General features: G+C 71.2%; 76 protein-coding genes, 3 tRNA genes and 1 pseudogene (1 of these 80 cut by a window edge). 49 read left to right on the top strand and 31 right to left on the bottom strand.

What is annotated here, in order from left to right; all coding sequences use genetic code 11:
• The 3 genes in view from FH610_RS43930 to FH610_RS29760 are tightly spaced (at most 53 nt apart) and all read left to right on the top strand, a layout consistent with a single transcriptional unit that may run on beyond the window.
• Window positions 1-1,527, top strand: the 3' portion of a protein-coding gene (locus tag FH610_RS43930) for a serine/threonine-protein kinase (protein WP_205826166.1). Its footprint begins 771 nt before the window's first position; the window shows 1,527 of its 2,298 coding nt (coding positions 772-2,298); its start codon lies beyond the left edge, outside the window; its stop codon occupies window positions 1,525-1,527.
• Window positions 1,528-1,538: 11 nt separating this feature from the next.
• Complete coding sequence (locus FH610_RS29755; RefSeq protein ID WP_139578339.1) at window positions 1,539-3,449, top strand: serine/threonine-protein kinase; 1,911 nt, start codon at window positions 1,539-1,541, stop codon at window positions 3,447-3,449.
• A gap of 53 nt (window positions 3,450-3,502) precedes the next feature.
• The gene (locus FH610_RS29760) at window positions 3,503-4,738 is read left to right on the top strand and encodes a serine/threonine-protein kinase (protein ID WP_139578340.1); all 1,236 of its coding nucleotides are present in this window, start codon (window positions 3,503-3,505) and stop codon (window positions 4,736-4,738) included.
• Between the two features lie 19 nt (window positions 4,739-4,757).
• Here FH610_RS29760 and FH610_RS29765 read toward each other — a convergent pair whose 3' ends face one another.
• Entirely contained in the window at window positions 4,758-5,660 is a 903-nt protein-coding gene (locus FH610_RS29765) for a DUF8094 domain-containing protein (RefSeq protein WP_139578341.1), read from the bottom strand.
• Between the two features lie 431 nt (window positions 5,661-6,091).
• Between FH610_RS29765 and FH610_RS29770 the strand changes: the two genes are divergently transcribed.
• Together FH610_RS29770 and FH610_RS29775 are read left to right on the top strand one after the other, a co-directional pair.
• The gene (locus tag FH610_RS29770; RefSeq protein WP_139578342.1) at window positions 6,092-6,871 is read left to right on the top strand and encodes an electron transfer flavoprotein subunit beta/FixA family protein; all 780 of its coding nucleotides are present in this window, start codon (window positions 6,092-6,094) and stop codon (window positions 6,869-6,871) included.
• Between the two features lie 10 nt (window positions 6,872-6,881).
• Window positions 6,882-7,835, top strand: coding sequence for an electron transfer flavoprotein subunit alpha/FixB family protein (locus tag FH610_RS29775; RefSeq protein WP_139578343.1), 954 nt, complete (start codon window positions 6,882-6,884; stop codon window positions 7,833-7,835).
• Window positions 7,836-7,966: 131 nt separating this feature from the next.
• On the opposite strand, the gene FH610_RS29780 is transcribed toward FH610_RS29775, so the two are convergent.
• Both FH610_RS29780 and FH610_RS29785 read right to left on the bottom strand, forming a co-directional pair.
• On the bottom strand, window positions 7,967-9,181 hold the full coding sequence (locus FH610_RS29780) for an MFS transporter (RefSeq protein WP_139578344.1): 1,215 nt from the start codon (window positions 9,179-9,181) through the stop codon (window positions 7,967-7,969).
• A gap of 138 nt (window positions 9,182-9,319) precedes the next feature.
• The gene (locus tag FH610_RS29785; RefSeq protein ID WP_139578345.1) at window positions 9,320-9,811 is read right to left on the bottom strand and encodes a TetR/AcrR family transcriptional regulator; all 492 of its coding nucleotides are present in this window, start codon (window positions 9,809-9,811) and stop codon (window positions 9,320-9,322) included.
• A 102-nt stretch (window positions 9,812-9,913) separates the two neighbouring features.
• Here FH610_RS29785 and FH610_RS29790 point away from each other — a divergent pair, with 102 nt between their 5' ends.
• Window positions 9,914-11,068 (top strand): cysteine desulfurase family protein, encoded by a 1,155-nt coding sequence (locus FH610_RS29790; RefSeq protein WP_139578346.1) that lies wholly within the window; start codon window positions 9,914-9,916, stop codon window positions 11,066-11,068.
• Here FH610_RS29790 and FH610_RS29795 read toward each other — a convergent pair.
• Both FH610_RS29795 and FH610_RS29800 read right to left on the bottom strand, forming a co-directional pair.
• Entirely contained in the window at window positions 11,063-12,196 is a 1,134-nt protein-coding gene (locus FH610_RS29795) for a mandelate racemase/muconate lactonizing enzyme family protein (RefSeq protein WP_139578347.1), read from the bottom strand. The two genes, FH610_RS29790 and FH610_RS29795, sit on opposite strands and share 6 nt — an antisense overlap.
• Before the next feature lie 136 nt (window positions 12,197-12,332).
• Window positions 12,333-12,533 carry a RidA family protein gene (locus FH610_RS29800; RefSeq protein ID WP_205826168.1) on the bottom strand — a complete coding sequence of 67 codons (201 nt, stop codon included), beginning with the start codon at window positions 12,531-12,533 and terminating at the stop codon, window positions 12,333-12,335.
• A 72-nt stretch (window positions 12,534-12,605) separates the two neighbouring features.
• On the opposite strand from FH610_RS29800, the gene FH610_RS29805 reads away from it, so the two are divergent.
• On the top strand, window positions 12,606-13,499 hold the full coding sequence (locus FH610_RS29805; protein WP_139578348.1) for a LysR family transcriptional regulator: 894 nt from the start codon (window positions 12,606-12,608) through the stop codon (window positions 13,497-13,499).
• Window positions 13,500-13,549: 50 nt separating this feature from the next.
• On the opposite strand, the gene FH610_RS29810 is transcribed toward FH610_RS29805, so the two are convergent.
• The 3 genes from FH610_RS29810 to FH610_RS29820 all read right to left on the bottom strand — a co-directional run bounded on the left by FH610_RS29810 (window position 13,550) and on the right by FH610_RS29820 (window position 16,196).
• Complete coding sequence (locus FH610_RS29810) at window positions 13,550-14,104, bottom strand: hemerythrin domain-containing protein (RefSeq protein ID WP_139578349.1); 555 nt, start codon at window positions 14,102-14,104, stop codon at window positions 13,550-13,552.
• Window positions 14,101-15,021, bottom strand: a complete 921-nt coding sequence (locus FH610_RS29815) for a Rieske (2Fe-2S) protein (protein ID WP_139578350.1) — start codon at window positions 15,019-15,021, stop codon at window positions 14,101-14,103. The genes FH610_RS29810 and FH610_RS29815 overlap by 4 nt, the downstream gene beginning before the upstream one ends.
• 134 nt (window positions 15,022-15,155) lie before the next feature.
• Entirely contained in the window at window positions 15,156-16,196 is a 1,041-nt protein-coding gene (locus tag FH610_RS29820; RefSeq protein ID WP_139578351.1) for a DUF695 domain-containing protein, read from the bottom strand.
• 76 nt (window positions 16,197-16,272) lie between these two features.
• Here FH610_RS29820 and mnmA point away from each other — a divergent pair, with 76 nt between their 5' ends.
• Window positions 16,273-17,358, top strand: a complete 1,086-nt coding sequence (gene mnmA, locus FH610_RS29825; RefSeq protein ID WP_139578352.1) for a tRNA 2-thiouridine(34) synthase MnmA — start codon at window positions 16,273-16,275, stop codon at window positions 17,356-17,358.
• A 2-nt stretch (window positions 17,359-17,360) separates the two neighbouring features.
• Here mnmA and FH610_RS29830 read toward each other — a convergent pair whose 3' ends face one another.
• Window positions 17,361-17,990 (bottom strand): MBL fold metallo-hydrolase, encoded by a 630-nt coding sequence (locus FH610_RS29830; protein ID WP_139578353.1) that lies wholly within the window; start codon window positions 17,988-17,990, stop codon window positions 17,361-17,363.
• Window positions 17,991-18,009: 19 nt separating this feature from the next.
• Between FH610_RS29830 and FH610_RS29835 the strand changes: the two genes are divergently transcribed.
• The 4 genes from FH610_RS29835 (at window position 18,010) to FH610_RS29850 (ending at window position 23,443) form a co-directional block, all read left to right on the top strand.
• Complete coding sequence (locus FH610_RS29835) at window positions 18,010-19,014, top strand: methionine synthase (RefSeq protein ID WP_240809274.1); 1,005 nt, start codon at window positions 18,010-18,012, stop codon at window positions 19,012-19,014.
• Window positions 19,015-19,153: 139 nt separating this feature from the next.
• On the top strand, window positions 19,154-19,633 hold the full coding sequence (locus tag FH610_RS29840) for a hypothetical protein (protein ID WP_139578355.1): 480 nt from the start codon (window positions 19,154-19,156) through the stop codon (window positions 19,631-19,633).
• 264 nt (window positions 19,634-19,897) lie between these two features.
• Window positions 19,898-22,243 (top strand): NAD-dependent DNA ligase LigA, encoded by a 2,346-nt coding sequence (gene ligA / locus FH610_RS29845; protein WP_276607713.1) that lies wholly within the window; start codon window positions 19,898-19,900, stop codon window positions 22,241-22,243.
• A 396-nt stretch (window positions 22,244-22,639) separates the two neighbouring features.
• On the top strand, window positions 22,640-23,443 hold the full coding sequence (locus tag FH610_RS29850; protein ID WP_240809275.1) for a PhzF family phenazine biosynthesis protein: 804 nt from the start codon (window positions 22,640-22,642) through the stop codon (window positions 23,441-23,443).
• 176 nt (window positions 23,444-23,619) lie between these two features.
• Here FH610_RS29850 and FH610_RS29855 read toward each other — a convergent pair whose 3' ends face one another.
• Complete coding sequence (locus tag FH610_RS29855) at window positions 23,620-25,026, bottom strand: glycoside hydrolase family 6 protein (protein ID WP_139578356.1); 1,407 nt, start codon at window positions 25,024-25,026, stop codon at window positions 23,620-23,622.
• A gap of 361 nt (window positions 25,027-25,387) precedes the next feature.
• Here FH610_RS29855 and FH610_RS29860 point away from each other — a divergent pair, with 361 nt between their 5' ends.
• The 6 genes from FH610_RS29860 (at window position 25,388) to FH610_RS29885 (ending at window position 34,790) form a co-directional block, all read left to right on the top strand.
• Window positions 25,388-27,457 carry a putative bifunctional diguanylate cyclase/phosphodiesterase gene (locus FH610_RS29860; protein ID WP_139578410.1) on the top strand — a complete coding sequence of 690 codons (2,070 nt, stop codon included), beginning with the start codon at window positions 25,388-25,390 and terminating at the stop codon, window positions 27,455-27,457.
• Window positions 27,458-27,581: 124 nt separating this feature from the next.
• Window positions 27,582-27,881 carry an Asp-tRNA(Asn)/Glu-tRNA(Gln) amidotransferase subunit GatC gene (gene gatC / locus FH610_RS29865; RefSeq protein WP_030506108.1) on the top strand — a complete coding sequence of 100 codons (300 nt, stop codon included), beginning with the start codon at window positions 27,582-27,584 and terminating at the stop codon, window positions 27,879-27,881.
• Window positions 27,878-29,368: an Asp-tRNA(Asn)/Glu-tRNA(Gln) amidotransferase subunit GatA gene (gene gatA, locus FH610_RS29870; RefSeq protein ID WP_139578357.1), complete on the top strand. Its 1,491-nt coding sequence runs from the start codon at window positions 27,878-27,880 to the stop codon at window positions 29,366-29,368. The genes gatC and gatA overlap by 4 nt, the downstream gene beginning before the upstream one ends.
• 25 nt (window positions 29,369-29,393) lie before the next feature.
• Window positions 29,394-31,091 (top strand): DUF4276 family protein, encoded by a 1,698-nt coding sequence (locus tag FH610_RS29875; protein ID WP_139578358.1) that lies wholly within the window; start codon window positions 29,394-29,396, stop codon window positions 31,089-31,091.
• Window positions 31,084-32,592, top strand: coding sequence for an Asp-tRNA(Asn)/Glu-tRNA(Gln) amidotransferase subunit GatB (gatB, locus tag FH610_RS29880; protein WP_139578359.1), 1,509 nt, complete (start codon window positions 31,084-31,086; stop codon window positions 32,590-32,592). Before FH610_RS29875 ends, gatB begins: the two co-directional genes overlap by 8 nt.
• Before the next feature lie 233 nt (window positions 32,593-32,825).
• A complete protein-coding gene (locus tag FH610_RS29885; protein ID WP_139578360.1) occupies window positions 32,826-34,790 on the top strand; it encodes a VanW family protein in 1,965 nt (654 codons plus the stop codon).
• 42 nt (window positions 34,791-34,832) lie between these two features.
• Here the strand turns inward: FH610_RS29885 and FH610_RS29890 are convergent, their stop codons facing one another.
• Window positions 34,833-36,008 (bottom strand): PQQ-dependent sugar dehydrogenase, encoded by a 1,176-nt coding sequence (locus tag FH610_RS29890; RefSeq protein ID WP_139578361.1) that lies wholly within the window; start codon window positions 36,006-36,008, stop codon window positions 34,833-34,835.
• 64 nt (window positions 36,009-36,072) lie between these two features.
• Here FH610_RS29890 and FH610_RS29895 point away from each other — a divergent pair, with 64 nt between their 5' ends.
• The 5 genes from FH610_RS29895 to ilvC all read left to right on the top strand — a co-directional run bounded on the left by FH610_RS29895 (window position 36,073) and on the right by ilvC (window position 43,712).
• On the top strand, window positions 36,073-36,993 hold the full coding sequence (locus FH610_RS29895; RefSeq protein WP_139578362.1) for a 2-hydroxyacid dehydrogenase: 921 nt from the start codon (window positions 36,073-36,075) through the stop codon (window positions 36,991-36,993).
• A 300-nt stretch (window positions 36,994-37,293) separates the two neighbouring features.
• Window positions 37,294-39,933 (top strand): putative bifunctional diguanylate cyclase/phosphodiesterase, encoded by a 2,640-nt coding sequence (locus FH610_RS29900; RefSeq protein WP_240809276.1) that lies wholly within the window; start codon window positions 37,294-37,296, stop codon window positions 39,931-39,933.
• A 278-nt stretch (window positions 39,934-40,211) separates the two neighbouring features.
• Window positions 40,212-42,032, top strand: coding sequence for an acetolactate synthase large subunit (locus FH610_RS29905; RefSeq protein WP_139578364.1), 1,821 nt, complete (start codon window positions 40,212-40,214; stop codon window positions 42,030-42,032).
• A 106-nt stretch (window positions 42,033-42,138) separates the two neighbouring features.
• Window positions 42,139-42,663 carry an acetolactate synthase small subunit gene (gene ilvN / locus FH610_RS29910; protein WP_030506098.1) on the top strand — a complete coding sequence of 175 codons (525 nt, stop codon included), beginning with the start codon at window positions 42,139-42,141 and terminating at the stop codon, window positions 42,661-42,663.
• 56 nt (window positions 42,664-42,719) lie between these two features.
• Window positions 42,720-43,712 carry a ketol-acid reductoisomerase gene (gene ilvC / locus FH610_RS29915; RefSeq protein ID WP_139578411.1) on the top strand — a complete coding sequence of 331 codons (993 nt, stop codon included), beginning with the start codon at window positions 42,720-42,722 and terminating at the stop codon, window positions 43,710-43,712.
• Window positions 43,713-43,879: 167 nt separating this feature from the next.
• Here the strand turns inward: ilvC and dacB are convergent, their stop codons facing one another.
• From dacB to FH610_RS29935, 4 genes are all read right to left on the bottom strand, one after another.
• Complete coding sequence (dacB, locus tag FH610_RS29920; protein WP_205826169.1) at window positions 43,880-45,466, bottom strand: D-alanyl-D-alanine carboxypeptidase/D-alanyl-D-alanine endopeptidase; 1,587 nt, start codon at window positions 45,464-45,466, stop codon at window positions 43,880-43,882.
• A gap of 81 nt (window positions 45,467-45,547) precedes the next feature.
• Window positions 45,548-46,081, bottom strand: a complete 534-nt coding sequence (locus tag FH610_RS29925; protein ID WP_139578365.1) for a DUF1707 and FHA domain-containing protein — start codon at window positions 46,079-46,081, stop codon at window positions 45,548-45,550.
• Between the two features lie 126 nt (window positions 46,082-46,207).
• Window positions 46,208-47,125: a CAP domain-containing protein gene (locus tag FH610_RS29930; protein WP_139578366.1), complete on the bottom strand. Its 918-nt coding sequence runs from the start codon at window positions 47,123-47,125 to the stop codon at window positions 46,208-46,210.
• A gap of 171 nt (window positions 47,126-47,296) precedes the next feature.
• A complete protein-coding gene (locus FH610_RS29935; protein WP_139578367.1) occupies window positions 47,297-47,935 on the bottom strand; it encodes a DinB family protein in 639 nt (212 codons plus the stop codon).
• An 88-nt stretch (window positions 47,936-48,023) separates the two neighbouring features.
• On the opposite strand from FH610_RS29935, the gene FH610_RS29940 reads away from it, so the two are divergent.
• Complete coding sequence (locus FH610_RS29940; RefSeq protein WP_240809278.1) at window positions 48,024-49,073, top strand: sigma-70 family RNA polymerase sigma factor; 1,050 nt, start codon at window positions 48,024-48,026, stop codon at window positions 49,071-49,073.
• Here the strand turns inward: FH610_RS29940 and FH610_RS29945 are convergent.
• Both FH610_RS29945 and FH610_RS29950 read right to left on the bottom strand, forming a co-directional pair.
• Complete coding sequence (locus tag FH610_RS29945) at window positions 48,993-50,426, bottom strand: MFS transporter (protein ID WP_139578368.1); 1,434 nt, start codon at window positions 50,424-50,426, stop codon at window positions 48,993-48,995. The genes FH610_RS29940 and FH610_RS29945 overlap by 81 nt on opposite strands.
• 139 nt (window positions 50,427-50,565) lie before the next feature.
• Window positions 50,566-51,468, bottom strand: a complete 903-nt coding sequence (locus FH610_RS29950; protein ID WP_139578369.1) for a hypothetical protein — start codon at window positions 51,466-51,468, stop codon at window positions 50,566-50,568.
• Between the two features lie 361 nt (window positions 51,469-51,829).
• Between FH610_RS29950 and serA the strand changes: the two genes are divergently transcribed.
• From serA to FH610_RS29970, 4 genes are all read left to right on the top strand, one after another.
• Window positions 51,830-53,419, top strand: coding sequence for a phosphoglycerate dehydrogenase (gene serA / locus FH610_RS29955; RefSeq protein ID WP_139578370.1), 1,590 nt, complete (start codon window positions 51,830-51,832; stop codon window positions 53,417-53,419).
• Window positions 53,420-53,937: 518 nt separating this feature from the next.
• On the top strand, window positions 53,938-55,146 hold the full coding sequence (locus FH610_RS29960; RefSeq protein WP_205826170.1) for an ROK family transcriptional regulator: 1,209 nt from the start codon (window positions 53,938-53,940) through the stop codon (window positions 55,144-55,146).
• Between the two features lie 76 nt (window positions 55,147-55,222).
• A complete protein-coding gene (locus FH610_RS29965; RefSeq protein ID WP_139578371.1) occupies window positions 55,223-56,269 on the top strand; it encodes a 3-isopropylmalate dehydrogenase in 1,047 nt (348 codons plus the stop codon).
• 143 nt (window positions 56,270-56,412) lie between these two features.
• The gene (locus FH610_RS29970) at window positions 56,413-57,504 is read left to right on the top strand and encodes a branched-chain amino acid aminotransferase (protein ID WP_139578372.1); all 1,092 of its coding nucleotides are present in this window, start codon (window positions 56,413-56,415) and stop codon (window positions 57,502-57,504) included.
• Window positions 57,505-57,537: 33 nt separating this feature from the next.
• Here the strand turns inward: FH610_RS29970 and FH610_RS29975 are convergent, their stop codons facing one another.
• A complete protein-coding gene (locus FH610_RS29975) occupies window positions 57,538-58,176 on the bottom strand; it encodes a hypothetical protein (RefSeq protein ID WP_139578373.1) in 639 nt (212 codons plus the stop codon).
• Window positions 58,177-59,012: 836 nt separating this feature from the next.
• On the opposite strand from FH610_RS29975, the gene cimA reads away from it, so the two are divergent.
• The 4 genes from cimA (at window position 59,013) to FH610_RS29995 (ending at window position 63,141) form a co-directional block, all read left to right on the top strand.
• Window positions 59,013-60,587 carry a citramalate synthase gene (gene cimA, locus FH610_RS29980; RefSeq protein ID WP_139578374.1) on the top strand — a complete coding sequence of 525 codons (1,575 nt, stop codon included), beginning with the start codon at window positions 59,013-59,015 and terminating at the stop codon, window positions 60,585-60,587.
• Window positions 60,588-60,976: 389 nt separating this feature from the next.
• A complete protein-coding gene (locus tag FH610_RS29985) occupies window positions 60,977-61,360 on the top strand; it encodes a group I truncated hemoglobin (RefSeq protein WP_139578375.1) in 384 nt (127 codons plus the stop codon).
• Window positions 61,361-62,482: a globin domain-containing protein gene (locus FH610_RS29990; protein ID WP_139578376.1), complete on the top strand. Its 1,122-nt coding sequence runs from the start codon at window positions 61,361-61,363 to the stop codon at window positions 62,480-62,482.
• Window positions 62,479-63,141: a DivIVA domain-containing protein gene (locus tag FH610_RS29995; RefSeq protein ID WP_161628107.1), complete on the top strand. Its 663-nt coding sequence runs from the start codon at window positions 62,479-62,481 to the stop codon at window positions 63,139-63,141. The genes FH610_RS29990 and FH610_RS29995 overlap by 4 nt, the downstream gene beginning before the upstream one ends.
• A 32-nt stretch (window positions 63,142-63,173) precedes the next feature.
• On the opposite strand, the gene FH610_RS30000 is transcribed toward FH610_RS29995, so the two are convergent.
• Together FH610_RS30000 and FH610_RS30005 are read right to left on the bottom strand one after the other, a co-directional pair.
• Window positions 63,174-64,844 carry a heparinase II/III family protein gene (locus FH610_RS30000; RefSeq protein WP_139578378.1) on the bottom strand — a complete coding sequence of 557 codons (1,671 nt, stop codon included), beginning with the start codon at window positions 64,842-64,844 and terminating at the stop codon, window positions 63,174-63,176.
• A 141-nt stretch (window positions 64,845-64,985) separates the two neighbouring features.
• Window positions 64,986-65,429: a nuclear transport factor 2 family protein gene (locus FH610_RS30005; RefSeq protein WP_139578379.1), complete on the bottom strand. Its 444-nt coding sequence runs from the start codon at window positions 65,427-65,429 to the stop codon at window positions 64,986-64,988.
• 88 nt (window positions 65,430-65,517) lie between these two features.
• On the opposite strand from FH610_RS30005, the gene FH610_RS30010 reads away from it, so the two are divergent.
• Both FH610_RS30010 and FH610_RS30015 read left to right on the top strand, forming a co-directional pair.
• Window positions 65,518-66,060, top strand: a complete 543-nt coding sequence (locus tag FH610_RS30010) for a TetR/AcrR family transcriptional regulator (RefSeq protein ID WP_139578380.1) — start codon at window positions 65,518-65,520, stop codon at window positions 66,058-66,060.
• 75 nt (window positions 66,061-66,135) lie between these two features.
• A complete protein-coding gene (locus FH610_RS30015; RefSeq protein WP_139578381.1) occupies window positions 66,136-66,756 on the top strand; it encodes an HD domain-containing protein in 621 nt (206 codons plus the stop codon).
• Window positions 66,757-66,808: 52 nt separating this feature from the next.
• Here FH610_RS30015 and FH610_RS30020 read toward each other — a convergent pair whose 3' ends face one another.
• A complete protein-coding gene (locus FH610_RS30020; RefSeq protein WP_205826172.1) occupies window positions 66,809-67,189 on the bottom strand; it encodes an antibiotic biosynthesis monooxygenase family protein in 381 nt (126 codons plus the stop codon).
• Window positions 67,190-67,274: 85 nt separating this feature from the next.
• Here FH610_RS30020 and FH610_RS30025 point away from each other — a divergent pair, with 85 nt between their 5' ends.
• Both FH610_RS30025 and gltX read left to right on the top strand, forming a co-directional pair.
• The gene (locus FH610_RS30025; protein WP_139578382.1) at window positions 67,275-68,045 is read left to right on the top strand and encodes a fumarylacetoacetate hydrolase family protein; all 771 of its coding nucleotides are present in this window, start codon (window positions 67,275-67,277) and stop codon (window positions 68,043-68,045) included.
• Between the two features lie 28 nt (window positions 68,046-68,073).
• The gene (gene gltX / locus FH610_RS30030; protein WP_240809281.1) at window positions 68,074-69,402 is read left to right on the top strand and encodes a glutamate--tRNA ligase; all 1,329 of its coding nucleotides are present in this window, start codon (window positions 68,074-68,076) and stop codon (window positions 69,400-69,402) included.
• Here the strand turns inward: gltX and FH610_RS30035 are convergent.
• Window positions 69,299-70,636, bottom strand: coding sequence for an MATE family efflux transporter (locus FH610_RS30035; RefSeq protein ID WP_161628108.1), 1,338 nt, complete (start codon window positions 70,634-70,636; stop codon window positions 69,299-69,301). The genes gltX and FH610_RS30035 overlap by 104 nt on opposite strands.
• Window positions 70,637-70,691: 55 nt before the next feature.
• Between FH610_RS30035 and FH610_RS30040 the strand changes: the two genes are divergently transcribed.
• Window positions 70,692-71,231 carry a PadR family transcriptional regulator gene (locus FH610_RS30040; RefSeq protein WP_139578385.1) on the top strand — a complete coding sequence of 180 codons (540 nt, stop codon included), beginning with the start codon at window positions 70,692-70,694 and terminating at the stop codon, window positions 71,229-71,231.
• A 3-nt stretch (window positions 71,232-71,234) separates the two neighbouring features.
• On the opposite strand, the gene FH610_RS30045 is transcribed toward FH610_RS30040, so the two are convergent.
• Window positions 71,235-73,217: a M3 family metallopeptidase gene (locus FH610_RS30045; RefSeq protein WP_139578386.1), complete on the bottom strand. Its 1,983-nt coding sequence runs from the start codon at window positions 73,215-73,217 to the stop codon at window positions 71,235-71,237.
• Window positions 73,218-73,468: 251 nt separating this feature from the next.
• Between FH610_RS30045 and FH610_RS30050 the strand changes: the two genes are divergently transcribed.
• From FH610_RS30050 to FH610_RS30065, 4 genes and pseudogenes are all read left to right on the top strand, one after another.
• Window positions 73,469-73,540 (top strand) — tRNA-Gln (locus FH610_RS30050).
• 43 nt (window positions 73,541-73,583) lie between these two features.
• Window positions 73,584-73,656 (top strand) — tRNA-Glu (locus FH610_RS30055).
• A 13-nt stretch (window positions 73,657-73,669) separates the two neighbouring features.
• Window positions 73,670-73,742, top strand: a tRNA-Glu gene (locus tag FH610_RS30060).
• Between the two features lie 229 nt (window positions 73,743-73,971).
• Window positions 73,972-74,388: pseudogene (locus FH610_RS30065) on the top strand (ester cyclase); the annotation flags it as partial.
• 69 nt (window positions 74,389-74,457) lie between these two features.
• On the opposite strand, the gene FH610_RS30070 reads toward FH610_RS30065, so the two are convergent.
• From FH610_RS30070 to FH610_RS30085, 4 genes are all read right to left on the bottom strand, one after another.
• The gene (locus FH610_RS30070; protein ID WP_139578388.1) at window positions 74,458-75,210 is read right to left on the bottom strand and encodes an AAA family ATPase; all 753 of its coding nucleotides are present in this window, start codon (window positions 75,208-75,210) and stop codon (window positions 74,458-74,460) included.
• A gap of 473 nt (window positions 75,211-75,683) precedes the next feature.
• On the bottom strand, window positions 75,684-76,406 hold the full coding sequence (locus FH610_RS30075; protein WP_338104595.1) for an MgtC/SapB family protein: 723 nt from the start codon (window positions 76,404-76,406) through the stop codon (window positions 75,684-75,686).
• Window positions 76,407-76,507: 101 nt separating this feature from the next.
• A complete protein-coding gene (locus tag FH610_RS30080; protein WP_139578389.1) occupies window positions 76,508-78,211 on the bottom strand; it encodes a hypothetical protein in 1,704 nt (567 codons plus the stop codon).
• 37 nt (window positions 78,212-78,248) lie between these two features.
• Window positions 78,249-78,965 carry an IclR family transcriptional regulator gene (locus tag FH610_RS30085; RefSeq protein WP_079312748.1) on the bottom strand — a complete coding sequence of 239 codons (717 nt, stop codon included), beginning with the start codon at window positions 78,963-78,965 and terminating at the stop codon, window positions 78,249-78,251.
• Window positions 78,966-79,105: 140 nt separating this feature from the next.
• Here FH610_RS30085 and leuC point away from each other — a divergent pair, with 140 nt between their 5' ends.
• The 5 genes from leuC (at window position 79,106) to FH610_RS30110 (ending at window position 83,989) form a co-directional block, all read left to right on the top strand.
• A complete protein-coding gene (leuC, locus tag FH610_RS30090) occupies window positions 79,106-80,491 on the top strand; it encodes a 3-isopropylmalate dehydratase large subunit (protein ID WP_139578390.1) in 1,386 nt (461 codons plus the stop codon).
• A gap of 32 nt (window positions 80,492-80,523) precedes the next feature.
• Window positions 80,524-81,111 carry a 3-isopropylmalate dehydratase small subunit gene (leuD, locus tag FH610_RS30095; protein ID WP_139578391.1) on the top strand — a complete coding sequence of 196 codons (588 nt, stop codon included), beginning with the start codon at window positions 80,524-80,526 and terminating at the stop codon, window positions 81,109-81,111.
• Window positions 81,090-81,350, top strand: coding sequence for an SCO5555 family protein (locus FH610_RS30100; protein ID WP_079312744.1), 261 nt, complete (start codon window positions 81,090-81,092; stop codon window positions 81,348-81,350). Before leuD ends, FH610_RS30100 begins: the two co-directional genes overlap by 22 nt.
• Before the next feature lie 53 nt (window positions 81,351-81,403).
• Complete coding sequence (locus FH610_RS30105; RefSeq protein ID WP_111698130.1) at window positions 81,404-81,700, top strand: HU family DNA-binding protein; 297 nt, start codon at window positions 81,404-81,406, stop codon at window positions 81,698-81,700.
• Window positions 81,701-81,973: 273 nt separating this feature from the next.
• Entirely contained in the window at window positions 81,974-83,989 is a 2,016-nt protein-coding gene (locus FH610_RS30110) for a SpoIIE family protein phosphatase (RefSeq protein ID WP_139578417.1), read from the top strand.
• Here the strand turns inward: FH610_RS30110 and FH610_RS30115 are convergent.
• On the bottom strand, window positions 83,968-85,503 hold the full coding sequence (locus FH610_RS30115) for an MFS transporter (protein ID WP_139578392.1): 1,536 nt from the start codon (window positions 85,501-85,503) through the stop codon (window positions 83,968-83,970). The two genes, FH610_RS30110 and FH610_RS30115, sit on opposite strands and share 22 nt — an antisense overlap.
• A 150-nt stretch (window positions 85,504-85,653) precedes the next feature.
• Here FH610_RS30115 and FH610_RS30120 point away from each other — a divergent pair, with 150 nt between their 5' ends.
• Both FH610_RS30120 and FH610_RS30125 read left to right on the top strand, forming a co-directional pair.
• Complete coding sequence (locus FH610_RS30120) at window positions 85,654-86,025, top strand: YciI family protein (RefSeq protein ID WP_139578393.1); 372 nt, start codon at window positions 85,654-85,656, stop codon at window positions 86,023-86,025.
• Window positions 86,022-87,236 (top strand): RNA polymerase sigma factor, encoded by a 1,215-nt coding sequence (locus tag FH610_RS30125; protein WP_139578394.1) that lies wholly within the window; start codon window positions 86,022-86,024, stop codon window positions 87,234-87,236. The genes FH610_RS30120 and FH610_RS30125 overlap by 4 nt, the downstream gene beginning before the upstream one ends.
• Before the next feature lie 16 nt (window positions 87,237-87,252).
• On the opposite strand, the gene FH610_RS30130 is transcribed toward FH610_RS30125, so the two are convergent.
• The 3 genes from FH610_RS30130 to FH610_RS30140 all read right to left on the bottom strand — a co-directional run bounded on the left by FH610_RS30130 (window position 87,253) and on the right by FH610_RS30140 (window position 88,617).
• Entirely contained in the window at window positions 87,253-87,435 is a 183-nt protein-coding gene (locus FH610_RS30130) for a hypothetical protein (RefSeq protein WP_139578395.1), read from the bottom strand.
• Between the two features lie 256 nt (window positions 87,436-87,691).
• Entirely contained in the window at window positions 87,692-88,306 is a 615-nt protein-coding gene (locus tag FH610_RS30135; RefSeq protein ID WP_139578396.1) for a TetR/AcrR family transcriptional regulator, read from the bottom strand.
• A 110-nt stretch (window positions 88,307-88,416) separates the two neighbouring features.
• Window positions 88,417-88,617 carry a hypothetical protein gene (locus FH610_RS30140; RefSeq protein ID WP_139578397.1) on the bottom strand — a complete coding sequence of 67 codons (201 nt, stop codon included), beginning with the start codon at window positions 88,615-88,617 and terminating at the stop codon, window positions 88,417-88,419.
• Window positions 88,618-88,687: 70 nt separating this feature from the next.
• On the opposite strand from FH610_RS30140, the gene FH610_RS30145 reads away from it, so the two are divergent.
• On the top strand, window positions 88,688-89,920 hold the full coding sequence (locus FH610_RS30145; RefSeq protein WP_139578398.1) for an MFS transporter: 1,233 nt from the start codon (window positions 88,688-88,690) through the stop codon (window positions 89,918-89,920).
• The last annotated feature ends 122 nt before the right edge of the window (window positions 89,921-90,042 follow it).

Below are 90,042 nucleotides of genomic sequence, written 5' to 3' on the forward strand. Positions count from 1 at the left end.
TTCGCGCGGCTCATGCCCCAGTCGCCGGGCGGCAGGCCCCGCGTGCCCGACGAGATCACGACGGTGCCCAACGTCGACGACACCGGCGGTCAGCAGGCACCCGGCTCCGGCCGGCCGGGCGGGCCGGTCACCGGCCCGCCGCCGACCGGGTCGCCGATGCCGCCGATCACTCCACCGGTGGCGCCCGTGGCGACGCCGCCGGTCACGCCGTCCCAGCCGGGCGGCCGGGCCGAGGAGTTCGTCTCACTGCTGCGCGAGACGCCCGCGGCGGGCCAGGGCGGCGACCCCTTCCCGACCGTGCGGGTGACCGGAGAGGACCTGCGCCGGGCGGGCCTCGGGCCGGCCGCCCCACCGAACGGCCCAGGGAACGGCCCAGGGAACGGCCCGGTGGAAAGCCCGGCGGAGGGCGACATCCCCACCCGGATGGCTCCGCCCCGCACCCCGCCGACCGGTCCGACGGGTCCGTCCGGTCCGTCCGGTCCGTCCGGTCCGTCCGCGTTCCCGGGCTCGCCCGTGTCGGGCCCGGCTCCCACGACCGGTGGGCCGTCCGCCCCGCCGCGTGGCCGGTCGGACGAGTGGCCCACGCCGATGCTGCGCCCGGAGGGCGACATCCCCACCCGGCGGGTGACCTCCGAGGAGGTGCGCCAGGCCGTCAGCGGCGATCCCACGGGACCACGCGCGGCGTCCCCCGGGTCCCCGCAGCACGGATCCCCGCAGCACGGGTCCTACGAGCACGGGTCCTACGAGCAGGGAGACGTGGCGGCGCGCGACCACGCGCTCTTCGGGCACGCGCCCGATATCTACGAGCGGACCCCGCACATCCACCAGCCGAACCCCACGCCGTTCATGCCGACGGTGCGGGTGCCGCCGCCGACCGCGCCGCCCATGCCGTTCCCGTCCGGGGGGCTGTTCCAGCGCTCCAAGGCGTACGGGGTGGCGAGCGCGCTGCTGCTCGTCGTGATGACGTCGCTCGCGGTCATGGCGCCGCTGCTGGTGTGCCTGGTGGCCGTGCCGGCCGCGGTGCTGCTGCGGGCCGCAGACCTGGCCCAGCCGCACCTCAACTCCCGGCGTCCCGCGGGCGCCGCGGCGGCCGACGTGCTGCGGGTGCTGAGCCGTCCGGCGGAGCTCGTGAAGTCGATCGGCGTCACGATCGCGCTCGTGCCGTACGCGCTGATCCTGGGGCTGCCGGTGACGCTGCTGCTCACCGTCCTCCTCGGCGGCACGTCCACGCTCCGGCTCGCGGCGCTGAGCTGGGGGATCGCGACGGCGTTGTGGACGATCTGCGCGGGGCCCGGAGTCGTGGGCCCGGGCAGGCAGATGCGGCGGACGCTGGCCTCGCTGGTGCCCGGCGAGGGAGCGGCGAAGGGGCTCGCCTGGGGGATCGGCGCCTTCGCGGTGCTGACGGCGGCGCTCGCGCTCTCCAGTCTCCTGGGTAAACAGACAGCAGGGCACTTCTGGGGCCCAATCGACGTTATGTCATTACTGGAACGACTGGAAGACCTGCGTAACCAGGCGGGGAACGGGTGACGGGGGACGACATGTCGGCTACTGAGGCTCCGGAGAGGATCGGGCCCTACCGGCTGCTCAGGCAGCTCGGCGAGGGCGGCATGGGGGTGGTCCATCTCGGCCTGGACGCGGAGGGGCGCGAGGTCGCGGTCAAGGTCCTGCACCCGCACGTCGCCACCGACCTCAAGGCGCGCGACCGGCTCACCCGCGAGGTCGAGACCATGCGGCGGGTGCGCAGCAAGCGCGTCGCCGAGGTCGTCGACGCCGACCTGACCGGCGCCGCGCCCTACATCGTGACGCGGTACGCCCCCGGGCGGACCTTAGAGCAGACGGTGCTGGAGGACGGGCCGCTTACCGACGACGGCGTGATCCGGCTCGCGGTGGGCATGTGCGAGGCCCTGGTCGCCATCCACGCGGCCGACGTCATCCACCGCGACCTCAAGCCGGCCAACGTGATGCTGGTGGGCGGCGAGCCGCTCGTGATCGACTTCGGCATCGCCCACCTGGTCAACGCCACCCGGCTGACCCAGACGGGGATGTTCGTCGGCACCCCCGGCTACCTCGCCCCGGAGATCATCCGGGACACCGAGATCACCCAGGCCGCCGACGTGCACGCGCTGGCGGCCACGGTCTTCTTCGCGGCCACCGGGAAGGCGCCGTTCGGCTCGGGCACGTTCGAGTCGGTCTGTTACAACATCCTCGAAGGCAAGGCGCAGGTGGACCTCGCGCCGGCCTGGCTGCGGGGCTGGCTCCGCGTCGCCCTGGCGCCCGAGGCCACGTCGCGTCCCACGGCCGCGTCGCTGCTCCGGCTCACCCGTTCGCTCGATCCCTCGGTCACCGTGTTCCAGGAGACCGCTCACGAGCCGCCGCGCGACGGCGGGACGCGGATCCTGGACGGCACGCGCGTGCTCGACGATCCGGCGAGGGGGAACGCGGGCGGCCCGATGAACGGGGGCGGCTCGGTGAACGGCGCCAACGGGAGCCGGACCAGCATGCTGCCGGCCGGCGACGACAGCTACTCCGACCTGCTGCCGCCGGTGAACTACGTGGAGCCGGAGCGTCCCCGCCGCGAGCCCCGGGCGCCCAGGCAGCGCCGCCCCGTGTCCGCGTCGCCTCCGGCGCATCCGCAGGCCCCGCCCTACGGGCAGGCGGGCCCGCCCCCGCCGCCGTACCAGCCGTACACCGACCAGCGGGTGGCGGGCTACCCGGAGCCCCGGGTCGCGCCGCCGCCTGCTCCCGCCGCGCCGTACGAGCCCGAGCCGAGGCGGGCCCCCTACCGGGCCCCGCATCCGGTGCTCGCGGCCCTGCTGCTGGCCACGCTCGTGGCGCTGGCCTGCCTGCTGCCGGTCGTGGTGAGCCTGTTCGCCGTCGTGGCGGCGCTGTGCCTGCGGGTGGGGCAGTACCTGCTCGGCGACCTCGCCGACCGCCGGGCCACGCGGGGCAGCAGTGGGGCCGACCCGCTCCTCGCGGTGCTCGGCACGCCGTGGGCGCTGATCAAGGCCGGGCTGGCGACGGTGGTGCAGGTGCCGCTCGCCGTGATGTTCGCGATGTGCGTGTGGGGCGGGTTCCACTACCTCGGCGGGGTCAGGCCCGATCCGGCCGCGGCGTACGCCGCGGCCGCCTTCGTGGCCGGGCTGTTCCTCCTGCCCGGTGGGAAGGCCCCCCGCAAGGCGGTGTCCCGGACGCTGAGCACGGTGATCCGGAGCCCCGGAGCGGGAATGATCGTGACGATCGCGGTCGGCACGGTCGCGCTGTTCGCGATCATGACGGCGCTGTCCGCGGACGCCTCGTGGGTCCCCTGGCGGCCGCCGTCGGTGGCGGTGGACCACATCGTCGCGGATCTCAAACAGAAGGGTCAGGACACGGTCGTCAACCTGATCGGCGGCGTGATCGGGGACATCATGGACAGGATCGGCCTGGGCTTCCTGACCTTCTGGACCTGACGCCCCGGTCCCTCGGCGAACCGGGAGGCCCCGAGCGAAGCGGGAGACACAGTTTGGGAACGCCGGAACAGCTTGGTCCCTACCGTCTGGTCTCCGCTCTCGGCTCGGGGGGGTTCGGTGAGGTCCACCTCGCGCTCGATCCCGACGGGCGCACGGTGGCGGTGAAGGTCCTGCATCCCCACGTCGCCTCCGACGGGTTCGCCATCACCCGCCTCGCCCGCGAGGTGGAGACCATGCGCCGGGTTCGCGGGGCCCACGTCGCCGAGGTGCTGGACGCCTCCCTGTCGGGGGAACGGCCCTACATCGTCACGCGGTACGTCCAGGGCAGGCCGCTCAGCACGGTCGTGGCCAACGACGGGCCGGTCGCGGGGGCCGACCTGCTGCGGCTCGCCCTGGGGCTGGCGGAGGCCCTGGAGTCCGTCCACGCGGCCGCGGTGGTCCACCGCGACCTCAAGCCGGCCAACGTGATCGTCTCCGAGCGCGAGCCGTACGTGATCGACTTCGGCATCGCCTGCGCGCTGGAGTCGGCCTCGGTCACCGCCTCGGGCGCGGTCGTCGGCACGCCCGGCTACCTGGCTCCCGAGGTGCTGGAAGGCCGGGAGGCCGGGCCGGAGGCCGACGTGTTCGCCTGGGGGGCGACGCTGGCCTTCGCCGCGTCGGGGCGGCAGCCGTACGGGACCGGGCCGGCCGCGGCGATCGCCTACCGGGTCGTCCACCGCGAGCCCGACCTGTCGGGCGTGCCGTCCTGGCTCGTTCCGATCGTGGAGCGGTGCCTGAGCGCCGATCCGGCGGACCGCCCGGCGACGGCCGAGCTGGCCGGGCTCCTCAAGGAGGCCGCGCCGGTGCTGGACGGGATCGAGCCGTCGCGGCCCGCGCTGTCCGAGGCGCCCACCCAGCAGTGGCGGCCCGGCGATCGGCGGCGGAGCCGGCCCTCGCGCGGGACGCGGCGGGGAGAGGTAGACGACCCGCGCGCCGCGCACCGGGAGAAGCTGCACCGCCGCTGGGTGATCGGCTCCGCGGTGGTCGTCGGCCTGTTCGCCGCCGCGGCGCGCGCCGACCTGCCCGAGGTGTCGCTTCTCCTGCTGGTGCTCTACGGCATCGCCCTGCTCGTGGACGCGGGGTTCGGGCTGCTGGGAAAGTCGAGGCGGCGGCTCGTGGTGGACCTCGCGGGCGGCGTCGGGGCCGTCGCGGTGTGGGCGCTGCTCAGCACGCTGTTCAGCACGGTGACGCTCCTCATGGCCGTCGGCACCGTCCTGCTCCTGCTCGTCATGCTCGTGTTCGCGAGCTGAATCCCGCCGGGGAGGCGATTCAGGAGAACCAGTCGGCGCCGAGTTCCTGGATGGTCCTGCTGCCCTGGGGCACCAGCAGCGCCTCGCTCAGCACCTGGTTGACGTGCTTGGGGTTGTTGACCATGCCGAACAGGAAGAACGAGCCGCCGTCCGCGGTGCGGAAGCCGAAGATCGAGCCGTGGCCGTCGAACGCGACGTACGCCCCCTTGTTCACGGCGGGGAACGCCTTGCGGCTGTAGCTGTCCTTGGCCAGGCGGTAGCCGGAGGCGCCCTCCTTCTTCTCGTTGTTCCAGAAGTTCTGGTACTCGTGGGCCACGGCGCTCGCCGCGAGGGCGTCCATGTCGGTGACGTAGCCGTCGGCGTCGAGCCGCGGCTTCGGCATCCGCCGGCCCCAGTGGATCGGAGTCGCGACGGCCAGCCTGAACGGCTGCCCGTGGGGGCGGACGAACGCGAGCACGTGCGGGCGGGCATGGCCCTCGGTGTCCTTGTAGGTCGCCTGCGCGATGAACCATTCGCCGATCGGCCGCTGCCGTTGCGGCCGGGGCAGGTAGATCGTCGGGGTGCCGGTCATCGTGATCGGCTTGTGCTCCGGCTTCGACCCGAAGATCTCATGGTTGCGTTCGATCACGCCCTCGTGCAGCGCCGCCTCGACGAACAGCGCGTCGAGCCGGTCGTTCTGATTCCACCACTTGCGCTTTCGCAGCGTCGCGTTGTATTTGCCCACCCACTCCCGCATGGCCTGCCTCGCCTGGGGGATGGTCGGCCCCGTTTCGGCGGCGGATGGAGTGGGCGCGGCGCTCACGGTCGGCCGTGGTGACGTGACCGGGCTCGGTGCGTCGCCGCGGCGGGCGGCCATATCCGTGACGACACCACAGCCGGACAGGCTCATGACAAGAGCCACGATCAGCCACGTCCCACGCACCGGCGAAGTCCCCCAAGATCGGCCGTGAAAATGCCAACGTATCGGACATCTGGGCACGGTGAGCGCCGTGCGGCCCGGCCTGCTTACGATCATGGAGTGGTCGCCGTGGGCGACGGCGATGGTTCCGAGTCCCGGCCACGGGGACCTCCGCGACGCTTCCGGAACATAGTTCGGTAGGGTGGCAGTGGGCGTGACCGGGTTCTGGGTAATTCCTCAACCGAAGGACGCGGCCGTAAAAACCTGGAGGTTTGCACCTAAGCTACCGATGGGTAACATACGCCTGGGGGGACCAGGGTCAGTTCGACACCCGGGCCACCTGCACAGGCGCGCCCGCGAGCACCTGGCAGTCTTGCATCACGTGCGCGTACCCCGCGCCACGTACCGAGAACCGCGGCGTCAGCCGTACGGAAAGGGGAGGTCGGCCACCGGCCATGAACATCGTCGTCTGCGTGAAGCAGGTCCCCGACACGGCGACCGAGCGCAAGCTGAGGTCCGATGACAAGACGCTCGACCGCGACGCCGCCGACGGCGTCGTGAACGAGCTCGACGAGTACGCGGTCGAGGAGGCGCTGCGGCTCAAGGAGGCCCATGGAGGCGAGGTCACCGTCCTCAGCATGGGCCCCGCCAAGGCGACCGAGACCATCCGCAAGGCCCTGGCGATGGGCGCCGACAAGGCGGTGCACCTGCACGACGACGCCCTGCACGGCTCGGACGCCCTCGGCACCTCCTACGCCGTCTCCCAGGCCCTGAAGAAGATCGGTTTCGACCTGGTGATCCTGGGTTCGGAGTCGACCGACGCCCGCACGGGCATGCTCGCCGCGATGCTGGCCGAGCGGCTCGGCGCCCCGCAGCTCACGCTCGCCGGCAAGGTCGAGGTCGAGGGCACGGCCATCCGGGTCGAGCGGATCACCGACTACGGCTACGACAAGGTCGAGGCGTCGCTGCCCGCCGTCGTGTCGGTGGTCGAGAAGATCAACGAGCCGCGCTACCCGTCGTTCAAGGGCATCATGGCCGCCAAGAAGAAGCCGGTCGAGACGCTCGGTGTCGTCGACGCGGAGATCGCGGCCGACCAGGTGGGCCTGGCGAACGCCTGGAGCGAGGTCGTGGACTTCGCCGCCGCCCCGCCGCGTGCCGCGGGCACCGTGATCAAGGACGAGGGCGACGGCGGCGCCAAGGCCGCCGAGTTCCTCGCGTCGAAGAAGTTCGTCTGAGGGGCTTGGGATGAGTGAGATTCTGGTTCTCGTCGAGCACGTCGACGGTGACGTCAAGAAGGTCACCCTCGAACTGCTGACCCTGGCCCGGTCGCTGGGCACGCCGGCCGCCGTGTGGGCCGGCCCCGGCTACTCCGACGCCGCGAAGGCCAGGCTCGCCGAGTACGGCGCCGAGAAGATCTACGTGGCGGCGGCCGATGAGATCGGCGACTACGTGGTGGCACCCAAGGCCGAGGTGCTGGCGCACCTGGTGGCCGAGCGGTCCCCGGCCGCGGTCTTCGTCGCCGCGACCGGCGAGGGCAAGGAGATCGCCGGCCGTCTGGCGGTCAAGACCGACTCCGGTGTGATCTCGGACGCGGTGGGCGTCGGCGAGGGCTTCGTCGCCGAGCAGTCCATCTTCGGCGGCGGCGTCAACGTCCACAGCCGCGTGACCAAGGGCACGCCGATCATCACGGTCCGCCCGAACAGCACCGCCCCCGTCGCCGCCGCCGCGGCCGGCGCCGAGGAGAAGGTGGAGGTCGCGCTGTCGGACGCCGCCCGCGCGGCCAAGATCGTCGAGCGGGTCGTCCAGGAGAAGGGCGCCCGTCCGGAGCTGACCGAGGCCGCGATCGTGGTCTCCGGCGGCCGGGGCGTGGGCTCGGGCGAGAACTTCTCGATCATCGAGAAGCTCGCCGACACGCTCGGCGCGGCCGTGGGCGCCTCGCGGGCCGCGACCGACGCTGGCTGGTATCCGCACCAGTTCCAGGTCGGGCAGACGGGCAAGACCGTGTCCCCGCAGCTCTACATCGCGGCCGGCATCTCCGGCGCCATCCAGCACCGGGCCGGCATGCAGACCTCCAAGACCATCGTCGTGATCAACAAGGACGCCGAGGCGCCCCTGTTCGAGATCGCCGACTTCGGCGTCGTGGGCGACCTGTTCCAGGTCGTCCCGCAGCTCACCGAGGAGATCGAGAAGCGCAAGTGACGCGCTCGGCCCGTGCCGCGTGTTCACGTGGCACGGGCCGAGAGCTCATTCTCGGCCAGCCGGCGGGTGGGTCCTCCCGATCGCCTTCCTGCGGGGATCCTGAGGGCTCTCCTCGCCGGCCCCGGCAGGCGTCAGGCCGCCGCGCGGAGGGGGGCCTCCTCGTCCCCCGACCGGACCGGCAGCGGGATGATCTCCGTACGGGACGCGGGCAGCAGCCGGGCGGCCACGGCGATGACGACGCCGAGCACGACCGCCACGCCCATCGCGACCCGCAGCGAGGCCGCGGCCGACAGGAAACCGATGACCACGGGCCCGAGCAGCAGGCCCGCGTAGCCCATCGCGCTCGCCTGCGCGATCGCCGGCCCGGGCTCGCGCGTCGCGGTCCCCGCCAGCGACAGCGCCATCGGGGAGATCGTCGCCACCGACAGCCCGATGAAGAACAGCCCGGCGACGGCGGCCACGGTCACCGGCGCGGCGATGACCACGAGGAACGCGAGCGCGGTGGCACCGCCGGAGAACATGATCAGCCCGCGCGCGCCATAGCGGCCGCGCAGCCGGTCGCCGGCCAGCCGGGCGAGCAGCATGCCCGCCTCGAACACCGGGTAGCCGAGTGCGGCGACCGCCTCGGAGGCGTGCAGCGTGCCGATCAGGTACAGGCCGTTCCAGTCGGCGACGACGCCCTCCACCATGAACGCGGCGAAGGTGACCGCGCCGAGCAGGTAGACGACCCCGGGCAGCCTGCGCCGGGCACGAGCCGACGCCTGGCCCGCCTCGTCCGCCTCGGGCGCGGGGTCGGGCAGGTGCAGACGGCTGAGGGCCAGCGCCGCCGGCACCGACACCAGGGCGACGACCAGGATGTGGGCGGTGAGGGACAGGCCCAGGGCGATGGCCCCGGTGCCGAGCAGGCCCGCCGAGATCGCGCCGACGCACCATCCCGCGTGCATGCCGCTCATGATCGGCCGGCCGTACGCGCGCTCGACGGCCGAGCCCTGGGCGTTCATGCCGACGTCGACCGCGCCGAACGCCATGCCGAACAGGGCGGCGGCCACGGCCAGCACCGGGAGGGACGGCGCGAACGCGACGAGGACCAGTGACACCGCGCACAGGGGAGCGGCCGCGCGCAGGACGCCACGGCTGCCGATCCTGGCCAGGACGACGCGCATGAGCTGCATGGTGAGCAGCGCGCCGATCCCCCAGCTGAGCAGGGTGAGCCCGACCGACGACTCCGGCAGGCGGAGCCGGTCGGCCAGGGCCGGGAGGCGCACGGTGAAGGTTCCACACATCAGGCCGGCCAGGACGAAGGTGAGGACTGCCCCGTGACGGGCCTTCCTCAAAGCGCGGGTCATCACAGCTTCCTTTCCAGGTGAGTCGAGTGGGTTTCCAGGCCCGGATTTACGGGCAGACACCAGCAGGTCGCCCTTTCACGGCAGAGCCGGAAGGAAGGGCGACCACCAGGTGTGGGTCAGGGGTGCGCAAGCGGCGCGCTACAACAGGGCGAGCAGCCTGGCGCGGATCGCGGCGTAGTCGATGATCGCCGCACAGTGGGTGGCGACCTCCCAGACGCCCTCACAGGCCAGCCGTACGACCTGGGAGGTCAGGGGGTCGGGCTCGTCGTCCAGGCCCTGCCGCATCCAGCGGTCCATCGCCCCGCGCAGCGGCGCGAGCAGTTCGGGATCGCCGGCCGCGCCCGTGACCACGGCCCATCGTCGCAGCCGGCCGGTCTCCACAGCCTCGAACGTCGCGGCGACGTACGCCCGGGTGTAGGTGCTCTCCGACTGCGCCTCGATGAGCGCGTCGAAATCGGCGATCAGGCGCTCGATCATGCCTTTGACGAGCGCTTCCTTGCTCGCGAAGTGATAGAGGAGACCGCCCTTGCTGACACCGGCGCGCTCGGCCACCGCCGCCAGGGTCAGGGCCTGGGCGCCCTGATCCTGCAGCAGGCCCTCGGCCGCGTCCAGCAGTTCGTCCTTCCTCATGCCACCTACTGTACCGTCTGGACGGTTAAGTTGCGACTCGTGCCGGTGTCCTTTGCTCGCCCGGATACGCTTGGTGGGCTGAATACGTGTCAGGGAGGGGTCGTGGGAGCTGCATATCTGGACCATGCCTCGACCACACCGATGCTGCCCGAGGCGATCGAGGCGATGACCGCCCAGCTCGGGCAGGTCGGCAACCCCTCGTCCCTGCACGCGGCGGGCCGCCGCGCCCGCCGGGTCGTCGAGGAGTCGCGCGAGACGATCGCCTGCGCGCTCGGCGCCCGCCCGAGCGAGGTCGTGTTCACCGCGGGCGGCACCGAGGCCGACAACCTCGCCATCAAGGGCCTGTTCTGGGCGAGGAAGCGGCCCAGGATCCTGATCAGCTCGGTCGAGCACCACGCCGCCCTCGACCCCGCCCACTGGCTCGGCGACAACCACGGCGCCCGGGTCGAACTGCTGGACGTGGACGAGCGGGGCCGGGTGCATCCGGAGACGCTGCGCGAGGCCATCGCCCGCGACCCGGACGACGTGGCGCTGGTGAGCGTCATGTGGGCCAACAACGAGGTGGGCACCGTGCAGCCGGTGCGCGTGCTGGCCGCCATCGCGCACGAATACGGCATCCCCTTCCACACCGACGCGGTGCAGGCGGTCGGCCAGCTCCCGGTCTCGTTCGCCGAGTCCGGCGTGGACGCCATGACCGTCTCCGGCCACAAGGTCGGCGGTCCCGTGGGCGTCGGGGCGCTGCTGCTGGCCCGGGGCGTCGATCCGGTGCCCGTCCTGCACGGCGGCGGACAGGAACGCGACATCCGCTCCGGCACCCTCGACGCGCCGGCCATCGCCGGGTTCGCGGCGGCGGTCGAGACGGCCGTCGCGCGGCAGCCCGCCACGGCCGAGCGGCTGTCGGCGTTGCGCGACGACCTGATCGAGCGCGTACGGCTGGCCGTGCCCGACGTCGTGCTGAACGGCGACCCGGTGAACCGGCTGCCCGGCAACGCCCACTTCTCGTTCCCCGGCTGCGAGGGGGACGCCCTGCTCATGCTCCTCGACGCCAAGGGCGTGGAGTGCTCCACAGGCTCGGCCTGCTCGGCCGGGGTCGCCCAGCCGTCCCACGTGCTGCTCGCCATGGGCCAGGACGGCGCCCGCGCCCGCGGCTCGCTGCGTTTCTCCCTCGGTCACACCTCCGTGGAGGAGGACGTCGACCGGGTCGCGGAGGTCATCGGGCACGTCGTCGAGCGCGCCCGCCGTGCCGGTCTGTCATAACCTGCCGTGTTCATCCCCTGATGTCCGTGCCTCCGTGGCTTCCCGGGCTTCTGCGGCGACCAGGCCGGAGATGCCCAGGCCCGGCGCGTCGGGCAGCACGACCGCAGCGCCTTGGTACCGCATGCCGCCGACGACGGCGGGGCGCTGGAGCCACCACACCGCGTCGAGATCGCTCACCATCGTGGTCCCGTAGGCGGCTACCAGGCTGGCCGCGGCGCCGGTGCCGATCTCGGTCTCCAGCATGGAGCCGAGGATGGTGCCCATGCCCTGGGCTCGCGTCAGTTCGAGGAGGGTACGGGCGGCGCTGAGCCCACCGCTCTTCGCCAGCTTGACGTTGATCAGGTCCGCCGCGCGCCGGCGGATCACCTCCACCAGGTCGTGCACGTCGAAGACGGACTCGTCCGCCATGATCGGGGTCTCGACGCGGTCGCTCACCCAGGCCAGGCCCTCCATATCCCGGTAGTTCACAGGCTGTTCGACGAACTCCACCCCCATGCCGGCGTCCTCCAGCGAGCGGATGACCCGTACCGCCTCGCGGGGAGTCCACCCCTGGTTGGCGTCGAGACGGATCCTCACCTCGGGACCGACCGCCTGGCGGACCGCCGTCACGCGGTTGACGTCCGTGGCCGCGTCGGTGCCGACCTTGACTTTCAGCACGTCGAAGCCCTCCGCGGCCCGGCTCTTCGCCGCCGTGGCCAGGCTGTCCACCGTGCCGGCTGCAAGGCTCACGTCGGTGGGCACCACCAGCCGGGAGCCGCCGAGCAGCCGGACCAGCGGGACCCCGAGGCGGACCGCGGCGAGATCGTGGAGTGCGATGTCCACCGCGGCCTTGGCCGGCTCGTTGCCGATCACGGCGCGGCTGACTCTGCGACAGTTCTCCACCAGGTCATCGGCATTGCGGCCGATGAGAAGCGGGGCGAAGGCCTCGGTGACGCAGGCCTCGCTGGAGGCCAGTGAGGATCCCGTGACAGTCCACACCTCCGGCGCCTCACCGAAGCCGGAGCGCCCGTCGCGGTCCACGATCTCGACGACGACGGTCGAGACGTGGGTCAGGTGCGCCAGGGCAGTGACGAACGGCGTGTGGAGGGGAGCCACCAGACGGTGGACGTGGACAGCGGCGATGGTCATCGATCAGCCTCGTTGCACTCAGGAGGTTCTATCGGACGCGCGGCAGGGCAGATCATCGAGGCCCTCGCTCCGTTCGTGGAGCGCGAAATCTGGAACAGCGCGCATGAGGCGACTCGCGAGGCGTTCCTCCTGCTGGTCAGTAGGCAGCGGTTGCGGGCCTTGGCTCTGCGGGCCGTCGTGCGTACACCTCGATCTCGAACTTCGTGCGGGAATCGGAGAGTCCGCACACGAGCATCGTCGCGGCCGGGCGGATGTCGCCGAAGCAGCGGCGCAGGGTCGGCCAGCACGGCTGGAAGTCCTCGGTGGATCCACTCACGATCATGCGTCGCTCTGTCATGTGGCGAAAGGTAGGCAACCAGCAGCGATATGTCCAACACCTCCCATAGAATCATCTGATATCTCTAAAGGTATGGACCGTCCTGAGCTCAGCTTCCAGCAGCTTCACGCCTTCGCGGTCCTCTCCGAGGAACTCCACTTCGGGCGCACAGCGGAGCGGCTGGGCATCGCGCAACCACCGCTCAGCCAGCAGATCCGTCGGCTGGAAGCGAAGGTCGGGCACCCGCTGTTCACCCGAGGGCCCGGCGCGGTCGCCCTCACCGAGGCAGGACGCCAACTCCTGCCCGCCGCTCGGCGCGCACTCGACGAGATCGCCGTCGGCCTGGACGCGGCTCGACGCACTGGCAGCGGTGAGGCCGGTCGTATCCGGATCGGCTTCTCCGCATCGCTCGCGCTGACCGTCCTGCCAGGCTTGTTGCGCGCCTACCACGATCGGTTTCCCCAGGTGGAGATGGAGATCCGCGAGATGACCACAGCGCCGCAGGTGACCGCTCTGCACGAGCATGTGATCGACATCGGGCTCCTGCGCGAGCCGCCGGACGAGCCGGCGCTGGCGACCGAGACGATCTTGTCCGAGGAGTTCATCGCGGTCGTGCCAGCCGCCCACCCTCTTGCGGCCCAGCGAGTCCTCCCGATCAGAGCACTCGCGGACGAACCGTTCGTGCTGCTGCCCCGCAGTGCCGGACCAATGTTCTATGACCGGATCCTCGACTTGTGCCGCAGTGCGGGTTTCGAACCCCGCCTTGGCCAGCAGGCGGTCGAATGGCAGACGGTCTGCGCGCTCGTCGAGGCAGGACTGGGAGTGTCACTCGCCCCGGCGAGCATCCGCCAGATCCGCCTCAAAGGTGTCGCCTACCGCCGGATCGAACCGAACAACGCACGCACCACCGTCACAGTGACCTGGCGTCGCGACGACCAGAACCCCCTGGTCGCACGATTCCTGGAGGCCGCTCGCGGCGAACCCTGACGGGCCCGGGCGCGAGGTATGACCCATGACCTCCCGCCGCCATCGCGCGCCTAGCGGGCCGTACGGCGCAGCAGCGCCCGCTGCAGGCGAAGGACCGCCCGGACGCGCCGTGACGAGCGCAGCCGCCCCAGGCGCGCCTGGAGCCGGTCGCCCAGCTCGATCAGCCGTTCCTCATCCGCGAAGCGCTCGATCTCGGGGAACATCTGCCGCTCCTCGTCGAGGTGGGCGTGCGACTCCAGCGCGTCGTGCATCACGCCCAGCTCCCGGTCGAACCGCTCGGTCCGGGGGTCGGCGCGCACCAGCGCCGCGAGCTGGTCGCTGAGCTGGCGGTGCTCGGACCAGGCGGCCGCGATGCCCGGGGTGACGTCGCGCATCGCGGGATAGAAGACCTCCTCCTCGATGCGCTCGTGCATCCACAGCTCGTCGAACAGCTCGTCGGCGAGCGCGCGCCGTCGTCCGGGCTCCGGGCGCGGTGTCTCCATCAGGCGCCGCATGAGCCCCCGCAGCACCTCGTGGTGCTCCACGAGCACTCGCGTCGCCGTCTTGCGCTCCTGCGGGGCCGGCGCCTCCCGCACCTCCGTGAGCACCTGGGGCCTTCTCCTCATGGCCGCACCTCCTGCTGGTGGACCAGCGCGCTGCCGGGAGGCGAGCTGGTCGCCTTCGGCGCCCGGCGCACCTCGATCCACCCGTCGCGTACGCGGGTCTGGAAGCACGGCGCGGGGGCGACGGCCGGGCCGTTCAGGCTCTCGCCGCTGCGCAGCTCGAACTCCGAACCGTGCCAGGGGCAGGTGATGGACCCGTCGCGGAGCCAGCCCTGGGACAGCGGGCCGCCCAGGTGCGGACAGGCGTTCTCCAGGGCGTGGATGCGGCCGTCCGCGCGGACCAGGACGACCTCCACGTCGCCCGCCCTCACCCGGTGGGGGCGATTGTCGGTCAGGTCGCGCTCGGCCAGCACGGGGGTGAAATGGCGTGGATCGAGCTGCCTGTCGGTCTGGTCGACCCCGACCCGGTGGCGGAAAACGAGCGTGCCGCCCAGGAAGCCGCTGGCCATGATCACGGGATAGCCGAGCAGGGCGGCGAGCCGCCCCCGCAGGTGGTGCCCCCGGCCCCGCTGCCACCACGACCAGCCGTACAGAGCGAGGGCGAGGGTGTTGAGCGTGCCGTGGGCCATGCCGACGCGCCGGGCGTTGTCGTGCGTGTGCTGCCAGTCGTGCAGGCCGGTCACCGCCGCGCCCAGCGCTCCGGCGAGGCCGACTCCCACGGCTGTGCGCGCCGCGCGCTTCTGCCCGGTGAGGTCCAGGACCAGCGCAGTCGTCCAGGAGCCGATCGGGAGGTCGGTGAGCACCGGGTGGAGAGGGTGCCCCAGCCAGACGCCGTGCAGTAAACCGCGGGCGCGGCTCCTGGTGACCCCGGCGAGGTTCTCGGCGAAGGCGAGACCCTGTTCGAGCCGATGACCCGGCCGGTCGAGGCGGCCGTCGCCTTCGATCGCGTTCAGCAACCGGTCCAGTGTGCGCTGAGCCATGTCCGACCCCAATCCCATCGCCGGATCGGCCCCGCAGCCTGCGGGAACGGGCGGAACGCGGGCGCTCGCCCGCGCGTTGCGTCTATCGCGACGTGCCCGTGCTCAAATGTGATGAAACGCGCTGAATATCCGGTTCAAGTCAGGAAGGGGGCCACCGCGCTCCATGAGGGGTCCTCGGCCACGTCGACGCGGGCGCGCCCCTCCTTCCACTCGGCCGCCACCTCCTCGACCACGGGCGGCACGGCCGCCGCGGGGTCGGCGTAGACGTGCAGCACCCGGCTGCGGTCGGCGCTCAGGTGGGCCGTCAGCACGGCCGAGCCGAGCGCGGCCAGCCGCTTGTTCAGCCGCTCCTCGAAGTCGCGCAGCGCGTCCAGGGAGCCTCCCGCGGGCAGCCCGTCGCCGTCGGCCTCCCGATAGGGCAGCGTGACGGCGATGTGCTGGTCGAACAGCGGGAAGTCGACCGGCCGGAGGGGATAGCGGGCCGCGGCCGTCAGCCGGCCGCCGGTGGCGGTGTGGCCTTCGAGGAGCGCCCACTGCTCCTCCCTGAAGCCCTCCGCCACGTCGGCGACGACGGCGGGCAGATGGATCGCGGGGAGGGCGTCGATCGGCTCGAACTCCGCGGCCACGATCTCGCCCACCCAGCGGGCCACCTCGTCCTCGCCCAGCAGCCAGTCGAGCGCGAGGAAGGCCGCCTCCGTGCGCGTGTCGTCGTCGACGTCGGGGAAGATCGGGTGGAAGGCGGTGACGTCCACGCGCGGCGTGCCGGGCGGCACGCGCAGCGCCACCACCAGCCGGTCGAGCCCGAACTCCCGTCCGCCGACGTCGACCGCCAGATCCGCGGCCTGCGGGTTCGCCTGCCGCGACGGATGGAACTCCCACATAGCGTCCGCCGGCGGCGCGGCCAGGGCCCACCGGTGGGCGAACGGGCGCAGCTCCGGGTCGTTCGACGCGCTGACGACCAGGGCGTTCACGGCCATGCGGCCGGGAGCGATCTCCCAGACGAGGGACGGATGAAGGGCGGTGACGGCGGGGCCGATCATCTCGAACAGGGCCTCGGGGTCCTCCGCCTCGACGTGCGCGTCGATCTGGGGACGTGCCTGGTCCCACCAGGTCCAGAATGCCGCGATGGCCTCGGCGGGGTCGGCGGACTCGCTGTTGCGCCCGAACAGTCGCATGACCCCGCATCCTCCCAGCCCGCCCGTCCCGATGCCAACGCGGGCGCGGCCCCGCGGGCGGTAACCTCGAACTGTTATGGGTCCCACACGAAAGCTCCGCGTCCTCGCCGCCATGTCCGGCGGGGTCGACTCCGCGGTGGCCGCCGCCCGGATCGCCGAGGCGGGGCACGACGTGACCGGCGTCCATCTGGCGCTGTCGTCCAATCCGCAGTCCTACCGCACCGGCGCGCGCGGGTGCTGCACGCTGGAGGACGCCCGCGACGCGCGCCGGGCGGCCGACGTCATCGGCATCCCCTTCTACGTGTGGGACATGGCGGAACGGTTCCACCGTGACGTGGTCGAGGACTTCGTCAGCGAGTACGCCGCCGGGCGCACCCCCAACCCCTGCCTGCGCTGCAACGAGAAGATCAAGTTCGAGGCGGTGCTCGACCGGGCGCTCGCGCTCGGCTTCGACGCCGTCGCCACCGGCCACCACGCGCGGCTGGAGGACGGCGTGCTGCGGCGCAGCGTCGACGAGGCCAAGGACCAGTCGTACGTGCTGGGCGTGCTCACCCGCGAGCAGCTCCGGCACGCGATCTTCCCGCTGGGCGGCTCGACCAAGGCGCAGGTGCGCGAGGAGGCGGCGCGGCGCGGGCTGACCGTCGCCGACAAGCCCGACAGCCACGACATCTGCTTCATCGCCGACGGCGACACCCGGGCGTTCCTCGCCGATCGGCTGGGCGCGTCGCAGGGGCCGATCGTCGACGCGCTCACCGGCCAGGTGGTCGGCAGCCACCAGGGGGCGTACGGCTTCACGGTGGGGCAGCGCAAGGGCCTGCACATCGACCGGCCTGCCGCCGACGGCAGGCCGCGCTACGTGCTGTCGATCGAGCCGGTGTCCAACACGGTCACGGTCGGTCCCCGCACCTCACTTGAGGTCCGCAGCATCGTGGGCGAGCGGCCGGTGTGGAACGGCCCGCTGACGGAGCCGTACGAGCCGATCACCTGCACGGTCCAGTTGCGTGCCCACGGCGAGGTGTACGGCTGCCGCGCCCAGGTGTCCAGCGGCGAGCTGCACATCGAGCTCGACCGCCCGGCGACCGGCGTCGCGGCGGGCCAGGGCGCCGTCCTGTACGACGGCGACGCCGTCATCGGCTCCGCCACGATCGCCTCGGCCGTCTGAGGTCAGACCTCGACGGACTCGCCGACGGGGATCCGGCGGAAGTCGGCCTTCTGCGCCTCGGCCTCGCCGCCGAGCCAGTTGTCGACCAGCTTCAGGCCGATCTCGTTGTACAGCCCGTCGTGCGTGGAGTACGCCCGCGCGGGGCGGACGTCCCGCAGGTAGAGGATGGTGTCCGACGCCTTCAGCCACGGGCCGCCGGTCGGCACGAGCAGAGTGGGCACCTCGGCGCCCGGCGGCGTGAGCGCGTCGCCCGGGTAGAACACCTCGTCGTCCACGAGGAAGCCGACGTTCTGCACGGGCGGGACGTCGGGCAGGTTGCGGGCGTGCCACTCGCCGACCGCCCGCACGCCGAAACCGGCGGTGGTGAAGGCGTCTCCGTGGTGGACGACCTGGACCTTCGCCGGGATCCGGCCGAGCTGGTCGGCGACGGCCTGGCAGGTGAAGACCTCCATGTCCGGACTCGCGTTCTTGAGCAGATTCGCGTCCACGTGGTCGAAGTGCTCATGGGTGATGAGCACGGCGTCCGCGCCGTCCAGGAGTCCTTCACCGCTGAACGAGCCGGGGTCGATGACGAGCGTCTGCCCGTCCTTCTCCAGCCGCCAGCACGCGTGTCCGAGTTTGGTGAGTTTCATAGTCCCTAAGCTAGTGACCGTGAGCGACTATCCATGGTCCGAGGCCACGGCCAGCGGGGTGGGGTCCTACCCGGGCGAGGACCATCTGGAGGCGGTCAGGACGGCCTTCGGCGAACTGCCCATGCCCTACCTGCCGGAGCTGCCGAGCCGGGGCGTGGGCGCCGACATGATCGGCCGTACGGCGTCACTGCTGGTCGAGCTGCCCGTGGAGGTGCAGCCGTCCGGCTGGCGGCTCGCCGACCGGCCGGGACGGGACTTCAAGCGGGCCAGGGATCACCTCACCCGCGACCTCGACGGCCTGGAGGAGGTCTCCCAGGGCTACGAGGGGCCGTTCAAGATCCAGGCGTGCGGGCCGTGGACGCTCGCAGGAGCGATCGAGCTCAGGCACGGCGACAAGGTGCTCTCCGACGCGGGAGCCGTACGCGACCTGACCGAGTCGCTGGCCGAGGGGCTCGCGCAGCACGTGGCGGAGGTCCGGCGCCGGATTCCCGGAGCCGACCTCGTCGTCCAGATCGACGAGCCGGGGCTGCCCGGGGTGCTGGCGGGCACGGTGCCGACCGCGTCCGGCTTCGGGCGGCTGCCCGCCGTCGAGTCTCCGATCGCGGCCGAGCGGCTGAGGACCGTGCTCTCCGCGCTCGCGCCCGCCTTCCCGGTCGTCCACTGCTGCGCGCCGGGCGTGCCGTACGAGGTGATCCGTACGGCGGGCGCGCGGGGCGTGTCGCTGGACGCGGCGCTGCTGCGCCGCCGTGACGAGGACGAGCTGGGCGAGACGATCGAGAAGGGGCTCGCGCTGTTCCTCGGCGTCGTGCCGGGCACCGACACCCGGCTGCCGGACGTCGGGGTGGTGGCCAAGCCGGCGGTCGAGCTGTGGCGGCGCCTCGGCTTCCCGCCCGCCCGGCTCGCCGAGCAGGTCGTGCTCACCCCCGCCTGCGGCCTGGCCGGGGCCTCGCCCGCGTACGCCAAGGCGGCGCTGGCCCGGTGCCGGGAGGCGGCCCGGGTGCTGCGCGAGGACCCCGGCGAGTGAGGCCGCCGGGAGTGAGGCCGTCGGGAGTGGGGCTGCCGCGAGCGATCCAAGCGGCCTCCCAGCTCATCCCCAAGTGATTCACAAGCCTTGTCACGTATCTCTTGACGTGCTGGAAGTTCAGACGTTCAGGAGAAAGACCATGCGAAGCGCTGCGCGCCTTCTGCTCCCTCTCGCCACTGCCGGGCTGTCCGCCGCTCTGGCCGCCGGTCTCGTCGCGGCTCCCGCGGTGGCCTCGGCCTCGTCGGCGGCATCGCCCGCGTCAGCGGCCTCGGCCGCGTCGGCGGCGGAGACCTGGGAGTGGGGACCGACGGCGTCCTCCGACACCAAGGGCTGGGCGAACGGGTACGTCCGGTCGGGCTCGTCGGGCCTGCGCATCGTCGGCGACCTCTATGACGCGGGCGGGGCCAGGACCTGCTCGTGGGTGAAGATCAAGTGGCTGACCGACCGCGGGAAGTACCGCACGGCGACCTACCGCAACTGCTCCCAGTCCACCCCTCGGACGTTCACGGTGAAGGCCGGGTACATGCTGCTGGCCAAGGCGATGGTCTGCCGGGGCAGCGCGACCCGGATCACCGGCAAGTGCTCTCGCTGGGAACGCGTCTGGACCCAGGGAGGTTGACCCTCGGGCCGGTCTCTCTCCATCCACGGCGACCGGCCCGAGTACACCCGGACAAAAAGGAATGAAAGTGGGCTGCAAGCGGTCTACCGTAATTCTCGATCGCTCCTGAGACGAGGGGCCGCGCGGTCTGGAGCGGCCCTCTCGCCGAGCGGTCCGGCGGGAGCCGCCCACGTCCTCGGCGCGGCTCCCGCCCACGTCCTTCGCGAACTGTCGGTCGCCGGAGATACGGTTGCCCTGGGTGTCTGACGAGGGGAGACGGGCGACGTGACCGACAGGGCTGACGAGACTGACGGGCTCGACGGCGCCGAGTTCGACGGCACCGGGTTCGCGGATGAGGCGAACGGGCACGCGGAGGCCGTGAGTGAGGTCGAGAGTGTGACGGGCGCCGCCGAGACCGCCGGGAGCGCCACCGGAGAGGCACAGAGCGCCAGCGGAGAGGCACAGAGCGCGCCGGCCGAGGCCCGGGAGCGGCACGCCGAGCTCTCGGAGCTGCTCGAGGACGCCAACTGGCGTTACTACGTGCTCGACTCGCCCACGGTGAGCGACGCCGAGTACGACGGCTGGATGCGGGAGATCCTCGCGCTGGAGGAGGCGCATCCCGACCTGCGCACGCCGGACTCGCCCACCCAGAGAGTGGGGGCGCCGATCTCCACGGAGTTCGCCCCCGTCACCCATCTCCAGCGCATGGAGAGCCTCGACAACGCTTTCAACGACGCCGACCTCGCCGGCTGGCAGGCCAGGGCCGAGCGGCTGATCGAGGCCGACCCCGGGCCCTATCTGTGCGAGCTGAAGATCGACGGCCTGGCCGTGGCACTGGTATACGAGAAGGGCCGCCTCGTGCGGGGCGCGACCCGGGGCGACGGGCGCACCGGCGACGACATCACCCCCAACATCCGCACGCTCGACGACGTGCCGCATCGGCTCAACGGGAACGACGTGCCCGACCTGCTGGAGGTGCGCGGCGAGGTCTTCCTGCCGGTCGAGGGCTTCAAGAAGCTCAACGAGCAGCTCATGGACGCGGGCAAGCCGCCGTTCGCGAATCCGCGCAACTCGGCCGCCGGTTCGCTGCGGCAGAAGGACCCGCGCGTCACCGCGCAGCGGCCGCTGCGGATGATCGTCCACGGCGTCGGCAAGTGGGAGGGCGGCGGCCCGCCGCCGGCCACCCAGTCGGCCGTCTACGAGCGGCTGCGTGACTTCGGACTCCCGGTCAGCGACCGCTACAAGGTGGTCAAGAGCCTCGACGAGATCCGTGAGTTCGTCACCTACTACAACGACCACCGCCACGACCCGGAGTACGAGATCGACGGCGTGGTGGTCAAGGTCGACCGGATTCCGGTGCAGCGGCAGCTCGGTTCGACCAGCCGGGCTCCGCGCTGGGCCATCGCGTTCAAGTACCCGCCCGAGGAGGTCACCACCAAGCTCCTTGACATCCAGGTCGGGGTGGGGCGCACGGGCCGGGTCACACCGTTCGGCGTCATGAAGCCGGTGGTGGTGGCCGGGTCCACCGTGGAGCGTGCGACGCTGCACAACGCCTCGGAGGTCGCGCGCAAGGGCGTGCTGATCGGTGACACCGTGGTGCTGCGCAAGGCGGGCGACGTCATCCCCGAGATCGTCGGTCCGGTGGTTGACCTGCGGCAGGGCGGCGAGCGGGAGTTCGTCATGCCCACGCACTGCCCGGAATGCGGCACCGAACTGGCCTACGAGCGGGAGGGCGACGCCGACCTGCGCTGCCCGAACGCCCGCTCCTGCCCCGCGCAACTGCGTGAGCGGATCTACTTCGCGGCGGGGCGCAACGCGTTCGACATCGACGGGCTGGGCTACGTCGCGGCGACCGCGCTGACCCAGCCGCTGCCGCCGCAGGAGCCGCCGGTCCGCACGGAGGCCGACCTGTTCGACCTGACCATCGAGAAGCTGCTGCCGATCAGGTCGGTGGTCCGCGACCCCGAAAACGGCCTGCCGAAGACCGATCCGGAGACCGGCGAGCCGAAGGTCGTCTCGTTCTTCGCCAACATCTCGGGTGAGCCGAGCAAGAACGCCGAGCTGATCCTCCAGCAGTTGAAGGAGAAGAAGGACCAGCCGCTGTGGCGGGTGCTCGTGGCCCTGACGATCCGGCACGTCGGGCCGCCCACGGCCCGCGCGCTCGCCGCGGAGTTCCGCTCGATCGACGCCATCGCCAATGCCTCCGAGGAGGAGCTGGCGGCAGTGGAGGGCATCGGCCCGAGGGTCGCCGCGACCATCAAGGAATGGTTCGCGGTCGACTGGCACCAGGAGATCATCGAGAAGTGGCGGGCCGCCGGGGTCCGGATGGCCGACGAGTCGCCCGCCGACGAGGGGCCGCGCCCGCTGGAGGGGCTCACCTTCGTCGTCACTGGAACGCTGGACGACTTCAGCCGCGACGAGGCCAGTGAGGCCATCGGCGCCAGGGGCGGCAAGGTCACGTCATCGGTGTCGAAGAAGACGAGTTTCCTGGTGGTGGGGGACAACCCCGGTTCGAAGTACGACAAGGCGGTCAAGGCCGGCGTCCCGATTCTCAACGAGGAAGGCTTCCACGTCCTCCTCGACAAGGGCCCCGACGCAGCCCGCGCCGTCGCCGTCACCCCCGAGGAATGACCACGCACCCATAGCCGCCCGGCTCGCCTACGCCTGCCAGGCGGCCAGCAGGTCTTCGGGGCCCCAGTGCGCCGCGAGCGGCAGGCCGTCGTCGACACCGGATCGGGAAACGGCCACCAGCGGAGTCGTGGGGTCGGCGCCGGGTTCCCTCAGTCGCCTCGACCATACGTGGAACCAATCTGACGTAGATGTGATCTTACATTGTTAAGGGGTCGGGAGAAGAAGCGCTGGCCGCCGGCAACACCGGAACGCTCATGAGGATGGCCTCGCGCCCGGGGAACAGGAGCATCTGCACTGCTGTTCCCTCGAACGTGCCGACTTCTGTTCATCCGATACCCCAAGGCCTGGAATACGCGGCCTTCACCACCGATCCCGCCGGCGGCAACATGGCCGGGGGTGGTGCTCGACGCCGCCGGGCTGGATGAGGCGGCCATGCTCGCCATCGCCGCCGAGGTGGGCCATTCGGAGACAGCCTTCCTGAGCGAGGCTCCGGCGCGGCTCGCCGAGACGGGCCGGACGTTCACCGTCCGATATTTCAGCCCGAAGATGGAGGTGCCGTTCTGCGGGCACGCCACGGTGGCATCGGCGGTCGCGCTCGCCGAGCGGATCGGCCCGGGTGGCCTGGTCTTCGAGACGCAGGCCGGAACCGTACCGGTCGAGGTGGCGGCGGATGACGGCGGTGTGCTGTGGGCGACCCTGACCAGCGTGGAGCCGTACGTCGAGCCGGTCGGCGAGCTCGATGTGGCGCAGGCGCTCGACGCGCTGAAGTGGCGGATCGACGAGCTCGATCCCGCACTACCCCCGCGGATCGCCTTCGCGGGATCGCGCCACCTGGTCCTGGCCGCTGCCACCCGTGGCCGCCTCGCCGATCTGGACTACGACTTCTCAGGGCTGGCGCAGTACATGACCGATCGGGATCTCATCACCCTGCAACTGGTGTGGCGGGAGTCGGCGGACACCTTCCAGGTGCGTGACCCGTTCCCCGTGGGCGGAATCGTGGAGGACCCGGCCACCGGGGCCGCCGCAGCCGCTTTCGGGGCATATCTGCGGGACCTCGGCGAGGCCGGTCCCGTGGCGAGCCTGACCCTGCACCAGGGTGTCGACCTGGGACGGCCCGGTCTGCTGCGGGTGGAGCTGCGAGACGGGGATACCAGGGTCCGGGTTTCCGGCGCGGCGGTGCCTGTGCGGGTCGGAGGCTGATCCGGCTCGCGTTGACCCAACCCGCCCGCGCGAACTGCGAGACTCAGGCAAACGGGGCGACCATGAGCCTGGCGCCGGAGCCGTGGGTCCGGCCTCGCCCGCCTGACACGCCACACGAGAAAGGCGTGCCGTACGGATGGGGAGCCGTACGGCACGCCTGGACTGTGCGGTGGGGGTCAGGAGGTGGTGCAGACCAGGGGGGACGGGGTGGAGGGGGTCCCGCTGGAGCTGCCGAGGAAGCCGAACGTGGTGCTCGCGCCGGGGGCGAGGTTGCCGTTCCAGCTCAGGTTCGTGGCCGTGACGCTGCTGCTGCCGGTGAGGTTGGCGTTCCACGCCTGGGTGATGGACTGCCCACCGGGCATCGTCCACTTCACGGTCCAGTTGGTGATCGCCGAGGTGCCCGCGCTGGTCACGGTGACCTCACCCTGGAAGCCGCCGCCCCACGAGTTGACGATCTTGTAGACCGCCGTGCAGCCGCGGTCTCCGGTGAACGTCGGGGACGCGGAAGGCGACGGCGAGGCTGACGGCGAGGCGGAGGGGGACGCCGACGGCGAAGCCGAGGGGGACGGCGACGGCGAGGGCGACCAGGACGGAGACGGGGACGGGGACGGGGACGGCGAGGGGGTGTACGGTGCGGCAATCGCCAGGTCGTAGGCCCGCTGCGGCACGAACTGACCCGCGGGGGCGATGCAGCCGTCGGACTCGCCCGGAGGCTTGACCCACAGGTACGCGGCGATCGCCGAGTCGCCGGTGTTCGTGGTGCTCCAGGTGCCGGTGGCACGGCCGCTCGGGTCGCACCACTCGGTGCCGACCGGGCCGTTGCCGTTGCGGCTGGTGTCGATCACGGCCTTCAGCCAGGACACGCCGGTGGCCGCGATCACGCTCTTGGCGTAGGAGACCGCGCCGGAGGTGTACCGGTAGTTGGAGACGTTGAGCGAGATGCCGTCCGCGCTGTTGGCGACGTCGGCGCCGCGCAGCCGGTTGGCCATGTCGGAGGCGCCCACCCACGCGTCGTTGCCCGCGTCGAAGAAGACCTTGACGTTCGGGGAGGTGGCCTTGAACTTCTTGCCGGCGTACGCCATGGAGGCCTGGACCTCGGCCTGCTGCGAGGAGTTCATGCAGTTCGGCATGATCGCCAGGGCGTCGGGCTCCAGGACGATGTAGGCGGGCCGCCCGCCGAGGCCCGCGGCCACCTGGTCGATCCAGGCGCGGTAGGAGGCGTGGTCGGGAGCACCGCCCGCGCTCGCGCCACCGCAGTCGCGGTTCGGCATCTCGTACACGACCATGATCGGGATCTTGCCGGCCGACGCGGCGGCGCCCACGTACGCGTCGACCTGGCTGCGCACGGTCGAGGGGTTGTAGCTGGCGAACCAGCGGCCCTGCGGGACGGCGGCGATGCGGTCCCTGATCACGGGGGCTTTGCTGTCACCGGGGTTGGCGGCCACCCACTTGGCCGCGTTGGTCGTCGGGTCGACGTAGAAGGCGGAGTCGGCGGCCTGCGCGGCGGAGGAGGTGAGCACGGACGCTCCCACCGCGGCCGTGGCGACCGCTGTGAGCACAGCCGCCGTCAATCTGCGAGACATGGAAATACTCCGTCCGGTAATGTGGGAGCGCTCCCACAGGTCTCTCGGATGGTAGGGAGCCGATGGCAGTCCAAGAAGGGGCGCTGGGGGTTTGTCTGGACGGCCAACCTAATAGGCGCAGGCGGGCGGGGGAGTGGACCTGTGGAGCAGTTGAAACTTTCACCGCAACTCCGGTCAGACCGTGATATCTCCAGAAATCATGGTGACGGAGTGTGCCCAAGCGGTTTCGCGAAGTGGCCCAGAGGCCGTACCCTCCCATAGTGACCTCTTGGGGGGTTTCTTACCGATGACGCTTTCACGCGGTCTCATGCCGCTCGCCGGGGTGCCACGCGTCCTCCTGCCCGCCGTCGACCTGGGCGAGATGTTCACGCCCGTCGACACCCGGGACACCGGACCGCGTCCCGGCTCGCCCCTGTGGGCCTACCTCACGGCGGTCACCGCCGTCGGCGTCGCCGCGCTGGTGATCGCGCAGGTACGGCTCGGCTTCGGCGAGCTGGGCGAGGTGGCCCGCACTCCGCTGTTCTGGATGCTGACCGTCCTGGTGGTGCTGGGCGAGCTGCGCCCGGTCATGTTCAGCTCCTCGACGCTGGTCGGGGGCACGCCGACCTCCACGATGTTCACTTTCGCCGTGCTGATGTACCAGGGCCTGCCGACCGCGGTGCTGATGCAGGCGGTCGCCGTGGTGGTCAGCGGCCTGGTGCGTCGCAGGGCCTGGCACCGGGTGCTGTTCAACCTCGCCCAGGTGACCCTGGCCTGCACGGCGGCCGCGGGGGCCTTCGCCGCGTTCGGCGCGCATCCGGCGCCTCGCGTGCCCTGGACGCCCGACGGCGAGGACATCCCCGCCATCGCGCTGGCCGCGGCGGCGTACTTCGCCGTCCGCGCGATCCTGGTCTGCCAGGCGGTGGCGCTGCACGAGCGCCGGCCGCTGACCCGGGTCATGAAGGCGTCGATCGGCCCGCAGTCCCTCGTCTACGGAGCGCTGCTCGGACTCGCGCCGCTCGTCGTGGTCGTGATGGCGCACTCCACGGCCCTGGTGCCCCTGTTCGTCGCGCCGCTGACCGCGGTCTACTTCACCGCGACGCTCTCGCTGCGCCGCGACCACCAGGCCACCCATGACGGGCTCACCGGCCTGCCGAACCGCAAGATGCTCATCCTGCGCACCGAGGAGGCCCTGGCCGAGGCGCGCGAGCACGAGCGGGTGGGGCTGCTCCTGCTCGACCTCGACCGCTTCAAGGAGGTCAACGACACGCTCGGCCACCCGGTCGGCGACCGGCTGCTGCAGATCGTGGCCCACCGGCTCACCCACAGCGTGCGGCCCGGCGACGTGGTGGCCCGCCTCGGCGGGGACGAGTTCGCGGTGCTGCTGCCGTCGATCAGGGACGCCCAGGCGGCCAAGGAGGTCGCCTCGCGGCTGCGGGTCGCGCTGACCGAGCCGGTACGCCTCGAGGGCATGACCTTCGACCTCGACGCGTCGATCGGCATCGCGCTCTATCCGGACCACGCGCCGGACTTCGAGCTGCTCATGCAACGCTCCGACGTGGCGATGTATCTGGCCAAGGAGGGCCGCACCGGCGTCGAGTTCTACCTGCCGGGCAAGGACCGCAACTCGCCGGAACGGCTGAGCCTGCTCGGCGACCTGCGCCGGGCGATCGACGCCGACGAGCTGGAGCTCCACTATCAGCCCAAGGTGAGCCTGGAGGACGGCAGGGTCGAGAGCATCGAGGCGCTGCTGCGCTGGTGGCACCCGGTGCGCGGGCCGATCTCGCCCGCCGAGTTCATCCCGCTCGCCGAGCAGTCATACCTGATGCGCGAGCTCACCCAGCACGTCATCGGCCACGCGCTGCGGCAGGCGGCCCGCTGGTGGCACGCGGGCGTCGACGTGCCGGTCTCGGTCAACGTGTCGGCCCGCGACCTGCTGGATTCGAGCCTGCCCGAGCAACTGGAGTCCGGGCTGGAGAAGCTGGACCTGCCTCCCGAGGCCATCCGTCTGGAGGTCACCGAGCGCATCCTCATGACCGACCAGGCCTACAGCGCCGACACGATCCGCACCCTGGCCGGACTCGGCATCCAGCTGGCCCTGGACGATTTCGGCACCGGCTACTCCTCGCTGGTCCGCCTCCAGCGGCTTCCGGTCTCCGAGGTCAAGATCGACGCGTCGTTCGTACGGCGGCTCGGGGAGTCGCCGGACGACGAGCGGATCGTCCGCTCGATCATCGACCTCGTGCGGTCCCTCGGGCTGAGGTCGGTCGCCGAGGGGGTCGAGTCGCCCGAGGTCGCGACGCTGCTGCGGGAGATGGGCTGCCATGCGGGCCAGGGATGGTGGCTGGCCAAGCCCATGCCCGCGAGCGAGGCGACCACCTGGTTGCGCGGCCGGCTCGGCGCGGCCTTCCTGGACCGCGAGAGCGTCGGGGGCGGTCTCGCGCCGCACTGACCCGTCACAGATGGCGGCGGCGCATTAAGACCATGTGACGCGGTGTCGTCGGGTCGGCCCCGCTCGGCGGCGAGCCCTAGGATGGGTAGGTCCAATCTCCATCATGAAACGGGTTCGACGACTCATGTCCGCCATAACCCGCGATGAGGTCGCTCACCTCGCCCGGCTGTCCCGGCTGGCACTGGCCGACGACGAGCTCGACCACTTCGCCGCCCAGCTCGACCAGATCGTCGGCGCCGTCGCCCGCGTCGCGGAGGTGGCCGCCGACGACATTCCGCCGTCCTCGCACGCGCTTCCGCTGACCAACGTGTTCCGGCCCGACGACGTACGGCCCGGTCTCACGCCCGAAGGCGCCCTGTCCGGCGCGCCCGCCGTGGAGGACGACCGCTTCCGCGTGCCGCGGATCCTCGGGGAGGAAGAATGAGCTTGATTCGCAAGACCGCCGCCGAACTCGGCGCGCTGGTCGCCTCCCGAGAGGTCACCGCCGTCGAGGTCGCCCAGGCCCACCTCGACCGGATCGCCGAGGTCGACGGCCAGGTCAACGCCTTCCTGCACGTGGACGCGGAGTCCGCGCTGGCGCAGGCCCGCGCGATCGACGAGCGCATCGCCGCCGGTGAGACGCTCGGCCCGCTTGCCGGGGTGCCGATCGCGCACAAGGACGTGTTCACCACGACCGGCATGCCGACGACCGCCGGCTCGAAGATCCTCGAAGGCTGGCTCCCGCCGTACGACGCGACCGTGACCCGCCGCCTGCGCGAGGCCGGCCTGGTGATCCTCGGCAAGACCAACCTGGACGAGTTCGCCATGGGGTCGTCCACGGAGAACTCGGCGTACGGCGCGACGCACAACCCCTGGGACCTGTCCCGGATTCCCGGTGGTTCTTCCGGCGGTTCGTCGGCCGCGGTGTCCGCCTACGAGGCGCCGCTGTCCACCGGCACCGACACCGGCGGCTCGATCCGCCAGCCCGCCGCGGTGACCGGCATCGTCGGCATGAAGCCGACCTACGGCGGCTCGTCCCGCTACGGGCTGATCGCGTTCGCGTCCTCGCTCGACACGCCGGGTCCTTTCGCCCGCAACGTGCTCGACGCGGCGCTGCTGCACGAGGCGTTCTCCGGTCACGACCCGCTCGACTCGACCTCGATCGACGCGCCGGTCCCGCCGGTCGTCGAGGCCGCGCGGCACGCCGACGTGGCGGGCATGCGGGTCGGCGTGGTCAAGGAGTTCGGCGGGGAGGGCTACCAGCCCGGCGTCCTCGCCCGCTTCAACGAGGCCGTCGAACTGCTGGAGTCGCTCGGGGCCAAGGTCGTCGAGGTCTCCTGCCCGACCTTCTCCTACGCGCTGCCCGCGTACTACCTGATCGCGCCGTCGGAGTGCTCGTCCAACCTGGCCCGCTTCGACGCCATGCGGTACGGCCTGCGCGTCGGCGACGACGGCACCCGCAGCGCCGAGGAGGTCATGGCCCTGACCCGGGCGGCCGGCTTCGGCCCGGAGGTCAAGCGGCGCATCATGCTCGGCACGTACGCCCTGTCGTCCGGCTACTACGACGCCTACTACGGGCAGGCCCAGAAGGTCCGCACGCTGATCATGCGTGACTTCGAGGCGGCCTTCCAGCAGGTGGACGTGCTGGTCTCGCCGACCACGCCGACCACCGCGTTCCCGATCGGGGAGCGGGCCGACGACCCGATGGCGATGTACCTCGCCGACCTGTGCACGATCCCGACCAACCTGGCCGGCAACGCGGCGATCTCGGTGCCGTGCGGCCTGGCAGACGAGGACGGCCTGCCGGTCGGACTGCAGGTCATGGCCCCGGTCCTGGCCGACGACCGCTGCTATCGGGTCGGCGCCGCCGTGGAGAAGGCCTTCGAGAGCCGGTGGGGCGGCCCGCTGCTGTCCCGCGCGCCCGCGCTCTAGTCGCCGAAGGGAGGGGAACGGCGGCATGATCACCCGCATCGAGATCGACGGCTTCAAGTCCTTCCTGGACTTCCAGCTCGACGTCCCGCCGTTCCTCGCCGTCATCGGCAGAAACGCCAGCGGGAAGTCCAACCTGCTCGACGCGCTGATGTTCGCGGTGGCGGTGGCCCGTGGGGATCGGCTGGTCGATGCCGTCACTGCGGCCCGGGGCGACGCCGCGTCGCTCTTCCACCGGAGGACGGACGGCACGGCGGTAGAGCGGATGCGCTTCGCGCTGGAGTTCTCGCTGTCTCGGGCGGATCTGGACGCCCGGGTGCCCGAGGAGGAGACAGAGCGCCTTCCGACCTCATGGCGGTACGAGACCGAGTTGCGTCTCATGCCACGGGGTAAGCGTGAGGTGCTGCAGGTAGTGGAGGAGAGCTTCTCTCCGCTCGCCTCCCGGGGATATCCAGGTCTCAAGCACTTCCCGCCCCCGGTGATGCGGATGGCCAAGGGAGTCGATCTTCTTCGCATCCCTGACCGTGCGCTTCCTCATGCGGGTGAGAACCGTGACTGGGTGCCCGGGTTGGTGTGCGCCGATGAGCTCGATTCGGTGGCGGTGCTCCGGCTGGAGCCGACGGAACTGGCCCGGCCCAGTCCTCTCGGGCACGAGGTGGGCCTGTCTCCGGCGGGGGCGGGCTTGGCCGGCTATCTCCAAGGCATCGTGGAGGCGACGGCGAGCGACGCGCGTCCCGAGGGCGTGCTTCCGCTCATCAAGGCCAGGCTCACGCGGATGGTCAGGGAGGTCACGGACTTCGATCTCGTCACTGACCCGCTGCGCGGTGACGTCCGGCTGCGGTTCATGTCACGGCATAATGCCGGTTTCGAGGCCGAGCAGGCCTCCGACGGCACGCTTCGCCTCCTGGCGATGCTCGCGGTGCTCTACGACCCCCGTCGGAGAGGGCTTCTCGCGATCGAGGAGCCTGAGAACGGCGTTTTCCCGGAACGGCTGCGCGATCTCATCCGGATAGCGCGGGACGAGACGCGCGAGCGCGACTGGCTGCGGGCCTGGCGCGATCCAGACGACAGTGTCCGTGGCGCCCAGGTGCTCGTGACCAGCCACTCGCCGGTGCTGCTCGACGTCGTCCCCCGGAACGAGGTCGTCTTCCTGGAAAGTGCGACCCGCGTGGGTGGCGGTGTCGCCTCCAGCGCCGTGACCCGGTCTCGCCGCCTCGACGCGGATACGCAGCGACCCTCGACAGTGATAGCCGCCGCCGAGGAGGTACGCGGGACCTTCGACGTTCTGCTCTTCCACCGTGACGGCGCTCCGCCGGCGAAGTCGGAGGAGGTGCTCCGGCGGATGCGGGACGCCTGGCGGGAGTCAGCTGCGAGCGAGCAGCTTGTCGCCGTCGTGCCGCTACGCGAGACCGAGGCGTGGGCTCTCTCGGACCTCGAAGCGCTGCGCCGCGTGCTCGCACTGCCTCCCCGGGTGATGAACGAGCTCGCCGCCGACATGCGGGGGACAGTCGAGCAGCTTCAGGACCCGAAGAATCATCTGGCCAAGTTCATAGGCGAGGCCTTGGGCGCGCCGAGGCCGAACCAGCACACGGAGTTCCAGCAGGACTTCCTGGACCGGCTGGCAGAACAGATAGAGATCGGCAGACTGCGGAAGTTGCCTGCTTTCGCCTGCTGGTGGACCGATATGACCAACGCACTGGAGAATCTAGGTTTCCGTTATGGCTGATACCGCGACGCTCATGCCGTACGACGAGGCGCTGGAGCGCTTCGAGCCGGTGCTGGGGCTGGAGACGCACGTCGAGCTGGGCACCGCATCGAAGATGTTCTGCGGCTGCCCGACGGCCTTCGGCGCCCCGCCGAACACGCAGGTCTGCCCGGTGTGCCTGGCGTTGCCCGGCTCGCTGCCGGTGGCCAACGAGAAGGCGATCGAGTCGACGATCCGGATCGGCCTCGCGCTGAACTGCACCATCGCGGAGTGGTGCAGGATGGCCCGGAAGAACTACTTCTATCCGGACATGCCGAAGAACTACCAGATCAGCCAGTACGACGAGCCGCTGTGCACGGACGGCTACCTGGACGTCGAGGTGGACGGGAAGACCGTCCGCGTGGAGATCGAGCGGGTGCACCTGGAGGAGGACACCGGCAAGTCCACCCACGTCGGAGGCGCGACCGGGCGGATCCACGGCGCCGACTACTCGATCGTCGACTACAACCGGGCCGGCATCCCGCTCGTCGAGATCGTGACCAAGCCGATCGCGGGCACCGACCGGCTCGCCCCGGAGGTCGCCCGCGCGTACGTCACCGAGCTGCGCGAGGTGATGCGCTCGCTCGGCGTGTCCGACGTGCGGATGGAGCAGGGCTCGCTGCGCTGCGACGTGAACGTCTCGCTGATGCCGCGCGGCTCGGCCGAGTGGGGCACCCGTACGGAGACCAAGAACGTCAACTCGCTGCGCAGCGTCGAGCGGGCGGTCCGCGGGGAGATCGAGCGTCAGGCGGCCATCCTCGCCGAGGGCGGCCGGATCGTGCAGGAGACCCGCCACTTCCACGAGGACACCGGGCAGACGACCTCCGGGCGGTCGAAGGAGGAGGCGCAGGACTACCGCTACTTCCCCGAGCCCGACCTGCTGCCGATCGCGCCCGACCCGGCCTGGGTCGAGTCGCTGAAGGCGGCGCTGCCCGAGCTTCCTTCGGCGCGGCGCAAGCGGCTCCAGGAGGAGTGGGGCGTGTCCGACCTGGACATGGCCGCGATGCACAACGCCGACGCGATCGACCTGGTCGAGGCGACGGTGGCCGCGGGCGCTCCCGCCGCCGACGCGCGCAAGTGGTGGATGGGCGAGCTGGCCCGGCGGGCCAACGAGTCGGCCACGGTGCTCGCCGACCTGCCCATCACCCCGGCGCAGGTCGCCCGGGTGACCGAGCTGGTCGCCTCCGGCGCGCTGAACGACAAGCTGGCCCGCCAGGTGCTGGAGGGCGTGCTCGCCGGTGAGGGCGGCCCGGACGAGGTCGTGGAGAAGCGCGGTCTCCAGGTGGTCAGTGACGAGGGCGAGCTTTCGGCGATCATCGACCAGGTGCTGGCGGACAACGCCGACGCCGCGGAGAAGGTGCGCGGCGGGAAGATCGCTGCCGTGGGCGCGCTGGTCGGCGGCGTCATGAAGGCCAGCCGGGGCAAGGCGGACGCGGGCCGGGCCCGTGAGCTGATCCTGGAGAAGCTCGGCGTCCAGGGCTGAGGGAGTCCTGACCAACGCCGCCTCGCCGTGAGAATCCGCTGAGGCGCCGTCAAGGGCCACCCGCAGCAGGGCGTGAGACGGCCGGCCACGGTTCCGCGTGGCCGGCCGTCGGCCTGTGCCGGCCGGATCACCTCCCTCGTGAGCGCGGAAGGTGTTACTTCGGGACATATCCAGCAGAGGGTGTTTTAGGGTTAACTGATCGTTGTTGACCTTGAGCTGGAGGAGACCGGGGCGTGCGCAACGCCGGAGCGTCCGTCGATCCGCCCACGGATCCGTCCGGGGCGGCGTCCGCTCCTCCGCGTAAACACCCGGTGCGCGGCGTCAGCTCGCTGCCTCGCGGGGTCTCGGCCCTCCCCCGGGGGGTGTCGGCCGACATCTTCGCCGAACCTCCCGCTCCCGCCGCTCCGGCCGCCAAGCCGTCCGGTAACGGAAACCTCCCGCCGCCGGCTCCGCCGGTCGAGCCGTGGCGGGTCCCGGAGCGCCCGGCGCGCGAGGAACCCGCCGTCGTCCCGCCGCCGGACCTCGAACTGCTGGACCCCGTTCCCCAGAGCCGTACGCTCCGCCGTGCGCTGATCGGTCTGGCGGCGTTGCTCCTGGTGCTCTATCTCGTGCCGGCCGTCTCCATGGCGGGGAAGGTCCTTCCCGGCACCACGGTGCTCGGTGTGGACATCGGCGGACAGGGCAGGACCGAGGCCGTCGCCACGTTGCGCGAACGGCTGTATGCCCAGGCCAGGACGCCGATGATCGTACGGCAGGGCGCGCGGCGGCTGACCGTGGACCCGCAGCAGGCCGGTCTGATGCTCGACGCCGAGGCCACGGTCCGCGCCGCGCCGGGAGGCTTCCCCAGCCCGCCGGAGGTGTGGAGCGCGCTGACCGGCAGCCACGAGGTGAAGCCCGTCGTGTCGGTGGACCGCCGCAAACTCGACGAGGCGGTGGCCAGGGTCGTCGCCGCGCCACTGGAGCGCCCGGGGCGCGAGGGCGACGTCACGTTCGACGGGGTCACCCCGATCCCGAGGTATCCACGGGTGGGCCGCGTCATCGACAGGAGAGCGACGGCCGACCAGCTCGTCAGGGGGTATCTCGACCCGGAGGCCGTCATCGTGGTGCCCACGATGCGGGATCTGCCGCACATCACCCGTGCCGAGGTGCGGCGCGCCCTGCGCTGGGCGAGACGTGCGGTGGCCGCGCCGCTCACGCTGACCAACGGGACCCTCGCCGTCAGCCTGTCGCCGGCCACGCTGGCGCGGCACCTGACGTTCGCGCCCGAAGGAGCGGTCCTGCGGCCGCGTTTCGACGCCGAGGCGGCGGTCGCCGGCGTCGAGCCCGCGCTGGTGGGCTCCGCGCGGGCGGCCCGCGACGCCGCTTTCACGATCAAGGACGGCCGGCCGGTCCTGGTGCCCGGCAGGCCGGGCGACCGGGTGGACACCGACCGCCTCGCCGCCGACGTGCTGACCGCCCTCGATGGCGGCGGCCGTACGGTGGCCGTGTCGGTCGTGAACGGGCCGCCGCGGATCACCGACGACGCGGCGCAGCGGATGGGGGTCCGGGAGGAGGTCGGCCGTTTCACCACCTCCTACGCCTGCTGCCCCCAGAGCGCGGGCAACATCCGCACGGCCGCCGCGCTCCTCGACGGCCGCCTGGTGGAACCGGGGGAGACGTTCTCGTTCAACGAGGTCGTCGGCCCGCGCACCGCGGCCGCGGGCTTCGACGGCATCGGCCCCACCATGATCCACGGCCGGGCCGGCACGGAGGCGGCCGGGACGGCCCAGGTCGCGACCACCCTGATGAACGCCGTGATCCGCGCCGGGCTTCGGGTCGCCGAGCACACGCCGCCCGAGGTCCACGCCTCTCACCTGCCGATCGGCACCGAGGCCGCCGTGTCCTTCCCCGGCCCCGACCTGCGCTGGAGGAACGACTCGCCGTACGGCGTGCTCGTCCAGGCGTCCGCCACCGGCACCTCGCTGACCGTGACGCTGTGGAGCACCAAGCGGTACGACGTGGACCTGCAGGGGCCTGTCGTCGGTCAGCAGGTCTGGCTGCCCGCCGTGACCGGTCACGGGTCCGGCTGCGTGGCGACGCAGGGGCAGCCCGGTTTCACCGCCGCGGTGACGCGGGTGCTGCGGCAGGACGGCGAGGTGGTCTCCCGGCAGACCTTCCGCACCTCCTACCGCGCCCAGGCCGAGGTCGTCTGCCGCTGATCAGAAGGCGCTGATCAGGAGGCGCTGATCAGGAGGCGCTGATCAGGAGGGCCGCACCACCAGGATCCGGTCGTCGCCGTCCCTGGGGGATCCGCGCCCGTCCCGGTTGCTGGTGCTCACCCACAGCGTGCCGTCCGGCGCGGCGGCCACCGCGCGCAGCCTGCCGTACTCGCCCGTGTACAGCGCGGCGGGACGGCCGACGCGGCCCGAGGCGTCCACCGGCACGCGCCAGAGGCGCTCGCCGCGCAGCGCCGCGGCCCACAGCGCCCCCCGGGCGTACGCGAGGCCGGACGGCGACGCCTCGGCGGTCGACCAGGTGAGCAGCGGGTCGGTGTATCCGGGCCGGCCGCCCACCCCCTCGACCTCCGGCCAGCCGTAGTTGCGGCCCTTCTCGATGAGGTTGATCTCGTCGTAGGTGTTCTGGCCGAACTCGGTGGCGTACATGTGCCCCCGGTCGTCCCAGGCCAGGCCCTGCACGTTGCGGTGCCCGTAGGTCCACACGAGGGTGCCGAAGGGGTTGCCCGGGGCGGGCCGGCCGTCCGCCGTCATGCGCAGGATCTTGCCGCCCAGCGAGCTCCTGTCCTGGGCCATGCCGCGTTCGCCGGTCTCCCCGGTCGAGGCGTACAGGTAGCCGTCCGGGCCGAAGGCGAGGCGGCCCCCGTTGTGGATGGCCCCCTTCGGGATGCCGCTGACGATCACCCGGCGGTCGGAGAGCCGCCCGTCGTAGCGATAGCGGACGATCCGGTTGTCGTTCTGGGCGGTGAAGTAGACGAAGACGAAGTGGTCGGCGGCGTAGCGGGGCGAGACGGCCACGCCGAGCAGGCCGCCCTCGCCGCTCGCGGACACCCCCTCGATCACGCCGGCCTCGTGGACCTGGCCGCGCGGTGTGACCCGCAGCAGCCGCGCCGACTCGCGCTCGGTCACCAGTGCGTCGCCGCCGGGCAGGAACGCGATCGCCCAGGGCACCGTAAGACCGGTGACCAGTGTGCGGGGCGCGGCCGGAGTGACATTCGTCTCACCGTCGCCCGTGGCGGCGCCCGGAGTCGTGCCCCCAGCCCCAGCCGCAGTGCCACCCGCGGTGGCGCCCGTGACGTCGCTCGCGGCGGGCGGCGGCGGGGGAGTCCTGCCCCCGCCCTCCTCACCCGGCGCGCATGCCACCGTCGCCGTCAGAAGGGCCGCCCCCAGAAGCGCCGCGCCCACGCCGTGCCTGTTCGCCATCCCCGATGACCTCCTCACGTACCCATACTCGCTGGCGGGGGTGATGGTTCCCTAGGTTGTTCTCGTGAAGATCTGGGTCGCATCACAGGACATCGCCGACGCACTCACGGAGCTTCCCGAAGGGCTCCCGGCCCTCGACTGCGCCGTGTACGACGGGAGGACGCCACCGCCCGGCCCGCCCGAGGAAGTGGAGATCTGGGTGCCTCCGCTGGTCCCGGTGCCGGACATCCCCGGGCTTCTGGGCCGCATGACCAGCCTCCGCCTGCTGCAGACCGTCACGGCGGGGGTCGAGCCCTACCTGCCGCACGTGCCGCCGAAGGCGGTCCTGTGCAACGCGCGGGGCGTCCACGACGCGGGCACGGCCGAGTGGGCGGTGGGCGCGATGATCGCGATGCTGCGGGAGTTCCCCGGCTTCGCGGCCGCCCAGGCCAGACGCGAGTGGACCTACCACCACACCGGCGTCCTCGCCGACTCCACCGTGCTGATCGTCGGGTACGGCTCGATCGGCGAGGCGCTCGAACGGCGTCTGGCCGGATTCGAGGTGGACATCGTCCGGGTGGCGCGCACGGCCAGGGACAACGTCCACGGCCAGGACGAACTGCCCGCGCTGCTGCCCGCCGCGGACGTGGTCGTGCTGCTGGTGCCCGCCACGACGGGAACGGCCGGTCTCGTGGACGCCGAGTTCCTCGCCCGGATGAAGGACGGCGCGCTGCTGGTGAACGCCGCGCGCGGGTCGGTCGTGGACGCCGGCGCGCTGCTGGCCGAGTTGAGGGCGGGCAGGCTGCGGGCCGCGCTCGACGTCACCCCCGTCGAACCGCTGCCGTCCGATCACCCGCTCTGGACCGCGCCGGGGGTCTTCATCACCCCGCACATCGCCGGCAGCACGCCCGCGTCCGTACGGCGTACGCGGAGGCTGGTGCGGGAACAGGTGATCCGTCATCTGACGGGCCGTCCACTCGATAACATGATCACCGGGCATTACTGACCGCTCCATTAAGGATTCCGGAACGTGGCTGCCTCGTGACCTGGGGTGCGTACGGTGGAGCCCAGCGTGCGCGGCTGGTTATCAGATCGGTGACGACTCGCTCGTTGTCCCCCTCTCGATCAGCGGCTGTGCGCACACTGGCCATGTGACAGGGAGAGTAAAGCCGAGTCGAGAACGGGAGGGGCAGTGATGACACACCCCACCGAACCCGGCGACGCTTATGCGACTCCGGCCTCCGCCGAAACCCCGGAGGACACGACGGCCGGCGGCGAAGCGGCGACAGGTGCAGAGGCGACGCGCGTGAAAGTCAGGCGTGACCCCCGGGTCCCACTCACCACCGCGGCCGGGCTCGGCGCGGTGGCGGTCGTCGTGGCCCTGGTCACCGGAGGCTCGGCGCCGGTCGTGACCGCGATCGCTGGGGTCGTCACCGGCCTGCTCGCGGCGGTCTCACTGATCATGGCCGCCTCCCGCGTCCTCCCTGCCCACCGGCGCCAGCCCGGCGCCTTGCGGTGGATGGCCGCAGGGTCGCTGACCTGGCTCCTCGGCGTCGGCGTACGTCCCGTGGCCGACGGCACGCCCTTCGTGCTCACGTTCGCTGACCTGCTCATGCTCGTCGGATCGGTGCTGCTCGCGATCGGCTGCGGCATGTCCGTGAAACCACCCGCGTTCACGCGCGGGGTGATACGCCAGGCGGCCGACGCCTACCTGGGCGCGGCGTCGGTCTTCGCCGTGGCCTGGGTCGCCGTGCTCGGCCCGGCGTTCAGGAAGGCGGAGGACACCGGAGCGTTCTTCGTCGCGCTCGCGCTGCCCGTGGTCTGCCTGCTCGCGACCTGCGCCGTGACACCGGCCGTGGCGGCCTCCCGGTCGGGCAACCGGGTGGTCGGGCTCACCGGCGTAGGGGTGCTCACCGCGATAACGGTGGCCGAGATGGCCACGGCCCTCGCCCGTCTCGACGGCGACACCCCGCCGCTCGCGGCAGGGCTCGTCGTCCCGGCCATGCTGCTGGTCCTCGCCGTCGCCCCGTGGGTGCAGGAGGACCGGCCGGCCAGGCCGCTGCCCGCCGCGCTGACGGCCGCCACCCCGCTCGTGCTGGTCGCCGCCGCCACGCTGGTCGCCACCTTGTACGCGATCGGGAGCAGCCGCGACGCCGCCCTGGTGGTCGTGGCCGCCTCGGTCGTCCTCGTCCTGCTCGGCCGGCTGTTCGTGCTCCTGGTCGAGACCGCGGGCATGCGCCGCCTCGTCGACGTCGGCGAGCAGCAGCTGCGCAGGCTGGCCGAGAACACCGGCGACGTCGTGCTCGTGTGCGACCCCGGCGGTGTCATCCAGGAGGTGGGCCCCGGCCTCGAGACGACGTACGGCTACTGCCCCGAGGACCTCGCCTTCCGGCCGATCTTCGACTACATCCACCCCGAGGACCTGCCGGCCGTACAGGCCCTGCTCGACCGCATGACGGACGAGGACGACGACGGGCCCGAGCAGGGGGGCGGCACCCGCATCTCCTGCCGGTTCCGCGCCTCCGACGGCACCTGGCGTCCCACCGAGTCCGTGGCCGCCCGGCACGTACGCGACGACGACCTCGTCCTGGTCACGATCCGCGACCTCAGCGACCAGGTGGCCCTGCGCAACCAGGTCACCCACCTGACCTTCCACGACGGGGTCACCGGGCTGCCCAACCGGGCCTACTTCGAGGAACGCGCCCGGGACGTGCTCACCCGCCGCGGCGCCGGCGGGACCGCGGTGATCTTCCTGGACCTCGACGGCTTCACCTCCGTCAACGACTCCGTGGGCCACGCCAGCGGCGACCACCTGCTCGGCCAGGCCGCCCGCCGCCTGCGCTCGGCCGTACGGGCCGACGACACGCTCGCCCGGTGGGGCGGGGACGAGTTCGCGGTGCTGCTGGAGGGCGGCGCGTCCGGCGGCGCCGACGCGCAGACCGCCATCGACCTGGCCGAGCGGCTCGTCCGCGCGGTCTCGAACGAGCCGTTCCGGGTCGCGGACCGGGACGTCGCGCTGACGGCCAGCGTCGGTGTGGCGTTCGCCGAGGAGGACCTGCCGCCCGGAGACCTGCTGCGCAACGCCGACGTGGCGATGTCGCGGGCCAAGGAGCTCGGCGGGCGCCGGGTGGAGGTCTTCGCCACCCACATGCACGCCGACGTCCTGCGCCGCCTGGAGATCGCCTCCGACCTGCAGCGGGCGCTGCTGGAGAACCAGTTCGCGATCGAGTACCAGCCCGTGGTCGACCTGGCCACGTCGCAGGTGACCGCCGTCGAGGCGCTGGTGCGCTGGTGGCGGGGCAGCACGTTCGTGCCGCCGGAGCAGTTCCTCGGGCCCGCCGAGGACACCGGGATCATCGTGCCGCTCAGCGAGTGGATCCTGCGCGAGGCGTGCCGCGAGGTGGCGGCCTGGCGCGCGTCGTCCTGGGACATCGGGCTGGCGCTGAACCTGTCCGCACGGCAGATCATGGCCCCGCGCTTCGTGGAGACCGTGGCGGAGGCGCTGAGCGAGAGCGGGCTGCCCGCCAGCGCGCTGACCCTCGAGGTCATCGAGGAGATGCTGGTCGAGGACGCCGGGGAGATGATCAGCAGGCTGTCGGAGCTGAGGACCCTCGGCGTACGGCTGGCCATCGACGACTTCGGCACCGGCTACGCGTCGCTCGCGTTCCTGCGCCAGCTGCCGGTCGACATGATCAAGATCGACCCGTCGTTCGTCTCCGGGCTCGGCCGCGACGACACGCTGACCCTGCTGACGAAGACGATCGTGCAACTCGGCAACGACCTCGGCCTGATCGTCGTCGCCGAGGGCATCGAGCGTCCCGAGCAACTCGACCTGCTGCGCAAGATGGGCTGCACGCGCGGCCAGGGCTATCTCGTGGCCCGCCCCATGACCGCACGCGGCGTCGACTCCCTGATGCCCACCACCACCCTCCAGAACACCGCCTAGCGGTGTTTCCCGCCTCGCTCGCCGGGGCGCCGATCTGCCAAGCCGTGCCGGAGGCTCGCTCGGTGTTCCCGGGACGCTGGAGGGGCGCCGGTGACATAACCTGGGAGTCCGTTGCGGGTGTCTTGGATGGCGAGACGGGCGTCCCAGATGATTTGACGTGGAGGCGCTCCATCGGACATCGTGTAGCCATGCATAGCGGTGGGATTCTCGTAGTACTTCGCAGGCGCGCAGCCTGACGAAGCCCTCGGTCCTGCGCGCGCCCCAGCTCCGCCCAGCGGATGGGGCATTTTTTATGCCAGGAGTCACGCCAAGCAGCCAAGCCAGAAGCAAGCTCAGCCACAAGGAACGAGCCGATGACCGAGAAAATGACAGGTGCCCAGGCCCTCGTGCGGGCGCTGGAGCAGGTCGGGGTCGACACGGTGTTCGGGATCCCCGGCGGGGCCATTCTCCCCGCCTACGATCCCCTCTACGACTCGACCAAGGTCCGGCACGTGCTTGTACGGCACGAGCAGGGTGCCGGCCACGCGGCCGAGGGGTACGCGCAGGCGACCGGCAGGGTCGGGGTGTGCATGGCCACCAGCGGCCCGGGAGCGACCAACCTGGTCACCCCGATCGCCGACGCCTACATGGACTCGGTGCCGATCGTGGCGATCACCGGGCAGGTGGCGTCGCCGCTGATCGGGACCGACGCCTTCCAGGAGGCCGACATCTCCGGCATCACGATGCCGATCACCAAGCACAACTTCCTGGTCACCAACGCCGAGGACATCCCGCGGACCATCGCCGAGGCGTTCCACGTCGCCGCCACCGGGCGCCCGGGGCCGGTCCTGGTGGACATCTCCAAGGACGCCCTGCAGGCCACCACCACCTTCTCCTGGCCCCCTGTCATGCAGCTGCCCGGCTACCGTCCGGTGACCCGGCCGCATTCCAAGCAGATCCGCGAGGCCGCCCGGCTGATGACCGAGGCCAAGCGGCCGGTGTTCTACGTCGGCGGCGGCGTGCACAAGGCGCAGGCCGCGGCCGAGCTGCTGGAGCTGGCCGAGCTGACCGGCATCCCGGTGGTCACCACGCTGATGGCGCGGGGCACCTTCCCCGACAGCCACCCCCAGCACATGGGCATGCCCGGCATGCACGGCAGCGTCTCGGCCGTCGGCGCGCTGCAGCGCTCGGACCTGTTGATCGCGCTCGGCACCCGCTTCGACGATCGGGTGACCGGGGAGCTGTCCAGCTTCGCGCCGAACGCGAAGGTGATCCACGCCGACATCGACCCGGCGGAGATCTCCAAGAACCGGCATGCCGATGTGCCGATCGTGGGCGACTGCCGTGAGGTGATCGGCGATCTGATCACGGCGGTGCGATCCGAGCAGGCCGACGGCCGCAAGGGCGACTACACCGAGTGGTGGCGGACCCTCAACGGCTACAAGGAGACCTACCCGCTGGGGTACGAGGAGTTCGCCGACGGGTCGCTGGCTCCGCAGTATGTGATCGAGCGGCTGAGCGCGCTGGTGGGGCCGGAGGCGATCTACACGGCGGGTGTGGGCCAGCACCAGATGTGGGCCGCGCAGTTCGTCAAGTACGAGCACCCGGGGACGTTCATCAACTCCGGTGGTGCGGGCACGATGGGCTTTTCCGTCCCGGCCGCGATGGGCGCGAAGATGGGCTGCCCGGACAAGGTCGTGTGGGCGATCGACGGCGACGGGTGTTTCCAGATGACCAACCAGGAGCTGGCGACCTGCGCGATCGAGGGTGTGCCGATCAAGGTGGCGGTCATCAACAACGGCAACCTCGGCATGGTCCGCCAGTGGCAGACCCTGTTCTACGACGAGCGGTATTCCAACACCGATCTGCAGCGGGTCAAGCGGATTCCCGACTTCGTGAAGCTGGCCGAGGCGTACGGTTGTGTCGGCCTGCGGTGTGAGCGTCCGGAGGACGTGGACGAGACGATCCGCAAGGCCATGGAGATCAACGACGTGCCGGTGGTGGTCGACTTCGTCGTGCACCAGGACGCGATGGTCTGGCCCATGGTCGCCGCAGGCACCAGCAACGACGACATCAAGTACGCCCGCGACATGGCGCCGAACTGGGAGGGTGGAGAATGAGCCCGGCCTCGGCCCCACGCGACAACGACCAGCAGTGCGAGGAGATGAGCATCAGCGAGCACAGCGCCCGGCGGATGCCGCTCCGAGCCGAAGGCGAGGAGATGGCATGAGCCGCCACACGCTGTCCGTCCTGGTGGAGAACAAGCCGGGCGTGCTGGCCCGGGTCGCCGCCCTGTTCAGCCGCCGTGGGTTCAACATCGACTCGCTGGCGGTCGGGCCCACGGAGCACGACGACATCTCGCGGATGACCATCGTCGTCAACGTGGAGGACCTCCCGCTGGAGCAGGTCACCAAGCAGCTCAACAAGCTGGTCAACGTCATCAAGATCGTCGAGCTCGACAACAGCCAGTCGGTGCAGCGCGAGCTGATGTTGATCAAGGTGCGGACCGACTCCGAGAGCCGGTCGCACGTCCTCGAACTCGTGAACCTCTTCCGGGCGCGTTGCGTGGACGTGGCCCCGGACGCGGTCACGATCGAGGTCACCGGGACGACCGACAAGCTGGAGGCGTTCGTCCGGGTCCTTGAGCCGTACGGCATCAAGGAGCTCGTGCAGTCGGGCATGGTGGCCATCGGCCGCGGCGCCCGTTCCATCACCGACCGCTCGCTTCGCGCCCTCGACCGCAGCGCATAGCCGTATGGCAGGCACGTCGCGACGGACAACCCGTGAAAGGCAAGTAAGTGACTGAGATCTTCTACGACGACGACGCCGACCTGTCGATCATCCAGGGCCGCCACGTCGCGGTGCTGGGGTACGGCAGCCAGGGCCACGCGCACGCGCTGAGCCTGCGCGACTCGGGGGTGGACGTCCGGGTCGGCCTGCCCGAGGGCTCCAAGAGCCGGGAGAAGGCCGAGGCCGACGGGCTGCGCGTGCTGTCGCCGGGCGAGGCCGTCGAAGAGGCCGACCTCACGATGATCCTCGCGCCGGACCACATCCAGCGGCACCTGTACGCCGAGCACGTCGCGCCGAACCTCGTCGAGGGCGACGCGCTGTTCTTCGGCCACGGTCTCAACATCCGCTACGGCCTCATCGAGGCGCCGACGGGCGTCGACGTCGCGATGGTGGCGCCGAAGGGCCCGGGTCACCTGGTCCGCCGCCAGTACTCCGCCGGCCGCGGCGTGCCCTGTCTCGTCGCCGTCGAGCGCGACGCCACCGGGAATGCCTGGCCGCTCGTGCTGTCGTACGCCAAGGGCATCGGCGGCACCCGCGCCGGCGCGCTGAAGACGACCTTCACCGAGGAGACCGAGACCGACCTGTTCGGCGAGCAGGCCGTGCTGTGCGGCGGCGTCTCCGAGCTGATCAAGGCCGGGTTCGAGACGCTGATCGAGGCCGGCTACCAGCCGGAGGTCGCCTACTTCGAGTGCCTCCACGAGATGAAGCTGATCGTGGACCTGATGTACGAGGGCGGCGTCTCCAAGATGTACTGGTCGGTGTCCGACACGGCCGAGTACGGCGGCTACACCCGCGGCCCGCGCGTGGTGAACGAGGAGACCAAGAAGGAGATGCGCCGCATCCTGGACGAGATCCAGGACGGCCGCTTCGCCCGCGAGCTGGTCGAGGAGTTCGACTCCGGCCAGACCAACTTCAAGCGTTACCGCGAGGAGCTGGCGGGCCACCCGATCGAGCAGACCGGCGCCAAGCTGCGCCCGATGATGAGCTGGCTCAAGGGCGAGCAGGCCTGACGCTCGCGAACGCTCGCGTGACCGCGGCGCCGCGCCCCGCCGACGAGGTGGGGAGCGGCGCCGCGTCGCGTTTCACGGACCCCGCCGCCGCCGTTCAGGCGCCGGTGGTCCCGCAGCGGTTCCGGCGGCCGTCGAGCGCCCGCCGCCCGTCCCGGCCGCCGGGGTCGTCAGCACTCGGCGGGCTTGAGCCAGGAGCATTCGAGGTCACCCGCGGGCGGCCGCAGGGACGACGGGGTGGCCTCCTGCGGCGATCCGGGGGTCACGCTCCGCGCCGACGCCGCCTCGTCCACCGCGGCCTTCCTGCTGAATTGGGCCAGCCTGACGGCGATCCGGTCCTCCAGGTCCCGCGGCGGGCCGGACAGGTAACCGTTGCTGATGACCGAGAAGACCAGCGGCTCACCGTCCGCGCTGGTCACGTAGCCCGACAGCGCGGTCACGCCGGTCAGCGATCCGGTCTTGGCGTGCACGTTCCCGGCCGCCGCCGTGCCGCGCATCCTGCTGCGCAGCGTGCCGCCGACCATCCGCTCCGCCTCTCCCGCGATCGGCAGGGCGGCGTACCAGGTGGGGAACCAGGGCTTGCCGCGCACCGCCGCGAGCAGGGCCGTGATTCCGGCGGGCGTCAGGGCGTCCACCCTGGACAGGCCGGAGCCGTCCCGCAGCCGAAGCGTCTTCACGCCGTTCGCCTGTGCGAACGCGGTCGTCACGGCGAGTCCGGCCGCCCACGTCCCCGCGCCGGAGACCTTGCGTCCCATCGTCTTGGTGAGGATCTCCGCGTGCATGTTGTTGCTCAGCTTCAGGAACGGCACGAGCAGGTCGCCGAGGGTCATCGACCGGCGTGAGGCGACCGTGGCCGCCTTGGCCGGGGCGGTCCCGCGTACGGTCGGCCCGAGCACCTTCACACCGTGCCGGGTCAGCCCCTCGCGGAACAGGGAGGCCGCGTAAAGAGCGGGGTCCCACACCGCGACCCACTCGTCGTACGGCTCGGCGACCGTGCCGCTGACCACGACGGTGTCGGTGCCGTGCTGCCGCTCGACGAGCACGTCGGTCTCGTCGCCGGTGACGGCCCTGTTCACGATCTTCACGTAGCCGGTCGCCGGCGTGGTGGTCACCTTGGCGGCCTTGCCGGGGCCGTCTCCGGGGGCGACCGAGACGATCACCGAGCCCGCGTCGTAGTCGGTGTCGGGCGCCGCGGTCAGCGCGGAGATCTGCCCGGCGTAGTAGTACGGCTCGTCGTCCCAGGCCCAGTCGGTGCCGAGCCGTACGTCGTCGAACCAGGTGTCGTCGGCGACCAGCCGTCCCGTGACGACCTTGACCCCGGCCGCAGCGACCTTGGCGGCGAGCGCGTCGTAGTCGGCGGCGAGCATGGTGGGGTCGCCCGTGCCCCGCAGCGTGAGGTCCCCGACGACCGTGCGGCCCACCGTGGACGCGGCGAGCACGTCGGTCGTGAACCGGAAGTCCGTGCCGAGCGTGTCGAGGGCGGCGGCCGAGGTGAGCAGCTTGGTGTTGGAGGCGGGGGCGAACAGCTTGTCCGCGTCGAGGGAGTAGAGGTCCTCGCCGGTGGCCGCGGCGCGCACGGCGACGCCCGCCCGCGCGGGGTCAAGCCGGGAGTCGGCGAGGATCTGGTCGAGGTCGCGGGTCAGGTCCGCGACGCCGGGGGCCGGGTCCCGCGCCCCGGCGGGGACGCCGGAGCCCGCGATGCCGGTGGCCAGGACGGCACCGGCCAGCATGATGGTGATACGTCGTGACAACCGCACAGTCCGCTCCCGGGTGAGTGGCTTTCCGCGATCGTCGGTGAGCGGCGCCGGGGCGGCAATACGGAAATGTACGTATAGCGATCAGCCCGGGATCGAGACCAGGAACACGCAGTCGCCGAAGGCCACCTCGTCGCCGGCCCGCACGGACGCGGGGCCGACCAGGCGCCAGCCGTTCAGCCGGGTGCCGTTCATCGAGCCGAGGTCGACGAGCAGCCAGGAGTCGTGCTCCCGCCGCAGCTCGGCGTGCACCCGCGAGACGGTCAGGTCGGCGAGGACGAGATCGCAGGAGGAGCCGCGGCCGACCAGGTAGCGGGCCCGGCCGTCGGCGGGCAGGGCGAGCCGGGGCAGCCGGGGACGCCGCCAGGCGGACTCGATCCGGTTGCTCAGCTCCGACACGGAGGCGACGGCGTCGGTGATCCTTCTGCGCCAGCGCCCGCGGTGCGGGAGGTCTGCGACCAGCTCGTCCAGCTCGTTGCGGTTGCGAGCACGAAGCGCCAGGTCCACCCGGCCGACGAAGGTCTCCATGGACAGGCGTCCTTCGGCGGCCCGGTCGCGGAGCTCGCTGAGCGCGCGCTCGCGGTCCCCGTCCGAGGCGCGAACCGGGGGAGAGCTCATGATTGGAGTATCCGCCGCAGTGGTCCGAGGTGTCCAGAAGACCGCCGTATTCGCCGCCGATCCCGGGGCGGGCGCGGGGCCGCCGGGCGTGGCGTCCCCGCTCCCGCGCCGGGCCGGCGCGCGTTTCTACTGCCGGCCGAAGTCCTGGGTCCAGTACGGGCCGCCGGCGGCGACGTACCCGACCCCGATGTCGGTGTAGTTGCAGTTGAGGATGTTCTGCCGGTGTCCGGGGCTGTTCATCCAGCCCTGGACCACCGCCTGCGCGGTGCCGTAGCCCTTGGCGATGTTCTCCGCCGCCGCACGCCAGGTGTATCCGGTGGCCGTGATGCGGTCGGAGAAGGAACGGCCGTCCTTCGAGGTGTGGTCGAAGTAGTTCTTGGCGGACATGTCGGCCGAGTGGGCGTACGCGGCGGAGCGCAGGCGCGCGTCGTGCTTCAGCGGGCCGCAGCCCGCCTTCGCCCGCTCGACGTTGGTGAGGCGCACGACCTCGTTCTCGATGGCGGTGCCCACGGCCGAGCCACTCGTGGGAGAGGCGCTGGGAGCGGTGGAGGCGGGGGCGCTCGCGGAGGGACTCGCGGCCGTGCTCGGGACGGTGCTCGGGACCGCGGAGGGGCTGGTGGTGGGGATGGCGGTGGGGCTTGGGGAAGAGGTGGCCGTGGGAATGGGGGTGGGGACGTCACAGTCGAGGCGCACCGGCCTCGACCGCGACACGTGGCCGCGGTAGTCGGTGACGACGCTGTAGTACGCACCGTCCGCGCAGGTCAGCGCGACGACGATGCGCGCGTTCCTGACCACCTTGGAGCCGCTCTTGACCACGCGGTCGGGGCCCGGCCTGTTGTTCACGATCCGGACCCGGAAACGGGCGTTGTCGATGCAACCGGCCCGCGAGCCCGCCGCGCGGATCTTGCCGTCCACGCTGACGTAGGGCTTCGCGGCGGCGACCCGGCAGCCCGCGTGCTGGGCCTCGGCCTGAGCGGGGCCGGCCGCCATGCCGACGGCCGTGACGCTCCCGAGGCACAGGACCGCTCCGAGCGCTCTATTCACGATCATTCCTCCAGTGGGGGTTAGACGCTGGGGAAGTCGTCATTATGGTCGGCTACAGACCGACATGTGGTGATAAATCGGTCCAATCCCTAAAGTATCTACCTTCTCTTAAACTTCCTTTATCCTGCATACGGCCTGAGATGTCCGATAATTCCCAGGTCAGCGGCATGATCAGCGAGGGGACCGCCTTGAGGGGCGCTTAAGGTCGCGGTCGGCCTCCCGCGCCACGCGTTCCAGCTCCTCGCGGTAGCTCTCCCACCACGCCAGATCGCCGGCCGTCACGACGTCGTCGCCGTCCCGGTACCCGGCGCCGCCGTCGATCGACTCGCGCACGATGTCGGCGTGGCCGGCGTGCCGGTGGGTTTCGGCGATCATGTGGACGAGCACGCGGTGCAGGGTCGCCTGCCGGTGCTCCTCGGGCCACCACACGATGTGGGCGGCCGATTCCAACGGCAGCGCCGCGATCGTGGCGTCCGCGTGTCCCCAGGCACGCCGGTACACCCCGATGACGTACTCCCTGGACTCCTCGGCGGTGGCCCACATGTCCGTGTTCCTGGCGAAGGCGGCGGGCCCGAGATCGGGACGGAACCAGGGCACGGGCTCGTCGAAGTGACGGCCGAACACGAACCCCAGATACAGCAGCTCGACGCCGGCCAGATGCTTGACCAGCCCCAGCAGGTTGGTGCCCGTCGGCGTCAACGGGCGGCGGACGTCGTATTCCGAGAGCCCGTCCAGCTTCCACAGCAGGGCGTCGCGGGCATCCTGCAGATAGCGGCGCAGGTCGGCCTTCAGATCCGCCTCGGTGAGCATGGCGTGTCTCCTGTTCGGGAGGAACGGTCGGGAGCCGGTCGTGCTCCCCGGGAGGGAAGACTCCCGATGTGAGGCAGAATCGTCGCTCGTGGGCGAGGTTTTTTCCCCGACGGCCGCCGACGGCGACCTGGCGCGGGCGCGAGACGGGGACGAGGCCGCGTTCACCAGGCTGGTCCGGCCGCTGCGCCCGGAGCTGCACGCCCACTGCTACCGCATGCTCGGCTCGGTCCACGACGCCGACGACGCCCTTCAGGACGCCCTGCTGCGGGCCTGGCGGGGCCTCGTCCGCTTCGAGGGCCGCTCCTCGCTGCGCTCGTGGCTGTACGCCGTGACCACCCGCGCCTGCCTCGACCTCGCGGAGAGCCGGGGCAGGCGGGCGCTGCCCATGGACCTGGGCCCGTCGAGCGAGCGCGCGGTCGTGGACGGGCAGGGTCCGCTCGGCGACGTCGCCTGGCTGGGCCCCTATCCCGACGCCGGCCTCACGGACGGCCCGGCGGGGCGCTACGAGCGGCGCGAGGCCGTGGAGCTCGCCTTCGTCGCCGCTCTGCAGCACCTGCCCGGCAACCAGCGTGCGGCGCTGCTGCTCTTCGAGGTGCTCGGCTTCTCCGCCGCCGAGATCGCCGCGATGATGAAGACCTCGGCCGCCTCCGTGAACTCGGCTCTGGCGCGGGCCCGCAGGATCCTCGCGGAGAAGGCGCCCTCCCTCGACCGGCACCGGGCGCCGCGCGTCATCGGCGACCCCCGGGTGCGGGAGATCGCCGTCGGATTCGCGTCCGCCCTCGAACGCGGGGACGCCGACGCCCTGATCGCGCTGCTCACCGACGATGTCACCTGGTCGATGCCCCCGCTGCCGCACTGGTATCGGGGCATCGCGGCGGTCGCCGACTTCGCCGTGCGAGTGCCGCTCACCCGCTGCCCGAGCTGGCGGTATGTCCTGACCGGCGCGAACGGCCAGCCGGCCGTGGCCTTCTACGTCGGCGAGGGCGCCGCCCGCCCGCACACCGCCTGGTCGATCACCGTGCTGACCCTGCGGGACGAGCGCATCTGCGAGATCACCTCATTCCTCGGCGCGGAGCACTTCGCCGGGTTCGGGCTGCCCGCCGTCCTGCCCGTCGCTCCCGGGGGCGGCGCCCGCTGAGGCCGTGCTCCCGGACGCGACGGCGGCGAGGCGGTCGGCGGTCAGGTCGTACCTGAGGGTCATCAGCACGCCCGCGAACGTGATCAGGGCGGGCACCACGGTCACGCCGATCACCACGGCGAGGTGGGCGCTGTCCGGCTGGGTCACCGGATGCTCGGGATCGGAGGAGACGAAGCCTCCCACGCTCAGCACCCATCCGTACGCGGTCGCCCCGAGCGCCGCCACCGCGTTCTCCACCGCGGTCCACAGGCCCGTGAAGATTCCGCCTCTGCGCTCACCGCTCACCGCTCCGTCGTACGCGATGACGTCGGCGAGCATGGAGAACTGCAGCAGTTGCAGGCCCGCGTAGCCGACGCCGACGATCATCACGCACAGGTGCGCGTACAGCTCGCCGAGCGCGGGCGTCGCGAGGATCAGCAGCGCGCCGGCCGTGAACAGCGCGCCGGACAGGATCATCGCGCCGCGCTTGTCGAGCTTGCGGGCCAGCCACACCCACAACGGCATCGTGACCAGCATCGGCCCCACGAGCGCCGCGAAGAGCGTCGTGGTGGCGGAGGTGTCGTCGAGCGCGTAGGCGGCGAAGTAGGGCGCCCCGGCGAGCATCACGCCGGCTCCGAGCGTCTGCGCGGAGCTGAGCCCGAGCAGCCACAGGAACTGCTTGCTCGTGCGGGCGGCGGCGAGCTGCTCCCGCAGCGTCCCCTCGGACCTCTGCGGCCCCGTGAAGGGCGCGCGGGCGGTGCCGAAGAACGAGCCCAGCATCGCGACGAGCAGGATCACGCCGAAGGCGACGCCCATGGTGCGATACCCGTCGGCCGTCTCGCCGGCGATCATCGGGGCGAGGATGCCGCTCATCGCGATCCCGATCGCGATGAGGACCATGCGCCACTGAAGCAGCGAGGTCCGCTCGTGGTAGTCCGTGGTCATCTCCGCGGGCATCGCCTTGTACGGCACCTCGTAGAGGGCGTATCCGGTCGCGGCGGCCAGGAAGGTGACTCCCACGTACAGGGCGGCGGGTACGCCGGTGAGCGGCGGCCCGGCGAACATGAGGCCGAACGACACCGGCAGCACGAGGGCCCCGGCGAGCAGCCAGGGCCGGCGCGGTCCCCAGCGTGAGACCGTGCGGTCCGACCAGCGGCCGACCAGAGTGTTGGCGACCAGGTCCCAGGCCTTGGGCAGGAAGAGCACGACGCCCGCGAACGCGGCCGGCACGGCGAGCACGTTCGTCATGTAGAAGAGCAGCAGCAGCCCGGGGATCGTGGAGAAGTTGGCCGTGCAGAACGAGCCGACGGCGTACCCGAGGCGAACCCCGAGGGAGACCTTCGACGGGGAGGGCGTCGCCGCCGTGGAGACCATGGCGACATTCAAGCCGAGCAAGCGACCGTTCGGAAGGACTCTCCGGCAACGGTTCGGCGGCTGCCCGATGTCTTGTCGATCTCCGTCTCGCCGATCTCCGCCGGACGGTGCCGGCGGAGATCGGCGACGGGGTTCCGGCTCAGTCGCGCACGTCGGGGCAGACGACGTGCGCGCCGATCTCGATCAGGCGGCGTTCGGTGTGCGCGTCGGCGACCCGGGCCATGAGCACCGGGGCCTCGCTGGCCGCCAGCTGCGGCAGCCGGGCGCGCACCCGCCGGTGCAGTTCCTTCACGATGTCGTCGGCGGCGAGGATGTGCACCTTGACGTGCAGCATGATCCCCCACAACCCGGCTGCCGTGCGCGCCTCGGAGATCCAGACGTGGTGGACGTAGGGATACTCCGGCAGCAGTTCGGCGACCGCCACCCGCAGCGCCGGCAGGATCGGATGGCGCGTCCTGCGGTAGCCGGGGTCCACGACCTGCATGGCCCCCGACAGGTGCTGGCGGGGGGCGGGGATCCACTGCGACGGAAGTGGGGAGGGCGCCGCCGCGACCGGGGCGGGCGCGGGCGGGGCGGGCGTGGGCGGCGGGGGAGCCTGCCGCGTGGCCTGCGCGCGGGTCACGGTCGCCATCGCGCCCGTCGCGTACGCGGTCGGGGCGGCCGAGCCCAGGGCCGACAGTGCGGGAGCGGGACCGGTGCGGGTCTCCTCCAGGTAGCGCCGGAGGTCGTCGATCGGCACGGCGGCGGCAGCGGGGCCGGCCGCGTCGATCACGATCTCGCGCACGCCTGTGACGCGCTGGATGTCGAGCATGGTGTCGACGTCGCACGCCGACAGCGAGTGGCTGCCACGGTGCCGGGCGTAGGTCGCCGGTCCCGTGTAGCCCAGCAGAACGCGTTCGCCGTTCTGCGTCGTGCCGAGCACCACGGAGCGGTCGGGGCGGACCGCCACCAGGATGCCCCACTCCGCGAGAGCCGCCAGGAGTTGCCGGGGGCTGCCATGCCGCGCGAGAACGTCGCCCAGGGAGGGGTTCCCGATGCTCATAGCCTGAACGATAGGGACTGGACCATGGCGAATCAGGCTAATCCCCAGATTAGGTGCGATCAATACCGAGATGGGTGGCAGTCCGTATGGATCAGGCGTAGATGGGGTACATCGACCGGCTGTGCCTGTATGTGAGTGAGTCTCATGGACCCCCCGGTCCCATCGGAACCTTCCGGACGACCGGGCCGCGGGGGCGGCGCCGAAGCCGCGCCGATCGAGAATCTGAGACCGGGTCGTCGTGCCGCCGCGACACCGCCGAGACCTTGGGTGTCTCGTATGCCGGGCGCTCGTGAGAGCTTTCACAAGGCCCCGATAGACTCACGTCGTCCGCGCTGTCGCACTTCACGAAGGACTCAACCCAGTGAACAAGCCCGTCGTACTTGTCGCAGAAGAGCTCTCAGAAGCGGGTCTCGCCGTGCTCGGCGCGGATTTCGAGGTCCGGCACACCGACGGCGCCGACCGGTCGCAGCTGCTGCCCGCCCTCGCCGACGTGGACGCCCTGATCGTACGCAGCGCCACCCAGGTGGACGCGGAGGCCATCGCGGCGGCGCACAAGCTGCGCGTCGTCGCCCGCGCCGGTGTGGGCCTGGACAACGTCGACGTCGAGGCCGCGACCAAGGCCGGCGTCATGGTCGTGAACGCCCCGACCTCCAACATCACCAGCGCCGCCGAGCACACGGTCGCGCTGATCCTCGCCAGCGCCCGCAACGTCGCCCAGGCGCACTCGGCGCTCAAGGACGGCGAGTGGAAGCGCTCGAAGTACACCGGCGTCGAGCTCGACGAGAAGGTCATCGGCATCCTCGGCCTCGGCAAGATCGGCCAGCTCGTCGCGCAGCGCCTGCAGCCGTTCGGCGTCGAGATCATCGCGTACGACCCCTACCTGCAGCCGGCCCGCGCGGCGGCGATGGGCGTGCGGCTGGCGTCGCTGGAGGAGGTGCTCCAGCAGGCCGACTTCATCACGGTCCATCTGCCGAAGTCGAAGGAGACCATCGGCCTCATCGGCGACCGCGAGCTGCACATGGTCAAGCCGAGCGTCCGGCTGATCAACGTCGCCCGTGGCGGGATCATCGACGAGAACGCCCTCTACTCCGCCCTCAAGGAGGGCCGCGTCGCGGGCGCGGGCATCGACGTGTTCTCCAAGGAGCCCTGCACCGACAGCCCGCTGTTCGAGTTCGACCAGGTCGTGGTGACCCCGCACCTCGGCGCCTCCACCCACGAGGCCCAGGAGAAGGCCGGCACGCAGGTCGCCCGCAGCGTCAAGCTGGCGCTCGCCGGCGAGTTCGTGCCCGACGCGGTGAACGTCCAGGGCGGCGCGGTCGCCGAGGACGTCAAGCCGGGCCTGCCGCTCACCGAGAAGCTGGGCCGCATCTTCACCGCGCTCGCGGGCGAGGTGGCCACCCGCCTGGACGTCGAGGTCCGCGGCGAGATCTCCGCCCAGGACGTCCGGGTCCTGGAGCTGGCCGCCCTCAAGGGCGTCTTCACCGGAGTCGTCGAGGACGCGGTGACCTACGTCAACGCGCCGCTGCTGGCCAAGGACCGCGGTGTCGTGGTCGAGCTGGTCACCAGCGCGGAGAGCCCCGACTGGCGCAACGTCATCACGGTGCGCGGCGTGCTCGCCGACGGCCGCACGGTCTCGGTCTCCGGCACCCTGTCCGGCCCCCGGCAGATCACCAAGATCGTCGAGGTCAACGGCTTCGCGATGGAGATCGAGCCGACCGAGCACCTGGCGTTCTTCACCTACGCCGACCGCCCGGGCATCGTCGGCATCGTCGGCCGCCTGCTCGGCGAGCACAGCGTGAACATCGCCTCCATGCAGGTCTCCCGGGACGTGAAGGGCGGCAAGGCGCTCATCGCGCTGACGGTCGACACGGCGATCCCGTCCGAGGTCGTCGAGCAGATCGCGGGGGAGATCGGCGCCGACAGCGGCCGTACGGTCGACCTGGAGGACTGACGCCCCGGCATCAGCTCATCGGACGGCCCGGCGCCCCGCGCGCCGGGCCGTTCGCGTTTTTCCGCCCGGTGCCGTCCACCCCGCGGTTTCCCGTCCCGTGGACCCTGTCTCATGAAGTGAGATACTAGGTCGTCCTACGAGATTGTGGGGTACTCTTGCGATGACGAGGCGCCCCGCACTTCTACCTGCCGCGACGGGGCCTGATCAGGGCAGGCCGGCCCGTCGCGGAGCGCCGCGCCGCCGGCCTTCGGCTCGCCAGTGACGCGTGACCCGCGTTCCATCGGCGGCCGACGTTCCGGATCCGCGACAGGCGGATCCGCGCTCAGCATTCCTCCGTCGAAGAGAGAATCGCCATGTACGAGATGTATCCCTGGGGCCGTTCCGAGGACGCTGAGGACGAGGCGGCCGCGGCCCTGCAGATCGCGCTCGACCGTCGCGACAACGGGGGCGTACCGCAGCGCTGACCTGGCCGGGATCGGCGGGACCGGCCACCCTCCGGATGTGCCAATCTTGAGTGCGTGGTGAGCATCGGCGGTGGGGCCGCGAACACGACCAGCCTGCTCCGGCTGATCAACCAGCGTGCGGTGTTCACCGAGATCTTCCGCCTCGGCAAGGCCTCGCGCCCCGAGCTCGCCCAGGTGACCGGACTGTCCAAGCCGACGATCTCGATGGCGCTGGCCGACCTGGAGCGTGCCAGGCTCGTCCGCCCGGTCGGGCTGCGCACCGGCGGCACCGGCCGCGCCGCGCTGCTCTACGAGATCAGGCCGGAGGCGGGCTGGGTGCTCGCCGCCGACATCGGCCGCACCACCGTGCGGCTCGCCCTCGCCGATCTCGTGGGCGACGTCGTCGTCCGCAGGCAGGAGCCTTCGGCGGCGGGGTCGTACGAGGGACTGCTGGAGCAACTGGTGCGGTTGGCGGCCGAGGTCGTCGCCGAGGCCGGACTGGAGCCCGGTGACGTCACCGTCACCGTGTTCGGCACCCCGGGAATCCACGACAAGGAGGGCGGGGCGCTCCGGCTCGCGCCGGGCCTGCCCGGCTGGGAACGTCCCGGCGCCGTGGACGCGCTGGCCGGTGTGACGGGCTCGCCCTACACGGTCGAGAACGACGTCGACCTCGCGGCGGTGGGAGAGGGGGCCTACGGCCTGGGCAAGGAGGTCTCCCACTTCGTCCTCGTGTCCATCGGGACGGGCGTCGGCATGGGCGTGGTCATCGACGGCGGTCTCTACCGGGGCGCCCGGGGAGCGGCCGGCGAGATCTCCTACCTGCCGGTAAGCGTGCCGGGAGGCGAGGACGGCCCGGGCTTCGACCGAAGGCGCGGCGAGTTCGAGTCGGTCGCCTCCGCCGACGGCATCGTCGCGGCGGCGGCGCGCCTCGGCATGACGGCGGCCACGGCCGAGGAGGTCGTCGACGCCGCCCGCCGCGGCGACGCGGTCGCGCGCATGGTGCTGGCCGCCGAGGCGGGCCACGTCGCCCGCGCCCTCGCCGGGGTGATCGCCGTGCTCGATCCCGAGCTGGTCGTGCTCGGCGGCGGCATCGGCGCACAGGCCGGCGACCTGCTCGCCGGTCCGGTGGCGGAGCGGCTGGAGACGCTGGTGGCCCTCACGCCGCCGCGGATCGAGGTGTCCACGCTCGGGCCGGACGCAGTGATCCTCGGGGCGCTGGCGGTCGGGCTGTCCACGGCGCGGGACCTCGTCTTCGAGCGTGCCGTCTCGGCGGGACCCGCCTGACGAGCAGGTACGCCCGGGTAAGGACCGAATGGTGAGATCGTGTTTCGATCTCCGAGACAACCGGTAAGGTACACGCATGGAGTCGAGCAACATCCGCCTGGCAGTGATCCCCGGTGACGGTATCGGCACCGAGGTCGTCGCCGAAGGCCTCAAGGTCCTCAACGCCGCGGGCGTCAAGTCCGAGACCACCGAGTACGATCTCGGTGCCAAGCGCTACCACGCGACCGGGCAGACGCTTCCCGACGAGGTGCTCGACGAGCTGCGCGGCTACGACGCGATCCTGCTGGGCGCCGTCGGCGACCCGAGCGTGCCGCCCGGCGTCCTGGAGCGCGAGCTGCTGTTGCGCCTGCGCTTCGAGCTCGACCACTACGTGAACCTCCGCCCGGTCAAGCTGTTCCCCGGCGTGACGACTCCGCTCGGACAGGCCCGCCCCGAGGACATCGACATGATCGTCGTCCGTGAGGGCACCGAGGGCCCCTACGCAGGCGCCGGTGGCGCGATGCGCCGCGGCACGCCGCAGGAGATCGCCACCCAGGAGTCCCTGAACACGGCCTACGGCGTCGAGCGCGTCGTGCGCTACGCCTTCGAGAAGGCCCTGGGCCGGCCGCGCCGCAAGCTGACGCTGGTCCACAAGACCAACGTGCTGACGTACGCCGGCGACCTGTGGGCGCGCACCGTCGACCGGCTCAGCCTGGAGTTCCCCGAGGTCGAGACCGACTACTGCCACGTCGACGCGGCCTCCATGTTCTTCATCACGCAGCCGCAGCGGTTCGACGTGATCGTCACCGACAACCTGTTCGGCGACATTCTGACCGACATCGGCGCGGCGGTCGCCGGCGGCATCGGCCTGGCGGCCAGCGGCAACGTCAACCCGGCCCGCACGGCGCCGTCCATGTTCGAGCCCGTCCACGGCAGCGCGCCCGACATCGCGGGCCAGGGCAAGGCCGACCCGACCGCCACGATCCTGTCGGTCGCCATGCTCCTCGACCATCTCGGCCACGCCGCGGCGGCGGCCCGCGTCGAGCAGGCCGTGGCCGACGACCTGATCGAGCGCCAGGGCGCGTGGACGGCGCGCTCCACCCGCGAGATCGGCGACGACATCGCCGCCCGAGTAGCCGGCTGATCCCGGCCGCTCATCCCGACATCACGCGCATGGCGGCCCGGTATGGGCCGCCATGCGCTTTTTCATACCCGTCAAATGCCCTAGTTTTCCCTTAGCCGACTCGTCGCACAATTACTACGACGACGTAGAGAGAAGGACCTCGCATGACCACCCACCTCAGGTTCGACGCGCAGCTCAACCCGCAGGCCCGCAGTGCGGCCGAGCGCGAGCAGGTGCTGGCGAGCCCCGGCTTCGGTCAGGTCTTCACCGACCACATGATCTCCATCGACTGGAGCGAGGGGGAGGGCTGGCACGACGCGAAGCTTCAGCCGTACGGTCCGCTCGTCCTGGACCCCGCCACGTCGGTGTTCCACTACGCCCAGGAGCTGTTCGAGGGGCTCAAGGCGTACCGGCAGCCGAACGGCTCGATCGTCGCCTTCCGGCCGTACGCGAACGCGGCGCGGTTCAACCAGTCCGCGCTGCGGATGGCGATGCCGGAGCTTCCCGAGGAGACGTTCGTCGAGTCGCTCGAACTCCTCGTGCAGACCGACCGCGACTGGGTGCCGACCGCCGAGGGCCACAGCCTCTACCTGCGCCCCTTCATGATCGCCACGCAGCCCGCCCTCGGGGTGAACCACCCCTCGCGGAGTTACAAGTACATGGTGATCGCCTCGCCCGCCGCGTCGTACTTCACCGGAGGCCTCAAGCCGGTCTCGGTCTGGCTGTCCACGGAGTACACCCGCGCGGCGCCCGGCGGCACCGGGTTCGCCAAGTGCGGCGGCAACTACGCGGCGGCGTTCGTGGCCCAGCGGCAGGCCGTCGAGGAGGGCTGCGACCAGGTCGTCTGGCTCGACGCCTTCGAGCACCGGTGGGTCGAGGAGATGGGCGGGATGAACCTGTTCTTCGTCTTCGGCGACCGCCTCGTCACTCCGGCGCTCACCGGGACGCTGCTGCCCGGCATCACCCGTGACTCGATCCTCAGCCTGGCCGCCGAGCTGGGATACACGGCGGAGGAGGGCAAGATCTCCATCGAGGACTGGCAGGCGGGCTGCGAGTCCGGCGCGCTCACCGAGGTCTTCGCCTGCGGCACCGCCGCCGTCGTGACCCCCGTCGGCTCGGTCAAGGGCGTCGACCGGAGCTGGACCGTCGGCGACGGCACCCCCGGGCCGGTCACGATGAAGATCCGTGAGGAGCTCGTGGGCATCCAGTACGGCAGCCGTCCCGACGCCCACCACTGGATCCACAAGATCTGCTGACGGTCCGGGCAGGGCCCCGCCCTCGGGCAGGGCTCAGCCGGTCGCGACCGGGCAGGCCGTGCCCACCGCGAGGACGGACAGCGAGACCAGCCCTTGGAGCAGGCCGCTGCCCCTTCCGGCGCCCACGCCGGCCCTGCCGTCGACTCTGCCGTCGATCCTGAGCAGGGGCCGCGGGGCCGGGCACGCCGCCGGCTCCGCCGGAGCGGCGAGCGGAGGCGTGACGGGAGACGGTGAGGGCGTCGCGGTCACCGTGACGGTGACCGTGGGCACCGGGGCGGGCCTGGCGCCGGGCGTCTTCACCGGCGCGGGGCTCACGGTCACCCGCGGGCCCGCGATGGTCACGTGCTGGGTGATGTTGCAGACCCGGGCGCGCCGGCACAGCGCGTTCTGCACGTTCGAGGAGCCGCCGGCGGTGTTGGTGGACGTGTGCTGGTAGCCGTGGTTGCGGGTGGCGCCGGCCACCGACAGCTTGGTCCCGGGCCGGTCCTGCGGGTCCTTCCCCTGCGTGGTCGCGACGTTGCGCACTGCGCGATCGGCGCGCCCGTGCCCGTTGTCGGCGGCGGCCCCGAGCGGGGCGACGCCGGTGATGAGCGCGGTCGTGGCCGAAGTGCCGACGAGAAGGAAACCGGCGAGTCTGCCTTTGAACGCCCCGCCGCCGCGCCGACAAGTCATTCGTCGCTCCCTGCTATATGAAAACGAGTCCTGGCGAAGAGGTTCGCGAATACGAACCGCTTTGCGAGAGTACTCGCCGAAGGAACGCTGATCGTGTGTCTCGCGTCCGTATGGCAGGTTATTACGGCGTCGTTGCCGGAAGCGACGAATAAACCGGGCCATCTCCCTGCAAACGGCCACGTGAATCGGGTGGTTGCGTGGCCGTTTGCGGGCGGGTCACCAACCAGACGACGGTGCCGAGATGCGCTGGTTGACGTTGCAGACCCGCTGAGAGAGCCGCTTGCATGCCGCCAACTGCGCGTTGGTCTTGCCGCTCGCGTTGACGGCGACGTTCTGGACACCTCTCTGGTAGATGGGTGCGCTGCCCGCGCTGTAGCTGACGTTGCGCCTCCCGTTAGAACAATTACGTATTCTTTGTTTGGTCAAATTTGCTCGCATATGGGCTTCTATTCGACCGGGCCCGGGGGGCGGTCCGCAGGGTGATCCGTTGCGAGCAGGCCGCCGGGCGGCGGCCGGGCGCGCCGCCGCGTACGCCCGGCCGGCCGGTCCGGTGGCGCCCCTCCTGGTCGTCGCATTCGGTCGTGGCCGCTGTGACCTGCGCGAACACTCCCAGACATCTCGTACTATGAGATCGATGTGCCAGAGGGTGACCGGCTGTGGCAAACTGCTCAGCACCATGTACTACGGTCTGCTCATTATCGGCAGGCGCGCCGGCTGAAGGACATCGCCGGCGCGCAGACCTCTCACGTCCGTGAGGGGTCTTTTTGTTTGAGGGGCCTTTTCGGTTGGGGCCGATAGCGCGCGGCGAGACGCAACCCCGCGAAGGAGACACAGAGATGGCCGACGATCGTTTCCACGTGTACGACACGACGCTCCGCGACGGCGCCCAGCAGGAGGGGCTGAACCTCACGGTCGCCGACAAGCTGGCCATCGCGCGTCACCTGGACGGCCTCGGCGTCGGCTTCATCGAGGGCGGCTGGCCGGGCGCGAACCCCAAGGACACCGAGTTCTTCCGGCGGGCTCAGACCGAGCTCGACCTGAAGCACGCGCAGCTCGCCGCGTTCGGCGCGACCCGCCGGGCGGGCGTGAAGGCCGCCGACGATCCCCTGGTGGCCGCGCTGCGCGAATCCGGCGCGCCGATCGTGACGCTCGTGGCCAAGAGCCACGACCGCCACGTGGAGCTGGCCCTCCGCACCACGCTGGAGGAGAACCTCGCGATGATCCGCGACACGGTCTCCCACCTGACCGCGGAGGGCCAGCGCGTCTTCCTCGACGCCGAGCACTTCTTCGACGGCTACCGCTCCAACCCCGCGTACGCGCTGGAGGTGCTGCGCACGGCCGCGGAGGCCGGGGCGTCGGTGGTCGCACTGTGCGACACCAACGGCGGCATGCTCCCCGACGAGCTGGCCGACGTGGTGCACGAGGCGGCCGGCACCGGGGCCCGCGTCGGCATCCACTGCCACGACGACACCGGCTGCGCGGTCGCCAACACGCTGGCCGCGGTGAAGGCCGGCGCCACGCACGTGCAGGGCTGCGCCAACGGGTACGGCGAGCGCTCCGGCAACGCCAACCTGTTCACGGTGGTGGCCAACCTCCAGCTCAAGCGGGGATTCGACCTCGTGCCGCCGCAGTCGCTGCGTGAGATGACCCGCATCGCCCACGCGATCACCGAGGTCACCAACGTCACGCCGAACTCCCACCAGCCGTACGTCGGGACGTCGGCCTTCGCGCACAAGGCGGGCCTGCACGCGTCGGCGATCAAGGTGGACCCGAACCTCTACCAGCACATCGACCCCGCCGAGGTCGGCAACGACATGCGCATGCTGGTCTCCGACATGGCCGGCCGCGCCTCGGTGGAGCTGAAGGGCCGCGAGCTGGGCTACGAGCTCACCGGCGAGCAGTCCAGGCAGCTGGTCGAGCGGGTCAAGGACCTGGAGGCAAGGGGGCACACGTTCGAGGCGGCCGACGCGTCGTTCGAGTTGCTGCTGCGCGACACCGTCGACGGCGAGCACCGGCGTTACTTCACGGTCGAGTCGTGGCGAGTGATCGTCGAGCGCCGTCCCGGCGGCGACGTGGTCAGCGAGGCGACCGTCAAGCTCCACGCGAAGGGCGAGCGGATCATCGCGACCGGCGAGGGCAACGGTCCGGTCAACGCGCTCGACAAGGCGGTGCGGCTGGCACTGGAGAAGCTCTACCCCGAGCTGGCCGGGGTCGAGCTCATCGACTTCAAGGTCCGGATCCTGGAGGGCACGCACGGCACGGACGCGGTGACCCGAGTGCTGATCACGTCGAGCGACGCGACCGGCGAGTGGGCCACGGTCGGGGTGGGCGAGAACATCATCGAGGCGTCGTGGCAGGCGCTGGAGCAGGCGGTGACGTACGGCCTGCTGCGGGCGGGGCACAGCGCCTGACCAGCCGCCGAGCCCTTCCGGGTTGGTACGAGTGGTGCTCACGTTGCGCTCGTGGATGCTGTGGTTTTAGTGACATTTAGTCTAGTTGGTGCTTAGATAGGCGAAGCTCCTGAGGCGGTCTTCGCCACGATCGGCGATCCCGACCGCGGTTCCAGCCTCAGCGCCCCGCTCTGGCTCAACGGAGGGTGAAGGCAAGAAGTATCTCCGCACTGAACCCCGTGCTGTCGCGGTGCCTGCCGCCGGCTTCTGATCGTTCTATCGGAGGCGGCCGACGCCGTGGGAGCCGAGCGATCGTCTGTCACCATGACCAGCCGCGTGACTGCGTGGAGTTCGAAAACTTTCGGCCCCCAGTCATCCCCCTCGCTGGTGCACCCGGAATGGGAGGGTCTGTGATCACCTCGCCGTCTTACTATGACCAGATCGGCGGCGCACCAGTGGTGCGCGACGTCGTCGAGCGCTTCTATGAGCGCGTGCTCGGCGACGACGATCTGAAGCCGTACTTCACCGGTATCGACATGCCCAGGCTGAAGCGGCACATGGTCATGCTGCTGTGCTCGGTCCTCGGCGGCCCCGAGCCGTACGAGGGCCGTGACCTGGGTGAGGCCCACGCCGGCATGGGCATCACGTCGCAGCACTACGACAAGGTGGGCGAGCACCTGTTCGCGGTCCTGGAGGCCGCCGGCGTCGGTGAGGACATCCTGCGCGACGTCGGCCTCGTCCTCGGCAAGGTGAAGTCGTCCATCGTCGCCGAGCCCGCGGAAACGGCCGACTGAGTGGATACGCAGGCTCTCAAGGACAGCTGGCACCTCGTTTCCCGATCGGGCGACCAGGTGCCGCTGTACTTCTACTCGGTTCTTTTCCTGATGAATCCGGACGTGCGGGACATGTTCCCGGTGTCGATGGCGCGCCAGCGTGACAAGCTCGTGGGCGCACTGGGACGCGTCATCAGCAACGTCGACCGGATCGAGGAAGTCGTCCCGGTCCTGCAGCAGCTCGGCCGCGACCATCGCAAGTTCGCGGTGACCGCGACGCACTACCCCGCCGTCGGCCAGGCGCTGCTCGCCACGCTCGAGCACTTCCTGGGTGACCGGTGGACTCCTCAGCTCGCGCACGACTGGACGCAGGCGTACAACCTGGTCGCCCAGGTGATGGTCGAGGCCGCCAACGACGCGTCGAAGACCTCTCCGCCCTGGTGGGAGGCCGAGATCGTCGGCCACGAGATGCGTACCCTCGGCATCGCCGTCATCCGCGCCCGGATGAACTACCAGTACCCCTTCCGCCCGGGTCAGTCGGCGTCGATCTCCTACGCCATGCGCCCGCGCGTCTGGCGGTTCTACTCGTTCGCCAACGCACCGCGCCAGGACAACACCATCGACCTGCACGTACGCATGGTCGACGGCGGCGTGCTCAGCTCCGCGCTCGTCATGGGCGCGCGGCGGGGCGACATGCTGCGCGTGGGCGCGGCGGTGGGGGAACGGCTGACGCTCACCCCGGACGTCCAGGGCGACCTGCTCATGATCGGGGGCGGCACCGGCCTCGCGCCGCTCAAGGCGCTCGTGGAGCAGATCGCCTACGAGGGCCCGACGCGCCGGGTGGACCTCGTCGTCGGCGCCCGGAACTCCAGGGAACTGTACGACTACGAGGCGCTGGCCAAGATGGCCGCCGAGCACCCCTGGCTCAACGTCGTGCCGGTCGTCTCCCACGACCCCTTCTACCGGGGCACCCGCGGCTACGCCGTGGACGTGGCGTTGCAGGGATGGCGTGGCCAGCACGTCTACGTCTGCGGCTCGGAGGAGATGGCGCAGGCCACCGTCGGACGGCTGCTGGACGCCGGCGTGCCCACCGAGCAGATCCACTTCGACGAGTTCACGAGCGACAAAGGTCGGGAGTCATGACGGCAGAGATGCCTTGGGGAAGCCCGGCGGGCGAGCGCCAGCCCCTCACCCCGGATCGGGTACGCAAGCAGGAGTTCACGCGCACATCGCTCGGGCGCCGCGGCTACAGCGAGGACGAGGTGCGCACGTTCCTCTACCGCGTCGCGGAGGACATGGCGGCCAGCGACAAGGAGAAGGCCGACCTGCGGGCGTACATCGACCGCATGAAGCAGTGGTACAAGGAACACGGCATGAACCCGGAACAGGCCGCCGCTGCCCAGACCCTGAACGTCGACGCCATCAACATCCTGTCCCGCGCCCAGCAGACCGCCGACGCCCAGATCGCTGAGGCGGAGGACTACGCGCGGCGCATCGTGAGCCAGGCCCGCCAGCAGTACGAGGAACTCCTGATGGAGGCGCAGCGGCAGGCGGAGGAGGCCGCCAACCAGGCGGTCGGCGCCTACCGCGCCTCGGGCAACGGGCTGCAGAGCGCCGAGGCCGAGGAACTGGAGCGCAGGATCGCCTACCTGCGTACGTTCGCGGACGTCACGCAGGTGCAGTTGCGGGCCGTCCTGGAGGGACTGGCCCACGAGGTCGACAAGCTCGGCCACGTGCCGGACCAGGCCAAGCAACTGGCCGGCGGCTCCCTGCCGGGCGGCTCTCCGTCGGTGTACGGATAACCGCCCGCCGCCCTCCTATCGGGGGAGGAGGTTTACGACAGCGTGCCGGAAGAGCTCGCCCGAAGCGTGACCGAACCGGCCGGGGTGTGAACGGTCAGAGTGCGTCCTGAGCAGCTGACCTCCGGCCGGTCGGTGCCGGGAACCACCACGGTCAGCAACGACTCCGCCACGGGCGAGACGATCACCGGAGCCGGCTCCTTGCGCATGTAACCCGGCGAGACCCAGCCCTGGTAGGGCGAGGTCTGCCCGCGCACCACCCGCTGGCCGCCGACGGGCTCGCACGACGGCATCGCGAGCTGGACGATCGACGCCTTCCACCCGCCGTCGCCCACCACGACCTGCCCGCCCGAGTCGGACACGACCTTCAGCCCGGGATCGAGGTGCCACAGGTTCTGGAGCTTCCCGCCGCCGCTGTCGAGCACCGCCATCACGTCCTCGCGGTGGTTGACCAGCACCGACCGCTTGCGCGGCACGCCGTACGCCCTGTCGGTGAACGTGAACGCCTGGCGGTCCTTGTGCACGGACTTGGACACCAGCGCCGTGGGGGTGTGCCCGCGGAACCTCCTGCCCACGAGGATCGGCACGTTGTGGGCCTCCGGGCCCAGCGTCCACCGCCGGTAGGGCGTGTTCTCGTACGAGACGAAGCCCGCCTCGGTGAGGATCGAGCGGCCCTGGGCGTAGTAGGTCACGCCCATGTGGTCCTCGTGGCCGTGGAACTTCAGCGCAGGCCCGAACCGGATCGAGTAGTAGGCCGACTTGGGGTCGTTCCAGGCGGTGCGGCCGAAGACGTATCCGGCGTTGAAGACCTGCACGGTCGAGTCGGCGTGGTCGAAGGCGGCCGGCTGGACGTCGGCGGGCCCGTCGCCGATCGGCACCATGTAGCCGTTGGGCTGGGTGGCGGCGCTGATGTGCCGCGGCAGGCTCTCCCAGCGGGTGGCCAGCGCCGCGGGGACCTTCATCCTGCAGTCCTTGATCGTGTCGACCGCCACCCTGAGCCGGTCGTGCACGTAGATGGCGTAACGCGGCGCCTGCTCGCGCAGCGCGCCCTGCCCGTCGATGTCGAGCTTCATCGACTTCACCATGCGGCCCACGGCGAGGTTCTTCCACTTCGGGTTCCCGTAGCGGCAGCCGATGCGCAGCAGGCCGATGTCCTGGTCGAGCCCGTGGTTGTGGCCGAGCTCGTAGTTCTTGGGGTTCGACAGCAGCTTCGCGTGCAGGGCCAGGCTGTTCTTCAGCCAGTCGGCCTTCACGTACCTGCTCAGGCACACCAGGGCCGGGGCGCGCAGCGCGATCGGGTGCTCGGCCCAGGCGTAGGGGCTGGTCGTGCGCCCGCCGTACGGGTTGTCCTCGACCCAGTCCTTGGCGATCTCCACGGCCCGGCCGAGGTAGTCCTCCTCGCCGGTCGCCTCGTAGTCGGCCACGAGCCGGCCCATCCACCGCAGCGACTGGAACACCATCTGCCAGGACCTGTTCTTGTACGGGTCCAAGCGCCAGTTGACGTCCTTGCCGACCGTGACCTCGGGCATGCCGAGGAAGGACAGCTTGCCGCTCATGACGTCACCGGAGGTGGGGGTGGCGGGCAGCCAGTCCCCCTGGCACTCCGGTGTGCGGTGCGGGGCCCGCGCCTGGGCGGGCGAGGCCACGGTGAGCGCGGTCAGCGGGAGAACGGCCACCAGGGAGAGGGCTGAGAGGCGGCGGAACACGCCCGGTTCCTTCCGAGATCGAATTGGGAGCCGCTCATGCTGTCCGATTTCTGGTGATCTGGTCAAGTCACTCTGGTTACAAGTGCACAACTGCTCACAAACAACCATCCGGCTTGTCGGTCGGACCCGGGCGGGCCGGGATCATCGGGTGCCGGCGGTCAATCCGGCGACGAGATCGTCGACCATGCCGAAAGCGATCAGGCTGTCGAGCGGATTGGAATAGTTACGCGACCAGGTGATCAGCCCGTCGCGGACTCTGGCGACCATGACGACCTGGGACGTGAACTGCTTGCCCGTCGCGGTGACCCGGCCCTGCAGCCGGTACTCGGCTATCACCGTCTCGGGGTCGGTCGTCCGGTGGATCTCGACGTCGTCCACCGACTCGAATCTCTGGAGCCGGGCACCAGCTCTGAGATGGGCGCGGAAGGTCTCCCGGTCCTGCTCCTCCCGCGGTCGGCCGGGCAGCTGGAACGGGAACTCGAAGACGGCGTCCTCGGCGAACAGATCGGCCATCTCCTCGCAGGGCCCGGAGGCGGTCAGGCGGAGGAGCCGGGCGATGACGTCGTACGGCGTGAGAACAGACATGGCATACTCCTGAATTATTCGGGGCGAGCGCCCCGCTTATTCAAGATACGGGGCGATCGCCCCGGTTGTCCATGTGGAAGGAAATGACATGCGGGCCGATGCGCGAAGGAACAGGGCGCGGATCCTGGAGGCGGCGGGCCACGCCTTCGCCGCCGAGGGCCTGGGCGTGTCGCTCGATGAGATAGCGCGCCGCGCGGAGGTGGGCCCGGGCACCGTTCACCGGCATTTCCCCACGAAGGAGGCGCTCTACGAGGCCGTCGTCGCCAACCACCTGGAGCAACTGATCGCGCAAGCACGCGAGGCGCTGGCGGCCGACCGAGCCGGGTCGGGGTTCTTTCCCTTCCTCCGGCGGCTGATCGGCGAGGCCCGCGCCAAACAGGACCTCACGGACGCGCTCGCCGGGGCTGGTGTGACCCTGACCGACGCCACCCGGCAGACGGCCGTCCAGCTGCAACAGATCTTCGCCGAGCTTCTGGCCTCTGCTCAGAAGGCAGGCGTGGTGCGTGACGATGTAGACGGCGAAGACGTGCAGGCCATCGTCGTGGCCGCGGTCACCGGCGAACGCCGCCGCGCCGACCACACCCGCCCCGGCCGCCTTGCCGACCTCGTGCTGGACGGCCTGCGCCCGTAGCGCCGGCCCGAATCGTGTGGGAAGTGACCGTACGGCCGCTCGCGCCCGGCCGGCCCGCTCTGCCAGCCTGGGGCCATGCCGGTCCCGTTCTCAGAGACGTTTCCCGAGACACCCGCCGCGGCGGCCGCGCTCGCCGTCGCCACCCGCTTCTGCCCGCCCGCGCTGCTCAACCACTCGATCAGGTCGTATCTGTGGGGCGCCGGGTATGCCCGGGCGCACGGGATCGGCTTCGACGACGAGCTGTACTACGTGTCCTCCCTGCTCCACGACATCGGGCTGACCGAGACCTTCGACAGCCACACGGTGCCGTTCGAGGAGGCGGGGGGACGTCTCGCCTGGGTCTTCGGCATGTCCGCCGGGTGGTCGCCGGAGAGGTCCGCGCGGGCCGAGGAGATCATCGTCGTCCACATGCGCGACCCGGTCGCCGCGTCCGAGGACCCCGAGTCTCACCTGCTGCAGGTGGCCACATCCTGGGACGTGTCCGGACAGCGGCCCGAGGAGTTCCCGGCGGACGCCCGGGCCGCCGTGCTCGCGCGTCATCCCCGGCTCGGGTTCGGCGCGGAGTTCCTGGCCGCCTTCGATGAGCAGACGCGGCGCAAGCCGGGCTGCGCGGCGGCCTGCTCCGTCACCGGGGGCATCGGCGCCCGGATCGCCGCCAACCCGCTCGACGCCCGAACGGCCCCCTCGGACGCCTGAACGCCCCCGGTCGCGCGTGACCGGAGGCGTTCGGACGTTCGACGGGCCCGGCTCAGCCCTCCTGTTTGGGGCCGGTGCTCTCCACGACCTCGAAGGTCCACAGCTCGGAGTCGGTCGCGGCCGGGCCGCCCTGCCCGTGGCCGTGGCCGTGGCCCTGCCCGTGCCCGTGGCCCTGTGCGGCGGCCTCGCCGGCGGCCTGCGCGTGTCCCGCCTGGAACGCCCGGCTCTCCTGCCAGCGCCGGAAGTCCTCCTCGCTGCGCCAGCGGGTGTAGACGAGGTAGCGGTCGCTGCCCTCCACCGGCCGCAACAGCTCGAACCACTCGAACCCGTCGGCCGACTCCACCATCCCGGCCCGGCCGGCGAACCGCTTCTCCAGTTCGCGCCGCATCTCCTCGGGCACCGTCAGCACGTTGATCTTCACGACCGAAGGCACATCGACTCCCGTAGCGCTCGACAACCCAGCTGATACCAGACCACCTTACGTACGCCCGACCACGGGGCGGCACTAGGCTCGTGACGTGCGTATCGCGAGGTTCTCGATGGGCGACCAGGTCGCCTTCGGCGTGGTGGAAGAGGGCGGGCAGGTCATCGCCCGCGTCGGCGGCCACCCCTTCCACGGGGTGGAGTTCACCGGCGAGCGGTTCCCGGTGGCCGAGGTCCGCTTGATCGCCCCCATGCTGCCCAGCAAGATCGTCGCTATCGGCAAGAACTACGCCGACCACGCCAGGGAGATGGGCGGCGAGCCTCCGGCGGAGCCGGTCGTGTTCCTCAAGCCCAGCACGACCGTGATCGGGCCGTCGGAGGCGATCGCGTACCCGGGGAAGCTGTCGGAGCGGGTCGACTACGAGGGTGAGCTGGCCGTGGTGATCGGCCGGCTGTGCCGCGACGTCCCCGCCGAGCGCGCGGGCGAGGTGATCTTCGGATACACCTGCGCCAACGACGTGACCGCACGCGACCTGCAGGCCAAGGACGGCCAGTGGGCCAGGGCCAAGGGCTTCGACACGTTCTGCCCGCTCGGCCCCTGGATCGAGACCGAACTCGACCCGGCCGACCTGGCGATCACCACCACGCTCAACGGCGAGGTCAGGCAGAGCGCCCGCACCTCCCTCCTGCTGCACGACATCCCCGCGCTCATCGCGTACGTGAGCGCGGTCATGACCCTGCTGCCCGGCGACGTCATCCTGACCGGCACGCCCGCCGGGGTGGGCCCGATGTCCGTGGGCGACGAGGTCGGCGTCTCCATCGAAGGAATCGGAACTCTCACTAACCGGGTGATCTCACGTGACTAGGGTGCGCTTCGCCCCTTCGCCCACCGGCATGTTCCACGTCGGCGGCGCCCGCTCGGCGCTGTTCAACTGGGCGATCGCCGAGCAGTCCGGCGGCACGTTCGTGCTGCGCATCGAGGACACGGACGCGGCACGCAACCGGCCCGAGTGGACCGAGGGCATCATCTCGGCCCTCGCCTGGATCGGCATCAACGGCGACTCGCCGCACTTCGAGGGGCCCTACTTCCAGTCCGCCTACGAGCAGCAGCACCGCGACGCCGCGGCGAAGCTGCTCAAGGACGGCAATGCCTATCACTGCACCTGCACGCGCGACGACGTGAAGGCCAGGACCGGCTCTGAGCACCAGGGCTACGACGGCCACTGCCGCGACCGCGGCCTGACCGAGGGCGCCGTGCGATTCCGTACGCCCGACGAGGGCGTGACGGTCGTGGACGACAAGGTCCGCGGGCGGGTGGAGTTTCCCAACTCGGCGATGGAGGACTTCGTCATCGTCCGCGGGGACGGCTCGCCGCTGTTCATCCTCGCCAACGTCGTGGACGACATGGAGATGCGGATCAGCCATGTCGTACGGGCCGAGGAGCACCTGTCGAACACGCCCAAGCAGCAGCTTCTGTGGAGGGCGCTCGGCGCGGAGCCGCCGGTCTGGGCGCATGTGCCGGTGATCGTCAACGAGAAGCGGCAGAAGCTGTCCAAGCGCCGTGACAAGGTCGCCCTGGAGTCCTACCGCGACGAGGGCTACCTCGCCGAGGCGATGGTCAACTACCTCATGCTGCTCGGCTGGGGGCCCGGAGACGACCGCGAGATCATGCCGTGGTCGGAGATGATGCCGCTGTTCCGGTTGGAGGACGTAAACCAGGCGCCGGCGTTCTTCGACGAGAAGAAGCTGCGGGCCTTCAACGGCGAGTACATCCGGGCGCTGCCCCGCGAGGTGTTCGTCGCCCGCTGCGAGCCGTGGCTCGACCCGTCCTGGGACCGCTCGGTGTTCGACCGCGTGGCCGACCTGGTGCAAACCCGGGTCGCCGTGCTGTCCGAGGTCACCGCCAACGTCGACTTCCTCTTCCTCGACGAGCCCGTCTTCGACCAGGCGTCCTGGGACAAGGCGATGAAGGCGGGGGCGGCCGAGATCCTGGCCGGATACGCCGAGCGGCTGGAGACGGTCAGCTGGGACCCCGACTCGCTCAAGACCGCCCTGGAGGAGGTCGGCCTCGCACACGGGCTCAAGCTCGGCAAGGCGCAGGCGCCCGTCCGCGTGGCGATCACCGGCCGGACCGTGGGCCTGCCGCTGTTCGAGTCGATCGAGGTGCTCGGCCGCGAGCGCTCGCTCGACCGGGTGCGCGCGGCCCTCGCCAGGCTGGCCTGAGCAGGCCGAGCGACAGCGCGGCGCCGGCGGCCATGGCCAGCCAGACCCCTGTGGGTCCCATCCGGGAGCCGAGCAGGAAGGCCAGCGGCAATTGGACGGCGAAGCCCGCCAGCGTCGCCGCGAGCAGGCCGGCGCCCCGCCCGCCGGCCTGCAGGACGCCCCCGACGGCGATCAGGCCGCCGAAGGGCACGAGGTAGAGCGGCATGCAGCGCAGGAACCACACGGCCTGCGCGGCCACCGCGGGGTCGGCGGTGAACGGGCCCACGGCCGCCGGAGCGAGCGCGTTCAGCACGAGCGAGGCGGCCAGCCCCGCGGCCAGTCCGTATCGCAACACGGGAACGACGTGATCACGCCGTGAAGACGGGCCGTCCGCCTCGCCGGCGCGCGAGGTGCGGATCATCGCCGCCTGTCGGAGGGCGTAGAAGGACATCACACCGGCCATCATGATCTTCAGGCCGATGCCGTAGCCGGCGAGCGCGGCAACGCCGTGCCGGCCGACGATGCCGGCGAGCGCCATGCCCACCAGGGCGCGCGCGAGGAAGTCGCCGGACATGGGCAGCCCGGTGCGCAGGATCGCCGCCGCGTCCGCGCGGTTCGCCGAGTCCTTCTCCGCCCCCCTCCCCGCGGGCAGCCGCCGGGCGAGCAGGAGGGCGGACACGGCCACCGTGGCCAGGCGGGCCGCCACCGTGGCCAGCGCGGCTCCCTGGACGCCCAGGCCGAGCCCGTAGATCAGCAGCGGGTCCAGGACGATCACCAGGACGTTGCACAGCAGGGCCGCCCGCATCGGCGTCCGAGTGTCGCCGAGGCCCTTGAAGATCCCGTCGACGAGGTTCTGGGCGAAGAAGACGGGGATCCCGGCGAACGCCACCGCGTAGTAGCCCGCGGTCAGCCCCACCGTGACGGGATCGTCGGTGAACAGGCGGGCGACCGGCTCGCGCAGCAGCACGCCGGGCACCGCCACGGCCACGGCGAAAACGCCCAGCAGCAGCCAGGCCGTACGAATGACCGGGGTCAGCGGGGCACGACCGTCGCGCCGTCCGATCAGGACCGTCGTGCCCGTCCCGACACAGAGGATCACGCCGAGGGCCAGGTTCTCGGTCGTGGTGGCGACCGTGACCGCGGCGACGGCTTCGCTGCCGAGGCCGGACACCCACAGCGTGTCGATCAGGCCGACGGCCACGACGGCCGTCAGGAGTTCGACGTAGACGGGCAGGGCGAGTCTGATCAGACTCATGCGTTCACCTCGAATCGAGCTATATCGATTAGAGGTATAACGATACGATGCCGCCGTGGCAAGCAGTGACCTGGCACTGACGATCCTCGGTTTCCTGGACGAGGAGTCCATGCACGGATACGAGCTCAAGCAGCGGATCGCCGGGCTGAGCGGGCACGTCCGGCCGGTCAGCGACGGCGCGCTCTACCCGGCGATCGCCCGGATGGAGGCCGCCGGCCTCCTGGAGCGGCACGAGGAGGAGGGCTCCGGCGCCGCCCGGCGCCAGGTGCTCTCGATCACCGCGCGGGGCCGGGAGGAGCTGCTCAGGCGGCTGCGTGAGCCGTCGGACGTCGAGATCAGCGACCAGGCGAGGTTCTTCACGTTGCTGGCGTTCCTGTCCCGGCTGCCCGACGCCGAGGACCAGGTGACGGTGCTGCGCCGGCGGCTGGCCTTCCTGGAGACGCCGGCGAGCTTCTTCTACCGCGGCGGAAGGCCTCTCAGGGCCGAGGAGACGCCCGATCCCTTCCGCCGCGGCATGATGCTCGTCGCCCGGGCCGTGACCGCCGCGGAGAAGGACTGGCTCAGGCAGGCCATCTCCGCGCTCACCGGGTCGTGACCGTCACAGCAGCCCGCGGCGGTCCAGCAGGGGAGTGATCTCCGGGTCGCGGCCGCGGAAGTCGCGGAACGCCGTCATCGAGTCGACGCTGCCGCCCCGGGACAGCAGGGCCCGGCGGAAGGTGTCGCCGTTCTCTCGGCGCAGCCCGCCGTTCTCGTTAAACCACTCGACCGTGTCGGCGTCGAGGACCTCGCTCCAGATGTAGGAGTAGTAGCCGGCGCTGTAGCCGCTCGACCAGATGTGGGCGAAGTACATGCTGCGGTATCGCGGCGGGACGGCGGGCAGGTCCACCCCGGCCTCCCGCAGCGCCCGCCTCTCGAACTCCTCCACGTCCTCCTCGCCGTCGTAGGCCGTGTGCCAGGCCCAGTCGAGCAGGGTGGCGGCCAGGTACTCCAGCGTGGCGAAGCCCTGGTTGAACTTCTGCGTCTCCAGCATCCGGTCGACGAGGTCCTGCGGCATCGGCTCGCCCGTCTCGTGGTGCCTGGCGTACTCGGCCAGGATCTCCGGATGGGTCGCCCACATCTCGTTCACCTGGGAGGGGTACTCGACGAAGTCGCGCGGCACGGCCGTGCCGGAGAAGCGGGGGTGGCGCACGTCGGAGAACAACCCGTGCAGCGCGTGCCCGAACTCGTGGAACATGGTGTTGACCTCGTCGAACGTCATCAGGGTCGGCTCGCCCCTGACGATGTTGAGGTTGTTGACCACCACCGGCCTGGTGTCCTCCAGGCCCGACTGCTTCACCAGGCTGTTCATCCACGCCCCGCCCCGCTTGGAGGCCCTGGCGTGGAAGTCGCCGAGGAACAGGCCCAGCGGGGAGCCGTCCTCGTCGCGCACCTCGAAGACCCGCACTTCGGGGTGGTAGCCGTGCAGGTCGGAGCGCTCGTGGAAGGTGACGCCGTACAGACGTGACGCCGCGTTGAAGACGCCCTGCTCCAGCACCGTGTTCAGCTCGAAGTACGGCCGCATGCGCCGGCTGTCGATGTCGTAGCGGGCCTTGCGCACCTTCTCGGAGTAGAACGCCCAGTCCCACGGCTGGATCGGGTGGCCGGCGATCTCCTCCAGGTCCGCCTGCTCCTTGCGCGCGTTGGCGACGGCGGGCGGCACGAGCCGGTCGAGCATCTCGGTGACCGCCCGGGTCGTGCCCGCCGTCTGGTCGGCCAGGACGTACTCCGCGTGGTTCTCGTAGCCCAGCAGCCGTGCGCGCTCCCGGCGCAGAACCGCGATCTCCCTGATCAGTTCGGCGTTCGCCGCGCCCCGTCCGACCGAGGCCCGGTGGATCCGCTCACGCAGGGACCGGTTGGTCAGCTCGGCCAGGGTGGGCTGCCCGGTGGGCAGGACCAGCGTGATCAGATACTTGCCGTCCAGTCCGCGCTCCCTGGCCTGGTCGGCGAGCCCCTGGATCGCGTCCTGCGACAGCCCGTCGAGTTCGGCCACGTCCTCGACCACGACCGCCCGCTCGTTGGTGTCGGCGAGCAGGTTCTGCTGGAACGCCGTCCCCAGGGCCGACAGCCGCTCGTTGATCTCCCTGAGCCGGGCCTGGTCGAGCGGGCCCAGCGTGGCGCCCGCACGGGTGAAGTCGGTGAGGTAGCGCTTCAGCAGCCACCGCTGCTCCTCGTCGGCCGCCTCGACCGCCTGGATGCGCGCGAAGAGCTTGGCGTTGAGGTGGATCGCGTCGGCGTGCTTGGCGAGCTTCGGCGTGACGTCCTTCTGGATCTCCTGGACGCCGGGCGTCGTGTCGGAGGACGCCTGGTTGAAGAACACCGCGGAGACCCGTTCGAGCAGTGCGCCGGACCTCTCCAGCGCCTCGATGGTGTTCTCGAAGGTCGCGGGCTCCGGGTTCTCGGCGATCGCCTCGACCTCCGCGATCTGCTCGGCCATGCCCTGCTCGAACGCCGGCGCGTAGTGCTCCTCCCTGATCTCCTGGAAGGGGGGCAGCCCGTAGGGCAGGGTGCTCGGGCTGAGGAAGGGGTTCGCGGCCGAGGTCATGGCTGGCGGCTCCTCACGTGGTGCGGGCGTTTGTCCCAGCCTCGCACAGGAGGACCTGGCCCTGCGCGCAGGAGGACCGACGCCCTCCGTACGGGAGGACCGACGCCGTCCGTAGGGGAGGATCGGACCCTTCGCGCGGGGGATCGGATCAAGAGATCGCGAGGCGCGCCGCAATCGTTTTGGTAGTGGGTCCCAAGCTGGGCTATCCTTTCGGAGTCGCAAGCGGGAGCCGCGAGGCCCCCGCAAGCAGATGGGGTATGGGGTAATTGGCAGCCCGACGGATTCTGGCTCCGTTAGTCTAGGTTCGAGTCCTGGTACCCCAGCTGGATCCCCCCAAGGGATTCTGCTGGAAACAGCGCAGTGCAAGGTCCCGTCGTCTAGTGGCCTAGGACGCCGCCCTCTCAAGGCGGTAACGGCGGTTCGAATCCGCTCGGGACTACTTCACTGCACTCGGCTCCGTCGTCTAGTGGCCTAGGACGCCGCCCTCTCAAGGCGGTAGCGCCGGTTCGAATCCGGTCGGGGCTACATCATCGAGAACCCTCGGCACCTCCCCGTGCCGGGGGTTTTCGCCGTTACGCGGACGCCGCGCCCCTGGGGTTTTCGCCGTCCTGCGCATGGTCGCGCCCGGCCTGGTGACGGCGGAGAGATGACGTGAAGGGCCTCGAACCACCGCCGCCTACGCTGGGAAGTGACCGGGCGGAGGTGGTGAACGACGTGACACGGGCACGGGAGATCATGGACCAGATGGGCCGTCTCTTTCGACGCCCACGATGTGGACGGGGCGATGCGGCTGTTCGACCCGGGCTGCGCGCTCGTCGGCCCCGAGGGCACGGCGGACGGGCGTGAGGAGATCGGGTCCTACCTGACGCGGTTCTTCGACGCCTTCCCTGACTACCGCCGGTCGACCTGGCGCACGATCGACGTCGCCGACTGCGCGGTGGACGAGGTCACGCTCAGCGGCACGCACAGGGGCGCGCTGCTGCTGCCGGACGGCGAGGAGGCCCAGGCGACGGGGCGGCGCATCGTCGTGCGTTCGTGCGAGATCATCACGATCGAGAACGGGCTCGTGGTCAGCTACCAGGTCTACTTCGACCAATTGGAGCTGCTCGCGCAGCTCGGGCTCTACCCGCCGCCGGCCGCCCGCCCACGTGCTGTCCCATTTCCGGATTAGGGCCCCGCACCGGTATGTCGCCCACGCACACCTGACGGTCCTGTGGACGGGCATTTCCCGGTGTGACCCCTACGGCAACTCCCGGCGCCGCGTCGCGTCGCGGTCGAGCACGTGCCGCAGATAGGCGTCAGGCGTCTCCAAGAACCGCCGCCAGTGGTCCACCAGGTGGAGTTCCTTCCACACGACACAGTGGATCCCGTCGTCGTTCAGTTCGAGGATCTGCGCGCCCGGGAGACTGGCCAAGATCGGCGAGTGCGTGGCACAAATGATCTGCCCGCCCTCCTGGGCCACGCGGTCCATCAAAGCGACGAGGCGCAGACACGAGGTGAACGACAGCGCAGCCTCCGGCTCATCCATCAGATACAGGCCGGGCCCGGCGACCATGCGGTCCAGCACGGTGAAGAACCCCTCACCGTGCGACTGCTCGGTCAGGTCCTCCTGCCAGAACCCGTGTAGGCCGGACACGTTCTGCCCGAGGTTGAACAGCGTCTCAGCACGGAAGAAGAACGCCCGCCGCTTCGTGCGGGGGCCACGTATGAGGCGCAGCCCCGCGGTGGTGAACTCGGCACGCAGGGCCTGGCCGAGCGGCGTCGCCTCCCCGGTCGAGGCGTACCGGGTGCCGGCCTTGCCCCCTTCGGCGTTGATACCGCAGACGTCGGCGACGGCCTCGACGAGCGTGGACTTCCCCGAGCCGTTCTCGCCGACGAGGAACGTCACGGGGGCGGTGACGCCGAGCCCGTTCGTGAGGTGGTGGACCGCGGGGATGGTGAACGGCCACCGGTTCGGATGGGGTGGCGGCACAGTCAGGCGGGTGATCAACATGACCGGCTCCGCGAGGCCAGAACACGCATCCGCGGGGCGGGCAGATCAAGAGCTCGGGTGCGGAGCCGGAACCGGCCGCCACCCGCTGGGGCGGCCGATCCGATGGTGCGGTCGAACCAGCCGAAAACAGCGACGCCGAGCGACTCCGCGCCCTCGTCCAGGATGCGGCGCAGGAACGCGCGCTGACCCGAGTGCGGTTGTTCGTGGCTGGTCATGAGGGTGTGTGGCCTCCTGAGAATTGGGCCGGCACTTGTTCGGCCGGCGGTTCCCTCAGGGTTGCACAGCCGCCGGCCGCCGGCCGCCAGGCGGGCCCGGGCCGAGGCGCTCGCCGTCTATCCCAACCCGCGTGACCGGCAGGCCGCCCAGGTAGGCGCGCGGGGAAGGCAGGGAAGCACTGATCGAGGAACACCTCGACCAAGTCACCGGCGCAGGGCGGACGGGCTGCCGGCCGCCTGAAGCCGCTTGCGAATCCTCTAGAAGTGCTGGGCGTTGGCGTCGTCACAGGAGACGATGAGCACGCCCTCTATCTCGGCCAGCCTGCTCGTGAGGTCCCCGATCGAGCCCGGGCCGTGGATCAGCAGGGTGACCATGACCGTGCCGGTGTCCTGGCTCCGGCCGGCCTGCTCCAGCGACAGCTCGTCGACCACGAAACGGCGGCCCGTGCACTCGGCCAGGGCCTGGCGCAGCACGCCCCGGCCGTCCGTGTACGACAGGCGCAGCCGCGACTGGGCGTGCTTGGAGCGGGGGAGCCGGGCGGCCAGCGGGGTGAGTCCCAGCATCACGACGAAGTTCCCCACCGTGGCCAGGACGGCCAGCTGCCACAGGCCCGCTCCCGCGGCCATGCCGACTCCGGCGGTGAGCCACACGGCGGCGGCGGTGGTCAGCCCCTTGACCGCGTCGCGGCGTACGAAGATCAGCCCGCCGCCGATGAAACCGATGCCGGAGACGATCTGGGCCGCCACCCGCGACGGATCGAGCACCACGGAGTCGCCGAGGACGTCGGAGAATCCGTACTTGGACACGAGCATGAACAACGCGGCGCCGAACCCCACCAGCGTGTGGGTGCGGAGCCCGGCGCTCTTCTGCCGGATCTCCCGCTCCAGCCCGATGGCCGCCGACAACACGAGCGCGATGGCGAGGTCCACGGCCGGCTGCCACCACGCCACAGGGCTCACCATGAGTGAGATCGGCGTCACGCGACCAGACTAAGTCCGCACGCCCGATTCGGTCATCCTGTCGTGACCGCGGTGGCGGGCGCGGCCGGGACGGACGCCGCCGTCCCGGCCTCGATGAGCCGCTAGCGTCCCGACCGCGCCTTGAACAGCGCCCGCTTGGCGGCCTTGACCACCTGCTTGTCCGGGTGGGTCTCGCCGATGAGGTCCAGCAGCTCCTCGATGTGGGGGTGGTGGACCTTCCAGATCACGTCGAGCAGCCCGATGAGCGTCTGCGCCGGGCCGATGTCGTGCAGGCTGGACACGAACTCCGGCCGGCCGAGCCCGGCGGAGATCGTCCACATGTCGAGAATCAGCCAGTGGGTGTCCGCCTGGGTCGGCTCCGGGGCGTCCTCGACGTCCATCTGGGTCAGGTGCGTCGCGGCGTACGGCCGCAGCGAGGGCTCCTTCAGCGCCTCCAGCCAGGCGGGGATGGCGGCCTCTCCCAGGGAGCCCACCAGGCTGGCGGCCTGGACCCGCACGAGGGCGTCCGCCTCCTCCTCGGCGGCGGCTTCGAGCAGCTCGGAGGCGGCCCGCGCCGGGTCGCGCAGGGCGAGCCAGGCGGCGAACTCCTCGTCGGCCTCCTCCTCGGACATGTCGGCGCTGAACGACAGCAGGTCGAGCGCGGTCATGGCGTCGATCGCGGGCCGGGCGTCGATCTCGATGTCCTCGTCGTCCAGCAGGTGGACGAGGCCCTCCGTGCCGAGCGGCGTCAAGGTCGCCGCGTCGCCCTCGACGGTGACCATGCCGTAGCCGGTCAGCCAGGCGAGCACGGAGGCGAGCGGGTCGCCGGCCGCGGCCCAGGCGTCGGCGCCCAGGTCGTCGTACTCCGCCGCGGCCTCGGCCAGCTCCTCGCGCAGCGAGGACACCGGCCGCGTGCCGCCGGCCAGCAGCACGCGGATCAGCAGCGCGCGGGTCAGGCCGGACAGGGCCAGCGTGAGATCGTCGTCGTCCAGTTCCGGGTCGCCGTAGTCGAGCGAGTGGAGGCCGAGCATCCAGGCGTCCAGGACGTCGTCGTCGTCCTCGAAGGGCCAGGCGGCGGTGTCGGAGTCCACGCTGACCGTGTCGTCGCCGTCGGGGGCGAGGAACTCCAGGTCGATCGCGAGGTTCCACAGGTTCCAGATGTTGCGCGCGTCGGGCAGGCCGAGCGTGCGCACCGCCTCGTCCACCTCGGATTCGGTGAGCAGCGTCTCCTCGCCCACCTTGCGCCCGGTGCCGACCCACAGCGCCAGGTCGCGGGCCTGCGCGATGAGCGTCACCCGGCGGGCCGCCTCGGCCAGCTCGGTGTCGGGACGCAGCCGGATCGTGGGCAGGGCGCCGATCTCGTCGGCGAACGGCTCGAAGTCGCCGAGGCCCTCGTCGGTCTCGTCCTCGTCGAGCTCGTCCTCCTCCTCGTCCCAGTCGCGCTCGGCGATGGTGTCCTCCATCGCGTCCACGAAGTCGTCCTCGACCTCGTCCAGCTCCGCGAGCAGGGTCTCCAGGGACGCCGAGCCCGGCGAGAGCCGCCCGGTGGACGACAGGAACGTCAGGTAGGCCCGGACGGCGGGGATCATGCCGTCCGCGGCGGCGTCGGGGTCCTCGACCACCTGGGGCATGCGCTCCAGCAGGACCGTGCGCAGGTCGCCGCGCTTCCACAGCCCGACGTCGTCACGGGCGATCAGGCGATGCCACAGGCCGACGGGGCCCACGAGGTCGGGGTCGCTGCCGGGTGCGTTGTCCGGCGCCCAGAGGATGAATTCTTGGAGCAGGGGACGCAGTTCAGCGGCGGCTGCCTCGATGCGGTCTGTCACCCCGCCAGCCTAGGGCTATCGGGACACCGCTCTCCAATCAGTTCGCGCGGCGCATGGCTTCGGTTATCCGCTCGGCGGCGGCGACGACGGGGGCGGCGTGCATCCGGCCGGGCGTACGGGTCAGCCGCTCTATGGGACCGGACACGGAGACCGCGGCGATCACCTTGCCGCCGGCGCCGCGGATGGGCGCGGAGACGCTCGCCACGCCCTGCTCGCGCTCGCCGACGCTGTGCGCCCAGCCCCTCCTGCGTACGCTCGCGAGCGTGGCGGCGGTGAACTTGGCGCCCCGCAGGCCGCGGTGCAGCCGGTCGGGCTCCTCCCAGGCGAGCAGGATCTGCGCGGCGGACCCCGCGGTCATGGGCAGCGCGGAGCCGACCGGCACCGTGTCGCGCAGTCCGCTTGCGCGCTCGGCGGCGGCCACGCAGACCCGCTCGTCGCCCTGGCGCCGGTAGAGTTGAGCGCTCTCCCCGGTGAGGTCGCGAAGCTGGGTGAGCACCGGTCCGGCGACGGCGAGCAGCCGGTCCTCGCCCGCCGCGGTGGACAGCTCCGACAGGCGGGGTCCGAGGATGAACCGGCCCTGCGTGTCGCGGGAGACGATGCGGTGGTGCTCCAGCGCGACGGCCAGCCGGTGGGCCGTCGGCCTGGCCAGGCCGGTGGCCTGGACGAGCTGTGCAAGGGAAGCGGGGCCCGCCTCCAGGGCGTTGAGTACGAGAACCGCCTTGTCGAGTACTCCGACCCCGCTAGAGTTGTCCATACCCCGATACTGCCGTCTCGCCATACGAGATGCAAACGCAATGTTGGGAATCAGCAGATACAGTGTCCATATCCCGATATTTCCGTCTCATCATGAGAGACACGACCGCGGGGGTCTGAACGCGAGGAGGCGTCACAACCATGGGTCGCACACTGGCTGAGAAAGTCTGGGAGCAGCACGTCGTACGCCGTGCCGAAGGCGAACCCGACCTGCTCTACATCGACCTGCACCTCATCCACGAGGTGACCAGCCCGCAGGCGTTCGACGGCCTGCGCATGGCCGGCCGCACCGTGCGCCGTCCCGACCTCACGATCGCCACCGAGGACCACAACGTCCCGACCGTGCTCGGGCCGATCTCCGACCCGGTGTCCCGCACGCAGGTGGAGACGCTGCGCAAGAACGCCGCGGAGTTCGGCATCCGCCTGCACCCGATGGGCGACGCCGGTCAGGGCGTGGTGCACATCATCGGCCCGCAGTTCGGCCTCACCCAGCCCGGCATGACGATCGTCTGCGGCGACTCGCACACCTCGACCCACGGGGCGTTCGGCGCCATCGCGTTCGGCATCGGGACCTCCGAGGTCGAGCACGTGCTGGCCACCCAGACGCTGCCCGCCTACCGGCCCAAGACGATGGCCATCGAGGTCAAGGGCGAGCTGCCGGTCGGGGTGACCGCCAAGGACCTGATCCTCGCGATCATCGCGAAGATCGGCACCGGCGGCGGCCAGGGCTACATCGTCGAGTACCGGGGCGAGGCCGTGCGCAAGCTCTCCATGGAGGGCCGCATGACCGTCTGCAACATGTCGATCGAGGCCGGCGCGCGGGCGGGCATGATCGCCCCCGACGAGACCACGTTCGAGTATCTGCGCGGCCGTCCCCACGCGCCCACCGGCGAGGCCTGGGACCGGGCCGTCGAGTACTGGAAGACGCTGCGCACCGACGACGACGCCGAGTTCGACAAGGTCGTGGAGATCGACGCCTCGGCTCTCACACCGTTCGTCACGTGGGGCACCAACCCGGGCCAGGGCGCGCCGCTCGGCGCCGCCGTGCCGTCGCCCGAGCAGTTCGCCGACCCGGTCGAGCGGTCCGCCGCCGAGCGGGCGCTGGAGTACATGGGCCTGGCCGCGGGCACGCCGCTGCGCGACATCCAGGTGGACACCGTCTTCGTCGGCTCCTGCACCAACGGGCGCATCGAGGACCTGCGTGCCGCCGCCGAGATCCTGCGCGGGCGCAAGGTCGTCACCCGTACGCTGATCGTCCCGGGCTCCATGGGGGTCAAGAAGGCGGCCGAGGAAGAGGGCCTGCACGAGGTCTTCAAGGCGGCCGGGGCCGAGTGGCGCGAGGCCGGCTGCTCGATGTGCCTGGGCATGAACCCGGACACCCTGAAGCCGGGCGAGCGCAGCGCCTCGACCTCCAACCGCAACTTCGAGGGCCGCCAGGGCAAGGGCGGACGCACCCACCTGGTTTCGCCGCAGGTGGCGGCCGCGACCGCGGTGACCGGCCGGCTGACCGCCCCCGCCGACCTCTAGTCCGCCCGCCTCAGTCCCAGGAAGAGATCATCATGGATGCCTTCACCACTCACACCGGCCGGGCCGTACCGCTGCGCCGCAGCAACGTGGACACCGACCAGATCATCCCGGCGGTCTGGCTGAAGCAGGTCAGCCGTACGGGGTTCGAGAAGGGCCTGTTCGCCGCCTGGCGCGAGGACCCGTCCTTCGTGCTGAACGACCCGGCGTACGAGGGCGCGTCGATCCTGGTGTCCGGGCCCGACTTCGGCACCGGCTCCTCGCGTGAGCACGCCGTCTGGGCCCTGCAGCAGTACGGCTTCCGCGTCGTGATCGCCTCGCGGTTCGGCGACATCTTCCGCAACAACTCCACGAAGATGGGCCTGCTGCCGGTCGTCCTGCCCGAGGACGTGGTCGAGCGCCTGCAGGACGCGGCCGAGGCCGACCCGAAGACGGAGATCACCGTCGACCTGGTGGAACGCCAGGTGCGCTGCGGCGACCTCGTGGCCTCGTTCGAGATCGACGACTACACCCGCTGGCGGCTGCTGGAGGGCCTCGACGACATCGGGCTGACCCTGCGTCACGCGGACGCCATCGAGGAGTACGAGAATGGACGGCAGCCATGGCTGCCGACGACCGTCTGAACGATCCTCAGACCGGAGATGAGCTGCTGGCGCGGCGACTGCGTGATGCGCATCGCCGCGTCAGAGCGTTAGCCTTACCACAGGAGGAGCAGGCCCGCCTGGCGCGACGGCTGCTTGCTATCTGTGACGTGGCAAAGCGGGACATAGCCCATGCGGCCGCCCGGCTGGACGCCTTCATCGCCTATCTGGACGGCACATTCGACACGCCGAGCAGGCGAAACATGCCCCCCGGTGATTGAAGTCCCGCGACCTCGTCCCCTAATTTCAAGCGCGTAAGGGGGAGGAAACCGAAATGAACAAGAAAGAACTCGTCGACGCGATCACGGATCGTGTCGGCGACAAGAAGACGGCGACCGAAGCCGTCAACGCCGTTCTCGACGCCATCCAGGGCGCTGTCGCGAGCGGGGACAAGGTCTCGATCACCGGCTTCGGCGCCTTCGAGATGGTGCACAAGCCGGCCCGTACGGCCCGCAACCCTTCCACCGGGGATCCGATCAAGGTGGAGGAGAGCTGGGCACCCAGGTTCCGCCCCGGCGCGGACTTCAAGGAGCAGGTCAACGCGGGTGGCAAGGCTGCCAAGAAGAAGTAGCCCGCCCCACCCCGCACCAGTGGACGGCGCTCGGAGCCCCCGGGCGCCGTTCGTCGTTTCCCGCCCGGTGCCGCAGCGGCACGAGGGCCGCGGGCTCCCCCTCTCTGACCTGGGTAAACGTGTGTAATCTCAGGTAAGCGAGTCGTAGGGTGCGTATGCGGGGGACCCCTCGATCGCGTGCACACGGTCAGACCGGGGGAAGATGCAGTGCAAGTCGGTCAAAAACCTGAGAAGCAAGGGCGAGTACGCGAGTCCGGCCAGGTGCCGTTGGCCGTGTTCGACCGGGCGCCGATCGCGGTCCTGGTGACCGGTGGGGAAGAGCATCGGCTGCTCTACACGAACGACGCCTTCCAGTCGATGTTCGGGGACCGGCCGATCGGGGCGCCGGTGTGGGAGGCCCTCCGCGACCTCGTGGGGCAGGACACCCTTGCCGCGTTGGACGAGGCGCTGGCGACGGGGGAGACGCCGCGTCTCGACGACGTCTACGTGACCGCGGACAGGGGCGGCGGACCACACGAGCGCCTCTTCCGGATGAGCCTTTCCGGGATTCCCCTCCAGGGCGGCGAGAGCGGACTGCTGGCGATGGTCCAGGAGGTCACGGCGCAGACCGCCGCCACGCGGCGGATGCGAGCCATGGAGAAGGAGCTGCGCCGCCTCCGGCGTCGTTACCAGAGCATCGTGTGGGCGGGCGTGCACGGGGTGTGGGTGACCGGCCCGCACGGCGAGTCCAGAGAGAGCCAGGGCTGGCAGCGGCTGACGGGACAGACGCCGGAGGAGAGTCTCGGCCGCGGCTGGATGCGGGCCCTGCACCCCGAGGACCGCGTGCACGCCGAGGAGTGGTGGGACAAGGCCGCCGAACAGGCGGTCTCGCTCTACGAGGTGACACACCGCGTCCGCACCCGCGACGGCGTCTACCGGCACATCCGGTTCCGGTGCGTGCCGGTGCGCGAGAACGGCGCGGTGGTGGAGTGGGTGGGCACCTCCACCGACGTCGAGCAGGAGTGGCAGGAGGAGCGCCGCCGCCGGCTGCTGGAGCGCGCCGCGGCCGCGGCGACCGACATCACCAACCTGGAGGAGATGTGCCAGGCGCTCGCCGGTGTGATCGTGCCGGAGCTCGCCGACTCGTGCCACGTCTACCTGCTGCCCGAGGCGAGCGGCGGCCTCCCGCACGCGCCCATAGTCACCGAGCGCGTCGCCTCCGCCGTACGCGAGGGACTGCCGAGACTGCCGACGCGGCGCAAGGAGTATCAGACCGTCGACAGCGCGCTGGTGCGCGCGGTACGGCGGCGCCGCCCTGTCGAGCTCTCCTACCCTCCCGGCCGTCCTTCGTTCTCCTGCCCGGAGGCCGTCAGGACGTGGATGGCCGAGATCGGGTCGCACAGCCTGGCCCTCCTGCCGATCGTCGTCGAGGGCGAGGTGGCGGCCGTGGTCACGACCGGTGCCTGCGGGGATCGCCCACCGATCCCGTGTGACGACGTCCGGCTGATGCGGGAGATGCTCGACCACGCGCACGACGCGGTCAGCAAGGCTCTGCGGTTCCGCCGCACGCAGAGGGTGGCGCTGGCCCTGCAGCACAGCCTGCTGGCCGAGCCGCCCCACGTCCCCGGCCTGGAGCTTGCCGCGCGCTATCAGGCGAGCCCGACCGCCGCCGAGATCGGCGGAGACTGGTACGACGCGTTCATGCTGTCCTGCGGCGCCGTCAAGCTGGTCATCGGCGACGTGGCCGGGCACGACCTGGCCGCCGCCGTGTGCATGAGCCAGGTGCGCAACATGCTGCGGGCGCTCGCCGTCGACCGCGACGAGTCCCCCGGCGACGTCCTGCGGCGGCTCACCAGAGCCCTGGAGACGCTGAACGGCGAGAGCACGGCCACCTGCGTCCTGACCCGCCTGGAGAGGGACGACGAGGGCGTGTGGCGGATGACGTACTCGGTGGCCGGGCACCCGCCGCCGTTGCTGGTGACCGGCGAGGGGGAGGGCCGCTTCCTCCAGGACGCGGGCAACCCCCTTCTCGGCATCTCCCACGACCAGCCGTGGATCAGCGCCGCGCAGCCGTTGCCGCCGCACAGCACCCTGCTGCTCTACACCGACGGCCTCGTCGAGCGGCGGGGAGAGGACCTCGGCGAGGGGCTCGAACGGTTGCGGCGGTGTGCGGAGCCGCTCGCGCGCGAACCCCTGGGCCGGTTCTGCGACGAACTGCTCACCGGGATGCCGGTGACGGGGGAGGACGACATCGCCATGATCGCGCTGCGGGTGCCGCCGGAAGGGCGCTATGAGGGAGTCGCCTCGTAGCCGGCCTCGTAGCCGGCCTCGTTGTGGGCCCCGTGGTGAGGCAGCGCGGCCGGGGCGGTCCGGGCCGCCGGGCGCATCGCCAGGACCAGCACGGCCAGCCCGGCGAAGACGACCGCGGCGACGACGCCGGTGACGTGCAGGCCGGCCGTGAACGCCTCCCGTGCGGCGTGCAGCAGTTGCGCGGCCTGGCCGGCGGGAAGGTGCCGGCCGGTGGCGACCGCGTCGGCCAGCGAGTCGGACGTGCCGTCCATCCGGCCGCGGTAGACCACCGCCGCCACCGCACCGAGCAGCGCGAAGCCGAGCGAACCGCCGAAGTAGTTGCCGGTCTCCGACATCGACGCCGCCGAGCCGGCGCGCTCCGGCGGCACGGACCCGATGACCAGCCCGGTGCCCAGCGCGAACAGCGGGCCCGTGCCCAGCGCCAGCGTGGCGATGCCGATCATCACCAGCGGCAGGGCGCCCGCACCGCCCACGCCGACGCCGACCAGCAGCAGGCTGCCCACCGCAGACCCCGCCAGCCCGCCGGCGATGGCGGTCGTCTGTTCCATCCGCCTGGCCAGCGCCGGCGCGGCCATGGTGCCGACCGCCGTGCCCAGGCCCATGGGCGCGAACAGCAACGCCGACGCGACCGGCGAGAAGCCCAGCACGCCCTGCAGATACTGGGTCACCATCAGGCCCGTGCCGGCCATGGCGACGCCGGCGAAGACCAGCGCGACGAGCACGGCGGTGAAGGGGCGATTGCGCAGCAGCCGCAGGTCCAGCAGCGGCGCCTCCAGCCGCAGTTGCCGGCGTACGAACAGGAATCCGACGGCCGCGCCGGCGACGAGGGCCACCGCCGGGACGGCCGACACGCTCTCGACGGTCAGTTGCTTGATCCCGTAGACCATCAGGAGCACCGCCACGAGCGACAGTCCGACGCTGGCCGGGTCGAGCCGGCCGGCCTGGTCGCTGCGGAACTCCGGCAGCAGGACCGGCCCGGCGAGCAGCAGCAACGCCATCGCCGGCACGGCGACCAGGAACACCGAACCCCACCAGAAGTGCTGGAGCAGGAATCCGGCGAGCACGGGTCCGAGCGCGCCGCCGGTGAACTGGCAGGTCGCCCAGATCGCGATGGCCTTGCCCCGCTGCCGTCCGTCGCGGAACATGTCGGTGATCAGGGCGAGTGTGGACGGCGCCAGGGTCGCCCCGGCGACGCCCAGCAGGGCACGCGCGACGATCAGCATCAGCGGGCTGACCGCGAAGGCGGCCACGACCGACAGCACCAGGAACGCCGCTCCGCCGATCAGCAGGAGCCGCCGTCGGCCGATCCGGTCGCCGAGCGTGCCCATCGTGATGACCAGGCCGGCCACCATGAATCCGTAGCTGTCGCTGATCCACAGCTGCTCGACGTTGGTGGCTCCCAGGTCGGCGCTGAGCTGTGGCAGCGCGAGGAGCAACGCCGTCGCGTCGATCGCGACGAGCAATGCCGGCAACGCCAGGACGGCCAGTCCCAGCCACGCCCGGTTGACTCGCATAAGTGGAAACTCCCTGTTCTCTCGACGTCTCGCCGCTTGGTCGGAGCGGCCGGGAGTTTTTTGACACGGGCACGTGTCAAGACGACGGCGGCGGCTCCGACCAACCGGTGAAAGGGCCCCATGGGGCTCGCGAAACAGGAGGAGAACGAGATGAAGTTCCTGATCAGCATGCACATCAACCCGGCCGTGCTGGACGCGCTGACCGACGAGGAGCAGGCGGCGATCGGCGAGGGCCACGGCAGGTTCATCGAGGCGCTGAAGCAGTCCGGAGAGCTGATTACCACGCAGGCGCTGGTCGACCCGTCACAGGCGGCGGTGGTGTCCGTGCGCAACGGCCAGCCGGTCGTCACCGACGGCCCCTTCCTGGAGTCCAAGGAGTATGTGGGCGGCTTCTATCTGATCGACTGCGAGAACAAGGAGCGGGCGATCGAGCTGGCGGCGCAGATCCCGGACGCCGCGATCGAGGGTCTCGGGATCGAGGTGCGGCAGGTCATGTTCGCCGACGGACAATTGGAGGCATGACAGCACCGGTCATCGAGGACCTGCTGCGTGAGCTCACGCCGCAGGTCCTCGGCGCGTTGGTACGCCGGCACGGCCAGTTCGAAGGGTGTGAGGACGCCGTGCAGGAGGCCGTCCTCGCCGCCGCCGTCCAGTGGCCGGCAGAGGGGGTGCCGGACAACCCGCGCGGCTGGCTGTTGACCGTCGCGTCCCGGCGGCTCATCGACCAGCTGCGCAGCGACCACGCCCGCCGCGAGCGGGAGTCGGCGACGGCTGCCGTCGAGGTCGTGCCGGAGGACGTGCCGGGCACCGACGACACCCTCGTCCTGTTGTTCCTGTGCTGCCATCCCACGCTGACCGCGGCCTCCCAGGTCGCCCTGACGCTGCGGGCCGTCGGCGGCCTGACCACCGCCGAGATCGCCCGCGCGTTCCTGGTGCCGGAGGCCACGATGGCGGCCAGGATCAGCCGGGCCAAGCAGCGCATCAAGGCCGCCGGCAGCTCGTTCGGCCTGCCGGACGGCGCGGAGCTCCAGGAGCGGCTCCGGGTCGTCCTGCACGTGCTCTACCTGATCTTCAACGAGGGCTACACGGCCTCCTCGGGCAGCGAGCTGCACCGCGCCGACCTCGCGCACGAGGCGATCCGGCTGACCCGGATGGTGCACGTCCAACTGCCCGAGGACGGCGAGGTGACCGGGCTGCTCGCGCTGATGCTGCTGACCCACGCGCGCCGGGAGGCGCGTACGACCCCGGCGGGCGACCTGGTGCCGCTGGATGAGCAGGACCGCAGGAAGTGGGACCGCGGGCTGATCGACGAGGGCGTCGAGCTGGTCAAGGCGTCGCTGGCCGGCCCGGCGCTGGGGCCTTATCAACTGCAGGCGGCCATCGCCGCCACGCACGCCGACGCGGCCACGGCCGAGGAGACCGACTGGCCGCAGGTGCACGCCCTCTATCTGATCCTGGAGCGCATCGCGCCCAACCCGATGGTCACCCTCAACCGGGCGATCGCGCTCGCCGAGATCGACGGCCCGCGGGCCGGGCTGGCCCTGCTGTCCACCTTGGACGGTGACGAGCGGCTGGCCGGGCATCACCGGTTGCTGTCCGTGCGCGCGCATCTGCTGGAGAAGACCGGCGACACGGCCGGGGCGTACGAGCACTACCGGCGTGCCGCGAAGGCCACCGCCAGCATCGCCGAGCAGCGCTACCTGGAGTCCCGGGCCAGCCGGGTAAGGGCATAGATCCCGCCCCGAACCCTCAGACACCCAGCAGGTGCCGGAGGATCAGCAGCCCGATTTCCAGCCCCACCCGCAGGCCGATCCCCGCCTCGGCGGAACCCACCAGCGCGAGGGCGAGAGGCATCAGGACGGGGAACAGGACACGGGCCGTCCGGCGCAGGATCTGCGGCAGCGTGAACGGAACGGAAATCGTGATCGTCATGACGGACCTCCTGTCTCGTGCCGGGCGTCCGGCACGGATGAGAACCCGTCACCTGGCGTGACAGCGGGCGGTGACCGCCTCGACGACGCCGGAGCTCCGCGCCCTGCCGGGGAAGGTGACGGGATGGGATGGGTGTGGACTACTGCCGGAAGTCATCCCGACCACCTCCTCACAGTCGTGCGACGACGCGTAAGAGCCTCTCCAGTAGAACCCCGGCCGGATGATCGGGTCAAACCCGCCCTGGTCAGGGGGCCGGTCAGGCGATGACCGGCGCGGCGGGGGAGCCGAATCCGCGCAGCAGGGTGTCCACGACCCGGGTCGCGAGGGCCTCGGCGTCCCCGCCCCCGGACGCTCCCTCGGCGGCCGCCTCGTGGATGAGGGCGTAGTAGACGCGGCGGGTCCAGTCGAGGTCGGCGTCGGGACGCAGCACGCCCGCCTCGCGGGCCCGGCGCAACAGCCGCTCGCAGTCGTCGCGGACCTCGGCGTGCACGCGGGCGGCCTCGGGGTGGGCGCCGTCGGCCGTACGGCTCATGGCGAACCACCAGTTCGTCTTCACCCGCAGGACGTTGGCGGTGACCTGGTAGAGCGCGACGAGCGGCGGGGTGCTGTCCGTGTGGGCCGACTCGACGGCCTCGGCGAACCGGCGGGCGGCCCAGCCGGTGAGCTCCTCCACGAGCGCCTCGCGGGTGGCGAAACGGCGGTGGACGGTCGTTCTGGCGACCCCGGCCGCCTGGGCGACCTGCTCCATCGTCGCCGCCGGGTTGGCGGCGAACACGCGCTCGGCCGCCTCGAGGATCGTCCGTACCGTCCGCTCCGAGTCGGCCCGGAGTGGACGCTTCCCTCGCTGCGAGGACCGCTGGGCTGTCGTCACCGTTACATGCTACCCACGGGGTTCAGTTGTCCAATGAATTGCTACACCGATGTAGCGAGTAATACGTCGGCTTCGCCCGCACGCGGCGAGCGTCGACGGCGCGGCCTGGATCAGGGCGTCGGGAACGTGGAGAGCGTCACGTAGGTGACGTGGCCGTCCGCCATGACGAGGGCGACCCGCTGCCCGGGGCGCAGGTGCCGCAGCGGCCCGGCGTCGAACGCCTCGCCGTCGAACGGGATCCGGGTGCCGTCGTCGAGGAAGACCCAGCCCGAGCGGGTCGCGGGGTCGAAGCTCTGCACCGTCGCCTGCACGCCGCCAGCCTACCGCCGCCTGCGGAAAATCCTTTGACCGTAGATCTTCCGCCTGCCAGCATGTCCCGCCATGACCGAGGCGGCACAGAAAAGCCTGTGGCGCGTCCGTGACTTCCGGCGATATGCCGGGGCCGACGCGATCAGCAAGTTCGGCAGCGAGGTCTCCCTGGTCGCCCTGCCGCTCACGGCGGCGCTCACCCTCCACGCGAGCCCCTTCCAGGTGGGGCTGCTGACCGCGGCCGAGATGGTGGCGTTCCTGCTGGTCGGCCTGCCCGCCGGAGCCTGGGTGGACCGGATGCGGCGCCGTCCCGTGCTGGTCGCCGCCGACGTGGTCCGCGCGCTGGCGCTGCTGTCCATCCCGGCCGCGGCCGTGCCCGGCGTGCTCGACCTGCCCCAGCTGTACGCCGTGGCCCTGGTGAACGGGCTGTGCACGGTCTTCTTCGACGTCGCCCACCAGAGCTACCTCCCGTCCATCGTCGGCCGGGAGGACCTCGCCCGCGGGCACGGCACGCTCGCGGCGAACCAGTCGCTCGCCCAGCTCGCCGGCCCGGGGATCGGCGGCTGGCTGGTGCAGGCGCTCACCGCGCCGATCGCGGTGGTCGCCGACGCCCTCAGCTACGCGGGGTCCGCGCTGCTGCTCCTCGGCGTACGCGCGGACGAGAAGCCCGGCGGAAGGGACGTCAGGGGCGGGGGCCGGCTGTGGTCGGAGATCGCCGAAGGGCTCCTGTTCGTCGCCGGGCAGCCCGTCCTGCGCCGGGTCGCCGCCGTGGGGGCGCTGATGATGCTGTCGTTCGGCCTGTGGTCCGCCACGGTGCCGCTCTACCTCGTCCGCGAGGTCGGCACGAGCCCCGGCGCGTACGGCACGCTGCTGTCGGCCGGGGCGGTGGGCGGGGTGGCCGGCGCCTGGCTCGCCCCGCGGGTCGCGGCCCGCCTGGGAACGGGCCGGGCCATGTACGCCGCGGCGTGGGCGGCCACGGTGTGCACCGCCCCGCTCGCGCTGACGGCGGCGGGCCCCCGCCTGCTGATCCTTCCGGTGGCCCTGGCGGCCGCCGGGGTGGCGACCACCGTGTTCAGCGTGGCGCAGGGGGCCTACCGTCAGTCGATCTGCCCGCCGCACCTGCTCGGCCGCCTGAGCGCCACCATGCGGTTCCTGATGTGGGGCCCGACGCCGCTCGGCGGCCTGCTGGCGGGCACGCTGGGGCAGCTCGCCGGGGTGCGCGTCGCGTTCTGGGCCGCCTGCGGGGCCTACACGCTCGCCCACCTGCCGGTCCTGCTCGCACCCCGGATCCGCGAGGTTTCCTAGAAGGCCACTGAAGATCTTGTCTCGATAACGGCCGGTGCTTGTGGTCGGCCGTGGTTCGCTCAGGCGGGTTTGGGCTCCAGTGTCCAGACGTTGCCGGTCCGGGTGAGTCCGAGGTTGATCAG

The organism is Microbispora catharanthi, assembly GCF_006334915.2.
Classification (GTDB): domain Bacteria; phylum Actinomycetota; class Actinomycetes; order Streptosporangiales; family Streptosporangiaceae; genus Microbispora; species Microbispora catharanthi.

Excerpts from the sequence above, each read along its gene's own strand:
- FH610_RS29755 (WP_139578339.1), top strand. The coding sequence starts at position 1,539 with ATGTCGGCTACTGAGGCTCCGGAGAGGATCGGGCCCTACCGGCTGCTC.
- FH610_RS29770 (WP_139578342.1), top strand. The coding sequence starts at position 6,092 with ATGAACATCGTCGTCTGCGTGAAGCAGGTCCCCGACACGGCGACCGAG.
- FH610_RS29775 (WP_139578343.1), top strand. The coding sequence starts at position 6,882 with ATGAGTGAGATTCTGGTTCTCGTCGAGCACGTCGACGGTGACGTCAAG.
- FH610_RS29780 (WP_139578344.1), bottom strand. The coding sequence starts at position 9,181 with ATGACCCGCGCTTTGAGGAAGGCCCGTCACGGGGCAGTCCTCACCTTC.
- FH610_RS29785 (WP_139578345.1), bottom strand. The coding sequence starts at position 9,811 with ATGAGGAAGGACGAACTGCTGGACGCGGCCGAGGGCCTGCTGCAGGAT.
- FH610_RS29795 (WP_139578347.1), bottom strand. The coding sequence starts at position 12,196 with ATGACCATCGCCGCTGTCCACGTCCACCGTCTGGTGGCTCCCCTCCAC.
- FH610_RS29800 (WP_205826168.1), bottom strand. The coding sequence starts at position 12,533 with ATGACAGAGCGACGCATGATCGTGAGTGGATCCACCGAGGACTTCCAG.
- FH610_RS29805 (WP_139578348.1), top strand. The coding sequence starts at position 12,606 with ATGGACCGTCCTGAGCTCAGCTTCCAGCAGCTTCACGCCTTCGCGGTC.
- FH610_RS29810 (WP_139578349.1), bottom strand. The coding sequence starts at position 14,104 with ATGAGGAGAAGGCCCCAGGTGCTCACGGAGGTGCGGGAGGCGCCGGCC.
- FH610_RS29815 (WP_139578350.1), bottom strand. The coding sequence starts at position 15,021 with ATGGCTCAGCGCACACTGGACCGGTTGCTGAACGCGATCGAAGGCGAC.
- FH610_RS29820 (WP_139578351.1), bottom strand. The coding sequence starts at position 16,196 with ATGCGACTGTTCGGGCGCAACAGCGAGTCCGCCGACCCCGCCGAGGCC.
- mnmA (WP_139578352.1), top strand. The coding sequence starts at position 16,273 with ATGGGTCCCACACGAAAGCTCCGCGTCCTCGCCGCCATGTCCGGCGGG.
- FH610_RS29830 (WP_139578353.1), bottom strand. The coding sequence starts at position 17,990 with ATGAAACTCACCAAACTCGGACACGCGTGCTGGCGGCTGGAGAAGGAC.
- FH610_RS29840 (WP_139578355.1), top strand. The coding sequence starts at position 19,154 with ATGCGAAGCGCTGCGCGCCTTCTGCTCCCTCTCGCCACTGCCGGGCTG.
- FH610_RS29855 (WP_139578356.1), bottom strand. The coding sequence starts at position 25,026 with ATGTCTCGCAGATTGACGGCGGCTGTGCTCACAGCGGTCGCCACGGCC.
- FH610_RS29860 (WP_139578410.1), top strand. The coding sequence starts at position 25,388 with ATGTTCACGCCCGTCGACACCCGGGACACCGGACCGCGTCCCGGCTCG.
- gatC (WP_030506108.1), top strand. The coding sequence starts at position 27,582 with ATGTCCGCCATAACCCGCGATGAGGTCGCTCACCTCGCCCGGCTGTCC.
- gatA (WP_139578357.1), top strand. The coding sequence starts at position 27,878 with ATGAGCTTGATTCGCAAGACCGCCGCCGAACTCGGCGCGCTGGTCGCC.
- FH610_RS29875 (WP_139578358.1), top strand. The coding sequence starts at position 29,394 with ATGATCACCCGCATCGAGATCGACGGCTTCAAGTCCTTCCTGGACTTC.
- gatB (WP_139578359.1), top strand. The coding sequence starts at position 31,084 with ATGGCTGATACCGCGACGCTCATGCCGTACGACGAGGCGCTGGAGCGC.
- FH610_RS29890 (WP_139578361.1), bottom strand. The coding sequence starts at position 36,008 with ATGGCGAACAGGCACGGCGTGGGCGCGGCGCTTCTGGGGGCGGCCCTT.
- FH610_RS29905 (WP_139578364.1), top strand. The coding sequence starts at position 40,212 with ATGGGGCATTTTTTATGCCAGGAGTCACGCCAAGCAGCCAAGCCAGAA.
- ilvN (WP_030506098.1), top strand. The coding sequence starts at position 42,139 with ATGAGCCGCCACACGCTGTCCGTCCTGGTGGAGAACAAGCCGGGCGTG.
- FH610_RS29925 (WP_139578365.1), bottom strand. The coding sequence starts at position 46,081 with ATGAGCTCTCCCCCGGTTCGCGCCTCGGACGGGGACCGCGAGCGCGCG.
- FH610_RS29935 (WP_139578367.1), bottom strand. The coding sequence starts at position 47,935 with ATGCTCACCGAGGCGGATCTGAAGGCCGACCTGCGCCGCTATCTGCAG.
- FH610_RS29945 (WP_139578368.1), bottom strand. The coding sequence starts at position 50,426 with ATGGTCTCCACGGCGGCGACGCCCTCCCCGTCGAAGGTCTCCCTCGGG.
- FH610_RS29950 (WP_139578369.1), bottom strand. The coding sequence starts at position 51,468 with ATGAGCATCGGGAACCCCTCCCTGGGCGACGTTCTCGCGCGGCATGGC.
- FH610_RS29965 (WP_139578371.1), top strand. The coding sequence starts at position 55,223 with ATGGAGTCGAGCAACATCCGCCTGGCAGTGATCCCCGGTGACGGTATC.
- FH610_RS29970 (WP_139578372.1), top strand. The coding sequence starts at position 56,413 with ATGACCACCCACCTCAGGTTCGACGCGCAGCTCAACCCGCAGGCCCGC.
- FH610_RS29975 (WP_139578373.1), bottom strand. The coding sequence starts at position 58,176 with ATGACTTGTCGGCGCGGCGGCGGGGCGTTCAAAGGCAGACTCGCCGGT.
- cimA (WP_139578374.1), top strand. The coding sequence starts at position 59,013 with ATGGCCGACGATCGTTTCCACGTGTACGACACGACGCTCCGCGACGGC.
- FH610_RS29995 (WP_161628107.1), top strand. The coding sequence starts at position 62,479 with ATGACGGCAGAGATGCCTTGGGGAAGCCCGGCGGGCGAGCGCCAGCCC.
- FH610_RS30005 (WP_139578379.1), bottom strand. The coding sequence starts at position 65,429 with ATGTCTGTTCTCACGCCGTACGACGTCATCGCCCGGCTCCTCCGCCTG.
- FH610_RS30010 (WP_139578380.1), top strand. The coding sequence starts at position 65,518 with ATGCGGGCCGATGCGCGAAGGAACAGGGCGCGGATCCTGGAGGCGGCG.
- FH610_RS30015 (WP_139578381.1), top strand. The coding sequence starts at position 66,136 with ATGCCGGTCCCGTTCTCAGAGACGTTTCCCGAGACACCCGCCGCGGCG.
- gltX (WP_240809281.1), top strand. The coding sequence starts at position 68,074 with ATGTTCCACGTCGGCGGCGCCCGCTCGGCGCTGTTCAACTGGGCGATC.
- FH610_RS30035 (WP_161628108.1), bottom strand. The coding sequence starts at position 70,636 with ATGAGTCTGATCAGACTCGCCCTGCCCGTCTACGTCGAACTCCTGACG.
- FH610_RS30045 (WP_139578386.1), bottom strand. The coding sequence starts at position 73,217 with ATGACCTCGGCCGCGAACCCCTTCCTCAGCCCGAGCACCCTGCCCTAC.
- FH610_RS30070 (WP_139578388.1), bottom strand. The coding sequence starts at position 75,210 with ATGTTGATCACCCGCCTGACTGTGCCGCCACCCCATCCGAACCGGTGG.
- FH610_RS30085 (WP_079312748.1), bottom strand. The coding sequence starts at position 78,965 with ATGGACAACTCTAGCGGGGTCGGAGTACTCGACAAGGCGGTTCTCGTA.
- leuC (WP_139578390.1), top strand. The coding sequence starts at position 79,106 with ATGGGTCGCACACTGGCTGAGAAAGTCTGGGAGCAGCACGTCGTACGC.
- leuD (WP_139578391.1), top strand. The coding sequence starts at position 80,524 with ATGGATGCCTTCACCACTCACACCGGCCGGGCCGTACCGCTGCGCCGC.
- FH610_RS30100 (WP_079312744.1), top strand. The coding sequence starts at position 81,090 with ATGGCTGCCGACGACCGTCTGAACGATCCTCAGACCGGAGATGAGCTG.
- FH610_RS30105 (WP_111698130.1), top strand. The coding sequence starts at position 81,404 with ATGAACAAGAAAGAACTCGTCGACGCGATCACGGATCGTGTCGGCGAC.
- FH610_RS30115 (WP_139578392.1), bottom strand. The coding sequence starts at position 85,503 with ATGCGAGTCAACCGGGCGTGGCTGGGACTGGCCGTCCTGGCGTTGCCG.
- FH610_RS30120 (WP_139578393.1), top strand. The coding sequence starts at position 85,654 with ATGAAGTTCCTGATCAGCATGCACATCAACCCGGCCGTGCTGGACGCG.
- FH610_RS30125 (WP_139578394.1), top strand. The coding sequence starts at position 86,022 with ATGACAGCACCGGTCATCGAGGACCTGCTGCGTGAGCTCACGCCGCAG.
- FH610_RS30130 (WP_139578395.1), bottom strand. The coding sequence starts at position 87,435 with ATGACGATCACGATTTCCGTTCCGTTCACGCTGCCGCAGATCCTGCGC.
- FH610_RS30145 (WP_139578398.1), top strand. The coding sequence starts at position 88,688 with ATGACCGAGGCGGCACAGAAAAGCCTGTGGCGCGTCCGTGACTTCCGG.